We start from the raw sequence: 115,343 nt of genomic DNA on the forward strand, positions 1-115,343 counted from the left end.
TTCAATTAGCGCTCTGTTGTATCGGATTTGATTATGTTCTATCCGGCGGTTTTAGCTCAGCAGCAATCAAATCCAATCCCATCGCTGACCTGTATGGTTGGAAGCTGGCCGGACAGAAAGCGGCGCAGTTAACGCAAGCTACAAAATCAACTGGCATTGCTGTTCATAACTGGACTTTAGGAAGTCGCGCAGCATGGTATGCCAAGCCGACTCCCGTCTATGTATTGGATGAACGACAGGATCAATTTGACCTTTGGTTTGGACAATTGCCTCGTGGGGCAAATATTGTTCTCGTGAATTGGTCAGGCATGCTGTTTGCCCCCCCCATTCGAAAAGAGAATGAGATTAGCGCCAGATCCTTCGGGCGCTGCGAACCACTGGATTCTCTTGAGGTTGTCCGATTTGGTCAAATATTGTCAAAATTTGACTTTAGCCTTTGCAGCAACTGGCAGGACTCTGATTTAGCAAAGTAATTCGGCTAAATTCAAGACCTTGGCGCCCAAGGCATTATCCTTATGCCTATGAATTCTTTACCCCAATCCACCCCCAAAACCCCATCTGAGTGGAAATTACTGCTGAAGCGGGCTTGGCCCACCATCCGCATTTTGCTGTCGATTGCCCTTTTATGGAAAGCGACGAGTGGAATTGATTGGCATACCTTATTAGATTCGCAAATTAAAATGGAGCCGATATGGTTAATTGCAGCTGCACTAGCAATTTCCTGTGCATTCATTTGTGGCGGTTTGCGTTGGGGATTTTTGATGCGTAGTGTTGGTTTTCAAGGAATCCTCAAAAATTATGTCTCCCTCTATTTTGCTGGTGGACTCATTAATCAAGGTTTACCAAGCACACTGGGTGGCGATAGCTATCGTGCTATTACCGCTACCTACCTCACCAATACCGGTAATTTAAGTGGCACTAAAGAGTTAGATGAAGTGTTACACCATTCAGTAGATTTAGAGCATGCCAATCCAAAGTTACGACTAAGTTTTGCTATGGTTTTGGTGGATCGGCTACTCGGCTTAGCAGGCAATAATTTATTAGGTGGTTTAGGACTGATTCTTGGTGGCGCAACCCTAGCAGCCTGGGGCCAGGAGTTAGGGTATGCGGTCATGGGTATTATGATTTTTGCTGGCTTAATGCTTGCTCTTGTTCTAGCATGGGCTCCAACGCGACAATTCTTGGAGCGACTCCTTGAGCGCTTAAGGATGAACAATGCATTACCTGGAATTCGTCTGGCATTCTCTTGGCCGATCAATGTTGCGCAAGCAGTATTTGCGATCGCCATCCATGGCTTTGTTATTTTGGCCTTTGGCTTTTGTCTGAGAGCGTATGGTGCAGAAGCTCCAATCTCTAGCCTCATGATTGGTTTGCCAGCATTAAGTCTTCTATTAATGCTGCCAATTAGTATTTCGGGATGGGGCTTGCGTGAAGCAACCCTCTCCTCTGTCTTGGCCTTATGGGGTGTTAATCCCTCTTTGACGGTATTGGCGTCCATTAGTTATGGCGCAATCACGGTCATCTCGGTACTGCCTGGCGCTTACTTTTTACTGAAACGAAAATAATCTTAAAGAGCAAAAATATGGCTATTAGCGTCAATACCATGCGTACAATTGATCATTGGGTTGGAGTTCCCCTCTGCGCGATTGTCAGCCCTGTGGTGGCATTGATGGATGGCGTCAAGAATCTTTTTAGTCGTGGTCCACAAACACCGAAGCGCCTACTCTTCATTGAACTCTCCGAAATGGGTAGTGCCATCTTGGTAGACCCAGCAATGCGAAATGCACAAGCACGCGGCGCGGAGATTTTCTTTTTAATCTTTAAAAGTAATCGTGCTAGCCTCACGCTGTTAAACACGGTAAAGCCTGAAAATATTTTCACGATCGACTCATCGAGTTTGGGCAGTCTCATCAAAGATACCCTGAAATTTTTGATCGTTGCGCGTGTGCGTCGTATTGACACTGTGATCGATCTTGAACTCTTTTCGCGTTTTACTGCCTTGCTCACTGGCTTATGCGGCGCCCGTCAGCGGGTTGGTTATCACATCTTCCACAGTGAAGGCCTCTGGCGCGGCACTATGCTCACCCGCAAAGTACATTACAACCTGCATATTCATATCACGAAGAATTTTCTCTCACTGATTCATGCGGCGTTTGCTAAAGAGATCGAAGTTCCGTTTAGCAAAATTCATATTCCAGATTCCGAAGTCAAGCTTGAGCAAGCCGTCATTAATCCCGATATGCTCAAAAAAGTACTTTCTCGCATTGAACAAAAAGCATCCGAGGCCGGGATTCCATTTGCATATGGAAAAAATCGCATCATCCTGATTAATCCGAATGCTAGTGATCTCTTGCCGCAACGTCGCTGGGCACAACAACGTTTCTCGGAATTGATTCAAGCAGTTCACCAACACTACCCCGATGATTTAATTTTAATTACCGGATCACCCGCAGAGTTTGTGTATGTAGACAAAGTTCGCTCTGTCGCGAATGTCAAAAACGCACTGAACTTCGCCGGCCAGGTGACGTTTGCTGAATTACCACCCCTTTATACCCTCTCAGATGTGATGGTGACCAATGATTCCGGCCCAGGACACTTCTCTGCAGTAACCCCCCTGCGCACGGTTGTCCTTTTTGGACCAGAAACGCCAGCCTTGTATGGTTCAGTTGGCAACTCGATTGCTATTACCGCCAATCTTGCCTGTTCTCCATGTGTCAGCGCTGCAAACCATCGCAAGACACCATGTCATGACAATGTTTGTATGCAAGCGATCTCAGTCAGCCAAGTCTTGGATAATGTGGTTCACCAACTGCAAGAAGCCGATAAAGCAAAAGGCCGACAACCTGAATGACTAAGCAGGCAATTTTAACGCCGATTTGGTTTGTACCACTTCTGCCAATAGCGCTTGCTGCCACGATTTATTTTGGCGAATTTCAAAGCAGCACTTTTTTATTTATTAATCGCTTTACGCAATCTTTACCAGACACTCTTTGGGCATGTCTAACCTTTTTGGGTAACGGCTGGGGAGCGTTTGCGATTGCTTTTCCGCTACTTTTATTAGCGCCTCGCTTAATAACGGCCGGAATTTTTGGGGGCGCTATCTCTGCGATTGCAAGCACCGTTCTTAAAAATATCTTTGATCTTCCTAGGCCTGCAGGCTTGCTGGAGAGTGGAAGTTTTTATCGCATCGGCGACGTATTGCTTCATAAAGCTTTTCCATCGGGTCATACACTGACTGCATTTGCGATTACAAGTGCCTTGTATTTCGCGTCTAGCCCCACTAAACGTAGACCGTTAATCATTCTTTTTGTAATAGCTTCATTGGTGGGCTTATCGCGCAATGCTGTGGGAGCACATTGGTTTACCGATGTCTTAGCTGGTGCTGGCGTGGGTATTTGGTGCGGCATGATTAGTGCACTTTTTGCCAATAAGCTTCCAGAATCGGCTCTTTTACCCAATAGCCTATGGTCCCGAATCATTGCTCTGGGAGGCATCGCCGCCATCTATGCTCATTTCACCCAAACCATAGATCTAGAGCTCAATTTGCCACTGCAGTATGCATCCATTGCGATTATTGCCATCACATTAGCAGTGTTTGTCAAAACGCAATTTGATCACTCGACTGGCACTTCGTCGTAATTTCACATGTTTAGCTATCGACACGCCTTTCACGCCGGTAGTCATGCTGACATTCTGAAACACCTCACCTTAATTCATCTCGTCGAATACTTACAAGAAAAGCCTGTTGCCCTGACGATGGTCGACACACATGCCGGAGCAGGCATTTATAGCCTGCAGGATGGATTTGCAGCTGTCAGTAAAGAGGCTGAAAACGGCATCTATCGTCTTCTCGAATTCAAAGAGGAAGGGAACGCGATCCCACCAAGCATTCAAAAATATCTTGATTGCATAGGGTCTGAAAATTCCGGAGATCTTGCAACCTACCCTGGCTCTCCCTTTATTTTGGCAAGAATGCTGCGTCCGCAAGATCGCTTGAAGTTATTTGAGCTACACCCTAAAGAGATTGATATTCTGCACCACAACATCGAGCAACTCGATTGCACCAAACAAATTGATGTGTATGCAGCCGATAGCTTTAGCAGACTCAAAGGCCTGCTACCCCCACCAAGTCGACGGGGCCTAGTGCTCATTGACCCCTCCTATGAGGATAAACAAGACTATCGCTACTTAGAAATTACTCTTGAAGAGGCGCTGCAACGCTTTGTTACCGGCTGCTATGCCGTCTGGTACCCAATACTTTCCAGGAGGGAATCTGCTGCTTTACCGGACAGAATGAAAAAGCTCGCCGCGACTCATAAACGCTCTTGGCTTCATGCCGAACTTCGGGTAGAAAACGCTCCGGGCGAACGACGCCTTCAAGCAAGCGGAATGTTTATTATTAATCCACCCTGGACGCTAGAAAAACATCTAGCCGAGGCGCTTCCCATTCTCACTCAAGCCTTGGCTATTAATAGTGGTGCGCAATACCTTCTGAAAAGCATGGAGGCGTAAATGCCTACCAACTCGCTTTTAACGTAAAGCCAGACTGGTTATATTCCAAGCTTGCAGTTGCCCCAACAGGTAATGTCAATTTATTGGGTTGATGGCCAAATGGTAAGTCCGTCAAGATTGGAATAGATTTTGGCAAACGCTCACGGATCGCTGCGATTGCGCTCTCAAGGTTATAGCCTCGATCATTATCATATAAACGATATGCCGAGAAGCCTCCAAACAACACCGCGGCTTGGTTGCTGAGGACACCCGCATCCAATAACTGCATGAGGGTTCTTTCAATGCGATAGGGATGCTCATTGACATCCTCCAAGAACAAAATGCCGCCTTGCGTTTGATTTGCTGATGGCAAATAGGGTGTACCAATCAAGCCAGCCAGAACAGTTAGGTTGCCGCCCCACAGCATGCCACGGATATTCCCCGCATGTGTTTGCCCAAGAAAAGTTTGGCTTGCAGCAATGGTGCAATCGAGATTTCGTTCCTGAATGGCGGTTAAAAAGCGCTTCCACATGAATTCATCTGGAGCTATGGGTTTGCCACCATCATCCAACCTGCCAAAATCATAGTTCAGCATCGGTCCGGATAAGGTCGCCGCACCTGTCTTTGCCAATAGTGCAAGCTCGAAGGTCGTGAAATCACTATGGCCGCAGATTTGCAAGCCACTCTGAATAGCTTTTGCGATGGCTTCCCATCTAATATGCGGTAAAAGACGATGTAAACCATAACCACCGCGCATCGCCATCACTAATTGCTTTGGATTGACTTCAGCTAATTGATTGATTTCTTGTAAACGCTCTACATCCGTTCCAGCAAAGCGCTCTTGTACCCGATGAACGCATTGGTCATTGTGAATCACAATTGCTTGGGTCTTTAGCCAATCGATGCCAGCAAGAGGACTTTTGTTATTTAAGCTCGCACCGGAAGGGGCAATAAGATGAATGGGATTCAACGACGCTCCTTAAAAAAGCTACGCAGCAACTGACCGCACTCTTCGCTCATAACGCCACCTTCAATACGGGTTTGATGATTAATCTGTTTTGAAGAGAATACATCTAAAACACTTCCAGCAGCGCCAGTTTTGGGATCTGGGGCACCAAATACCACTCGATCCACTCTGGCATGCAAAATGGCTCCCGAACACATCACGCAAGGCTCTAGGGTGACATAGAGGGTGCTGCTCGGTAGGCGATAGTTCGCCTCCACTTTAGCCGCCTCTCTTAGAGCCATCATTTCAGCATGAGCACTGGGATCATGATTACCGATGGGTTGATTAAATCCTTTCGCAATCACTACGCCGTCACGCACCAAGACTGCTCCTACGGGGACCTCACCAGCGCCAGCAGCCAACTGAGCTTGCTCAATCGCTTGCTGCATAAATTGACGATCGAGTTCTGCTTGAGTCATTTACTGAGAATGAACATCAGCCCAACAATTTGGCGTTTCATATAAACGAATTGCCGAAAGTTCAAGACGTTCACCGAATGCTTTAGCAAAAACGGGTTGCAAAATCGCGAATGCAGCATTTGCGAGATTTTCTACGGTGGGCACATGCTCTAGGATGACGGTCTTATGGTTTGGCAAACTTGCCAGAAACGCAACCAAGCCCTCATCTTCTTTAGCCACTAAAAACGCATGGTCCCATTGATCCACAACATACTGATTGGTCAGCTTTTTGATGTCGCCAAAATCGAGCACCATGCCGTCATCCGCTTTACCAGGATGATCCGCAACCTCACCGGTTAAAGTGACCTCAATTGCATAACGATGTCCATGGAGATGTTTGCATTGGCCGTCGCGATTTGGAATACGGTGCCCAGAGTCGAACTCGAGGCGGCGAGTAATGGAGATTGCAGGTTATTTGCTGGTCATTTGGCGCTTTAATTATTTACTCTCTATCGAATACCGATCAGTTTATGCGATTGAATGCTTAATCTCCATAACGGGCGTTTTTGGCATAGACTTACGGCTAACTCAGTATTACTTTTAAGATTGGGGCCATCCATTGGCTGCAGGAATCGATTGCGATAGTCCATCTTCTCAAATCGAGACATCAATTGCTCAACTGAATCATGACCTACTTGAGGAATGACGAGTTTCAGCTCATTTGCTTGAAACACGATTAGTTCGGATCCCGCTTTATGGCTGACACAAACCCAATCAACCCCCTTGGGGACTTTGATCGTACCGTTTGTTTCAATGGCCACCTCAAATCCTTTTTGATGGAGTGCATTGATCGGTGGCTCATCCAACTCTGTAATAGCGGCTCACCACCTGTGAAAACAACATAGCGCTGTTGGGGTCCTGCTGAGGTACTTTTTCAAGAGGCCTCGATCGCATCGGCTAAATCCCCTGCAGTCTCAAATTTGCCACCGCCAGCACCGTCACTACCAACAAAATCAGTATCGCAAAATTGGCATACTGCAGTTGCTCGATCTTCCTCGCGACCGCTCCAGAGATTGCAGCCACTAAAACGACAAAATACCGCGGCACGTCCAACATGAGCGCCTTCACCTTGCAAGGTGGGGAAAAGTTCTTTAACGGTATACATAGCAATACACTATTTTAAGCGCATTGCTTGCTTCCAAGAAATTAGCTCCCATTGCCAATAATCCTCCCAGAAGGCATTGGACCAAAAGACTCCAGGGGTGATGTAGCGACCACTCCCCCGCGGATAATCCAACGCCCAACCCCTGGCGAGAACCAAACATCTTCCCATCAAGAATTTAATATTCGAAAGAGATCATTGCTAATGAAATACGGATTTTCGTTATGAAAATGTAAGGTTTGAAATTTTCCAGCCGGAGAGTCAATTTGCTCTCATCCAAGAGCAGTCATACTCAAACCCCAATAATAGCTACCGTCGGGATAGCTTGGTACTTGATATTGGGTTTTATAAAACTGGCTCCATCCTGCTTGAAGCTGCGCCGGCCACAGAGGGATTGCAGGCTGGAATTTTTGGGGAGGACTCCAGTGTGGATCTTGCAGCACAAAACCCCATGGAGATTAGATTTCATCAGGAAGCGGACCTGATTTAACTCCCGATCCAGTAATTCGGATTTCCGCCCCGACTGAAACAACTTTTTCTGTAACCGTATCAATGATTTCTTGATTGAAAACGTTGCGAACTTGGTATACCCACTCTTGACCAACGCGGGGAGCACGAACTGTTGGAGGCGACAGGGGTTGCGAAAGTTTTATTCCCTCCGGAAAGGGTTGAGAGGAAATACATCCCGTCAGTATGACCGACAGGCTAATTGCCAATAACTTACGCAAATAATTTATTTGAATGAACTCAGCTGCCATTGGTAACTGCCTTCGTTAATTACCCCACCTATCTGACATTGTATTTGGTAGGGGCCTGATGTCTCGCGCGCCACCCATCTACCAATTTGCGGCGCGAACCAGATAGTTTCTTTACGAGTGCAGTTGACCTTATTGGCGTCCTCATTCTCATAGTTAATGAATGTTTGGAACTTCAGCGCAATAAATTCACCAGCGAGAACAGTAATCTTTTCCCACCCATTAGCGCTCATATATTCTTGCTAACTCAAGAGGCCACAATGGCAATGGAGAATTAAAACTCAATAATTTTGGCCACTGTGGATCCAAGGTAACAAATCCTCAAGAGGACTGAATCTCACTTGGCAAAGCAATACCATCTTCCGAACGTTCAATCGTAATACTTGAATCCATACTGGCAACGCGCTCGCGAATCACCCCTAATGTTTTCCCGCTGAACACATCTTTCTTAATATAGGTCCACTCTTGGCCAACTTGAGGAGCCCGAGCCTTAGGCAAGGGATTGGGTTGAGCAACTGGAGTACCTTGCTCATACCCAAGGGGACACCACAGGCAACTGGTGCTAGAGCAGCCGATACGATAAAGGTTCGACGCGTTATATTCATATAACCTCCCGAATTAAGCTTTGACTGGATCAATATACCTCAAGCAGATACAACTCTTCATCGGTAAATCCGGCCTGTCTACGAGCAGCCAAATTGAATGGGGCCCGTAACTTTGGAGCTCGATATTGCCTAACGAGTTCACGGTACGCTGTAATTGGCGATAGATGATTTTTTGTGCATAAGAAATTAAACCAATGATTGCCGATCGCAACATGGCCAATCTCATCGCGCAGAATAATCTCTAATATTTCTACAGCGGCAATATCTTTTACTTGCTTAAAACGATCGCGAATTGCTGGAACTGCGTCCAACCCTCTCGCCTCCATTGTTCTGGGCACCAAATCCATTCTGGCAATTACAGAGTCAACCGTTCTCTCTACCATTTCCCATAAACTGTTATGCGCATCAAAATCACCATAAGAAAAACCATGGGATTGAAGATAGCCACTCACAAGACTGAAGTAATATGCCTCTTCTTTGGAAACCTGGAGCCAGTCCTCATAATATTACTCGGGCATATCTGGAAAGCGCCAAATCGCATCTAGAGCAAGGTTGATGGCATTAAATTCGATATGAGCAAGCGAGTGCAGTAACGAAGCTCGTGTCCATCTTTCTTCTTGGAACATCCAGAGGTGGCACCAGTATTGGCTTTTCTGGGCGCCCAGGGAGGCAATGATTTTGAGTAGCTAGAGCCTGAGTACGATTTACGCGAATGCTCCCTTGATGGTATGCGTCAAATAACTCAAAGACTTGGCTGACCTTAGCTGCAGGTTCAGTAAGCGCTAAAATCTCTAAGGCGGCTTCGCGTAGCTCGGTCATTAAAAAAGGTGCGGGGAATTATTCCCACTCAATCGTTGCTGGAGGTTTGCCGCTAATGTCGTAGACAACGCGATTAATGCCACGGACTTCATTGATGATGCGGTTCGATACTTTACCAAGTAACTCATGGGGTAAATGAGCCCAATGTGCAGTCATGAAATCCTGAGTTTGCACTGCTCTAAGTGCAATAACATACTCATAGGTTCTACCATCGCCCATGACGCCAACGGATTTCACTGGCAAGAATACAGCGAATGCCTGACTAGTCAGGTCATACCAAGACTTCTGACTTACCTCATCAATGGTGTTGCGCAACTCTTCAATAAAAATAGCATCGGCTCGATGTAGGAGATTTGCAAATTCAGCTTTCACCTCACCTAAAATGCGCACGCCCAGACCAGGACCTGGGAATGGGTGGCGATACACCATCTCGCGAGGCAAGCCTAATGCGACGCCAAGCTCACGTACCTCATCTTTGAATAATTCACGCAATGGCTCAAGCAACTTGAGATGCATATCTTCAGGCAGGCCACCAACATTATGATGACTCTTGATTGCGCGCGCGCCCTTCTTGCCTTTACCAGCAGACTCAATCACATCTGGATAAATCGTTCCCTGCGCTAACCACTTTGCATTTTTAATCTTGCCAGATTCAGCCTGAAAAATCTCAACAAACTCTTTACCAATAATCTTGCGCTTTGCTTCAGGATCGGCAACGCCAGCCAATTTACTCATGAAGACATCTTTAGCATCGACCCGAATCACCCTGACACCCAGATTACGCGCAAACATTTCCATCACCATATCGCCTTCATTCAAGCGAAGTAAGCCATGGTCAACAAATACACACGTTAACTGATCGCCAATCGCACGATGAATCAGGGCTGCAGCAACGCTAGAGTCCACACCACCGGATAAACCGAAGATGACTTCTTCATTACCAACTTGTTTACGAATATTCTCAACGGCTTCAGCAATGTAGTCGCCCATCACCCAATCCGGCTTGCATTGGCAAATCTCATGAACAAAACGCTCAAGAATTGTGGTGCCTTGAATCGTATGGGTTACTTCCGGATGAAATTGAAAAGCATAAAAACGGCGCTCCTCATCTGCCATACCCGCAATCGGACACGATTCTGTAGAAGCCATTAACTTGAATGAGGGTGGCATGGCCGTTACAGAATCTCCATGGCTCATCCACACTTTCAGAATGCCATGGCCCTCACTGGTCGAGAAGTCCTGAATCCTTTTAAGCAAATTCGTGTGGCCATGAGCACGCACTTCCGAGTAACCAAATTCGCGTGCCTGACCCAAGGATTCCGCTGAAGCAACAGCACCACCCAATTGGGTTGCCATCGTTTGCATACCATAGCAAATGCCCAATACGGGAACACCTAATTCAAATACAATTTGTGGGGCACGTGGACTACCCGCTTCTGTGACAGAACTGGGACCACCAGAGAGAATAATCCCTTTACCGCCTTGCTCTTGAATGAATTGACGGATGAATTCCGGATCACAGTCATAGGGATGTATTTCAGAATACACCCGCGCATCACGAACGCGTCTAGCAATTAATTGGGTTACCTGTGAACCAAAGTCGAGAATCAGTATTTTGTCGTGCACGAAACGGTCAATCTAAATTTCAGTATTTACTTTTGATGTAGCTCTTGTTGAAGTCTCAATCACGGTGATAGTTCGGAGCTTCTTTGGTGATCTTGACATCGTGCACATGTGACTCAAGTACACCTGCCGAAGTAATCTCCACAAAATTGGCCTTCTCATGAAGCTCTGCAATGGTTTTACAACCAAGATAACCCATGGATGAACGAATACCACCAGTCAATTGATGCAAGATGGCCAGCACACTCCCTTTGTAAGGTACCTGTCCTTCAATACCTTCTGGTACCAGTTTCTCAGCATTCGCAACAATGTCGCTCTGAAAATAACGGTCTGCAGATCCATCTGACATGGCGCCCAAGGAGCCCATGCCACGATAACTCTTATACGAACGGCCTTGATACAAGAAGACTTCACCAGGCGCTTCTTCGGTACCTGCAAACATGCCACCCATCATCACGGAACTTGCCCCTGCTGCTAATGCTTTAGCAACGTCGCCCGAATACCGAACGCCACCGTCAGCGATCAATGGAATGCCAGTGCCCTTTAATGCAGTAGCCACATTCACGATGGCAGTAATTTGCGGAACACCTACGCCCACAACAATTCGTGTTGTGCAAATAGAGCCCGGCCCAATGCCTACCTTGACGCCATCAGCGCCATGATCTGTCAATGCCTTCGCAGCATCCGCAGTAGCAATATTGCCTCCGATAACTTGTACTTGAGGGTGGTTTTTCTTTACCCATTTCACACGATCCAGTACGCCCTGGCTATGGCCGTGCGCGGTATCGACCACAATCACATCCACGCCCGCTCTTACTAAAAGTTCAATACGCTCATCATTGTCCGGGCCAACACCAACAGCAGCGCCAACGCGCAACTTGCCCTCGCCATCTCTACAAGCATTAGGGTGTTCAGTGGCCTTCAAAATATCTTTGACTGTAATCAAGCCACGTAATTCAAATTTGTCATTTACTACAAGAACGCGCTCAAGACGATGTTGACTCATCAAGCGCTTCGCCTCATCTAATGAGCACCCTTCTTTCACCGTGACCAAACGCTCACGAGGAATCATCTTTGCTTTGACTGGCGCATCAAGATTTTCTTCAAAACGCAAATCGCGGTTGGTAATAATTCCAACGACTTCTTTATCAACTAAAACCGGAAACCCTGAAAAGCCATGCTCACGAGAAAGCTGAATCACTTGACGCACAGTGACATCAGGGGCAATGGTGATGGGGTCACGCAAAACCCCAGATTCATAACGTTTGACCTTGGCCACTTCACGGGCTTGCTCGGCAGGCTTGAGATTTTTATGAATGATGCCGATACCGCCTTCACTAGCCATAGCAATGGCCAATCGACCTTCGGTGACCGTGTCCATGGCGGCAGATACCAATGGTGTATTGAGTGAAATATCCCGAGTTAATTTACTTGCCAAGCTGGCATCTCGAGGGAGTACCGAAGAATAGGCCGGTACGAGGAGCACATCGTCAAAAGTGAGTGCTTTTTGAATGAGTCGCATGCAAACCCCTAGTCGCAAAAATCGATTATAGCCTCCTAGCCCTCCTTTTGGCTGCGGCGGCCTGGAATTTGGCATCCTGGCTCTGATTAGCCTTTTTGCGACGGACGGCCTTGGGGTCAATCAGCAAAGGGGAATAGAGCTCTAGGCGGTCTCCAGCGTAAATGGGGCTATCCCAGTCCTTGCGCTTCCCAAAAACACCAAAGCATCCCTTACGCGACAGCACTGGATCATCCTTGCTCTTCGCAATCCCAGACTTGAGAAGAGCTAAACCCACCGTTGGAGATTCACCCCGTGTGATGTCGAGCGTGAATGGTGTCAAACTTGGAGTGCCATTCCTAGCATCACAAATCCAAATGTCGATCGCACTACTGGTCATATAACTTTTCTGCGCGTTTCACAAAACAATCCACAAACGTACCTGCAATGTGCCCAAACACTGGACCAATGATCTTATCCAAGATGACGCTCTTGAATTCCCAATGCAATTTAAATTCCACTTTGCAGACATCTTCGCGCAAGGGAATAAAATTCCATTGGCCAGAAAAATGTTTGAAGGGTCCATCCACAAAAACCATATCGATCGTTTCTGGACGATGGTTGATATTACGCGTATGAAAAAATTGATTAATACCCTTAAAGCTAATCTTGATTTTGGCATCCAAAACCGTTTCAGTTTGCTCGAAAATCTCCACACCACCACACCATGGCAAAAACTCTGAATAACGTGCTACATCCGTCACTAAACCGTACATTCGGTCGGCGGATTGACTAATTAATACAGTCTTATAGACGTCTGCCATAATCGATCTTGGAAGCTAAATAAATATGAGTATCGTCGATAACAAAAAAGCCTTCTTTGATTATTTTATCGAGGAGCGCTTTGAGGCGGGATTGGTTCTGGAGGGCTGGGAAGTCAAAGCTATCCGTGCTGGTCGCGTGCACATTAAAGAAGCGTATGTTGTCATACGCAAGGCGGAGCTTTTCCTGATCAGATGCCATATTACCCCCCTACTTTCCGCCTCTACTCACATTGCTCCTGACAGTGTTCGAACCCGCAAACTGCTTCTCAATGCCATTGAGGTTCGCACGCTGATTGGTAAAGTGGAACAAAAAGGCTACACCCTAGTCCCATTGAATCTGCATTTCTCCAAGGGAAATGTGAAATGCGAAATTAGTCTAGCTCGTGGCAAGAAACAGCATGACAAGCGCGCTGCCACCAAAGAGCGTGAATGGGAAGTGCAGAAGGGTCGTATCGCTCGAGGCGACCTGAACGCCTAATCCGCTTCAGTCAGTTTCTTCATAGGCTGTATTGCACCTTTATGGTGCATAACGGCACCAATCTGCTTCAACTCCCAATTTCAGGAGAACAGAAAGGCTTTAGTTTTATCCATATGAAACTGCCTTTTGATGAAATGCTAGACGCCGCAGGCAAAGCGCGTCCCAACTACGAAATTTTTCATACCTGGTTAAAGCAGCAAAGCGATACCCTCATGGGTCTCAAACGGGCTGAAGCAGACCTCATTTTCCGACGAGTGGGCATTACATTCGCGGTCTACGGCGATGATCTTGGCTCAGAGCGAACCATACCGTTTGACCAGGTTCCGCGCATCTTTACTACGAAAGAGTGGGCACAACTCGAAGCAGGATTGCGTCAACGCGTCAAAGCACTCAATCGCTTTATTTATGACGTGTATCACGAAGAAGAAATCATCAAAGCAGGAATTGTTCCGGCCGAGCAAATTTTTAACAATGTGCAATATCACCCAGAGATGCGTAACGTTAATGTGCCTCGAGATATCTACGCACAAATTGCAGGGATTGATACTGTGCGAGCAGGCGAAGGTGAGTTTTATGTCTTAGAGGATAACCTGCGCGTTCCTTCCGGCGTTTCTTACATGGTCGAGGACCGCAAGATGATGATGCGCCTTTTCCAGGACCTCTTTCAAAAATACCGCGTCGCCACCGTAGAGCACTATCCAGATTTACTACTGGAGTGTCTCAAGTCCGTTAAGCCCGACGATGTTAAGAAACCAAATGTCGTGGTTCTCACACCCGGCATGTATAACTCCGCATATTTTGAGCACAGCTACCTTGCTAAGCAAATGGGTGTGGAGTTAGTAGGGGGTAAGGACTTGTTTGTCAAAAATGAGCAAGTCTTTATGCGAACCACTCAGGGCCCAGAACGCGTGGATGTCATCTATCGGCGCGTTGATGATGATTTTTTAGACCCGCTCGCATTTCGCTCAGACTCAACTTTAGGTGTAGCAGGGCTCTTAGCAGCACATCGAGCTGGAAATGTAACTTTGGCTAACGCGATTGGTACCGGCATTGCCGATGACAAATCAATCTATCCCTATGTTCCTGAGATGTTGAGTTTTATCTCGGCGAAAAACCGATCCTTAATAACGTTCCCACCTTCCAATGTCGCAAGCCAGAGGATTTGGCATGCACACTAGCGAATCTTGAAAAACTGGTTGTTAAATTGACGCATGGTGCTGGCGGATACGGCATGCTAGTCGGCCCCACTTCCACCAAAGCTAAAGTTGAAGAATTTAGAGTGCACCTCATTGCCAATCCTGATAAGTACATAGCCCAACCCACTTTAGTGCTATCCACCTGCCCTACCTTTGTGGAGTCGGGGATTGCGCCACGCCATATTGATTTGCGTCCCTTTGTTCTCTCCGGAAAAACCATCAAGATGGTTCCCGGCGGCCTCACACGAGTTGCTCTTAAAGAGGGTTCGCTAGTGGTGAACTCCTCGCAGGGTGGCTGCACAAAAGACACCTGGGTTCTCGAAGCGTAAGAGGAATAAGAAAAATGTTAAGCCGCACTGCCGATTGTCTCTACTGGATGGCTCGCTACACAGAACGCGCAGAAAATACTGCTCGCATGTTAGTGTCAATCACCAAACCTCGCTCTTACCTCAACCCTCTGACGTCTTAGAGCAAAGTTGGAAAAAACTGTTGACCATCTCAAAATTAGAGGGCGCATTCTTAAGCAAATATGATGTGATTAATTGTGAAAATGTGTTGGATTTGATGATTTATGAAACGAGCAATCCGTCCAGCATTGTTTCCTGCCTTTATGCAGCCCGTGAGAATGCCAGAGTGATGCCAGAGTGATTCGTGGAAAGATTACCTCCGAAGTCTGGGAGACTCAAAATACAACTTGGCTGGAATTGCAACGCATTTTGCAGACCCGCCACCAATCAGACCAAAGCTGATTGCTTGAGTGGGTGAAGCGCCGTTGCCATTTATTCCGGGGCGTGATGTACGGAACCATGCTGAAAAATGAATCTTTCTACTTTATTAATGTCGGAACACTACTAGAGCGCGCCGACAACACTGCTCGTATCTTGCAGACCTTATTCCATTGGTTTCCGAAGTTAAAAACCAACAATCCAAGGAAATTGAGCGCTTACTCGGAAAACTCAAGGCGAACTTAGATTACTCAGACATCGATGAAGTCTTTGCGCAGGGTCTGGAGGAATATATTGAAAACTTCCTTGAGCGCATCAACCATATCGCAGATGAAGTCAGTAGCGCCTACCTGATTCCATTGGCAGTAGCATAAAAACCGAAAAGAAGATATGCATTTAAAGATCCGCCATCGCACCGAGTATCGCTACGAAACTCCAGTGCGCTATTCCATTCAAGAATTGCGCTTGACGCCACCCAGTTACAGCAGGGCAAGACATTGAGCGCTGGAAAATTAGCACCCCAATTAAAGCAAGCAATTCGATTGATACTTTTAACAACGTGTGCAGCGTTTTTGTGCAAGAGGCCTCCTACACCTCAATGATGATTGAGGCAGAGGGAGAAGTAATCACGCAGGATGCTTATGAGTACATAGACGATGCTAAAGCGGTATCGCCCTATTTTTTACTTCAGCAAACTCATCTAACAGAACCCTCTGAGGCGATGTTGGAATATTTTGCGGATTCGCTACAAAAAAAGAATTCAATCAATGCCATTTTGAAACTTGCCTCAGCAGTTCAACAATCCATTGAATATGCGCCGGGACAAACAAACTTTGCCACAACTGCTGCTCAGTCATTTGCTATGAAATCGGGTGTTTGCCAAGATCATGCCCACATCATGTTGAGCCTATGTAGAGCCACACAAATACCAGCACGGTATGTCAGCGGATACTTCTTTGCAGAAGAATCCCCCAATCTAGTGAGTCATGCATGGATTGATTTTTGCAGTGATATCGAAAAAGGGGTTTGGGTTAGCGTTGATATTACTCATGCATGTTTAATTGACGCGCGGCACATTCGCCTTGCCATCGGTCGCGACTACTACTCTGCGGCGCCTGTCAAAGGTGTGCGTACTAGCGGTGGCGGCGAAGAATTGACAGCGAATATCTCGATTCAACAGCTTGCCTAGAGCCCTAGGCACCCCCCTCTGGTAGCCCATGGAATATTTCAGGGATAATCTCAGGCAATGATTGCATCAGAAGCATAGAAAGCACTTAAGGATTAGGTTATATGACGTATTGCGTTGGGCTTTGCCTAAAAGATGGTATCGTATTTTTATCGGATACCCGCACGAATGCTGGAGTAGACCAAATTGGTACCTTCAGAAAAATGACCTTATTTCAAAAGGACAAAGATCGTTTTTTTGCTTTAATGAGTGCCGGCAACCTGGCTATTACTCAGTCCGTTAAGGAAATCCTGTTGCAGGGTCAATCCATCAACGGCAAGAATCTGTGGACCGCTAAAAACTCCTATGAAGCCGCCGTTGTTGTTGGTGATGCTATTAAGCAAGTTTACGAACGCGATCATGAGGCTTTAACTAAGGCAGGGCTAGATTTCAATTGCAACATGATTTTGGTGGCCAAGTCAAAGGCGAAAAACCTCGCCTGTTTAATATTTATTCAGCCGGTAACTTTATTGAAGCTACTCCTGAGACGTGTTACTTCCAAATCGGCGAATCCAAATATGGAAAACCGATTCTCGACCGAGTATTAAATTTCTCGACCCCATTAAATTTGGCTACCAAGTGCGTCTTAATCTCCATGGGCTCTACTCTTAAGAGTAATATTTCTGTAGGGGCTCCACTGGATATGGTGATTTATGAAAAGGATGCGTTAAAGGCCTCTAAGCTTGTCACACTACTTGATGAAGAGAACCCCTACTTTGCCATGATTCATCGTCTTTGGGGCGAGAAATTGCGCGAGGCGTTTAACTCTATTGCCGAACCCAGTTGGAGTGGAGCCAATAAGTCTGCTGCCATCTCCATGCCTGCTAAGAAAATGGGTGGCGTTCCCATTAATCGCCCACCTGTCGCAAAGCAAGCAAATCGCCGATGACTAAGGCAAGCAAGCCGGTTAAAAAGATAGCGGCCAAGAAAAAGCCTAGGTTGCTTTCTAGGCTTTTTGTTACAGCTGAACTGCAGGGAATTGATACTGTAAGTTAGGCGTTTAAGTTTTTGCCCAGCATTTCCCAAGTCTCAACCACGCTATCAGGATTGAGGGATATTGAAGTAACGCCCTTCTCTACCAACCAACGCGCGAAGTCTGGATGATCTGAAGGCCCCTGACCGCAAATACCAACGTATTTATTTTGTTTGCGACATGCTTCTATTGAGCGAGCAATCATAAATTCAACTGCTGGATCACGATCATCAAAGTCGATCGCAAGCAACTCCATGCCCAAGTCACGATCTAGGCCCAGCGTGAGCTGTGTCATATCGTTCGAGCCAATCGAGAAGCCATCGAAATACTCTAGGAACTGGTCTGCCAAAATTGCATTTGATGGAATTTCGCACATCATGATGAGGCGCAAGCCATTCACACCGCGCTTGAGACCAAACTTCTCCATCATGGCGATCACGCGCTGAGCCTGAGGAATGGTCCGCACAAAAGGCACCATGATCTCGACATTATCTAAGCCCATGTCTTCGCGAACCCGCTTCATTGCAGAACACTCTAATGCGAAAGCTTCACCAAATTCTTCCGAAATATAGCGCGAAGCACCGCGGAAGCCCAACATTGGATTTTCTTCATCGGGCTCATAGCGTGAACCATCGATCAACTTCTTATATTCATTCGATTTGAAGTCTGATAGACGGACAATGACTGCCTTTGGATAAAAGGCGGCCGCAATAGTAGCAACACCTTCCACCAATTTATCCTCATAAAACTGACGTGGGCTTGCATAACCACGAGCCACACTTTCTACTGCCCGCTTCAAGTCAGGGTCAATGTTTGGATACTCCAGAACTGCGCGTGGATGAACACCAATGTAATTGTTAATGATAAATTCCAAGCGAGCCAATCCAACGCCCGCATTTGGGATTTGGCAAAAATCAAAAGCCAACTGCGGATTACCAATATTCATGGTGATCTTGACTGGAATCTCAGGTAATACACCACGAGACACCTCGGTTACTTCGGTTTCAATCAAGCCGTCGTAGATATGGCCTTCATCACCCTCAGCACACGAGACTGTCACCACCATACCGTCTTGCAACTGTTCTGTAGCATCGCCACAACCCACTACGGCTGGCACACCCAATTCCCGAGCAATAATCGCCGCATGACAGGTACGACCCCCCGGTTAGTCACAATCGCCGAAGCGCGCTTCATAACAGGCTCCCAGTTCGGGTCCGTCATCTCCGCAACCAACACATCCCCAGGCCGAACCCGATCCATCTCGCTCGGATCACGAATGATACGAACTGGACCAGCGCCAATCTTTTGACCAATCGCACGGCCTTTTGCTAGAACCTTTGAGCCACCTTTTAACTTGTAGCGCATCTCCACCTGACCAGCCGCCTGACTCTTTACGGTCTCAGGGCGAGCCTGGAGGATATAAATACGACCATCTTGACCATCTTTACCCCACTCGATGTCCATTGGACGGCCATAGTGTTTTTCAATGATGACCGCATATTTGGCTAACTCAGCTATGTCGGCATCTTTTAATGAGAAACGATTACGTTTCTCAGGAGATACATCCACAGTTTGCACTTTCTCAGCAGATCCTTTGGGTGCAAATTGCATTTGAATTAACTTAGAGCCAAGCGCACGACGAATGATAGCTTTTTTGCCTTGGGCTAAAGTGGTCTTGAATACATAAAACTCATCAGGGTTCACGGCTCCTTGCACTACCGTCTCGCCCAATCCATAGCTCGACGTAATGAAAACCACATCTTCAAATCCAGATTCAGTATCCAGAGTGAACATCACACCAGCAGCGCCCAAATCAGAACGCACCATCCGCTGAATACCAGCAGAAAGTGCTAATTCAGCATGGGCAAAGCCTTTATGAACACGATACGAAATGGCTCGATCGTTATACAAAGAAGCAAATACTTCACGAATTTTCTTTAAAACGTCTTCAATACCTTCAACATTCAGAAAAGTCTCTTGTTGACCAGCAAAAGAGGCGTCTGGGAGATCCTCTGCAGTAGCAGATGAACGTACCGCAAAAGATCCTTTGCCGGAATCGTCCAACGTTGCAAATGCTTTGCGAATCTCTTCCTCAAGTCTCGGTTGAAATGGAGCAGTTTCAATCCAATTGCGAATCTCGGCGCCCGCCTCCGCTAGAGCACGCACATCATCAATATTGAGACCTTCTAAACGTTGTTGAATGCGTTCAGTCAAATTGTTATGCTTTAAGAAATCCCGAAAGGCTAATGCGGTGGTAGCAAAACCTGTTGGCACGCGAACCCCAGTAGAGGCCAACTAGGAAATCATCTCGCCTAAAGATGCATTTTTACCGCCGACAGATTCCACATCTGTCATGCGAAGTTGCTCAAAAGGCAATACATAGGCATTTGCCACACTGCTGCTTTGTTGCTGTTGATTGGGCATAAAATACTCTCTAAAGATAAGGAAACTGGTATTGCGGTCGCCCAAAATGCGACTTCATTTAATATGATCCTATTGTATTGCTGACCCCCTCTTTTAGGCCAAACTGATGTCCACCGAATCCCGCATTGTTTTTATCGTCTCAGACGGTACTGGCATTACCGCTGAGAACTTTAGCCAGTCGATTTTGGCGCAATTTGAGGCCAGTTTTAAGCACATCCGCATTCCCTTTGTGGATAGCTTCGATAAGGCCCATGATGCCGTTAAGAGCATTAATCAAGCGGCAAGCAAGTATGACTACAGCCAATCGTTTTCACTACTCTGGTGAATTTTGAGCTCAATTCGATCGTAGCCAAAGCAAATGGTCTGATCTTGGACATGTTCCAAACGTTCGTCACTCCTCTTGAAGAAGCCTTGGGCATGAAATCAACCCATGCCATGAACCGTCTGCACCACAACGCTGATACCGAAGCCTATAAAAACCGTATCGAAGCGATTAACTACTCCCTCGCCCATGATGATGGGCAGTCGAATCAAAACCTGGCTGAAGCCGATGTCATTTTGGTGGGCATCTCACGTGTCGGCAAAACGCCAACAAGTTTGTACTTGGCCATGGCAATATGGTCTGAAGGCTGCAAACTACCCCCTCATTCCAGAGGATTTTGAACGTGGTCAACTCCCTAAGGACTTAATTCCATTTCGCCAAAAAATCTTTGGCCTCATGATTGATGCGGAGCGTTTATCCGAAATTCGAAATGAACGCTGGCCAGGGAGTAATTACGCCAAACTCGAGAACTGTCGTTATGAAATTAATGAAGCGACGGCGATGATGAAAAAACAGTCGATTCCTTGGGTACTGACGACTAGCAAATCGATTGAAGAAATCGCTACAACAGTTTTACAAGCCATCAAATCCGATAAAACGATCTTAGGCTAGCCACTATTAAATTGGCTGACCCAGGCGCGACGTACGCGCACCGTCTCAAATAGGCAAATGGCTGCTGCAGTAGAGACATTTAAAGACTCTACCCGCGGATCAATTGGTATCGACACCCCTTTGGCCTGCGCCAAAATATCTTCGGATACTCCCTGCCCCTCACTACCCATTACCCAGGCAATTGGATTTTGCAGTTCATCACTTAATGAGTAGAGATCGCATTCTGCATCTGCAGTGGCTGCCAGCATAGGGGCAGTAACAGCACTCAACAGCTGTTGAGTAGACCACCCCTCATAAAGATCTAGGAGACGATGCGCCCCCATGCCCGCGCGCAATACCTTCCCTGACCACAAATGCGCACAACCAGAAAGAGCTAACATTTGAGTAAAACCTGCCGCTGCAGCAGTTCGCAAGATAGAGCCTATGTTTCCAGCGTCTTGAATACGATCCAAGATCAGCAGATCACCATTAAGCGTAGAAATGGATTGTGGCGCAGTAAGACTGGAAGGCGGCAATGTCAGAAGACCCGCAATGTGTGGAGCATTGACCAAGTCACTCAGCAAATCCCATAAAGCAGGATCAAGTTGAAATACCTTGGTATCAGGACAGTACTCAAGATGCTCGTAAGCAACCTGAGAAATTTCGGGATTTCGCAGACCAACCTCTGAAGTAATCAAGGTTTTCAGCGCCGGGTCACCCACCCAGGTTTGAATCAGATGAATTCCCTCTAACAAGGTATGCCCGCCGGCAAGGCGCGCTTTCTGACCTTTTGCGCCAGTAGCTTGCAAGAGTCGAATTTCCTTGATTAAAAGATTCTCTTTTGAGGTAATGAGATCAAAGTTCATAGCTTATTTCGCAGCTGACTCGAGAACCTTGCGCACCGGTGAAAAACTTCTGCGATGTTGATCGTAAGCGCCATATTGCTTTAAGGCTGCCAAGTGTGCTTCAGTAGGATGGCCCATTTGCTGAGCAAAACCGTATTCAGGATGACGCTCATGCAGAATTTGCACGCGTAACCTTAGCCAGAATGGACGCTGCTGAGATAGCTGGCTCCTTTGCATCGCCCTTCACGATAGCTTCGGCGGCAATAGGTAGTTCTGGGCAACGATTGCCATCGATTAATACCTTATCGGGCATTGCACCTAAACGTGTTGATAAATCCTCTACGGCACGACGCATTGCTAACATGGTTGCCTGCAAAATATTGATTGCATCAATCTCCGATGAACTAGCCTCACCAATTCCCCAGGCCTTCGCCTTTTCAATGATCTGCTCATACAAAAATTCGCGCTTGGCAGGCGTTAATTTCTTAGAATCTTTCAGACCCTCAATTGGCTGGTTTGGATCAAGAACTACCGCCCCCGCTACTACAGAACCGACAAGGGACCACGCCCGGCCTCATCCACGCCACAAATCCAAATAATGCTCATAGGCCAGGTTGCGTCTTGCGCTGATTCGCAATCGCTTGCTCCACAGCTTGTGCAACCAATAAGCCTGTGGGACGACGCAAGGTTGCATGCATTTGCGCAAATCGCTCCTGGAGTTTTGCCACCTTTTGCGGATGATTTAACCAATCCTGAAGAGCGGATACAAAATTAGCAGGCGTCGCGTCATCTTGCAACAACTCCGGAACAACAAACTCCCCGCATAAAATATTAGGCAAGCCAACATAGGGTAAGTATCCTTGGCGCTTCATAATTTGCGCCGTTAACCAAGGCACCTTATAGGAGATCACCATGGGTTTTTTCCATAGAGCCGCTTGCAAGGCGGCAGTACCGCTCGCAATTAGTACAACATCTGCGGCTTCAAGCACATCATCGGCCATACCATCAAGCAAATGTATCTGAATGTCTGGATTATTGAGTTTAGCTTTTAGCAATAATTGCTCAAGAGGTGTACGCAATTTAGGTGTAGCTACTGGAATCAAAAAATGGAACTTCTGACCCTTTACTTGATCGACAAGCATTTGCATCGTCTCAAAAAAGACTGGGGCAATCAGTTCAATCTCCGAACCCCTACTCCCAGGCAAGACAGCTATAACAAGGCCATCGAAATGATCGTTAGTAAGTTGTAAGGTCTTGGCGACTCTCTGTCGCGCCTGTTGCGGATTGGGCTCAAGCGGTATCTCGCTGGCGAGCGGATGCCCCACATAAGTAGAAGCTATACCTGCGCGATCATAAATTTCTGTTTCAAATGGAAAGATACAGAGCATCCGATCAACCGCCTGTGCAATTTTTTTGATGCGGCCTGCTCTCCATGCCCAAATCGATGGCGATACTAAATGCAAGGTTGGTATTTTGGCTTTACGTAATTGGAGCTCAGCTCCCAAATTAAAATCCGGCGCATCCACACCCAAAAAAACATCTGGGCGACCCTCACCCAAAAGATTGGCAATCAATTCTTTGCGTAATTTCAGAATAGTGGGAAGCTGCTTGATGGCCTCCACGTAACCACGAACACTTAATGTATCCATCGGCCAGTCGGAGCGCATTCCTTCTGCTTGCATGCGGGGGCCACCAATACCATACACCTCCAACCCAGCCATATCCGGAATTTGATTTAATGCACTTAGGACTGGCGCAGCAAGTAAATCACCTGAAGGTTCGCCAGCTACACAAGCTAACTTTGGCAAAGTATTCCTATCTATTAACGAATGATGCCGCGTGTGGAGGCAGCAATGAAATCGTGAAATTGGGCTAGCTTTTCAGCAGTAGCTTGATCGGCGGCATGAGCAGCAACCATTTTTTGTATTCCAGATTTGGCATCCTCAAAACTCAATCCATCCTTGTAAAGGACCTTATAAGCTTGACGTAATGCAGAAATGGTCTCGCTTGAAAAACCGCGTCGCTTCAAGCCTTCAACATTAATACCATGCGGAGAGACTTTACCGCCTGCGGCAATGACAAAGGGCGGGATATCTTGACCCAAGGCAGATGCTCCGCCTAACAACGCATGCTGACCAATTCGTACGAACTGGTGGACGCCAGACATACCACCCATAATTGCCCAATCCTCTACCTTTACATGTCCTGCAATTTGGGCGTTGCTTGAAAAAATGGTGTGATTGCCAAGTTGGCAATCATGTGCAATATGCACATAGGCCATGATCCAGTTATCGTTGCCGATTCGCGTAATGCCCTCATCTTGAGACGTACCAGTATGAATGGTCGTAAATTCACGAATGGTATTGCGATCACCAATAATGAGCTGAGTTGGTTCACCGCGATATTTCATATCTTGTGGAGGCCCACCTATTGCGGCAAAGTGAGCGAAATTATTATTTGCGCCAATTGTCGTGTAGCCCTCTATCACGGCGTGGGAACCTACTTTGGTGCCTGCGCCAATTTTGACGTTTGGCCCGATGACAGAATACGGACCAACCTCAACGTCACTAGCCAATTCAGCTTTGGGATCAACTACAGCGGATGCATGAATCCGTGTCATTACGCGCCTTTCGTACGAACGGCACAGGTAATGTTTGCCTCAGCGGCAATATCACCGTCAACCGTTGCCCGCACTGCATACTTACAAATACCAGCGCGACCACGCTCCAACTTCGCAGTCATTATTAACTGATCACCAGGCAGAACCAGCTTTTTAAAACGTGCTCCATCGATACCAGCAAAGTAATAAATAGCATTCTCAGCACGCTCCTCGGAGAATGTCAACAATGCAGCAGTTTGAGCCAGCGCTTCAATAATGAGTACGCCTGGCATTACTGGAAACTCTGGAAAATGCCCCTGAAAGAATGGCTCATTCATAGTGACATTCTTTAATGCCGTAATGGTTTCGCGAGGGGTAATTTCAAGCACCCGATCTACCAATAAAAAAGGATAGCGATGCGGCAACAATTTCAAAATCTTGTTGATATCAATCGCAATGGGTATACCCATAAATTACCCACTCAAAATGAATATAAATTGAAAGCTAAAACGGATTTATGACTCTGAATTCTTGCGTTTATCCAATAAACGCAGGCGCTGTCGTATTTTATCTAGACCGCGCAATATAGCGGCATTTTTCTCCCAAGCCGCATGTAGCATTGACGGATAAATACCCGTGAAATGCTGTCCCGGCTCGGTAATGGAGCGACCAATCGAGGTATCACCCGATACGGTTGTCCGATCTGCAATGCTTAAGTGGCCTGCAAAATTAGCGGATCCACCAATAATGCAGTAGTTACCGATTTTGGTACTACCCGATATGCCAGCACAACCAGCAATAACGCAACATTGCCCTATGACGACGTTGTGCGCAATTTGAACCTGATTATCAATTTTTGTCCCGGCGCCAATGATGGTGTCACTCATTGCACCACGATCGATGGTGGTTGAAGCCCCAATCTCAACATCATCGCCAATAATGACATTTCCAGTTTGCGGAATCTTGACCCATTCACCACCCTCTGCTGAAAAGTCGGGCGCAAAACCAAATCCATCTGCCCCTATCACTGCGCCGCTATGAATGATGCAACGAGCACCGATTTTTGATCCTTGGTAAATCGATACGGATGGGTAAATAAGAGCATCGTCAGCAATAGCAGTGTTTCGAGCAATCGTGCTATTACCCAAAATACAAACACGCTCACCCAGCTTTACGCCAGACTCAATATTGATGAAAGGACCGATGTAGCAGGTCGAGGGAATGGTTACAGATTGGTCTATTACAGCGCTTGGATGAACTCCGGGAGCATGCTTTGGCGTATTTTGCTTTGCAAAATGTTGTGCCATTCTCGCAAAAATAGCATACGGATTTTTGGAAACAAAATAGATGCGCTTGGAGTCAATATTAACCTGACATCCTTGCAAGAAATCGTAGTCCGCTTGACTAACGATGAGCGCACCCGCTTTACTCTCTGCAGCCTGCTGACGGTACAAAGGATTAGACAAGAAGGAGATGTGCTCTTTCTGAGCAGTCTCCAAGGGAGCAAGCCCGGTAAATCTTGGGGAGCCCTCCCCCATCAGGCTTGCTTGAAACTGTTCGGCCAGCTCAATGGCGGTAGACATAAAACTTATTTATGACTATTTAAAGTCTTGATGACATCGTCAGTAATGTCAGCCTTAGGGCTTGCAAAAGCTGCTTCTTGGACAATAATGTCGAGTTTTCTTTGCTCGGCGATTTGGCGAAGGACAGCATTCGCTTTTTCAGCAATCTTGGCGCGCTCTTCGAGGGTACGCTGATTCAAATCCTCAGTAAATTCGCGTTGTTTGCGTTGTAATTCACGATCTTGATCAGCCAATTCTCTCTGACGACGTACCCGCTCAACCTCACTCATTACAGCGGAATCACGATCGAGCTTTTCAGCTGCTGTCTGTATTTTTTGAGCGCTATCACGCAATTCCTTCTGGCGCTTTGTAAACTCATTCTGAAGGCGAGTCTGCATCGCCTTTGCCAAGTTGGACTCATTAAATACTTTTTCAGAATTGACTACTGCCACACGAGTACCAGCGTCTTGAGCAAAAGCTTTGGCAGATAAAAAAGCCAAAAAAGCTATAGCCAAGCCAACTTGAATCCATCTCGAAAAATGCAACTTCATAAATTTCCTTAAACTATTAAAACGCAGTACCAACCTGAAACTGCAATCTTTGTACGTTAGCGGTTGGGTATGGCTTGTAAGGTATGCCATAGCTAAATTTTAGCGGACCCAACGGCGATATCCATGATACACCCAAACCATAGGAATAGCTCAATACCAGATTCATGTTTTGACCGAACGCGTTACCACCATCCACAAACGCAAAGGTTCGCAAGGTTTTATCAACGCCCGATCCAGGTACGGGGATGGTGTACTCCACATTCGTTACGATTTTAGATCGTCCGCCTGTTGGCTGGTAATCCCCAATTACCGAGTTATAGTACTGAGGACCCAAGGAACCTGGAGCATATCCACGCACGGAGCCAATGCCACCGACGTAGTAATTCTTGGTAATCGGGAACGAATGGTTTCCATAGGATTGACCATATCCAACCTCACCATTGAAGGACAAAATGTTACCCTTCGAGAATGAGTGATACTTCTGGTACTGACCATACATGCGATAAAAAGTCATATTACCGACAGGTGTACCAGCCTCTGCAGATAACTGCTGCAAAGAACCATCGGAAGGTATCAGAGCGCTATCGCGACCATCTCGAGACCAGCCGACAGTAATCGGCACGTTATAGGTGGTTAATGTCGCTGGATATCCTGGATAAGCCATGCCGTAACTTTGCGCATAATTTAAGTAAGGTACTGGCGTGTTGTATGTTGTCTGAATCTGAAATGTTTCAAGCCCGGTACCGAAGAATACGCGGTCAACTTCTGTGTATGGAACACCAAACTTAATATTAGAACCAACAGATTTAATTTGATAATCTGGGTCGCCAACATAATACAGTGGCTTTGAAGATCGGTAGTACAAATCGGCATAACGACTAATGCCCTCTTCCGTGAAATATGGATCGTAATTTGACAAAGTTAGGTTTTGATTAATCTTGCCTACTGAAAAATTCAAACCAACTGCCGTTCCTGTACCAAAAGCATTTTCTTGATTAATACCTGCAGAGAGAATAAGTTTTTCTGTTGAAGAAAAACCTGCGCCAACGTTAATGGCGCCAGTAGGTTTTTCTGTGACCTTGACATTTACATCTACCTGATCTGATGATCCTGGAACATCGGTGGTGGTTATGTCTGTTTCCGTAAAATACCCTAAACGACCTAACCTCTTTTTTGACAATTCAATTTTGTCGCCATCAAACCATGAGCTTTCAAACTGTCGCATCTCACGACGAATGACCATATCGCGGGTTTTTGCATTTCCTGTAATATCGACCTTGCGCACATAGATGCGACGACCTGGATCGATCACCAATGTTAAATCCACCTCAGCGAGTTCTCGACGAATATCGGGCTGAGGATTGATTGTTGCAAAAGCATAGCCATAATTACCCAGAACTTCTGCAATCGCTTTGGTGCTTTCGGTCAATTTGGCTGATGAGAACGTGTCGCCCGGTTTTAAAACTAAAAGCCGTTTAAATTCCGCTTCCTTGCCCAATAACTCCCCAGCAAAACGAATATCTTTAACAGTGAACTTTTTCCCCTCACGAATGCTAATGGTGAGATAAATTCCTTTTTTATCTGGTGTGATTGAAACTTGAGTGGATTCAATAACAAACTCTAAATAACCGCGATTTAGATAATAGGAACGAATCGTCTCCAAGTCAGCAGTCAGTTTTTGCTTGGAGTAAAGGTTGTCTTTGCTGTACCAAGAGAGCCAGCCGCCAGTCTTCAACTGCATTTCACCCTTGAGGGTCGACTCACTAAAAGCTTCGTTACCAATAAAGTTAATTTCTTGGATTTTCGCAACGAAACCCTCATCGATATTGAAATAAATAGCGACTTGGTTTCTTTCTACGGGAGTAACGGTGGCAACAATTTCGGAGGCAAATAAGCCTTTACCTAAATACTGGCGTTTTAACTCTTGCTCTGCTTTATCGATGAGCGCCTTGTCGTAAAAGCGTGCTTCTGCTACACCAACGGTCCTTAATGACTTACGTACCACTTCAACATCAAACTCCTTCATTCCCGTAAACTCGATACGAGAAATAGTTGGGCGCTCTTTTACGATCACGATCAACACATCACCCTGAGCCTGAATTTGAACGTCTCTGAAAAATCCAGTGCTATACAGCGCCTTGATAGCCTCAGCACCCTTTTCTTCGGTGAATTTATCACCCACCTGAACAGACAAGTAACTAAATACCGTTCCCGGTTCGACGCGCTGTAGACCCTCGACACGAATATCCTTAACAACGAAAGGATCAGCAGCGTAAGCATTCAAAGCAAGGCCGATAGCGATCGTCATCAGCAACTTCGCAATCTTGCGAACATATGAGATAGGGCTCAGAGAGAGAAAATTCAAAGCGATAAATAGCGTTGTAAATCGTTAAACATAGCTAGAAACGAGAGAGCAATCAACAACAGAAAGCCCACTTTTTGGAACTGTTCCTGCGCTGAGGCTGAAATTCGCTTTCCAGCAACTAACTCCCATGCATCATACAGGAGCTGGCCCCCATCCAACATGGGAAAAGGCAGCAAATTGAGCATCCCAATGCTGATACTAATAAGCGCTAAAAATGCCAAAAACGCTTGCCAGCCTACTTGGGCGGACTTGCCTGCCATATCAGCGATACTGAGGGGCCCTCCCAGCTGCCTTAAGGAGGTCTTACCAGTAAACATTCCCAGCATCAAACGAATGGATACCTTCGTAATTAACCACACCCGCCTGGAGGCGAAAACTAAGGCCTCAAGGGGGTCTAACTTTAGCTCCGTCCATCTAGTGGGTGAACTTACCGCGGGAAGCAAGCCTAGCTCGCGCATAGGGTCGCCATTAGACTCAATTTTGGGAAGATCCTGGACGCCAAAAACTTTGATAAATCGCCCACCATTAAGGCTCTCTATTTTGAGTGCAAAACCAAATTCGCCAGTCAAGGCATCCATTAAGTCCCAACGCAATGCATTCCAACTTGGTACCGAGTCAAATGCCCCGGAAATTGGTGCGGCTTCTGGAGAAAGTACTTGCCATCCGACGACCTTGTCTCCTTGAATAACGCCCAACCGGGCTGCTACAGAATGCTCAGGCGGGCTTTGCAAAACTGCTGGAAGTTGCGGGACGCCAGAAATGTAAATAAAAGAAAAGAGGGCAATCGCCAAAATGAAGTTGGCAAATGGTCCCGCAGCAACAATGAACGAACGCTGCCAAAGTGGCTTTTGATCAAATGCTTGAAAATTCTCTACCGCGGATAGTTGTTGTGAGCGATCGCGAGCATCCAGTAGTTTTACATAACCACCCAATGGAATAGCAGCAATCACCCATTCTGTTTTATTTTTGGCATGGTAAGCAAAAAGCGGCTTACCGAAACCGATCGCAAATCGCAGCACCCTGACGCCACACGCCCTCGCTGCAACAAAATGACCGAATTCATGAAAGCTAACCAAAACTCCAAGAGTCAATAAAAAGGCGCTGATGGTAATAAGCACTTGCATGAACTGTAGCGACTGAATCTACTGCTGTATACTGCGGATACAGTTGTGCGCAACTGCTCTAGCTTGCGCATCAATATCCAAAATAGAATCGAGAGAATCTGCACTCTCTACAGGCAACTGATTTAATACTCTCTCTACTACTTGCGGGATATGTAAATACGGTAGGCCTGTTTCTAAAAACGCTGCCACCGCCACCTCATTCGCTGCGTTCAATACTGCCGGGGCTGAGCCCCCTGCCTTTGCTGCAGCAAAGGCTAAACTAAGGCAAGGAAAGCGTGAGAGCTCAGGCTCTGAAAAATTTAAGTTCGCCAACTGCATCAAATTCAATGGCGCCACACCCGAAACAATTCGCTCAGGCCAATCCAATCCATAAGCAATCGGTGTACGCATATCCGGCTGACCCAACTGCGCCAGTACAGAGCCGTCGCAATAACGTACTAGTGAATGCACAACACTTTGCGGGTGAATAATGACTTTAATTTTTTCAAGGGGTAAGCCAAACAACCAATAAGCCTCAATCACTTCAAGACCTTTATTCATCATAGTCGCAGAATCGACGGAAATTTTTCTACCCATCACCCAGTTCGGATGAGCACATGCTTGCTCGGGCGTAATTTCAGCCAATTGATTAAGTGGTGTATTACGAAAGGGGCCGCCCGATGCGGTAAGCCACAATTCTTCAACGCCATCATGTTGCGTTTCTGAACTCGAGGATCCTGTAAAAAATTGATAAGGGAGGCACTGAAAAATAGCATTGTGTTCGCTATCAATAGGCAATAGTGCGCCGCCGCCCACTTTCATGGCCTGCATAAATAAATTGCCTGACATCACTAGCGCCTCTTTGTTTGCTAAGAGGACGCGTTTGCCGGCCTTCGCAGCAGCTAAAGTGGGCATTAGGCCTGCTGCTCCCACAATTGCCGCCATAACGGTATCGCATCCAGAATCCAATACTGCCGTTACCAGGGCTTCAGGACCATACAACACTCGTGTCTTGAGATTTTTATTCTGCAGTACTTTTTCTAAACGGGATGCATCTGTCGCACTAGTAACCACTGCAATTGATGGGGCAAACTCAACACACTGCTCCGCGAGTTTCTCGACCTGCTTGCCAGCGGTTAAGGCAGTTACCTGAAAACGGTCTGGATTCGAGCGAATTACATCCAGTGTATTGGCCCCAATAGAGCCTGTGGAACCCAGAATGGCAACTTTACGAACCATCAAACTAAACCTGCAAGTAACGCTGCAATCGGCATCGTTGGGATTAATGCATCAACGCGATCCAAGACTCCACCATGCCCAGGCAATAAATGGCTACCGTCTTTTACGCCAGCCAAGCGCTTCAATTGCGACTCAAAAAGATCACCAAAAATACTAAAAGCAGTTAATACAGCAACCATCAGAAACATGGGGACCCAACCAAAACGAATAGCCCAGGCTCCAAAGAGAGTCGATTCAAACGGCAAAAAGAAAACACATGCTAATGCATAGACGCAACACAGAACCAGGCCGCCCAGCGCACCCTCTACCGACTTACCAGGGCTAATCTGTGCTGCTAGTTTGCGCTTACCGAAAGCCTTGCCGACAAAATAAGCACCAATATCAGCCACCCACACTAATGCCATTGTTGTTAATAAAAACACCAATCCGAGCTCGCGTAAAAATGCCAAGGCAAACCAAGTGGCTGGCAACAAAATCAAACCAAGCACTACGTAAAACGAACGCAACCTGTCTAACGAAAGATGCATTCCCCTTGCTAGAATAAATGGAGCCACCAAAAACCAAAAGAGAACCGCTAGAAGCAATAAGCCAAATTGCCAACTAACATTTTGGGTTGCTAGCAAAAATACGATGATAGCCAAACAAAAAACTGCATAAAGATACGCTGCACGCCCTGCTTCAGGCGCTAACAAAAGACTCCATTCCCAAGCACCTGCGAGTAAGGCAATTAAGAAAAATCCACCGATATACACCGGCGGCAGAAAAAATAAAATCGGCAAGAGCACTGCCAACAGAACAAGGGCAGTAATCACTCGGGTTTTTAACATGTCGGGGAATTCGAATATTTAGACTGCATCGCTTAATGCCGGCGATGCAAGCTGAGCACTAGTGCGGCCAAAGCGGCGCTCGCGCTGACTAAACCAATCAAACGCTTTATGCAGTTCAGCCTCATCAAAATCAGGCCATAGAACGTCTGTGAAATACAGCTCTGTATAGGCTAACTGCCAAAGCAGAAAGTTACTAATGCGCTGCTCGCCGCCAGTACGGATGAATAGATCAGGCTCCGGTGCGTAGGCCATGGATAGGTGCGGTTGCAAGAGATCCTCGTTCACATCTTCTGGCTTCAAATTGGGGCTGACTGCCAAACAACGCTGCATCGCCTGCAAAATATCCCAGCGACCGCCATAGTTAGCTGCAATCGTAAATGTCAAAGCTTTACATCCGGCCGTCCTCTTTTCAGAAAACTCCACCATCTCCTGAATAGCACCATCAAAACGACTGAGATCGCCAATCAATCGCAAGCAGATATCGTTTTCTGCAAGCCGCGATACTTCACCTTTGAGGGATTTTAGAAAGAGTTTCATTAAAAAGCCCACCTCTTCTGGTGGGCGTCGCCAGTTTTCCGAACTGAATGCAAATACCGTAAGGTACTCAACCCCAATACGACGGCACTCTTGAACAATTTTGCGTACTGCACCCAAACCTTCAGAGTGCCCCACTACGCGAGGCATCATGCGCTTACTTGCCCAACGACCATTGCCATCCACGATGATTGCCACATGGCGAGGGATAGCGGTGACCTCAGGTATAGATTGCGTCGAACTAAGGTGTTGGGTCATGTAATTAATCAAGTGAAAGCGAGCAGACCTTAAACGGTCATGATCTCTTTTTCTTTTTCAGAGATGATTTTGTCAATATCTACAACTACTTTATCCGTCATCTTCTGAATATCATCGGTTGCACGACGCTCTTCGTCTTCAGAAATCTCTTTATCTTTCGTTAAGCGCTTGAGATGTTCGTTCGCATCACGACGCAGATTACGCACTGCGATCTTGGCATCTTCACCTTCACTCTTCACTACCTTTGTCAGCTCGCGACGACGCTCTTCCGTCAAGGCAGGCATCGGCACACGGATCACCGTTCCTTGCGAAGCAGGATTTAAACCTAAGTCGGAGTCACGAATCGCTTTCTCAACCGCTGCAACCATGGTCTTCTCAAAAGGCTGAACATTGATCGTGCGAGCGTCGGCCAGACCCAAGCTAGCTACCTGACTTAATGACGTTGGATTACCGTAATACTCCACCTGAATATGCTCCAAGATGCCTGGGTTAGCGCGCCCAGAACGAATCTTTGCCAAATTGGATTTCAAAGCCTCTAGAGACTTCTCCATTTTTTGCTGAGTGGTTGTTTTAATTTCTGCTGCAAACATCTGGCCTCCTATTAAACGTGCACCAAAGTACCCTCAGACTCACCCTGCACGACACGCATCAGCGCGCCTGGCTTGAGGATTGAAAATACTTTGATGGGTAATTTGCGATCACGGCACAAAGCAAAAGCCGTAGCGTCCATGACTTGTAAGTTCTTAATTAATGCTTCATCAAAGGTGATGGTTTTATAAAGCGTCGCGCTGGGATCTTTTACCGGATCTGCGCTGTAAATGCCGTCCACTTTGGTTGCTTTGAGCATCACCTCTACACCCATTTCAGCGCCGCGCAGAGCGGCTGCGGTATCCGTAGTAAAGAACGGATTACCAGTACCTGCCGCAAAAATGACGACCTTGCCTTCGCTTATGGCACGAATCGCACGAGGACGAATGTAAGGCTCAACTACTTGATCCATACGCAAGGCAGATTGCACACGCGCCTCAACGCCTTTTTGACGTAAAGCATCCTGTAATGCCAATGAGTTCATCATGGTGGCCAACATGCCCATGTAGTCTGCAGTAGCACGATCCATGCCCGCTGCGCCACCTGCAACACCGCGGAAAATATTTCCGCCACCAATCACGATAGCCAGCTCTACGCCGCTATTTACGACTTGTGCAATCTCAGAAACCATGGAGTCAATGGTGACCGGATTAATGCCAAAAGCATCATCCCCCATCAGGGCTTCACCAGATAATTTAAGGAGGACGCGTTTGTAGCCTGGCATATTTTTATTTTCCGTAATTTGCAAAGTATTTTCGTACTTAGCTTATTGATCTTTAAGCACTTTTTAATATCTCCGCCAAATTATAAAGGGCTTGGGAAAGATCAAAGAAAAGGGCACAGAAACTAAGGTTTCTGTGCCCTTTCAGGTGCTATACGCATCTCGGGGACTTGCCCCAAAACGCTAATTAAGCAGTTGCTTTAGAAGCTGCGGCAACCTGCGCTGCCACTTCAGCCGCAAAGTCATCCTGACGCTTCTCGATGCCTTCGCCAACAACAAACATTGTGAATGCTTTCACATTGGTATTGGCAGCCTTAAGCATTTGCTCAACGGTTTGCTTGTCATTCTTGACGAAGGTTTGGTTCAACAAAGACACCTCTTTGAGGTACTTCTGAATAGAACCCTCAACCATCTTCTCGACAATTTCTGGTGGCTTACCAGATTCAGCAGCTTTTTGAACAGCAACACTACGCTCAACAGCAATCTTCTCAGCCGGCACATCCGCAGTAGAAAGCGCAACTGGTTTCATGGCAGCAACGTGCATCGCCACATCTTTAGCAGCAACCTCATCACCATCAAACTCGACTACAACGCCAATACGGGTGCCGTGAAGATAAGAAACTAACTTATTGCTACCAGCAAAACGCTTGAATCGACGCGGCATGATGTTCTCGCCGATCTTACCAATCAATGCGCTACGAACCTCATCCACTGTTTGACCGTTTAAAGGCAGTGCCAGTAAAGCAGCAACATCCGCAGGATTCTTTTCTGCAACCAACTTCACACAGTCATTTGCAAACGCCAAGAAATCATCGTTCTTAGAAACAAAGTCAGTTTCACAGTTCACTTCCAACAAAACACCGTTCGTGCCGTTGATAGAGACGGCAACAATACCCTCAGCGGTAACACGGGAAGCAGCTTTGCCAGCTTTACTTCCCAACTTGACACGCAGAATTTCTTCTGCACGAGCCATGTCACCATCAGCCTCAGTCAGAGCCTTTTTGCACTCCATCATCGGAGCATCTGTTTTGGCGCGTAACTCGCCAACCATTGCAGCGGTAATAGCGGCCATTATTCAGCTTTCCCTTCTTCAACAAACTCGTCTTCGCCTTCTTTAACGGCAGTCAACACTTCTTGAACAGCGTTTGCGCGACCTTCCAAGATTGCATCAGCGATACCACGTGCGTAGAGGGTTACAGCTTTGCTAGAGTCATCGTTACCTGGGATGATGTAGTCCACACCCTCTGGAGAGTGGTTGGTATCCACTACAGCAATCACTGGAATGCCCAGCTTGTTCGCCTCGGTAATAGCAATTTTGTGATAACCAACGTCCACCACGAAAATTGCATCTGGAATGCCATTCAATTCTTTGATACCGCCAAGTGCTTTTTGCAACTTATCGAGTTCGCGATCGTTTGTTAATGCTTCTTTCTTTGAAAGCTTTTCCCAGTCGCCCGCTTCTTTAGCAACTTCCATGTCTTTCAAATGCTTGAGAGAACCTTTAACGGTTTTAAAGTTGGTGAGCGTGCCACCCAACCAACGGCTGTCGATATACGGCATACCAGCACGAGTTGCTTCTTCAGCAATAATCTCGCGAGATTGACGCTTTGTGCCAACAAATAAAATCGTGCCACGATTTGCAGCAACTTGTTTTGCAAATTTCAGGGCGTCCTGAAACATTGGCAATGTTTTTTCCAAGTTGATGATGTGGATCTTATTGCGATGACCGAAAATGAAAGGGGCCATCTTTGGGGACCAGAAACGTGTTTGGTGGCCAAAATGGCAGCCGGCTTCCAGCATTTGACGCATCGTTACTGACATAACTTCTCCTAAGGGTTGGTTCTAAAGTTGAGTCCTAGCTGCGCTAAAAAACGCCACCCTGGAAGACTCAACTCGCGATTTCAGGCCCAAAATAGACCAGAGACCAAATTATAGCTTAAATATCAATGCTCTAGCCAGGGCTGACGTGGTCTAGACGTCACTGCGACAAAGCAATTTCGGGCTTAGAGGCCCAAATTTCGTGAATGTTGCTTAATGTTTAGGCAAATGAACTCTGCCAAATGCATCCAAGCCGTTGATAATCAAGGCATGAATAGCGTATTTACTGCAGAGAAAGATATCCTTGGGATGCGAGACGCTGGCCGCTTGGCAAGCGAAGTTTTGGACCATGTAGCGCCCCATGTCAAAGCCGGCGTCACCACGGGTGAACTGGATCGCATTTGCCATGAATACATGTGCGATATCCAACAAACTATTCCTGCTCCACTTAACTATCAACCCCCGGGTTACCCACCCTTTCCAGCATCCATTTGCACCTCAGTGAATGATGTAATCTGCCACGGCATTCCTGGGGACAAAGTTCTCAAAAACGGTGATGTAGTCAATCTAGACATTACTGTCATTACACAAGATGGTTATTACGGCGATACCAGTCGCACGTTTATGGTTGGTGAAGTCTCCGTAATGGCAAAACGACTTACCCAAATTACATTCGAATGTATGTGGCTGGGGATTGCCCAAGTTAAACCGGGTGCATCCCTAGGTGACATTGGTCACGTGATTCAAACGCATGCTGAAAAAGCTGGTTACTCTGTTGTGCGAGAATACTGCGGTCATGGAATTGGCAAGGTGTTTCATCAAGATCCCCAAATTCTTCATTACGGTCGACCCGGCGCCGGTGAAAAATTAGAAGCAGGCATGACTTTTACGATTGAACCCATGATTAACGCTGGCAAACGCGATATTCGCACCATGCCCGATCAATGGACTGTTAAGACCAAAGACCGCAGCCTCTCTGCGCAATGGGAGCACACTCTATTAGTGACGCAAACGGGTGTTGAGGTATTAACTTGGTCTGAGGGTAGCAATCCACCGCCAGATTGCGTCAAAGGTTTGAACTTCAGACCATCTTCTATTGCCGCCTAATTTCATGGGTCAGTCTTTAGTAGTTAACACGATTACAGATGCGGTTACTCTTCGTGCCGCTCGAGAGAAGGCGTATATCGAGTTTAAAAGTTCGCAAGCTGTTGGAAAACTGACCAAGCAACTTTCCAAGTTAACCGACCATTTGCTGTCGCATCTTTGGCAAGAATGCGGGCTTAATAATGAGGCTACTCTAGTTGCTGTTGGGGGCTATGGCAGAGGCGCGCTCTTTCCCTACTCTGATATTGATATCCTCATCTTGCTTCCAGCCAAGATCAAGACTGCCGAATCACTGTCAAAACGCGTAGAACAATTTGTTGCCCGTTGTTGGGATACGGGCCTGGAAATTGGCTCCTCGGTCAGAACGGTTGCAGAGTGCATCTCTGAATCGGAACAAGACATCACTGTTCGCACATCGCTATTAGAGGCACGCTTACTTTGCGGCCAACAGAAACTGTTTAAAGAGTTTTCCGTTGCATATGAAGCAGCCATGGGTCCTAAGAACTTCTTTCAAGCAAAGTTAGCCGAGCAAATTCAGCGGCATTACAAATACCAAAATACCCCCTACTCTTTAGAGCCTAATTGCAAAGAGAGTCCGGGCGGATTGAGGGATCTGCAAGTAATCTCCTGGGTCAGCAAGGCGGCATTGCTTGGAAATACCTTTAAAGATCTCAATGAAGTAGGTCTTGTCACACAGCGAGAGTTAACTGAGCTCAATCGCAATCAGCGTTTTTTGGAAACGCTTCGAACCAACCTCCATTTGCTCGCGGGAAGACGTCAAGATGTCATCGCATTTGACTTGCAAGCACCTCTTGCACAGTCCATGGGCATCGAGACCGACTCATCCCGCCAAGCAAGCGAAGCCATCATGCGTCGTTATTACTGGGCAGCTAAAGCGGTTACCCAACTCAATGATGTTCTCTTACAAAATATTGAGGCTTTGCTGTTTCCACAGGAATCGAAAACGATTTTGCCCATTCCAGGCGAAGGCAATGCTCATTTTGTTGAGCGTCAGGGCGTACTCGATATTTCTGACCCCCAGCTTTTTCAAAAGCATCCCGAACAAATTTTGAGGACCTTCTTGGTATTTGCCAAAACACCAAGTGTGAAGAGTCTTTCAGCAACGATTTTTAGAGCGCTCTACAACGCTCGTCAAAAGATGGATGCCAAATGGCGCTCCAATCCGATTAATCGGGCTTTATTCATGGAAATTCTCCAGCAACCAGAGGGTGTTAGCCGAGCATTTCAACTCATGAATCGAAGCAGCGTGCTTGGACGTTACCTGCCCGCATTTAGAAAAATTGTGGGCCAAATGCAGCATGACCTGTTCCACGTCTATACGGTTGATCAGCATATCTTGATGGTCTTGCGCAATGTACGTCGCTTTATGACGCTTGAGCATACTCATGAGTTCCCCTACTGCAGCAGTTTGATTGCGCACTTTGAAAAGCCTTGGCTCATTGTGATTGCAGCACTCTTTCATGACATTGCCAAAGGACGTGGTGGAGATCACTCACAACTTGGCAAAGCTGATATGCGTAAGTTTGCCAAGGAACATGGTCTCGATAAGAAAGACACTGAATTATTGGCTTGGCTCGTTGCAGAGCATCTCAATATGAGCCAGGTTGCTCAAAAGCAAGACATCACCGACCCAGATGTCGTGCGTGCCTTTGCCAAGAAGATGGGGGACGAACGTCATTTAACAGCTTTGTACCTGCTAACAGTGGCCGACGTTCGTGGCACCAGCCCTAAAGTGTGGAACGCTTGGAAAGGCAAGTTGTTAGAGGATCTCTATCGCGCAACACTGAGAGTTCTGGGTGGAGCAAAACCCGATGCTTCTTCAGAGTTGGCACAGCTTCAAGAAGAATCGAGAGCAAAACTGCGTCTCTATGGAATCAATGATGAGTCCTATGAAGATCTTTGGAAACAGCTGGATGTTGCGTTCTTTTTGCGACAGGATTCTTCCGATATTGCCTGGCTGACGCGCCATCTCTATAACAAGGTCACCAGTGACCAGCCGATCGTGAGAGCGCGACTTTCGCCGATTGGTGAGGGCTTGCAAGTAGCGGTTTATATTAAAGATCAGGAAGATCCATTCGCCAGAATTTGTGCCTATTTTGAGCGACATGGTTTCTCAATCTGGGATGCACGCATTCATACTACCCGCCATGGCTACGCGTTGGATACCTTCCAAATCTCTGGCAGTAACTTAGTCGATGGAGGTGGCAGGTATCGCGACATCATTCAATTAGTAGAATTTGAACTCACGGCAGCTCTCACGAATGCTGAGCCATTACCGAAACCTAGCATGGGGCGCCTCTCAAGACAGTCGCGGACGTTCCCGATTCAACCGCGTGTTCACATGGTTCCAGACGATCGTGGACGCTATTACACGCTTGCGCTATCAGCGAGCGACCGCACCGGGCTGCTGTGCACCATCTCTCGGGTATTGGCAAAACATCAGGTATCAATCCATAGCGCCAGAATTAACACTCTTGGTGAGCGAGTTGAGGATGTTTTGCTGCTAGACGCTGCCAACTTGGGCAAGAATCCTAAATTACAGATTCAACTAGAGACAGAGTTACTTGAGGCTCTAAGCGCTTAATCAAAAGCGTTATTTCAATAGATCCAGCATTGCTGCTTCATCAATGACTGGGACGCCCAGTTCCTCTGCTTTTGTGAGCTTACTACCAGCATCAGTGCCAGCAACAACATAGTCGGTTTTTTTGGAAACGGATCCAGCCACTTTCGCACCGGCTTTTTCGAGCAGATCCTTTGCTTCATCCCTCGTTAACGTTGGGAATGTTCCGGTTAATACAAATGTCTTGCCAGCGACCGCTGCGCTAATCACTTTCTCCTCTACCGCTAGCTGTATTCCAGATGCGAGAAGTTGTTCAATGACCTCGCGGTTATGAGACTCTTGCATAAAGCTCGTAATGGAATCCGCGACCACCGGCCCAACGTCTTTGACGGTCAGCAAATCTTCCATGCTGTCGTCCATTAAGGCATGCACTGATCGATAATGATTGGCCAAATCTTTTGCAGTGGTCTCGCCAACATGCCGAATACCTAAGGCAAAAATGAAACGTGCTAAGGTCGTATTGCGGGACTGATTAATCGCCTGAATTAAATTGTCAGCAGACCTCTCGCCCATCCGCTCGAGGTTGGCTAAGGCCGTAAACCCCAGGCGATAGAGATCTGCTGGAGTCCTTACCAAGTTTTGGTCTACCAATTGATCAACAATCTTCTCGCCTAGACCCTCAATGTCCATTGCTCGTCGATGTGCGTAATGAATCAACGCTTGCTTACGCTGTGCTCCACAAAATAATCCCCCACTGCACCGCGCCACAGCCTCATCAGCCAAGCGTTCAATATGCGAGTTGCACACTGGGCAATTCATCGGCATGACAAACTCAATGGCATCAGCTGGTCTACGATCTTTGATGACCGATACTACTTCTGGAATCACGTCTCCCGCTCGACGAACTGAAACTGTGTCGCCTATGCGCACGTCCTTGCGCTTTACCTCATCCTTATTGTGCAAAGTGGCGTTTGTTACCGTAACCCCACCGACTTCGACTGGTACCAATCGAGCAACGGGTGTAATGGCTCCAGTGCGACCCACCTGCACATCAATCCCCAATACGGTAGTGAGGGCCTCTTGCGCAGGATATTTATGCGCCAATGCAAAGCGAGGAGCTCTAGATACAAATCCCAGTTTTGCCTGCTCTGCAAATGCGTTGACTTTATACACAACACCATCAATGTCGTATGGCAAGGAATCACGTCTGGCGCCAATTTCGTTATAGAACGCCAGAATGTCTTGAACAGAGTGCAACACTTTACGCTCTGTACAGACCGGTAAGCCAAGTTCTACATATTTATTTAATAACTCTTCATGGGTCTTCGGCAGCCAAGACTGTAGCTCCAACACCCCAAGACCGTATGCAAAAAACGATAAGGGTCGCTTGGCGGTAATTTTGGAATCTAGCTGACGCAAACTTCCTGCTGCTGCATTTCGTGGATTTGCAAACTCTTTCTCGCCTGCTTGGGCCGCCTGTTTGTTCATTCTCTCGAAGTCTTTGAGATACATAAAGACCTCACCACGCACTTCCAACACTTTAGGAATGTGGTTGCCAATCAACTTTAGTGGAATAGCGCGAATCGTTTTAATATTCGCCGTAACATCCTCACCACTCGCACCATCACCACGGGTCGCCGCCCTGACTAACGAACCATTTTCATAACGCAGGGAGATCGCCAAGCCATCGAACTTCAGCTCACCAGCATAGGCCACATGATCAGCATTAAGGCCCTCACGACAACGTCGATCGAATGCGATGAGTTCGGACTCTTCAAACGCGTTGTTAAGCGAAAGCATCGGCACTTCATGCGTAACTGAATCAAACTCTTTTAATGCAACACCTCCGACACGTTGAGAGGGTGACTCAGGGGTTACCCATTCTGGATGTGCAGCTTCAATATCTAACAACTCACGATACAGTCGATCGTATTCAATATCTGGAAGCAATGGGTTATCCAGCACATAATATGCATACTCAAGACGTGCAAGCTCTGCTTGCAAGAATGCATACCGCTCCGCAAGATTTGTCGGATGATTGGACGACAAGATGATGTCCTAGCTAAAGAGTCTGCTAGCGGTACTCGAACCAGCAGGGACGCCAGATCGCTCGAGATTGGCGTAAAGCCCATCTAGGTGTTGGCGAATACTAATCGACCGCACCTTCACTTAGGTTAATGCCATTGTCATCTACCAGACGTCCGTTGGCGGCTTGGGCAATCTCGACACCTTCAGCCAGCATTCTTTCAAAAGCGCGTTCTTCTTGCGCGACCAACGGAACTTCTAGCAACAAGGTAAGTTGAGTCACTGGCTTGCTGGGATCAAGATCAGTGCTGTTAAATATCAAGTTTCCATTGCTATAAAACTCGTATTGCCTACCACTGCGTGCTAATTTAAAGCCACGCTGACGCATGAGCGCATCAAAATTACCCCAAGGGCATGACTCATCAAATAAGACATTGATACTCAGTTGAATATCGCTCTCAGCAGCCATAGCATCGAGTTCTTTAGCGCTCTTAAGCATGGTATTTACGCTTGGCATATCAATTTGGGAGCCTAAGGTATCCGCTAAGGCCTGCGCACGGGATCAGAAATCCGACAACTCAATCACGCCAATAGGGCCCCGACGACTGGCCAACTGAATGGCCAACTGCAAATCTGAATAACGTGAATCTGGGTGTAACTCTTCCCAGTCTTCTGCCACATCAATATTGGCATTTAAACTCTCACAGCTCCAGCGCGCAGCAGATGTAGTCTGTAAATCATTCCAAGTATTGATCTCTTCCAGAATTTCAGCACCACCAATGCTCTCGTCAAAACGCAATGTGATGACGCAATCAATACGAGGGTCAATCGTAAACTTTTCTGGCGCAGTATTCACCGTTAAGGAAGCATCACCGAAACCAGGCTCAGTGCGCCCACTCGTATCGGCATCGGCAAATCCTTGACCAAAACTGGGCTCACGAGCGGAGCGCTCATCCGCAAAAAGTTTTGCTCTTTTGCCTTACGACGAGCGCGCGAATACTTGAAATTGATAAAGGCTACGGATACCAAAATCAGCAGTCCAATGACCGCCAATGCGAATTGCAAATTAGACAAACCCAACATCGTCATGATTTGTTCTACGTACACTTAGGCGGCCTCCACCATTGACACAGCAGATGCAATATCCACTGCCACAATTCTGGAGACGCCCTGCTCTTGCATGGTGACGCCAATCAACTGATGTGCAATTTCCATTGTGATCTTGTTGTGCGAAATAAATAGGAACTGGGTCTTATCTGCCATTTTGGCAACGAGTTGCGCATAGCGCAAGGTATTCGCATCATCCAATGGTGCATCCACCTCGTCCAGCAAGCAGAATGGTGCGGGATTTAATAAGAAGAGTGAGAACACTAGGGCAATCGCGGTCAACGCCTTCTCTCCGCCTGAGAGCAGATAAATGCTGCTATTTTTCTTGCCAGGCGGCTGCGCCATCACTTGGACGCCAGAATCCAAAATTTCTTCTCCGGTCATGACCAGCTCGGCATGTCCACCACCAAACAATTCTGGGAACAGTTTGCCGAAGTGTCCATTAACCTGATCAAAGGTTCCTTGCAATAAGTCGCGGATTTCTGCATCAATCTTCGCAATCGCATCAGTCAAGGTTTGCATAGCTTCATTCAAGTCAGCCGATTGCGCATCCAAGAACTGTTTACGCTCTCGAGAACTTGCCAACTCATCCAAGGCTGCCATATTGACTGGACCCAGAGACTGAATTTCACTATTGAGGCGATTTACCTCGGATTGCAAAGCACCCACTTTTAGATCTGGACTAAAGTTAGCCTCTAAAGCGGTTAAATCGGCTTCAGCATCTGATAGTAGCATTGCAAATTGCTCGTAATTCAGGCGAGCAGCTTGTTCACGTAACCGCAAATCTACTACTTTGTCGCGCATTGGCTGCAAGCTTCGCTCAATCTGCATGCGCGCTTCATCCGCTTCACGCAGTTGATGCAGTAATGCATCTTGTTCTGTGCGGGCATTAGCCAGCGCAGCTTCACGTGCACTACGCGCCAATAACAATCCCTGAAGCTTCTCTTGCGCTTCCTCATCACTCAGCGAGGCCAACTCTTGAGTAGCCTGATCATGCTTATCCTGAATCTCCATGATCTGAGTACGAGCCGTACTTTGATCGCGTTGCAAATCAGCAATACGTTGTTGCAAAGCGCGGGTAGCAAATGCTGCCTCTTGTGCCGCCATCTCAGCAACTCGCAATGCTTCGCGCAAACGATCGCGCTCGAGCGTGCTGGTTTCTAATGTCTGCTGGGCTGCAGTCAGCGCATCCAGAAGACCCTGCTTAGCTTGTTCAGACTGGGCGACGTCGTCCGTAGATTGCTCTTGATTTACCGCTAATTGCTCAATTTGTTGGCGCAACTCACTCAATTCATTCTGAATTTGTGCAGCACGCTGATTGTATTGCTCTTCAGCCTGCGTTAACTGCATTCTTTCGACTTCAAAACCATGCGCTTCTTGAACTGCTTGCTCGGCAGAAATGCGCGCTTGTTCGGCAACCTGATGTGCAGCTTGATAATTGGCGACACACTGATCTAGCTCACCTTGCAACTCGCTTTGCATTAGCTTTTGCGCACGCAATTGCTTCTCTAGACTTTCCATCTCCTGAGCGCGCGCTAACATACCCGCTTGCTCTGAGTCAGCAGCATAAAGCTGCACACCCACACGACTAACTAAATGCCCTTGTTGCGTTACAAAAGCACCGCCTGCAGGTAACTTCTCACGACGGTGCAAGGCATCCTCTAGGCTAGAGGCGATGTATATATTGTCCAACCACTCTTGCAGTACGGATGTGAGTCTTGGAGCGCCAGCACTTTGAACACGACTTAATAGCGGTGTGAAATCCGCAGGAGCTGAAGTATGCGCAGGACTAATTTCCTCTGTCAGCAAAATGGCCAGACGACTTGGAGGCGCATCGTTCGCCAACGCCAGGGTCTCTTGCACACTCTTCGCAGTTACGGCAGCCAAGCGCTCACGCAAAACAGACTCTAACGCAGCCTCCCAACCACTCTCAACTTTGAGCTCCTGCCAAAGGCGTTTACTTTCTTTTAGACCCTTGTTTTCTAGCCATGGTCCAATTTTGCCTTGCGCCTGTACACTCGCTTGTAGAGCAGTTAAGGCAGTCAGCTTCGCTTCGGTTTGTGCCAACTCTTGATTGGCTGTTTGGATTTTTTGTTGGGCAGTGTTACGCGCCTCATCCGCTGCTGGAACACGTTGCTGCGTTTCACTAGCGCGTTGCTTGATTTCTTCAACCTTACGCTGTGCCATGGCTTGACGGTCAATCGCCATTTGCAACGCTTGGGCATCCGGCCTACGCATTCCCTCTAACTCACCGGTTAAGCGTGATTCGCGCCCTTTCAACTCATCTGACTGCGCAGACAAGGCGCGCATACGCTCACCTAAACTCGCCAATCGTTGTTCAATCGCAGCCAAACTATCGCGTGCCGCATTAAGGTCTCGTGAGGCGGATTGATAGCTTTCTTCACGACTAGGCATTTGTTCTTGTAAGCCGGTCAAATTTGCCAACAAGGATTGTTCTTTTGCAGCAGCCTCACTTAACTCATGCTCCGCTGTGCGTTGCGCTTGCGCTGCATCCGTTTCTTGCACTGTCCAACGTTGTAATTGTGCTTGCAAATCTTGTGTTTGTTGCTGCAAACGCTGACGCGCTTCTTGTACGTAATGAATCTGAGATTCAACCTGACTCACATCTGAATTGGTTTGATACAACTCGCCTTGAGCCTCTGAAACTTTGTCTTGCAATGCATATTGTTGAGTACGCATTGTTTCGAGCTCTGCCTCTGCATGGCGCAGCTTTGCTGTCTGCTCTTCAAGGCCTACTTGAGTGTTCCGAATGCCGTTTGCATGGCGCTCTTGCTCTTTGCCGACCTCAGTCTGACGCACAAACCACAACAACTGTTGCTGCGATTTCATTTGCGTAGAGAGTTCAGCGTGACGCTCTGCGACGGTCGCCTGCTTCTCCAAGCGAGTTAGCTGTTGATCTAACTCACGCAAGATATCTTCCACCCGCGTTAAGTTCTCAACCGCATCCTCTAAACGCGCTGCAGTTTCTTTGCGACGCTCCTTGTATTTAGAAACACCTGCAGCTTCTTCTAAGAACACGCGCAATTCTTCGGGTTTTGCTTCTAAGATGCGATTGATGGTTCCTTGACCGATGATGGCGTAACCTCTTGGACCCATACCAGTGCCCAAGAAAATATCTTGAATATCTTTACGGCGCACTACTTGATTGTTGACGTAATAACTAGAGTTACCATCACGCGTCAACACACGTTTAATACCCAATTCTGTAAAGGCGCTCCATTGGCCTTGCGCGCGTCCTTCAGAATTATCAAAAATAAGTTCTACGCTGGCTCGACCCGATGGCTTACGTAATCCAGAACCATTAAAAATCACGTCCTGCATAGACTCGCCACGCAACTCACTGGCGCGTGACTCACCTAAAACCCAACGCACTGCGTCAATAATGTTCGACTTTCCGCACCCGTTGGGACCCACAACACCAATGAGCTGGCCAGGCATTCCAAAATGGGTGGGATCGACGAAAGACTTAAAGCCGGAAAGTTTGACGGATTTCAGTTGCACAGCGTACTTTGCAGGGAAAAGAGGGGTTTAAATTAAAGGGATAAACATTACATCGAAAGTGGGAAGATGATAGCAAGCTTGAGGCTACTTAGACGCTTTTTTGCCCCATCGATATAATGATAAATCTACCTCTTGGGACAAAATCCCTTAACAATCTAATAGTTAACTAAAAAGCATGAGCCAGTCACCACAAAGCATCATTGAACAAGCCTGGGAAAACCGTGCAAACCTCTCACCCAATGCCGTCCCTGGAGACGTCCGAGGTGCTGTCAATTCAGTCTTGGAAGGCCTAAATGACGGGACGATTCGCGTTGCAGAGCGTCGTGACGTCGGTAAGTGGGAAGTAAATCAATGGGTTAAGAAGGCAGTGCTGCTCTCGTTCCGCCTTGAAGACAATATTCCGATGAATGCTGGGGGCTATACCCAGTTCTACGACAAGGTTCCTAGTAAGTTTGAAGGCTATACCGCCGCGGACTTCGCTGCAGGGGGTTTTCGGGTAGTCCCTCCTGCGGTAGCCCGTCGCGGCTCCTTTATCGGTAAAAATGCGGTTTTGATGCCCTCCTACGTCAATATTGGAGCCTACGTCAGCGAAGGCACAATGGTTGATACCTGGGCAACCGTTGGCTCCTGTGCCCAAATCGGCAAAAACGTCCACCTTTCTGGCGGCGTTGGTATTGGCGGTGTTTTGGAGCCTATCCAAGCTGGTCCAGTGATTATTGAAGAAAACTGCTTTATTGGCGCCCGCTCCGAAGTTGTCGAAGGCGTTGTTATTGAAGAGAATGCCGTTTTGTCGATGGGCGTCTATATTGGTCAAAGCACAAAAATTTATGATCGCGAAACGGGTGAGGTTCATTACGGTCGCGTTCCTGCAGGTTCCGTAGTGGTTCCAGGCTCCCTTCTCTCTGCTTGTGGCAAGTACAGTTTGTATGCCGCCATCATCGTGAAAAAAGTAGATGCTCAAACCCGAGCCAAAACTGCGATTAACGAATTACTGCGCGATTAATTCTGTATGAGCGCCACTCTCGAACTCACGGAAACACTGATTGCTTGTCAGTCGGTGACCCCTGCTGACAGTGGCTGCCAAGATTTGATTGCTAAGCGCTTACGAGCAATTGGCTTTCATACTGAAAGTGTTGTGAGCGGCCCCGAGAATTTTCAAGTAACCAATTTGTGGGCCATCAAAAAAGGGAAGGCTGGCGATGAAGGCAAAGTATTAATGTTTGCCGGTCACACCGATGTAGTGTCAACGGGCCCATTAGAAAAGTGGACAAGCAATCCCTTTAAGCCAACCATTCGTGATGGCAAGCTGTATGGACGCGGCGCTGCGGATATGAAAACCTCGCTAGCAGGCTTTGTGGTGGCTACAGAAGAATTCATCACCGCTCATCCTGATCACAATGGATCGATTGCCTTTTTGATTACGAGCGATGAAGAAGGCCCAGCTAACGATGGCACCGTCATCATGTGCGAGCGTTTACAAAAACACCGTCAGCGTTTGGATTACTGTGTGATTGGCGAACCTACGTCCGTTTATCAACTGGGTGACATGATTAAAAATGGGCGACGCGGTTCCTTATCCGGCAGAGTGAAAATCAAAGGAATTCAGGCGCATATTGCGTACCCGCATTTAGGCAAGAATCCAATTCACCTCTCAGCACCGGCAATAACCGCACTAGTAGAAACCGAGTGGGACAATGGAAATGAATACTTCCAACCAACTAGCTTTCAGATTTCCAATGTTCATGCTGGAACAGGCACAAACAATGTGATCCCAGGCGAATTGGTTATCGACTGTAACTTCCGCTTCTCCACTGAAAGCAAGCCGGAGCAATTGCGTGAGCGACTTGAAACCATACTCAAGAACGCTGGCCTCGACTTTGACGTTAAGTGGGTTTTGGGTGGTAGCCCCTTTATTACGGGCGATGGGGCGCTTGCTGGCGCTCTGCGTAAAGCCATTAAAGAAGAAACTCAGGTTGATACTGAACTCTCCACTACAGGCGGCACGAGCGACGGACGCTTTATTGCCAAAATCTGCAAAGAGGTTATGGAATTTGGGCCCTTGAACGCAACTAGTCACAAAATCGATGAGTGCGTCATCGTAGATGATGTTGAGCCACTGAAAAATATCTACCGCAAGACGCTTGAGCAATTAATTGCCTAAGTATCTGCCTGCTCCTCTCTCCCCTCTACTTCTCCATTAATCCACTATTTCCATCATGGACCCTGAGCCTTCACAAGCGATGACCGTCAATCAATGTATTGACCAAATTACGCAGAAATTAGAAGCAGCCAATTTGCATTACGGTCATGGCGCAATTGATGCCAACAGCGAAGCGTTATGGATCGTGAGTAAACAACTTGATCTAAGCCCATCGGAAACGCTCGATCACCTGGATCAGACACTGTCACCCGACAAGCACCAAAAATCGTTTGCTGTTGCAGACCAACGCATTTCAACCAGAAAACCCTTGGCCTATATTTTGGGTGAAGCTTGGCTCATGGGCGTACCGTTCTTTTGCAGCGAGCAAAGTATTGTTCCCCGTTCCTGGATCGCGGAACTCATTGTGGATGGCTCATTAGAGCCTTGGCTACCTGCTGATGGCAATGTATTAGATCTATGCACTGGCAATGGCTCTTTAGCAATCTTGCTTGCCTTGTCTTGTCCAGACATTCATGTCAGTGCGTGCGATATTAGTTTGCCAGCTCTATCTGTTGCGGCGCGTAATGTAGATCGCCACAGCCTAAGCTCGCAAATCGATCTTTTAGAGGGGGATCTTTGGGAAGCCTTGCCTGAGCCTAATGAGGACAATCTCTTTGATCTCATCATCTGCAACCCGCCCTATGTGAACGCAAATTCTATGGGTAAACTGCCCGCCGAATACCTGGCAGAGCCAAGCTTGGCACTTGCTGGCGGAGAGGATGGCATGGATCTGATTCGCAGAATTATTGCGCAAGCCCCGGATTATCTATCCGAACGTGGCGCCCTCTTACTTGAAATTGGTAATGAGTATGAGAACTTCAAAAAAGCGTTTCCGCAAATTCCGGTGATTTGGATGGAAGTGTCGGCCGGCGAAGAGCAAGTTCTTCTGATACAAGCTGAAGATTTGCGGTAACTAATAAATAATCGGTAATTAGCTAAGTTCTGCAGCTACAGCAATTGCCTGATCGATTCGCTCCACTGGAATTACTTTTAAGCCAGCGATCTTGGTCTTTGGCATATTCGCTTTTGGGATGACCGCTACGGTAAAGCCCAATTTAGCCGCTTCTTTAAGTCGCTCTTGACCACGAGGACAAGGCCGAATTTCCCCAGCCAAGCCAACCTCACCAAAAACAATCAACCCTTTTGGGAGGGCACGATTGCGAATCGAGGATTGAATTGCCAATAATACCGCCAGGTCAGCTGCAGGCTCAGAAATTTTGACACCACCAACGGCATTCAAGAATACATCTTGATCAAAGCATGCTACTCCGGCATGGCGATGCAATACCGCCAAAAGCATTGCTAAACGAGCCTGCTCAAGACCTACCGCAAGGCGACGCGGATTTGGCACATGCGCAGTATCCACCAGCGCTTGAATTTCTACCAACAGCGGCCTGCTACCCTCTTGCGTGACCAGCACACAAGCACCTGGCACCATTTGCTCATGCTGCGATAAGAAAATTGCCGAAGGATTGGTGACGCCACGCAATCCTTTTTCAGTCATCGCGAATACGCCAAGCTCATTGACCGCGCCGAAACGATTTTTAATAGAGCGAATCAAGCGAAATGATGAATGTGTATCGCCCTCAAAGTACAACACGGTGTCCACAATATGTTCCAGTACGCGTGGTCCTGCTAAATGCCCATCTTTCGTGACATGACCTACCATCAATACACAGATCCCACTCGCCTTTGCGGCTCTCGTCAGTTGCGCAGCACATTCGCGCACTTGTGCTACTGATCCTGGAGCGGAACTGAGCACCTCAGAATATAAAGTCTGTATCGAATCCACTACCAATACCTGGGGCTTAACCGTATCCATGATGGAGATTAATTTCTCCAACTGAATCTCTGCTAAGACCTCAAGCTGTGGAGCATTTAGCGCAATCCGCTTGGCACGCAACGCAATTTGCGCAGCAGACTCTTCACCGCTGCTGTAAAGCACATTCATGCCGGCAGCACTCATTTCTGCAAGGGCTTGCAATAGTAATGTTGACTTACCGATTCCTGGGTCCCCGCCTAACAACACCACGCCACCAGGAACTAAACCGCCACCCAATACGCGATCAAATTCTTCTACACCTGCACTAAAGCGGGGCAAGTCTTCTGCGGTAATTGCTGAGAGCTTTTGCCTTGATAAGGATTGCGCCAAACCCTGAAAACGCGAATTCGAAGTGGTTTCTGGCAAACCTTCTTCCATGGTGTTCCACGCCTGGCAGGAAGGACATTGTCCCTGCCATTTAGCAGAGGTGCCACCACAGGATTGGCAGATATAAACCGTTTTGACTTTGGCCAAGAGTGACTCAGTATTAAAAATAATGAAATGAATTAATCAAGCTGTGTGCCGGCTTTGTTTTCTTGTGCACGCTTAGGGGCGTCTTTACGGCGCTGTTCTAGATCAGCCGCTCTTGCTGCAGCAGCCTTCTGTTTCTCGTTAAACTCGCGCTGATTATCAGCACGTTCAGCTGCTTTTGCAGGGGAAGCACGTTCAGCAGCGCGTTTTTGATCCTCTTGATCTTTAATGCTTTTGCGCAAATTACGTTGCACCTCATGCAAAGCCCGCTCCTGCTCACTAATTGGATCAACCTCTTTACGGTATTGCGCACGTGCGTTACGCAAGCAGTAATTCACCCAGTAGTTTGCATAACACTCCGATGAGGCTTTGCCCCAGCGGTATTTTACCCAATCGCGTTGCAACTCTAATTCCGCCTCAATCTTATCGAGCCTATCCAGTTCCGCTTCCTCTGCGGGTGTAGCGAGAGCCACCCCACTGAAAGCATTAACCAGCAAAAAGATTCCAATAAAGACCTTGGATCGGAATGAAAGAGGTTTTCTCAAATCTCTACCTTCGCGCCCAACTCAACCAAACGGTTCGCTGGAATCCTAAAGAAGTTCGATTGACGACCTGCATTTTGATACATCCAACAAAACAAACGCTCACGCCAGAGAGCCATTCCTGGAATAGCAGATGGAACAATAGTGTCGCGTGACAAGAAGAATGAAGTATTCATCATATCAAACTTCATATCAAAGTGAGATTCAATCAACTGAATGATAGTTCCCATATCCGGAGTTTCTTTGAAACCATAGATTGCCCGCACAACAAAAATATTGCCGCCCAAATCCTTAAGGGTGATGCGATCTTGATCGTTGACATAAGGCACATCCCAAATGCTGACTTTCAAAAAGAAGACTCTCTCATGCAGGACGTGGTTGTGCTTAAGGTTGTGCAAAAAAGATACTGGTAAATAGTCGACATGGGCTGTTAAAAATATCGCGGTACCCTCAACGCGATGCGGCGGATGTTGGAGTAAGGCGCCAATAAAGCTGCTTAGTTGAATACCTTCATCCATTGCACGTTTTCGCAATATTTGACGCCCCCGATACCAAGTAATGAGGCAGGTAAAGCGCAGCAATCCCAAAGCCAACGGATACCATCTACCATCCTTGATCTTAATAAGGTTAGCTGTCCAAAAGGCAAAATCCACCAAAAAGAAAGATGCAGTAATGGTGGCAACTAGGAAAACATTCATCTTCCACTCTCGAAACATCACCACGGCAAGCAAGATTGTTGTTATCAACATCGTCGATGTAACCGAAATGCCGTATGCAGCAGAGAGGTTAACAGACTCTCGAAACTCAATGAGGGTAACAACCACCACAAAGAGCAAGGCCCAGTTGACAATAGGAATGTAAATTTGCCCTTGTTCAGAATCTGAGGTGTGAAGAATATTCATGCGAGACATGAAGCCCAACAAAATTGCCTGACTGACTAGTGAATATGCACCAGAAATTACTGCCTGAGATGCAATCACTGTCGCCACGGTAGCCAAGCCCACGGTTGGCCACAAAGCCCACTCTGGAACCATCAAGTAAAAAGGATTTTTAATAGCCTCCGGGGTTCGAGAGCAGTAAAGCGCCCTGCCCCAAATAATTGATCAGAAGACTCGGCAAAACAACCAGCAGCCAAGCATAACGAACAGGAGTGCGACCAAAATGGCCCATATCCAAATAGAGCGCTTCAACGCCAGTAACAACAAGTACAACAGCGCCCATTACGATATAGGCAATTGTGAGATGTAGCGCCACAAAGTCGATGGCATATAAAGGATTAACAGCAGCAACAATTTCTGGTGCGTCACCAATATTGGCAATACCGAGAGCCGCCAACGTCACAAACCAAGCTAGCGTGATAGGGCCAAATAATTTACCAACTGCTGCAGTCCCATATTTTTGAATCAAAAACAGAGCTACTAAAATAATTAAAGAAATTGGAATAATGAATTTATGCAAACCCGGGGTTGCAATTTCAATACCCTCAACAGCAGATAAAACTGAGATTGCTGGGGTGATAACGGACTCACCCAAAAGCATGCAAGCACCTAACATGCCCATAATCATGAAAAAGAAATAGCCTTTTGACTTGCTATCAAATGAACGAAGTGCCAACGCCATGAGAGAAAGCACCCCGCCCTCACCTTTATTGTCAGCCCGCATCACAAATAAAACATACTTCACTGTAACTACAAGAATTAGAGCCAAAATCATCATTGAGATCACGCCAAATAATGCTTCTTGCGTGAAAGCAATGCCATGATGCGGGTCGAAACGCTCCTTAAGAGCGTATAAAGGGCTTGTGCCAATATCCCCGAACACCACACCAATCGCGGCGAGCATCATGACTCCAAGGCTCTTTTCTTTTTATGCTCACCGCCAGGTCCGCTGACCTGCACAGGATTCAAAAGGGTTGAACTTGAAAACTCGGGATTACTAATTGACATCTCATTACCTTAAGGTGATGTTGCGTGGCAATATGTTACTCCTTCTGCGCGGCCATTAAATTTGAAATTTCCGGCAAAAAACTGCATTTTTAGGCGTTTTAGAGTGGAAAACCTCGACATTGCAGTGCAAAAAATGGTAAAATTTCACCCTCAGACGCGGGGTGGAGCAGTCTGGCAGCTCGTCGGGCTCATAACCCGAAGGTCGTAGGTTCAAATCCTGCCCCCGCAACCAAATTCACAAAAGGCTTCTTCGTCAATCGACCAAGAAACCTTTTTGTTTTTACTTCACCGTTACACCCTAGGTTCACCAACTAATGAATGGGTGCTGAGTTATTTCTTTTTTAAGCCGCCGAGTAATGCGCCGACCGCTGGTTTTGCTGGAGTAATTCCTGCTTTCTTCACCTCAGGCGTGCTGCTCGCGATTGCTGGATCTGCGTTAACGGATTTAGGCGCACCGCCAGGCTCGTAGGGTTTGTAGAAAAACGGGTCTGTCGGCTGACCTGGGGTCGCTTTGACATCCGGCAATGGCGCGATCTCCAGTTTGCGCTTCATCAACTTTTCAATGTCATCGAGCAATCGTTTTTCACTATCGTCGACCAAGGCAATCGCATCGCCCTTGCTACCCGCACGCCCAGTTCGTCCAATGCGGTGGATAAAGTCTTCGGCATTAAATGGCAACTCGTGATTAATCACGCAGGGCATATCAGGAATATCTAAACCACGCGCGGCAACATCTGTAGCAACCAATGCTTCGATTGCGCCAGACTTAAATGCGTCCAGAGTTAACGTTCTTTCACCCTGACTCTTATCACCATGAATGGCGCCTGCTTTAATGCCATCACGCTCAAGTGCGCGCGCCAATCTTGCACAACCGAGGCGGCTGTTCGTAAAGATGATGCACTGACGGGATAAGCCCTGACGGGTACGATTTTCAAGTACCTTGACGATAGCGCGCTGCTTGTCTTCCAATGCCACTAAATGCACGACCTGTTTAACCGTATCTGCCGCGGCATTTTGACGAGCCACTTCAACCGTTACCGGCGAACGCAAATAACTTTGCGCTAATTTCTTAATCTCTGGCGAGAACGTCGCGGAGAACAACAACGTTTGTCGTTGTGCAGGTATCGAATTAATAATGCGTTGCAAATCTGGCAAGAAGCCCATATCGAGCATGCGGTCCGCTTCATCCAATACTAAAATTTCTACTTGAGATAGGTTGGCAACTTTAGATCCAATGTGATCTAGTAGACGGCCTGGTGTCGCAATCAGAATTTCCACTCCATTACGCAAAACGGTGACCTGCTCTTTCATATCCACGCCACCATACACTACGGCAGAGCGCAGATCGGTATGCTTCGAATAATTGGCAGCGTTCTCAGCAACCTGAACTGCCAACTCACGAGTTGGTGTCAGCACCAATGCCCGAATTGGATGACGTGCGGGCGAAGCGCTATTGCTGGCATGGCGCAAGATTTTTTGAATGATCGGCAATGTAAACGCTGCCGTTTTACCCGTACCAGTTTGGGCGGCACCCATCAAATCACTTCCAGCCAAAACATGGGGAATCGATTTGGCCTGAATCGGAGTAGGAGTGTTGTAACCCTGCTCGGCAACCGCCTTTTGAATCAGCGGATCTAAACCAAAATCGGCAAAGGCAATGGTATCGGTAGGGGTGGTACTAGGGGCGGCATTGCTAGCCCCTGTGGTTGACTGAAATTCAGTAGCAGTATTAGTCAAGGGAACTTACAGAATGGCTGCGATGCCAGCCTTAGCGGTCTCTGCATCCTCAGTCGATTTAACGCCGGAAACGCCGACTGCGCCGATGGTAAACCCATTTACCTCGATATTGACCCCACCCTCTAACATGCCTGAAATATGTGGGGCAGATAAGAAAGAGGTGCGACCATTATTAATAATTTCTTCATACACGCGACTCTCGCGTTTGCCCATCGCAGCAGTACGCGCTTTTTCTTGAGCAATGTAGGCTGATACCGGTGCACAACCATCGCGGCGAGTTAAACCTAATACATGACCTCCGTCATCGCAAACCGCAATGGTCACAGCCCAATTATTCGCGGCCGCATGTTTGTTTGCAGCATCCAAAATCTTTTGAACATCTGCTTGTGTCAAGTAGGGTTTAGTTGCCAACATGTTGAATCCTTTTCAATACTGTGTCTCAAATATGTTTTATGTGCTGGAAGTGCAATCATTGCCAGCTCCTGAATTATAAAGGGTGTGGCTTAGCCCACCACATTAGGCCAACCATACCCCTGTTTCCTCCAAAAACGTCATTTGGGCTTTTCAGCCCCCTTCTGATTACTTCAGAAACTCTTGAGCAGCTACTACCCCACTCGCTTTGGGCTTGTAACCCATAGATCCCAAACTCATCTCAACACCACTCAGGGCAGCCATTAAGCTAAGTTCATTACAGTCACCTAAGTGACCAATTCGGAATGCCTTGCCTTTAATTTTTCCAAGCCCCGTACCTAAGGAAAGATTGAATTTTTCCAAGGCATGTTTTCGTAAGACATCAGCATCCATACCCTCAGGGGTTGCAATACAAGTCAGTACCGGAGGATAGCAATCCTGATCTTGGCACTGAATTTCTAATCCCCACGCATTGACTGCAGCACGGCAAGCTGCGGCTAAACGTTGGTGACGAGCAAAGACCGTATCCAGCCCTTCTGCCAACATCATGTCTATCGCCTCATGCAATCCATACATCAGATTAGTACTTGGTGTTGTCGGCCAGTATCCATTTTTATGGGACTCTAAAATTTCATCCAAAGCCCAATACGATTTTGGAAACGTACTGCGCTTGCTCGCTTCAATCGCTTTTGGAGATAACGCACTAAAGCCAATACCAGGTGGCAGCATTAGGCCTTTTTGTGAGCCAGAGACTGTTACGTCTGCACCCCATTTGTCGTGCTCATAGTCCGCAGAGCCAAGCCCTGAAACGCTATCCACCAATAGCAATGCTGGATGTTTTGCCGCATCAATCGCTTTACGAACGGCTGCGATATTGGAAGTCACACCAGTAGAGGTTTCGCTATGCACGACACACACAGTCTTAATTTCGTGCTGGGCATCGTTACGTAAACGCTCCTCAATAACTGCCGCATCCACACCCCAACGCCAAGAATCTTTTCCAGGCTTGCCAACAACTTCTACATTCAATCCCAGTCGCTGTGCTAATGCTCTCCATAAGTTAGCAAATTGACCGGTCTCATAAAAGAGCACCTTATCCCCAGGATTGAGAATGTTGACTAATGCGCCTTCCCATGAGCCCGTTCCAGATGCCGAATAAATAATCACTGGCTGCTCAGTTTTGAAAATCTTTTTAATGCCTTCTAAAACTTTTAAACCAAACGCGCCAAACTCTGGACCACGGTGATCAATCGTTTGATAACTGATTGCACGCAATACGCGAGGTGGCACCGGACTTGGGGCCAGGGATATGCAAAAAATGACGGCCTGATGCGTGATTATGGAATTTGAGCATAGTTTGTCTCGCTGAATGTAGGTTTTGGTTTTAAGGGATTAATGAAAATGAATGGCTACTGTAAGCCATTTTTTGATAATTTTCCATTTTGCATACAAAATATTCTGAATAGATTAGCAATATATGGCTTATTTATGCTTTATTATCAAGTATTGACTATTTTGTATACAAATTTAGGGATCCAGCATCATGACCAACGAAATACTGAATTCCCAGAATCTTCACGAAGTCACCTTCCAAAAACTGCGCTCCTTGCTCGTAGAGGGCAAGATTTCGCCTGGCAGCAAGCTCAATGAGCGCGAGTTAGCTGAGAGTCTGAATGTGTCTCGCACTCCAATTCGAGAAGCGATTTGTCGCCTGGCGGCAGATGGATTGGTGGAGCTAATTGCGAACCGTGGCGCCATTGCAGTTCAACTTAGCCTTGAAGATGTCATTCATACATTTAATGTCATTGCTGATTTAGAGGGTTTTTCAGGCGAACTCGCCGCCAATAATATTAGCGACGCCACCCTCTGCGAGTTAGAAGCACTTCAATATGAAATGATGGCCTCATATGCACGTCGCGATCTCTCAAGCTATTACAAACTCAACTTACAGATTCATCATCTAATTAATCAAGCAGCCAACAACCCCGTGCTGTCGCAACTTTTTACACAAGTGAACGCCCGAATCGAGGCATTACGCTTTCGCTCCAATCAAGATGGCGTCAAATGGAAAAAGGCAGTAGAAGAGCATCAAGAAATGCTCGATGCACTCAAGGCTCGAGATCCCAAGAGAATGCGTAAGATCATGACCCAGCACGTTCACCATAAGCGTGGTGTGGTGGTACAACTGCTCAAAGCTGAAGCAGCAACAGCGGCATAGGAGACAGTCAAATGAATAAGCCCCTCGACATCCGAGAAGTTTTGGTAGATCAAGCGTTGCTTGCAAAACGTCTAAAGCAAGAGACATCGGGCGAGGTGATGATCGATCGTGCTAGTCGATGTCGTTATGCTACCGATGCCTCCATTTATCAAATCATGCCGGTAGCAGTGTTTGTGCCAAAGACAGCTGACGATATTGCAACTGCTATTCAGATTGCTGCGGAACTTGGTGTACCAGTGCTACCTCGTGGTGGAGGCACTAGTCAATGCGGTCAAACGACAGGTGCAGCATTAGTTATTGATAACAGCAAATACTTTCGAAATATTCTGGATCTCAACATTGACCAAGGCTATGTAGAGGTTGAACCAGGCCTCGTGCTGGACCACCTCAATGGATCCTCAAACACATAGTCTTTGGTATCCCGTAGACGTCTCTACCGCTGCGCAAGCCACCATTGGTGGTATGGCTGGGAATAATTCTTGTGGAAGTCGGTCAATTGCCTACAGAAATATGGTGCACAACGTATTAGGGATTGATGCCTGGTTAGCTGACGGCCAAATTGCCCAGTTTGGCAACTATGCGAATAGTTCGGGCCCCGCCAAGCAATTGGGTGATGTTGTTAAAACTCTAGCCAACACCCTGCAACCCGAAATCGAAGCGCATTTTCCGAAGGTCCTAAGACGGGTAGCAGGTTACAACTTGGATATTTTTCATCCACAAAGTGAACTGCCCTATACCCGAGATGGCAGCGTGAACTTAGCGCACCTTTTAGTCGGTAGCGAAGGCACGCTGGCTTACTTTAAATCCCTCAAGCTTAAGTTAGCCCATTGCCAAAACATAAAGTGCTCGGCATTGTGAATTTCGCCAGCTTTTATAAAGCGATGGATGGCGCCCAACACATTGGGAAGCTCGGACCCATTGCAGTAAAGTTGGTAGATCGCACCATGATTGATCTCGCGCGTAGCAACCCCAGATTTCAAAAGACGATTGAGACGGCGCTAATAGATCCTAGTACCCAAACTCCAGAGGCAATTTTGTTGGTCGAGTTTTCAGGGGAAGATCATGCGCCTCTATTAGAAAAACTCTGCGCACTTCAAGAACTCATGGGCGATCTTGGCTTACCCGGACCTGTTGTTCCTATGCCCGACGTGACTCCTCAAAAGAATTTATGGGAAGTACGCAAAGCCGGATTGAACATCATGATGAGCCTCAAGGGGGATGGTAAACCAGTCAGCTTTATTGAAGATTGCGCCGTGCCACTAGAGAACTTGGCGGAATATACACAAGCACTAACAGATGTTTTTGCTAAATATGGCTCACGCGGTACCTGGTATGCGAATGCCTCTGTGGGCACACTTCATGTGTGGCCCATGTTGGATATGCGTAGAGATGGCGCGCAAAAGATGCGTGCTGTTGCTGAAGAAGCATCAGCGCTAGTGCGCAAATACAAAGGCGCCTACAGTGGCGAACATGGTGATGGCTTATGTCGAGGTGAGTGGATCTCTTGGCAGTTTTGTCCGAAAATCACGCAAGCCATCGCAGAAATTAAACATGCGCTTGATTCCAAGGGACTCTTTAATCCCGGCAAGATCATTGATCCGCCAAAGATGGATGTTGCAAGCAACTTTCGCTTTCCACCTAGCTACAAAGTCATTCCACTACAACCTGCGCTCGATTGGTCTGCTTGGAATGTGCAAAACAATCCTGTTACTGAAGAAACCTCAGCACCAGAAACTGGTGGCGATCCCGCTATGGGTTTAGCCAGAGCAGTTGAGATGTGTAACAACAATGGCCACTGCCGCAAATTTGATGCAGAAGTCATGTGTCCTAGCTATCGGTTACTCGGGATGAAAAACATCTGACTCGCGGCAGGGCAAATGCCTTACGTTTAGCCCTATCCAATCAACTCGATATCCAAGAGGAATCTTCACCTTTGGGTAGCGATGCCATTAAAAAAGTAATGGAGCTCTGCGTCAGTTGTAAGGCTTGTCGCCGCGAATGCCCCACCGGCGTCGATATGGCAAAGATGAAAATTGAGTTCTTATCAGTCTATAAAAAACGGGTTGGACACTCGCTCAGAGATTTAGCAATAGCCTATCTTCCCAAGTATGCAGACACGATCAGTAGGATTCCACTTCTGCCTGCCCCACTCAATCTTCGCAATCACTTCAAACCCATTGCCACGTTACAAGAATGGATCATGGGCATCTCCGCTCAGCGGAGCCTGCCAACCTGGAGAGCCTCTACATTCTGGAATCAATCTGACTCATCACAAGACATCAATTCAGTCCCGAAGCACTGCAAACCCAAAAGGGCGTAGTACTTCTAGCGGATACGTTTAATGCGTAAGCAGCTATTCGCGTCTTAAAAGCTGCTGGATACACTATTCACATCCCTCACAAAAGCCAAAACAACGCAAAAACGAATTCGCAGAGCGAATGTTCAAAAGAGTTTTGCTGCGGTCGAACCTATCTAGCGGCAGGAAAGGTTGATAAAGCCAAAGAAACCTTGGATGAATTGGTTGATCACTTGGTGCCATCTGCCCAACTCAACATCCCTATTCTTGGGCTTGAGCCATTGTGTTTATTCACATTAAAAGATGAAGCGCTGGTAATAGGCTTCGGTGAGCGCGCGATAACAGTTTCTCAACACGCACAACTCCTAGAGGAATTTTTAGTTAAAGAAGTCAAAGCAGGAAAGCTTTCGCTAAACCTCAAATCTGCCAACAAGTCTGTATTATTTCATGGTCACTGCCATCAAAAGCCTTTTGCTGCGGTAACACCCGCAATGGAATTACTCAAACTCATTCCAAACGCCAATCCAACACTCATTGAGTCCTCATGTTGCGGTATGGCGGGTAGTTTTGGCTATGAGCCTGAACATATTGAAGTCTCGAAACAAATGGCAGAGGCAAGTTTATTACCCACGATTCGCAAAGCGTTCGCCTCTTGGGTAGTGGCTGATGGCACAAGTTGTCGCCATCAAATTGCAGATGGTGCGCAAAAGGATGCTGTGCATATCGCCAGAATATTGGCAGCACATTTATCAGAGTAGGCTCAGTGGGTTAGCGTATTACGCCATACACTACCATGAGCAGTGTTCCTGTTAGTAAAGCTGGAACTAATCGCCGCGTCGGTTTAGAAAACATGACGCCAATACTCAATGCGCGAATCAATATTCGGATCCATAAGGGCACTGTTGACATCAGACCTAATGGCATCACAATCAAGCGAATCGTTAATGCGGCTACCATGGCATAGGTAACCGCTGCCAGCCAACGAAAAATTTCGCTATCTTGATTAATGCTCTGCGAGAGCGTCACACCAATCGTCCTACAAAAATAAGTTCCTAAGCAGGCACCAACTAAAGCGACCCACAACCCCCACCCTGAGAGGGCATTTGCCATGTGATCAATTGCACTCATTACCCAATGACCCCTACTTTTTTACGGACGAACTTACGATCAATGAAGTAGGCTAAGGTGCCACCAACTAGACCTGCAGTGAGCAAACTGGTATCACACCCGACAACCGTTATGACAAACGACCCGGCCTTCCGTGAACAGTTAGACACCATTGGGAATTACGCTAACCTGACCAATGTGGAGCGCAATGCGCTCGTAATTAATGGGGCGAGCTTTGTACCGCTGAGCTCAGGCAGTGCATTGCATGGCTTACCAGGCGATTATTTGAGCCCTAGCCGCTTTATTCGCGCACTCTTTCTAACCAAGTCGGTGCCAACCAATAAAACTACTGCCCAACAAACCAATACTGCTTGGCATAGCTTGGGTAGCTTTGATATTCCTCCCGGTGCGATCAGTTTTCCTGCTACTAATGCCTATGGCGGCGGTGCAGGTGGCGTTGAAATCACGGAGTGGACGGTAGTTGCTGACAATAAAAATATGATGTATTACGTCAAGATGTTTGATAACACCAATGTTCAGGCGTTTGATCTCAAGAAAATTGATCCGAATGCAAATGGCGTTCAATTCATTAACTTGGATAGACTTCAGACTTATATCAATTTAAATTAAGGATCGCATCCCATGGGCTCGACTACACCTACCGTTGCTGAATATGTCATCCAGCGTTTAGCAGAATTAGGGATTGATCGAGTCTTTTGTGTTCCTGGTGACTATACGTTTCCGTTTGATGATGCTATTGAAGTGTCCAATAGCGTTCAGTGGGTTGTTTGTGCTAATGAATTAAATGCTGCATATGCTGCTGATGGCTACGCCAGGATTAACGGCGTAGCGATGTTGACAATAACCTATGGCGTAGGGAAGTTGAGTGCAATCAATGGCGTCATGGGTGCTAAAGCGCAGCGACTACCAGTTTTTCACTTAGTGGATGCCCCCAGTACACGAATTCAGAAGCAGGGATTAATTACTCACCATACTTTGGGGATGGCGTTTATAACAACTTTCGCCAACTTTCCGAGGCGGCTTGTTGTGTATCAACGTCGTTGACGCCTGACAATGTAATCGACGAAATGGAGAGAGTTATCCGTGAGGCGCTGCGCTTGAGTGCGCCCGCCTATATTTCTGTTCCTATGGATTTAGAAACAATGCCGTTGGCAATGCAACGATATTCTTGCTTGTATCTTCTCCAGAATGAAATCGATAGAGGCACTCAAAGCAGCAGGATCACCCTGAGCACGAACGATTTGCGCAAGCGGTCGACCTTTTACAGGGTTGCCGATGATAGGCATATGTGACGAATTACGGTTTGACTTCAGTGTTGTATGATTTTTTGAATAAATCCAATATTCCGTTCGCAACCACCCCAATGGATAAGGGCGTCATCAGCGAGGCGCATCCAAACTATTTGGGTATTTATAACGGCATAAACTCAAGCCCAGCGAATCTTAAGGAGCAGATTGAAGGCGCTGTATGGAGTTGAAAACGTTCTGAGTGAAATTGGCCCGTCGTATGATGATTTGGCGAAATGGAATTATGCACAAGTACCTACTGCTATGGGGCGCAACACCTGGTTCACTGCTCGCGTCAGTACTGTTGGGAATTGGATGCAACCATCGAAAAGGCGAATGCATTTGATGGTGCTTCGTATATTGAGGTCATGATTCCAACCTCGGAAAGCCAACCGTTACCAATCGCCATTCAGAATCAAATCTACAAGAGTAATATTCCTAATTAATTGCGGGTTTATCAAAACAAAAGGTGAGGATTCACCAAAAGAGAAAGCGTTTCAATGAAGATATTTCCAAAATGGGTTGGCCTAAGCGTAGCACTTGCATCTTTGCAAGTCATGGCAGCAAATTCCAGCGTCTATTTCAATGGCGATATTTTGACAATGGAGGGCAGTAGCCCAAAATATGTCGAAGCTGTTGTTGTGAAAGATGGAAAGATCGCATTTACGGGTAATTTGCAGGATGCGATGGGGCAGGCCGGTACAAATCGCACACTCCAAGATCTCAAAGGGAAGACCTTATTGCCTGGGTTTATTGATACTTGGGGCCATTTTACATTAATTGCGCAAAATACCTTGGGAGTCAATCTGGCGTACTTCTCTAATAAGCCGCCTCAAACCACTTAAGAACTTTTTAGTCGTTAAAAAACGAAGCAAGGCCATTTAATGGTTGGATTATTGGCACAATGCCGATGCTTTTCTGAAAGACGGCCCTTTAACGATTGCGCAACTTGATCAAGCCTTTCCGAATGAACCGGTTTTTGTAAACAATATTTCAACATTGACCGGCATCGTCAATACGGCTGGCTTGCGTAAATTAGGAATTACAAAAGCGACTAAAGCAGTGCAGGGAGCCATCCCAGTAGATCCAAAAACCGGCAAGCTTACTGGCGAATTGATTGGTATGCTAAATGTCAATGCGACAGCAAAAGTATTCGGTAAATACTCGCCCGCTCTAACGCTCGAGACCTTTCGCAAGGCTGAAGAAATCTACACATCGTGTGGTTTTACAACTGCGCAAAGTTATGAGACTACAGTAGAAGATATTTGCAATATGCGCCAAGCAGTAGAGCGCAGCATGGTCAATATTGATTTAATTGCTTTGCCAACATATCAAGTGGTTGACCAGTTGCTCGATACAAATCCAAATTACCCCTTTGGAATTTATACCAATGGTGATGGCGGTTTTAAGGTGGCAGGTATTCTGGTGTCAACAGACGGCGCGCCACAATTGCGCTTAGCTGTTTTCAGTAAGCCTTACATTGATACCGCTGGATTTCCGAAAGATTGGCGGGGGATTGCTTTTATCTCACAAGACATGGTCAATCACTATGCAAAACTGGCTTACCAGAAAAACATTCAATATTTTGGATGCTCCAATGGCGATGCTGGCATCGATATGACCTTATCCGCCCTCTCAAAAGCGCGGCAGGAGACCGGCATTACCGAAAATCGTCGATCGATCATCGCTCACTCCTTTTTTGTTCGAGATGATCAGCTGGATCAATAAAAGCTAACAAAGTCATCGCCCAATTCATGATGAACCATATCTGGATGTATGGTGATGTCTACCGTAAGGTTCTGGGTGATGAGCGAGCAAGCAATATCAATCCGTTGAAATGGGCGCAATCAAAAGATGTCGAGTTTGGAATTCACAATGACACTCTATCAATCTGGCCCAAGCGCCTTATTCACGATGTGGACATCTGTTAATCGTAAGACCTATGGAGGCGATACTTTAGGACCGGATCAACGAGTAGATGCTTACACAGCATTGCAAGGCTTTACAACGAAGGCGGCCTACGAATATAAAGAGGAAGATAAGAAGGGAAGTATTACAACTGGAAAATTAGCGGATTTTGTCGTGCTCGATCGCAACCCCTTGAAAGTCAATCCAATGGAGATTAAGGACATTCAGGTGCAAGAAACGATTAAGAATGGCAAGTCTCTCCACTCTCGTCCCTAATGAAAGATTCTTTAAAACCTGGTTTGAAGTATGAGCACCGTTATACGGTGCCGTTTACTAAGACTGTTCCTGGGTTGTATCCAGAGGCTCCCGAGTTTTTAGTCATGCCCGAAGTGTTTGCTACGGGTTTTATGGTGGGCTTTTTAGAATGGGCTTGCATCAAAGCCATTAATCCACATTTGGATTGGCCGGTCGAGCAAAAGGTGGGCGCCTATATTGATGTGAGTCATGAGGCGGCTACACCACCAGGTCTAACGGTCACAGCTCAGGTCTAGCTGATTGCTATCGAGGTAAAAAACTGATTTTTAGGTACAAGCCCACGATGGAGTGGATGTGATCTCTCGAGGCCGTCATGAGCGCTACATCATTAATAAGAAAAAGTTTGATGAGCGTCTGAGCCAAAAGCGCCACAAATCTGTATAAGCGTTATCGGCAGGTATGCTCTCTATGGGTTGCAGTGAGCGGTCGGCAAAGCGGAGTACTTTCATGCCCTCCATGTCCTCAAACCCACACTTACTACATCCCCATATTTTGGCAATCTCTTGATCGGTAGATAAGCCACAGGCATGCATGGTAGACCCCGTTTAATGTCCTTGATCCAAAACCCCGGGCTGCCGCATTGTGGGCATAAGGATTTTATTTTCTGAATGGGGTCACTCGTCGCCTTACGAATGTTTTCCATTCTGGTTGGGTTAGCAAAGGCACGCAAATCATTTTCCACATAGATCACGCCATTTGAAGAGAGTTGTTTTGCCCATTCAAACGCCTTGCGAAGCATTGCTTGATTACAAATTCCCTTGATTGATTTAGGGTGATATTCATCTGTTGGTTTCATAACCAAATAGTGTGTTGGAAAGAGGGTGGATGCGGCAAACCAGACTAAATCTTCCAAGTGGCTGATGGAAGCGTCATCGTTTTGGGCTGGGGCCCAGAGAAGCCGGTAATTTCGAGGCCCTGCTGTTCATCTATCAGAATGACTAGCTCATTGTTCCACGCTGTCATTCCAGAGTAAGGGTCACTTACAAAAGCACCTTCATTGGCTATTCCTAAGTCCAGGTTTAGCAACTCCATCCCCAGTTTGGCCTTTTTGCGTGCAGCATCTAGTTGTGAGCCATACCTTGCAACGTCGTTGGTAAAGGTGCCCAAAAGATCTGTATCGTAACCATCTGTATGGACGACATGGCACTGTAGTTCTTCTGTAAACAATGGTCCAATGGTTGCTTCTTTTCCGTGCTTGGTCAGAAGACTCGCCGAACGATTTGCAAACGTATTCATCACAAAATCATGGTTTAAAGATCGTTATAAGAATTGCTTTGCCAAGATAGTGTACAGCGGAATGCCTAGAATGATGTTGAATGGAAAGGTAATCCCGAGTGACATGCCAATATACAGCGCAGGATTGACTTCTGGTAAAGCGTGACGCAAGACAGCGGGTACCGCAATATAGGATGCGCTCGCCGCAAGAACCATCAATAGAATGGTGTTACCAAGGGGTAGATTAATGACACTGCATAGAAGTAGTGCGAGTAAGGCGTGCGACAGGGGCGCCGTAATTGCGTAAAGCAATGTGACTGGCGGTTTGCCTTTGAGACCTTTTAGATTCCTGGCTGCCATGAGACCCATATCAAGTAAGAAGAAGGCTAACATTCCTTTAAATAAATCGATCGAGAATGGCGCCATGAGTTTTTGACCGGCATCTCCGCTGACTAGTGCTACCACCATCGATCCCAGAAGAAGTAGTTGGGCGCCGTCCGTAAAGGACTCATGCAATATGGTTGAGATGCTGGTAGCTTCGTGCTGGGTATGCGTTTTTTTGGATTGGTAGGCTCGTGCTTTATTTGCCAAAACGATAGCCAAGATAATAGCGGGCGATTCCATTAACGCCATGGCTGCAGCCATATGTCCGCCGTAGTGAATATCAAATTGATCTAAGTATTGTGTGGCGGTAATAAAAGTAACTGCGCTGACTGAACCATAAGTCGCGGCGATGGCAGCGGCATCAAATGCATTTAACTTTCTTCTGAGGAGAAGGTAGCCAATCCAAGGAATGATGACTGCTAAAAAGATAGCCAGCCCCAAGGAGAATCCGATTTCACTTGTAAAGCCGGATTTGTGTAATGCAAATCCACCCTTGAGTCCAATGGCCATTAATAAGTAAAGTGATAAAAAGCGAGAAATCTGAGGCGGAATTTCCAGATTAGATTTAACGCTGCCAGCGAATACTCCGAAGACAAAAAAGAGGATGGCGGGATCTAAAAAATTTGTCATGATGCTGCTTTAGATTTATTACTTGATTCCTGCTTGATGATTGCTTGCACTAAGGGGTGCTCAATTTTCTTTTCTGAGCGGATAGCGTAGAAGTATTCGTAAATATCTTCACAACCTCCAAGCAGTTCAATTCCATAGGTTTCTTTGAGATCTTTCTCAATCAATTTTCCCGCTGGAAAGGCACCCAGGCCGCTTGCAGCAAAGGTTTTGAGAAGGGCGCTATCCCCAAATTCTCCAACGATGTTTGGTGTAATGCCATGTTTGCTAAACCACTGATCAATTAAGAGGCGAACCGTGGAGTGGGATGTGGGTAGCAAAATCGGTAACTCTTCCAAACACTCTGGAAGAGGCTTTTTCGCCTCTTGCAAAAAGGGCTTTGGGCAAAACCATGCCATAGACGATCGGGTTAACTCCTCACTGTAGACGTTGAGATTTTTATTATTTGGCGCTGGTCTGTCTGCCAGCACAACGTCTAAATGATGTAGCGCTAAACCAGCGAGTAGGTCCTCAAATTCTCCTTCGTGAACAACCAACTGAACATCCTGATGTTTGAGAACGGGGTCTAGAGGTTGTTTGGTAATGAGCTTTGGGAGGCCATTTGAAACGCCAACCGTGATTTTGGTCCGCGGGGATTTGGCAGCATCTCGAACGGCCTCAGGAAGTTTCTCGCCAATCGAAAACACTTGATCAGCAATTTCCCGTGCCGCGTAGCCAGACCCCGTCAGCGCAATACCTCGACCAGCGGGTTTGAATAGCATGTAGCCGAGTGATTTCTCGAGTTCATGGACTTGGGCGCTAATGGTTTGAATGGCCATATCGAGGCGTTCAGCCGCCTTGGACATATTGCCCTCTTTTGCCACCACCCAAAAATAATACAGATGCCGATAGTTATAGGAGTTCGTCATAGTCAGTTTTTTTCGAAATTATTGTCAATATATATCTGCTTTTTCTTAATTTCAAACGCCCGCACATTAACCCCATCGGAAACCCTGGCATTTAGGTGCCATACAACATGTAAAAGGTTGATCAATTGGAACTTTTTAGCCCTGAATTCTTTTTGGCACTACTGGCAATCATTATGATTGATTTGGTTTTGGCTGGAGATAACGCCATCGTGATTGCGATGGCAGCCCGAAATTTACCTTCTCATTTGCAGAAAAAAGCAATTGTCTGGGGAGCGGTAGGCGCTATCGCAGTACGTAGCGCAATGACTTTAGCAGTGGTGTACTTACCCAAGATCCCGGGCTTGAATTCTCAAGCTGGTTGAGCGTTATCCATCGATCACCTATTTAGGTGCTGGTGTATTGGCTTGGACGGCAGCAGAGATGATGACTTCAGAGCCCATGGTGCAAGAGTGGCAAGTATTCAACAATCCCGTATTTGAATACGCATCCCAGGCCCTAGTCATTATTGGTGTTCTTAGTGGTGGATTTGTAAGAAGTAGGTTGGCTCTTGAAGAGAAGATTGCGCCAGCTGTAAGCGCTGCCTGAACAGCAGTCACCTAACTTAGGAGGTAATGTAATGAATAAAGTTCTGATTCCTGTAGATGGTTCAAGCAATGCCTTGCTAGCTCTGAAACATGCAGTCAATGTTTATGGCAAGGACGCTCATACCGAAATTCATATTTGCAATGTGCAGCCAAAGCTGTACTTCCATATCGGAAAATATTTCAGCAAGAAAGATATTTATGAATGGCAAGCAGAGCGCGCAAAATGTGCTGCCCAGTCTGCTGTAGAGTTTTTAGAAAGGGCTGGTGTAAATTTCTCATTTACTTACGTTAGCGGCGATAAGGGAGAGGCCCTGCGAGACGAAGCAGAGCGACTCGGATGCGGTCGGATTGTGATTGGATTCGCAAAGAAAAATACTCTTAGCAGATTGTTTGAGAACTCCACCACAGCCAAGTTGTTGGAAATCAGCAATATCCCAGTAGAGGTGGTAACTGGTAAATCCATTCCAACTTTAGAGCGTTGGGGTACTCCAGCCCTGGGTGCTGGCGCTGCTACAGCACTGGTAGCTGCCGTCATTGATTAACCCACCGTCACTTTTTTGCGGTACTTCCCTTGGCCCTCCTCGCGAGGGCATTTTTTATCAATAATTCAGAAAAAAACAGAAATATAGTCAATTAAATTCTGCTTTATTAAGAATATGTAGATTTCTATATTGAATCTGTAGTGTTTTCATAAGGAGATATAAATGTGGATGTGATCTTGGATTCAAAAGAGTTGCCTGAGCCTGAGTTAAAAGCGTTTACTGAGAATCGAGTGAAATGCTCTCCAAAGCGTTTATTTTGGCTTGTGCGAAAAATTAAGATTCAATATGCAGCAGTGCCCCATTCAAAAACCCAGTGCAATCAAAGCTGCTCGATTGAATTGCAGGCCTTTGATCATCAGCTGATTGAAGTCTCAGCATGACGGCGCGGGATAAGCGTACCGCTTTAGAGATGTGTTTAAAGAAAGTCTATAAACATGTTCAGAAGATCTTTCATAAGGCCCAAAAGTATGGACGATTATCAAAGCATGTTTACGTTTAAATTAAAGTACATTTAAGTATGATTTAATAGAAAAATAAACGGGGAGTAGCCCGCCTAGCAATAGGTCTCATATATCGACATTCCGACTGAAAAGTCCGGTATATGGGCAATAATTAGGGGCAAGACCATTTACTTTAAGCAAATGGCCAAAAAATATTTTTCCTCCCTTGTTTATCGCGCATGTTTTGGTGCTTTGCTGCCCTAGATTGGGGAGCAATAGTAAGGCGTTGCGTAAATGCTGAGGATAATTTGTACATGCGGCACCGAAGTGCATTCCACGGGACATTTTCCGTTTGGTTTTTGCTAGCCTTTATTGGTAGTTTTGGCCCATCCATGGCCCATGGCCAGGCCGCTTCACAAGATAAAAAATCGTATTCAATTAACGACCTCATTCAGGTTGCTCTAGAATCCAGCCCTCAAGTATTGGCGGCTCGAGACCAAGCAAAAGCTATCAGAGGTCAACTATCTACTGCTCGAGCAATACCCAATCCAGGTTTGAAGTGGCTATTGGACAGCAGCGTTCAGTAACTGGACCATTGACGGTTGGAAATGTCTCATCTTGGTCTGTTACTCAACCTTTAGATATGCCATATACCAACCCGAGAGTGATTGCAGGAGGCACCATGCCTTCTAGCGCAATCTCGCTAGGGTCGATGTATGGCCGATTAGCTGATGACATTGGACGATTGTACGAGTATGAAACGCTTTTTGCTCAAACCGCACAACCAAGTGCCCACGTAATATGCTCTGCCACCAATGAATCTGCGCTCGGCAAACTCTCCTGCAACGCTTTGCGCATGAGCTCTTTGTCTTGATCTGGAACTTTAGTACTGGCCAACGCATTTCCCATGGCAACTGCAAGATTACGACGCCAACGGTGATAACCAATTCGACGAATCGCACTGCCCTCATGACGCTGTTCAAACTCCGCTTCAGTCCATGACCATAAATGCAACAGGCTCGCTTGACCGAGACCGTGACGTTGCGCAAAATCCGGCAAATCGGTTCGCTTGGCAAATTTATTCCATGGACAAATGAGCTGACAGTCATCGCATCCATAAATACGATTACCCATGGCCGCTCGAAACTCTGTCGGAATAATGTCAGGATTTTCAATTGTTAGATAGGAGATGCAGCGCCGCGCATCCAATTGGTATGGGGCTGTAATGGCTTTGGTTGGACACACATCAATGCAGGATTGACAGGTACCGCAATGCTCTTCCTGTGGTGCATCGATGGGTAGCGGGATGTCTACCAAAATCTCGCCCAAGAAAAATGTTGAACCTGATTCTCGATTGATTAATAAGGTGTGCCTACCTCGCCAACCCAATCCTGCCTTTCGCGCGAGTTCAACTTCCATTAATGGGGCAGAGTCTGTAAATACACGATAACCAAAAGGTCCGATTTTTTTCTCAATCTCGGTAGCAAACGCTTGCATGCGCTGACGAAGCACTTTGTGATAATCGCGCCCTCGCGCATACAGTGATATCACCGCTTGCTCAGGCTCCTCAAGGCGCTGCCATTCGGAATCAAAGTTAGCATCTGGCGGCAAGTAATTCATCATGACGGATATAACGCGTCCTGATCCAGGAACAAGTAATTGCGGGTTAGACCGCAAATCTGCATGACGCTGCATGTATTCCATATGTCCATGTCGCCCCTCGGATAACCATGCCTGCAATCGCTCGCTCGCCTGACCAAGCTGCGTATCAGCAATCCGTAGACCGTCAAATCCAAATTCCCTAGCTTTTTCAGAGAGCCAAGCGCGTAGCTGGGCCTCATTAACAGTGGTGGAATGGTTTGATAAAGGCACATGAATAGAGAATGTAGCGCAATAATTGAATAAACTAGAAGAATGTCCAATACACTAGCTATTTTTGAGCAACATTGTAGGCAAGAGGCAGATACCGCCAAACTTGCCAAACAACTTGCCGGCAGGATTTCTGGATTTTTAGAGCGTCACCCTCAGGGGCACCTTAATATCTCGCTCATTGGTAATTTGGGGGCAGGTAAAACTACATTTGCCCGCTATTTGATTCAGGCCATGGGGCATGAGGGGAAAGTCAAAAGTCCAACGTACACCCTGTGCGAACCCTACTCTATTCAAATGCGATCGAGCTCGGTCACAGCTCACCATTTTGATCTTTACCGAATGCGAGACCCGCTCGAATGGCAGGAGGCCGGTTTTGCAGAATATTTTGATGTGCCTGGCTTTTGTTTAATTGAATGGCCAGAAAAAGCGGAGGGCACTCTTCCGTCTTTTGATCTTCAAATTGAGTTGCTTGCTGGTGCCAATGAAAATGAACGCACGATCACGATCACCGGATTACTCCGTGATGGGGTAACCGTTTTAAAGAGTCTGAACCAATAAATGATCAGCAACAATAAGACCAATCTTGCGAGAAGACGCAATCTTAAGACCTCTGCCAAGCTGATTAGTTTTGCCCTACTACTGACTGAGGTAGAGATTGCTTGGGGCGCCAAAATTTTAGGCGTACGTGTCTGGCCATCCGAGGATTACACCCGCATCACTCTGGAATCCGATACGCCACTTCCGATCAGTCAACAGATATTGACTAACCCAGATCGCTTAGTGGTGGACGTACAATGCTTGGAACAAAATTCCACCCTCAAAGATTTGGTAGCCAAAGTAAAACCGAACGATCCCTACATCTCTCAAGTGCGCGTGGGTCAATTTCAACCCGGGGTAGTCCGTTTGGTCTTTGACTTAAAAGAACCAATCAAGCCACAACTTTTTACACTCGATCCCGCTGGCGAATACAACTACCGCATGGTGTTCGATTTATATCCAACCACACCGCCTGACCCCTTAATGGAATTAGTCAAGAGTAGCGCTCGCAAAGAAGCGGCTTTAGCAAAGCCAAATGAAGAGGTGGATTTAATTGCTCAATTTGCTACTAAAAAAGATATTCCTAAGCCACCGGTGGCTCAAGCCATTCCGGAAACAAAAGAAGTTCCGGCACCAGCAAAATACAAGCGCCTGATTACGATTGCAATCGATCCTGGTCATGGCGGTGAGGACCCTGGCGCCATAGGCTCACTGGGATCACGTGAGAAGCACGTTGTCCTCTCGATTGCCAAAAGACTGAAAGATAAGATTGAGAACGAGGCTTATATGCGCCCGTTTTTAACCAGAGACGGCGATTATTTTGTGCCACTGCATGTTCGGGTACAAAAAGCGCGGCGCGTAGAATCGGATTTGTTTGTCTCCATCCATGCAGATGCATTTATTCAGCCGCATGCGAAAGGTGCCTCAGTTTTTGCTCTATCGCAAATGGGCGCTAGTAGCTCGATGGCGCGGTGGATGGCCAATAAGGAAAATGCATCGGATTTAATTGGCGGCATCAACATCAAGAACCAAGATCGACAAGTCGCTAACCTATTGCTGGATATGTCTACTACCGCCCAGATTAAAAATTCGCTAGTGGCTGGTAATTCAGTCCTCAAGCAAATCGGAGGATTTGCGCCCTTACATAAAGGGAAGGTTGAGCAGGCAAGTTTTGCTGTTTTAAAGGCCCCCGATATTCCATCCATCCTTGTGGAGACAGCTTTTATTAGCAACCCCCAAGAAGAGGCTAAACTGAATGATGATGGCTACCAAGACCGAATCGCCGATGCTATTTTGAAGGGGATTAAGGATTATTTTTCCAAAAATCCGCCCGTGGCCCGCAGAATGAATTCATAAACAAGTCGCAACTACAAGGACTTATGGGCAGCCCCCATAGACTGAGAGATTGCCCACCAAGTTCTTGCTATAATCTATGGCTTAACTGGGTCGGTAGCTCAGTCGGTAGAGCAGCGGACTTTTAATCCGTTGGTCGCGAGTTCGAATCTCGCCCGACCCACCAGTTATACAAAAGCCACCCTTAAGGTGGCTTTTTCTTTTTCAATGAGGTACTTGAAAAGTATCGAGTAAACCATTTTTTCTTTAGCCAAGCTTCAATCAAGTCAGCTATCAGAATATTATTTCGGTCCATCATCATCAGCATATGGGAATTACCTTTAATTCCAACGTCGGGCAAATTAATCACATCCACACTATCACCAGCCTCAATATATTTTTGATTCAAGTCAAGTTGGGTTTTGCGAATATTAGGCCAACGAGAATCTTGATCTATGTAGTCACCATATATTGTCAATATAGGTGTATTTTTTAGAGCAGCAGCCTTAGCTGGATCACCAAAACCAGCAGGTTCAACCAAAATTAGCGCCTTTACCTTATCCGGTCTAGCTTGCGCAACCTTCTGTCCAAATTGACCAGTCTGACTATGCACCAAAACCACACAAGGGCAAACTCGATCAACGAGCTCAGTACAGTATATGCAGCAATCGTTGCAGCGTCTGTAGTAGTCCATCGAGGCACAACCTGCTTCATAAAGTTCTGGTAACCTTCCGCAGGAAACAAGCTTCCAGGAAATTGGGTGCGCTTAGAGGCATCATTACTCCAATTGCCGGCCCCCATGCGAAATCGGCCCCAAGGATTCTCAACTGTTAAAAATTGTGGCTCAGACGGCCAAATATCAGGGGAAGCTCAGCCTAAGCGTCCACGCTCAACCGCATCAGATACATAAGTTTTCCACCCTTTACGAATGAAGTAGTTCTGCCAACCCTCTCTACCATCAGGCGTGGTTTCATAAGTAACGCCAGTCAAGCCACCAGCATGCCAAAGCATAATAGGCAATTTTCCCTTAACGTCCCTCGGAATAAAGTACTGCACATACATTTGCTCAACTAAATAATTACCATTGGGATCAATTTTTGCAGGGGCACTTCCAGGACTAAAAACAACTTCTTTAATCGGGCGACCTGAGATCTCCACTAAGCAACCTCCAACATGAAAGGATCCCATATCCACCACATTGAGTGGCGGCAACTTAGATTGCGCGATTAGCAGCTTGGTCGGCCAGCTGGCTAGCACTTTTGCTTTTAAGCATGCCAACTGGGATTGTGTTAATTCTGTTGAAGTAATCTTGGCTAATACATCACCCTGCTTCACGACCTGACCGCCCTTAAAATCCCAAATAGGAATACTTATCTGCAATCCATACAAACGATCGGTAAAGTTCGGGTCATTGTATTGAGAAACTTTAAAAGCCAATTTCGGTAAACGAGAATTTTTCTCAAAACTTAATTTTGACTCACTCGCCTCAACATCAGCTTTTGCTTTTTGCAATTCAGGGCTTTGTGCTTGTAATTCACCCAATAAGATATTTAATAGTGGTAAGTTTTCAACTTTAGGTTGCTCATGCACAACGCTAAAATTATCTGGCAGTGCATGTCCAACCACCTGACGCAATCCGTTGCGAGCCTGCTCTACTCTCAGCTTTCCAGATTCCGAGGCAATTTGAGCATTCAGAAATTCGGTTTGAGCACGAATCAGTTCAAACCGCGCAGTCTCACCAACGTCATAACGTAATTGCATACGATCCCGAATCTGTTTTGTAAGGTTAAGATCCTCATCGGCAGCTTTAGACTCAGCTTCGCATCGCATGAGCTCATAAAACGCTGCTGCACTTTAGAAATAACCTCGATTTCAAAAGCAATGCGAGTTGTTTCTGCCGAACGGTAATTGGCCTCGGCAGCGTTTACTCGTGGGAAACGGGTATATATTAACCCGCTGTTCTTCTTGCTCACATTTACCGAAGTGAAGCCTTGGATCAATCGTATTGCGATTTTTATGGGATGCATCTTTGGCCCGATCTTCTTTGTGATTGATCGTGAGGTAATGACCAATTCACCTTTGAGATATTCAATAACAATGCTTTTACCGTTTGCATCATGCAATGTCATCCGCACTGGTGCGGATTGATTACGGAATGCTGGAATAATGGAGCGATTCACCATAATCTTCGGAAAAGCCGCCTTCACTTCATCAACAGTAGAAAAATTAGTGAGAGCATAAGTCAACATTTGCACTGAGGCGATGCTCTTGGCAGAGTCACCTGGGGGCACCGCTTGATATACAGCAGTATTTTGGGCATTTAACAATCCCCCAACCAAGCCTTTCTCATTCATACCATCAACCAACACTGGCAAACCAAGGCCATTCATGCCTGCCGTTGCGTATTTGGTAGTCTAATTAAGACCGGTTCCAAGCTTGCTGTCTACACCCACACCAAACATCGCAGTATTTTTTGGAATTACTGTAACTTGGGATTTCAGAGGCAAGCCGAACTCCATAGTACGGCCATATACGTATCCACCATCATTTCCTTTAATCAAAAAAAACTGGTACAGGCATTACCAGCCATTGGAATAAACGCGATCGATGTTGCTAACGATGTAGCGATGATTTTCTTAAGCATACTTATTTCCTTTTAAATACAGTTTGAGTAATAGCGGCTTCTTTAGTTCAAATCTTAAGGCCGGATCGATAAATAATTTGCAAGCAACGGCACAACAAAGTTAATAAGGCATTCCAAAAGAATGCCTTATTAAAATTTATCTGCTTCGATTTCATTTGCATTACGTTTATCTCTAAATCGAGCAGATTGTTACAACTTATGTATTCGTTATTTAAGTACAACCAGAGTAACTGTCGCGCGAGCGCCCCAGCCTGATGGACCACCCAGTGTATTGCTGACGTAGTAAATCGGGCCCGCACCAAATGAAATCGGCACGCCATCAAACACCATTAACTTCGATACACCCGCATAAAGAGCTATGGGAATCACTGCACTGATTCTTTTTCTATTATTTGGAATTACGGCAGTTTTGCAAACTGTGTTTCCGGAGTACTCAAACTTCTAACAAATCCGAGATAAGACGCCAAGCCTGGGTCTTATCCGCGCGATTAATGTTTATCACTCAATCCAAGTGGTAAATTCCTCCGCCCAAACACGTGGAGTGCGGAAGGTATTCACGATATCGCTTTGATCAGCATGTCCGAGCGCCATACCGCATACCAGCATCTCATTCTCTTGAGCGCCAATAAACGGCAAGATGATTTTTGAGTAATTATTCTAGGCGGCTTGCGGACAAGTATCAAGACCCTCACCCCTCGCGGCAATCATGAAGTTTTGCAGAAACATACCGTAATCGAGCAGCGAACCTCTGCCAAGCTCTTTATCAATAGTAAAAAAGATTCCTACAGGGGCGCCAAAGAATTCAAAGTTCTTGCGGTGTTGGGCATGCATCTTATCTTTATCGCTCTTAGTGATACCAAGCAGTCCATAGAGGCCCCAACCGTTTTCACGACGGCGATCAATATAGGGGCTAAACCATTTGCTAGGATAGTAGTCATAGCCCGCCGGAAACTCTTTTTCTAACTCTGGATTCTTTGCGATGGCATCGTAAGCATCACAGACTTGACTGCACAAATCGCGCAACCTTTCCCCCTCGAGTACATATGCTTTCCATGGTTGCGTATTGGTACCTGACGGCGCTCTAGCAGAGAGATTGAGTAATTTCAAAACCGTCTCTCGGGAAACGGGTTCTTTGGTAAATGCTCGCACGGACATTCTGGATTCAATGGCTTTGGCAACAGAATTCATTTCTTCCCCAATTCATCTTCATTTTGCTTCGATCGTAGTGCTATTCAGATGTGATATTTTGACTCAACCCAATTGCATAACTTTTTATCGTCATCATGATCAATATTAGTAGACCCCGCCGCTCTGTTCTTTATATTCCTGGCGCCAATACACGCGCCTTGGAGAAAGCCAAGACATTGGCAGCAGATTCGCTGAATCTGGATCTTGAGGATCCAGTTTCTCCAGATACTAAAGTTGCGGCCAGACAAAATATCCTGGCAGCACTAGAGGGCGGCTTTGGTCACCGTGAAGCAGTGGTTCGGATTAACAGCCTCAATACCCCATAAGGCATCGACGACCCCAAAACATTTCCAACAGCAAAGCGGATGCCATCGTTCTACCTAAAGTGGAGTCTGCGGGACAGATTCAGAAAGTTGCGCAGACACTTCAAGATCTTAATGCTCGACCTGACTTGACGATTTGGGCGATGATCGAAACACCTAAAGCGATATTCAAGCTTCCCGAGATTGCCAATGGACATCCATTGCTTGAAGCGCTAGTTTTAGGAACGTCCGATCTTGTCAAAAACCTTCATGCAAGACACACGCCTAACCGAGTTGAAACACAAACCGCTTTGTCACTTTCCATACTAGCAGCCCGTGCGTTTGGACTTTGTGTTTTAGATGGCGTTCGCTTGTCCTTAAATGATGAAGTGGGATTACGCCAGTCCTCCATTCAGGGGCGGGATATGGGCTTTGATGGCAGAACACTCATCCACCCCAATCAGATTGCTATCGCCAATGAAACCTTTGGACCATCTCCCGCAGAAATAACTGAGGCTCAAGCACGCATCACAGCCTATGAGGAGGCAATTAAGTCGGGAGCAGGAATTGCAGTACTCGATGGCAAACTGATCGAAGAACTGCATATTCAAGATGCCAAACGTATTCTTGCTTTAGCGACGACTATTGCATCTTTTAGCAATGGTCCAGAATATTTCCTGACTAACGCACTAGTTAGGTGCGTTTTCAAGAACCATTAAGCCGACATCCTGCGGAGTTATGGGTGCCCTCACATCCAAGTCATTTTTTAACACTCAATTGGTGCATTCCATATTCTTGTTTGTGATATGCATATCGAGATGCTCGTCACCAATTCTATGGTGGGGCATGCATATAAAAATTACTAAAAGTTTGGTTCTAAGCGGCCAACTTCACAGTCTGGAGACTATTCCGGAAACCCTGTTTCCGGAGGGGGAGTACTTGGCCAACCTGACGCCTGACGGCAAGATTGAAGTAATTAATACCAAGCCCATTAAAGCGCTATTTTCATTTTCCCAATTTCGGGAAAAGATTTCACAAGGCGACTTTATCGTCGTTGAGGCCTAATAATGAAGCAGGCTTAGTGATCTAAGTGAGCCCATTTACTCTGTTGCAAGCGATATTTACAGTCCTGCGCATGATTTTCAAGTAGGCCAAAAATCACCGTGGTTGGAATTTTGCAATGCTTACAACGATAAGCATGTTGCTGCTCTTCTATTTTTTCTTGCGGGTAATCAACATAGAACGCCTTCACGATTCGCTCCTGTTCGTTGGACTTCTTGAAAGCATACAAAATATCTTACACCTCTGCCTACCGAATTCTCGTGATCCCTCTAAGTAAAAGTGCGGATAGGTTTTATTCGAAATCGAATTAGCCTGGTCAGGCTATTTAGGGTGTATGCCCCACATTATTCGTACAAGGCTAAAATTATGATCTGGTTCGGTTTGGCAGTTGCTATCTTTTGCATAGCACTTTATTACAGCCCTCCTCAGATTTTTACCCAACATCCCCTGTCGATTTTTGCTCCTGCAGTCATTCTATTTTTGGCTATAGCTTGGAATATTTCACCAACATGACCTGGGCAAGCATCTGGAAAATTTTATGGCTTAATCTTCCATTTTTATGGCACATCCTTATTAACTGCAATGTTTTGTCCAGCAATTGCGTTAACGATATTATTTCCAGTGGCATTTCTTGGTATCTATGTCATACAGGGGGGATATATAGATGCCCCATCAACATTATTTAATGGTGTGCGTTTTACCAACCGTATTTGCCTATCTCACCATTAAGCTCATCCAAAAATATGTTCCCAAACATCTTCTTGTACTAATCTTGGGCAATGGTTACGTTGCCGCCTTTCTGAGCGTGATCCTGTCTGGCACGCTACTGTTGATTCTAAAAACGGTCTTTGGCGATGACGCAAATCATATCGATATCGAAGGCTGGACCTTAGGACTCATCATCATTGCGTTCATGGAAGGGTCACTATCTGGAATGCTACTGGCAATCTTCCTAATTTATAGACCAAACTGGGTCTCAACCTATAACGAAGAAGCCTATATGAGTCGATAATAGGGTATTACTAACGCTGGAGTCACCAAGCCCATGTTGCCCTGTATCGAACTCGAAACTCAACCAAACCCAAGCGCCGCGATCATTTGGCTCCATGGTCTTGGAGCCGATGGCAATGATTTTGTTCCGATTGTTCCTGAACTCGATTTGACCAGATGCCCTGGTATTCGGTTTGTGTTTCCAAGCGCCCCGAGTATGCCGGTGATCGTTAATGGTGGCTACGTTATGCCCGCTTGGTACGACATCATCGGCCGAAATCTGATGGATCAAGAGGATGCTACGGGCATTCATCGTTCGGCGCATGCTATTACCAAAATTATCGAGCGTGAAGCAAGTCGAGGCATAGCTTATGACAATATTGTTTTAGCTGGCTTCTCACAAGGGTGTGCCATGGCATTGCAAATTGGCTTGCGTTTCCCGCACAAGCTAGCTGGCATCATCGCCCTTTCTGGGTACTTACCATTGGCAATGTCGCTCAATACCGAAAAACATTCTGCCAACCAAACGACTCCCATCTTTATGGCTCACGGAATGTATGATGCTGTCGTTATTCCAGAGCGAGCTGAAGCTTCATATGCGTTGCTTGAAAAAATGGGTTACGCAGTGAGTTGGAATGAATATCCCATGGAGCACTCTGTCAATCGCGAAGAACTGATGGATATCTCACGCTTTATAAAAGCCGTGTTAATTCGCCCTTGAGCAACTAAACGCCAATCATTCATGAACATTAAGGACCCGAAAGGGTCCTTAATGGATAAATTGAAATGAATTAGAGTTTCTTATTAAAACTGTATTGCGCAAACGCCTGTTCTGCCACCCCAAACCACTGCGCCTCCATATTTCTGAAGACACGGTAATCATCAAAAATTTTCTTGAACTGAGGATTTTTGGCGGACTCTTCTGCATAAGTTTCTTGGCTAACCTTAAAGCACGCATCCATGATGGAAGAGTTGAACTTACGAAGCACTGCGCCGTTTTGCAATAAGCGCTGCAATGCTGGTGGATTTAGCGCATCATATTTTGCACACATATCAGTGTGTGCCTCAAAACAAGCAGACTCCCATCCCGCCCGATAAGAAGGAGGCAATGCATCCCATTGTTTTTTATTAACTAAAAAGGATAGGCCAGCAGCGCCTTCCCAAAATGCTGGGTAGTAGTAATTTTTCGCCACCTTTGCCAAACCCAATTTCTCATCATCATAGGGACCAACAAACTCAGCTGCATCAATTGCTCCCTTTTCTAATGCTGAATATATTTCCCCAGCAGGTAGTTGCTGAGGTACTACACCCAGCTTTGCTAAAACCTGACCAGCAAAGCCAGCAATCCGGAACTTTAGCCCCTTCAAATCTTCTGGTGATTTAATTTCTTTACGAAACCAACCACCCATTTGAGTACCAGTTTGACCGCCCAAAAAATTCACGATGTTATAGCTAGCATAAAGTTCTCGCATTAGTTTCATACCATTGCCATGAAGCATCCAAGCAGACTGCTGGCGTGCGGTCATACCAAAGGGTGCGGCAGTATCAAAAATGAAGGCGCTATTCTTTCCTAAATAGTAATAACTGGCGGTATGGCCGCATTCAACCGTACCAGTTTGAACTGCATCGAGCACTTGCAGGGCCGGAACCACTTCCCCCGCTGCAAACACTTTCACGTTAAATTTCCCATCGGTTGCCTTCCGAAGAGCATTAGCAAAAACTTCGGGTGTTCCGTAAAGGGTATCTAGCGATTTAGGAAAACTCGAAACTAAACGCCAATTTAATGTCGGTAAATTTTGCGCAATGGCGGGCGCTCCAATGCTAGCAACCCCGGTAGCAACGCCAACACCTGCGGTTGCCTTCTTGAGGAAAGAACGTCTTTGCATTTCCATCTCCTTTTTAATTGATGAATAGATTCTATAGGGCAACTTATTTTTCGCCAACAGTCATCGAACAAATCAAAATTGAACCCGTTTCTTTGGTTCCACGAATTAATGTATCGCTACTAATTAGCTCGATATCAAGAAGCATATCGCGCAAGTTGCCTGCAATAGTCACCTCCTCAACAGGATATTGAATTTCACCATTCTCAACCCAGTAGCCAAATGCACCCCGCGAGTAATCACTAGTCACATAATTTACGCCCTGACACATCGACGCGAGAACCAATAATCCAGTGCCCATTTGTTTTGGTAGCGCAGGCAATCCACCCTTTGGTGTTTTTTTGCTCTGCAGTGTTAAATGATGGGAGCCACCCGCGTTGCCAGTAGTCTTCATCCCCAATTTGCGAGCAGAATACGTCGATAAAAAGTAGCCCTGCAATATTCCCTTATCCACTACAGTACGGGCCTGTGTTTTGACACCCTCCTCATCGAATGGCGCGTTACCCGTCATACCCACCTAACAAGCCGGCCGCCGGAGGCGCCTCAAATATAACAGGGCAACGTCGCGTAGAAAGAGATCTTGCTTTTAAGCGCGATAGGGCACGCTGGGCTGCATATATTCCGATGGCCGCTGGGTCAGCCAATTCGGCTGGCATGCGCGAACTGGAATACCAATCATCACGTTGCATGTGCAATTTTTTTCCACCTTCACTGGCAATAGGCGCACAAGAAATGTAGTGACGCGAAAATGGATACCCGCCAATAAAGCCGTGCGAGGTGCCCATCATGAAATGGGCATGGTGAGCAGATACGGAAGCGCCATCGCTATTTTGAATTTGCTTGCTGACTGCAAAGGCAGCGGCGTCTACTGTCGCCTTAAGGGATGCTTTAGAAAAATCTCTTGTGCTGGCATTGCCACGTCGATGCCCTAAAAATACAGTCACCCCCACTTGCTTATCCAGACTTTGCTCAATCGTCTCGACCTCGCCCTTGCGAACCGTGACGGAGAGGCCCTGCCCCTCTGAGACTTCCGCAACCGCATCTGTGGCACCCCGTCTTTTGGCCTCTTTGAGCATGAAATCGATGATTTCTTGAAACTGACTACATGAATATGTAAACATGACCTAATAATAGCTAGAATAGAAACATGAAGCATACTGAAGCCCTAAAACGCACCTCCCCAAATGAGATCAAAATTGGTTTAATCTCGATTTCCGATCGGGCCAGTAAAAGCGTTTATCAAGATGAGGGGATCCCAGCGCTCCAAACCTGGCTTATGAAAGCCATCAAAAATCCCTGCGCCTTTCATGAGCGCTTAATTGCCGATGAGCTTGAAACGATTACTGAATCCATAGTTGAGCTGGTAGATGACATGGGCTGTGATCTCGTCCTCACCACCGGGGGCACGGGGCCTTCAAGACGCGATGTGACGCCCGAAACAACCCTAGAGGCTGGCACTCGTGAAATGCCTGGTTTTGGCGAACAAATGCGCCAAATCAGCCCGCATTTTGTTCCGATCGCAATATTGTCTAGGCAAATAGCTTGTGCTCCGAGAAATCGAAGATCACGCAGCGCTAGTAATCAATTTACCCGGCCAACCTAAGGCGATTGCAGAGACGCCGGAAGGCCTAAAAGATGAAAATGGTAAATCGATTGTGCCGGGTATTTTTGCCGCAGTACCCTATTGCATCGATTTAATTGGCGGATCCTATATCGAAACCAACGAGGAAGTAATTAAAGTGTTTCGACCGAAAAGTGCTATTAAGAAATAAGCTATTGCAGTGCCAATCTAGCATCTAGTATTACGGTAGCGGAACAATAAATGTATCGCGGTAGTACTTCAACTCTTCAATCGATTCCTCGATATCTGCCGGAGCAGTGTGCGCCTGCTTTTTGATAAAGCCTTTGACCAACTCTGGATGCCAACGTTTACATAACTCTTTTAATGTAGAAACATCTACGTTTCGATAATGAAAGTAAGCCTCTAATTTTGGCATGTACTTAGCCATAAAGCGCCGATCCTGTCCGATCGTATTCCCACACATAGGTGCAATGCCTGCCTTAATGTATTTCTTCAGGAAAGCAATACATTCCGCCTCGACATCAGCCTCGGTCATGGTGGAGGCTTTCACCTTATCGATCAACCCAGATCGTCCATGAGTCCCCTTATTCCAAGCGTCCATCGCATCCAAAATGGCATCGTCCTGATGCACCACCCAAACCGGAGCAATTGCAATCGTATTGAGATGAGCGTCCGTCACAATCATAGCTATCTCGAGGATGCGTTCGGTTTCTGGATTTAGTCCAGACATCTCCATATCGACCCAGATTAAATGCTCGCTGGGTGATGCCGTTTTAGAGGGTGTTGTATTACTTTGTACAGTACTCGTTTGTTCGCTCATAACTACAATGATCTCATGACATTCACAATTATTTTCCTAATTGCCTTTATTAGCAGTTTTGGCCTGCGCCACTGGCTATCCCTGCGCCAAATTCGGCATGTTGCCCAGCATCGAGATACGGTTCCAGCAGAATTTGCTAACAAAGTAACCTTAACCGAACACCAAAAGGCTGCCGACTATACGATTGCTAAATTGCGTTTAGGTATCCCCGAAAATGGGGTCAGCGCCATCATTTTAATTGCCTTCACTTTGCTTGGCGGTTTACAGATTCTGAATCTATTTCTTCTGCAATTATTCGGTGAGGGTGTTGCCCAACAAATAGCGCTATTAGTATCCGCCGTACTCATCTCCGGCGCCATTGATCTACCATTCTCTTGGTACAAGCAATTCCACCTTGAGGAACGCTTTGGCTTTAATCGTATGAGTAAAAAGCTATTTTTCAGTGACATGATGAAAGGGATTGCCGTTGGTGGAGCAATTGGTATCCCCCTTCTCTGGGTGATCCTGGCCTTGATGCTCAAAGCAGGTGACCTTTGGTGGATCTGGGCTTGGGCGGTGCTATCTTCTTTCAGCTTGTTGATGCAGTGGATTTTCCCAACATTCATTGCCTCTTTGTTTAATAAGTTCGAAGCCTTAGAAGAGGGACCACTCAAAACGCAGATTGAAGCACTACTTGCACGCTGTGATTTTGCCAGCCAAGGGTTATTCGTCATGGATGGCAGTAAACGTAGTGCTCACGGCAATGCATTTTTTGCCGGCATGGGCAAAGCCAAGCGCATTGTATTTTTTGACACATTAATTGAAAAGCTCAATCCCGGTGAAGTTGAGGCTGTCCTTGCGCACGAACTTGGACACTTCAAGTGCAACCATATTCGCAAGCGCCTGCTGGTGTCATTCGCGTTGAGTTTTGGCATGTTTGCCCTACTCGGATGGGTTAGCACCCAATTTTGGTTCTATACCGATCTAGGTGTGATGCCGAATTTGGACGGGTATAACGGTGGACTAGCATTGGCACTATTTATGTTGGTATCGCCTGTATTTAGCTTTTTCTTTACCCCCTTAAGTAGTCTTGCTTCTCGCAAGCATGAATATGAGGCAGATGGCTTTGCTGCACAAAAATCATCGGCACAAGATCTTATCTCTGCTCTAGTGAAGCTTTATCAAGATAACGCTTCAACACTCACCCCGGATCCGATCTACACCGCTTTTTATAGTTCGCATCCTCCCGCGCCACTGCGAATTGCCAACTTGCAACGCCAAAGCTAGTCATCCCTCAATGGAAACGTTTCGCGTGCTACTGACCCGCCTCCTATGGAAGGCATTATCTAGCGCAACGTTTGGCATCAAACCATTGGGAAAATGAATCTCCGTGCCGGCCCATTGATTCAAGTAAGCACCCCTGCTAAGCAACACATTGGTGCCGTGGGTGACCGCCTCCTCTTGGAAATGACCTCAGCAGATCAAGCCCGCATTATCGAGATTGAACCCCGCGAAAATATTTTGTATCGTTCCGATGCGTTTAAAAGCAATATTATTGAATCGAATGTAGATCAAACTTGGCGAAACCTCGCTCACTGCGTAACCCATGCGAGCATAGGGTTCGATCATTTTACAAGCATGCTCTAAGTTGTCTTTGAGGGCACACTTATTGAGCAGAATGTGAAGGTCGATTTGGTTGACTTCCGCTGCAACCACTGCCCTACCTAATAAGTCTGGTGAAAATGCTGGCTGCGTTGCTAGTACTACCAAAATTTGATCATGCCTCGATAGATGCTTTGCGCCCTATTTTGGCTGGAAAGGTATCTGTCTTTGTTGGTCAATCTGGCATGGGAAAATCTAGCCTGCTAAATGCTTGGGTGCCAAATGCCGCTGCACTGACCCAAGAATATTCAGTGCGTCTGGATACGGGAAAACATACAACAACTGCGTGCCGCTATTTTGAATTACCAGAATCATGGGGACGTGGTGAAACAGGTAAATTGGGTGCCCTCATTGACTCCCCGGATTCCAAGAATTTGGTTTGGCGCGTATGTCGGTCAGCGAGTTGCAGCATGCATTCCGAGAATTTAAGGATTTGCTCGGTAAATGTCGCTTTCATAATTGCGCGCATTTATCTGAACCCGATTGCGCAGTCCGCGATGCGGGCGAGCGAAATGAAATAGCGCCAGAAAGACTGGCGCTATTTAGACAACTGCGTTCTGATTCGAAAACAGCGGATATTCAAATACAGGGAATTAGCCAAGCCAAAGAGCGATGGTCAGCATTAGCAACAAAGCCATCCAAGCGATAACTAGGCGCCACACCAACCCTACTGCAGAACGCATCGTACGCTCAGTAGGCTCAAGACCCACCTCATACACCAAAGGTTCACCAGCCTCTGCCATATGTAAGGCCTCATCGCTATCAGGCTCGCTCAACGGCTCACCTAAACGTACACCTAGCGCACCACTGCCGGCAGCCAAAATGACCGCAGACAATGAGTCGGCCCATTTTTGCGTGAGATAACGCCATGCATATACAGCTCCCTCAAAATTACCCACAATGGCAAAGCCCATGGCGGTAATGCGTGATGGAATCCAATCCAGTACGTAGAAGAAATGACGAGCCGCTTCACTCAAGTTGTAGTCACCGCGCTCAGACCAACGCTGAGCTGCAATATCCGCCAAACGATAGAGCGCGACACCAGCAGGACCCATAGGCATCATGAACCAGAACAGGACACCAAATACATGGCGGTGCGAACCAATAATCGCACGCTCAAGCGCTAATGAAATCACTTCAGTCTCCGACAGATTGGTGGTATCCAACTCTGGGCCATACCATTCACCAAGTGCGGCACGGGCCGCAGACAGAACATGCGCTTCAATCGCTTCATGAACCAAGGTAAACGAGTGACTAAATTGGCGAAAGCCAAAAAACAAATACGCAATCACTATGTTCCACAAGAACCCTAGAATGGGGTAAGTCACCATACAAGTGACATACACGATGAATACCAAAAGGGTTGGTAATATAAATGCCACCAAGCAAGCCATTCGCGCACCGACTGGACTTGCACCCTCTTTAGTCTTGCCACCAAATTCCGCGGCGACCCAATCCAACCAGCGGGCACTTAAACGTGCGATCAAATGGTTTGAGGTTACTGGGCGATATTGCTCAGCAATGAGGGCGAAGAGAATAGAGAAGAAAGTCATACTTTTAATAAATGATAAAGGTTACGCAACATACCCGCTGTAGCACCCCAAATAAAGCGGTTTTCATAAGGCATGGAATAAAAACGGCAACCACCTTGTTCGCTTTGCCACAGTCTAACCTGATGGTTAGCGGGATCCAACAAAAAATGGAGTGGCACTTCAAATACATCCGCCACCTCAAAGGCATCCAAGGCATATTCTGCCTGAGGCTGCACCAATCCGACAACTGGCGTAACGCTATAACCGGAAACGGTGAGGTATTCAGGGAGATTGCCAATAATCTCAACCAGCTTAGGGTCCAAACCAACTTCCTCCCAACTTTCCCGCAATGCAGTATCTTCTGGAGACAAATCTTCTGGATCCATTCGGCCACCCGGAAAACTAATCTGCCCAGCATGGTCCCGCAAATGGTTGGTTCGCTGCGTCAGCAATACTGAAAGCCCAGCCTGTTTTAATAACAACGGTATCAGCACTGCTGCACGCGTCACCTTTCCGGCGGCCTGACGCTTGGCAATAATATCCGTCGCAATCACGTGACGATTCTCATCCGTAATCTCGGGCTCCCACGGAGGTGGGTTTTGTAAGCGTTCTTTTAATGCCTGTGGATCTAAAAACTTTGGGGATACCTTTTGATCATGAGTGCAAACCTGATGCACTGGAATCGCTTGTGCATCAAACCCAGGAGGCGCAGCAACATCGAGCGCGTCTTCTCCTGGCTTCGGGGTCTTATGCATAGTCATATTCTAAGGCAGCAAAAAAGGCGACCGAGGCCGCCTTTGATGTGAGCAGCAAATAATTACTCTGCAGCTGTAGTAGCCACTTTGTTACGTGCTTGCAACTTTTCTTTAATACGTGCTGACTTACCAGAACGATCGCGCAAGTAGTACAACTTAGCACGACGCACATCACCGCGACGCTTCACTCCAACGCTAGCAATCAATGGTGAGTGGGTCTGAAAAGTACGCTCAACGCCTTCGCCAGAAGAAATCTTACGCACGATAAAGCTGGAATTGAGTCCGCGATTACGCTTAGCAATCACAACGCCTTCAAAGGCTTGGGTACGCTTACGGGTACCTTCAACAACGTTTACGCTAACAATTACTGTGTCACCAGGCGCAAAGCTTGGCAATGTTTTGTTAGCACTTAAGCGAGCAATTTCTTCTTGCTCAATTTTTGCAATTAAATTCATTTTTAAATCCTTAAACATCGTATTAGCGTTTTATCCCGTGGCATCAATCCACGGACCTAACAGAGGATGCAGTTAAAACTCTTTCACTAAACCAAAAACAAAACGACTTATTCACAAAGAGCGAAGAAATTGTTCATCTTCTCGGGTTAGCAACCCATTGGCCCTGGCCGATTCAATTAAATCTGGCCGTAACCTTAGCGTCAGCTCTAAAGACTTCTGCCGACGCCAATCTGCCATTTTAGCGTGATGTCCACCCAAAAGCACGTCCGGCACCGATAAATTTTCGTAAACCTCAGGCCTGGTGTAGTGCGGATAGTCCAAAAGACCGTTCATAAAGCTATCCTGGGCGGCCGACTCCCCATCCCCCAAAGCCCCCGGAATTAGCCTAATAACGGCATCCATGATGGCCATAGCAGGGATTTCACCCCCTGAAAGCACGAAATCCCCAATCGATATCTGCATATCGACGTTTCGTTCGACAAAGCGTTGGTCTATTGCCTCATATCGACCACAAACAAAGGTTAAATTTCCCAATTTCAGGATATCCGAAGCTATTTTTTGGGAAAAACGCTCACCTTGGGGGGATAACAAACAAACGGGGCCAGACTCAATTCCAGCATCCCGATGGGCGGCCTTAATGCCTGCAACAGTATCGTCAAGGGGCTTTGCCATCATCACCATGCCAGGACCGCCGCCATAAGCACGATCATCCACCGTCTTGCGCGAATCCCGACAAAAATCTCGCGGATTCCACAATTGAACACTGGCCAAAGATTGCTCGCAAGCGCGACCCGTCACACCCCATTGGGTGAGTGCAGAGAACATCTCTGGAAAAAGGGTGACGACGTCAAAGCGCATATTGATACTCAGTCATGAATGGTGGTTTATTGCCAATCCAATTGCCAATCAAGCGTAATCGTTTTATTAGGTAAGTCAACGCCCTGCACAACCTCTTTTACTAAGGGCACTAAATACTGAATATTTTTTATAGTGGCGTTACCGATCGCAATCACACCATGCGCGCCATTTTCAGTCACGTCCAACACTTCACCGAGAGTTTCGCCTTGCAGATTGACTGCTTGACAGCCTATAAGATCGACCCAGTAATAGGCATCTTTTTCTACGCTCGGAAAAACGTCTCGCGCCATCAAAATACGTGCGCCTTTTAATGCTAACGCTTGATCTCGATCGGTCACACCTTCAAGTGCAACCACTACATTACCGCTGTGCATCTTAGCGCTCATCACTTGGTATTGCCTTAGCGATGCCTGCTCAACAGGCACAGATACACCAGCCTCCCGACGAGGGATAGGCGATAGCCAAACGGTTTTAGAAGAAAGAAGTGCTACAGGGTCTGTTGAGTGAGGCCTTACCTTCACTTGCCCTCGCAAACCTTGCGCCTCAGAGATGGCGCCAAGTTCAATTAAATCATTTAGAGACGGTGTGCTCATTTATAAGACACCATGATTCCCCAATCGAACTGCAAATTCATTTTGAAACTTGAAGTATCAACATACCGGCGATACTTCAAGCAACAGAATATTAAGCAGCTGGATTGTTCTTAATTAAACAAACAACAGTCGGAGATACTTGCGCACCAACACCAGTCCAGTAAGTCAAACGATCTTGAGCAATACGCATAGCTTGCTCTTTTTCTGCTGCTTGTGGATTGAAGTAACCAATCCGCTCGATAAAGTTCGAGTCGCGACGGTTGCGCTTATCAGCAGCAACGATGCTGTAAAAAGGGCGCTTCTTGGAGCCACCACGTGCTAGTCGAATGACGACCATACTTATTCCTTAAATCTAAAAATGAAAACCGGTTAATTACAACCCAATGAAATTTCGATAAAAATCTTGGGCTTCAGCTCACCAACAAAATGTACGGTAAAGCAGAAAACCTCATATTCTAGACGAAAACCCCTACTTCTTCCACCTATTTAGCCGTCGAAGCCAGTAGAATGAATGTGCTTCTATTTAAAATAATTTATATAAATCAACAACTTAAGATAATATGGTCGGCCAAATACCGAGTTTCCGGGCGCCTAGAGGCTCTCAAAATCGCCTTTTCAGAACATTGACCTGCCTTGGGCTGGGCCTTTTGACTGCCTGCGCCAATGTCACCCCCCCTTGCAGCGCCAAAATTAGTCCTCCAAGCGCAGAGCTGCGCAATACCAAATGGGAACTAACCCGCTGGAATCTGCCCCCACACTCCATAGGTGAAGTGCGAACCCGTCAAATCCCTCAGGGAGAAGCAAGCAATCCGATTTACATCAGCTTTGATGCCAACGGACAACGGGTCAGTGGCTCTACTGGGTGCAATCGCTTTACTGCTGAGCTGGACGAGGACTCTCGTGGATTTAGTCTGAGCAAAATTGCCAGCACCAAACTGGCGTGCTCCCCGCAGCGCATGGAACTCGAAAATGATTTTTTGTATGAACTCAATGACTATCGCAGCATTGTTCGCAATGGCGATCAACTACTAATGATCGGCACCGATCGCGAAGTGCTTAGCTTTAGTCAACGCCCAATTGGTAATAAATAATTTTTATGAAACATTTTGTTAAAAAATCCAAACTATTGTTTTGTGCCTTAGGTTTATTTTTTCCCGGTACCGGTCTGAATTGTTTTTATTTGCAAGGCATCAAATCATTTTGGGGCTGGGCACAATTTTTCGCGTTATTCGGTGGCTTTGTAGGTTGGGGTCTACTCAAAGACGCGCATTTTCAATCCGGACCTGGCTGGGTGTTAATGACCTTTGGCTTTATTGCACTTGAGGCCAGTTGGCTTACTACGATTGCTTTTGGCTTGCGTCCCGATGACAGGTGGGATGCGCAATTTAATCCTGGTATTGCAGATGCGGAACGCAGTCAATCTGGCTGGCTCGTCGTGCTGACAGTGATCTTTGCATTGGTTTTGGGTGCTGGAGTCATGATGACCTTTCTGGCCGTTGCGTTTGAGCAATTTTTTATTTCGCAACTCAAAGAAGCGAGAAAGCTATCCCAATAATGCGGATAGCCTTCAGCAGATTGCTGCAAATAGCGTCTTAGAAGTGTTCTACCTCTAACGCATTCGTAGAGTGACCGCCCTCAACTATGGATGTTGCCAATGTTTGTGCTTGTGGCAATAAGTTTTCAGCATAGAAATGTGCTGTTGCAATCTTGGTATTGTAGAAAGTTGGATCGCTATCACGCAAGCGCTCAGCCGCCAAAAGACCACGCGCCATTTGCAGCCACCCAAGACTAAACCCGATAAACGTAGGTATGCAAAGCTACCAGCATAGACCGCCTTCGCATCTGACTTTGCGTTAGCAAGGACGTAGGCAACCGCCTCATCAAATGCTGCACGCCCTGCAATCAACTGCTTCAGAACGGCTTTGGCAACGGCGCTACCACTTGCCGAAAGCGCTTTTTCAGTATCCGCAATTTGTTGTGACAATACTTTTGCAGTCGCACCACCATCGCGCACTGTTTTTCTTCCAACCAAATCGTTTGCCTGAATCGCTGTAGTGCCTTCATAGATCGTCAAAATTCGCGCATCATGGTAGTGCTGGGCTGCACCAGTTTCTTCGATAAAGCTCATACCACCATGAACTTGCACCCCGAGACTGGCCACCTCAATCGACATCTCGGTCGAAAAGCCTTTTACGATCGGCACTAAGAATTCGTAAACTGCTTGATTCGCTTTACGCACAGACTCGTCAGAAGCGGCATGCTGCGCATCATAAGCAGCGGCAGCGTAATACGCCAAAACACGAGAAGCTTCAACATAAGCACACATGGTCATCAACATGCGCTTCACATCAGGCTGATGAATAATTGCCACAGGACCAGGATATCCCGCTAAATCACGACTTTGTACGCGATCTTTAGCGTATTGCACTGCCTTTTGATAGGCGCGCTCTACAACCGCAATACCTTGCATGCCCACTGCAAAACGTGCGGCATTCATCATGACAAACATGTATTCCAGGCCACGGTTCTCTTCACCAACTAAATAGCCGATTGCGCCACCATGATCGCCAAATTGGAGAACCGCCGTTGGGCTTGCCTTGATGCCCAGCTTATGTTCAATCGATACGCAATGCACATCATTGCGCTCACCTAATGAGCCGTCTGCATTCACTAAAAACTTTGGCACCACAAATAAGGAAATCCCTTTTACGCCCTCAGGAACGTCTGGTGTTCTAGCTAAGACCAAATGAATAATATTCTTGGCCATATTGTGCTCACCATAGGTGATAAAGATCTTGGTGCCAAAATTTTGTACGTACCGTCACCTTCTGGTACCGCACGCGATCTAACCATGGATAAATCTGAGCCGACTTGGGGCTCAGTCAAATTCATAGTGCCCGTCCATTCACCCGAAATCATCTTCGGTATATATTGCTCCTAGAGTTCTGGGCTTGCTGCAGTCAATAGAGCCTCAATGGCCCCATCAGTCAACAAAGGACATAAAGCAAACGACAAATTGGCAGAGTTCACCATTTCTAGACAAGCGGTCGAAATCAACTTTGGTAAACCTTGGCCACCGAACTCTGCTGGATGAATAACGCCTTGCCAACCCGCTTGAGCATATTGCTCAAATGCATCTTTAAAACCTGGCGTGGTAGTGACAACACCATCTTTTAGAGAGCTTGGGTGTTGGTCGCCAGTCCAATTAAGGGGCGCGATGACATCTTGATTAAATTTCGCCGACTCTTCCAAGATGGCTGGAGCCAAATCAACATCAGCACCTGCTTCTGCATACGCTGGATAGGCCACGACATCAGCTAGCCCCGCCAGTTCATTCATCACAAACAACATGTCTTTAACGGGGGCTACATATGGCATACAACTCCTGAAAATTTAAATCAAAGGAAGAATGAAATTACGATAATGCTTTAGTTAACTCCGGGACTGCCGTAAACAAGTCGGCTACTAAACCATAATCCGCTACACCAAAGATCGGTGATTCAGGATCTTTATTAATCGCAACGATTACTTTAGAGTCCTTCATGCCGGCTAAATGCTGAATCGCACCCGAGATACCAACCGCTACATACAGTTGTGGCGCCACAATCTTGCCGGTTTGACCCACTTGATAATCATTTGGTACATAACCAGCGTCCACTGCAGCACGAGATGCGCCCAAGGCAGCACCCAACTTATCAGCCAATGGAACAACAAGCTCTTGATACTTCTCACCGGATCCTAAGCCACGACCGCCTGAGACAATAATCTTGGCGCTAGTTAACTCTGGGCGATCCGATTTCGTAAGCTCGCGCCCAACAAAGGAGGATTGCGCTTGACTATCAGCAGCAGTACCTTTCTCAACTGAGGCAGAGCCACCCGTACTAGCGACCGGATCAAATCCTGTCATACGCACGGTAATGACTTTGATGGGATCGCTGGACTGCACTGTCGCAATGGCATTGCCAGCATAGATGGGACGCTCAAAAGTATCGCTTGATACCACTTTTGTAATATCAGATAACTGGGCAACATCCAACTTGGCAGCAACGCGAGGTAAGACGTTTTTACCGCTCGCAGTTGCAGGAGCAAGGATGTGGCTATAGCCATTGGCAATGGATAAAATCTGCGCTGCCAGAGGCTCTGCTAGTTGATCTGCTAATGCAGGAGCATCAATCTGGATAACTTTACGTACGCCAGCAATTTGAGCGGCGGCCGCTGCAGCAGCATCTGCGCCACCACCTGAGACTAATACATCCACTTCAGTAGCACATTGCAAAGCGGCAGCAACCGCATTTAAGGTGGCCGCTTTTAAGGATTGGTTATCGTGTTCAGCAATTACTAGAGCAGCCATTTAAATCACCTTCGCTTCATTTTTGAGTTTTTCAACAAGAGCAGCTACATCAGCAACCATGACTCCGGCACAGCGCTTCGGCGGCTCTTCTACTTTGATGGTTTTTAAGCGTGGGGTGATATCAATGCCTAAGCTATCTGGGGTAACTGTGTCGATTGTCTTCTTCTTCGCCTTCATAATATTGGGCAAGGTGACATAGCGTGGCTCATTCAAGCGTAAGTCCGTAGTAATGACTGCAGGCAATGAAAGCGCAATGGTTTCTAAACCACCATCAACCTCACGAGTCACGATCGCGTTACCGTCAGCAACCACTACTTTTGAAGCAAATGTTGCTTGCGGAATATCCATCAAACTCGCGAGCATTTGACCCGTTTGATTGCTGTCGTCATCAATCGCTTGTTTACCCAAAATAACCATTTGCGCCTGCTCTTCTTCCGAGAGCGCTTTCAGAATCTTTGCCACTGCCAAAGGTTGCAACTCAGCGTCTGTCTCAACCAAAATTGCACGATCAGCACCAATTGCTAAAGCGGTACGAAGGGTTTCTTGACACTGGGTTACGCCAACAGAAACAGCAACCACTTCTGTTGCAACTCCGGCCTCTTTCAGGCGTACCGCCTCTTCAACGGCGATCTCATCAAACGGGTTCATGCTCATTTTGACGTTGGCTATGTCCACGCCAGAGTTGTCTGATTTCACTCGAACTTTAACGTTGTAATCAACAACGCGTTTTACAGCTACTAAGATTTTCATGCGCAATTCTCAATAATGATTAAAACGTTACAAAAGGTGAACTTGCCACCATTAAACAGTGATCCGCCTACTTTATCTGCCCCATCCATTGACTTCTAGACGTCTATCGCAGAGGCAGATCCAGCTTGCTTGCGAAGCTCAAACTTCTGAATTTTTCCCGTCGAAGTCTTCGGCAGTTCACAACATACAATCGCCTTAGGCACCTTAAATCCTGCCAAGTGTTGCTTGCAATGGGCAATGATGCGCTGGCGTCACTTCCATACCAGGCTTAATTTCCAGGAAGGCGCAAGGGGTTTCTCCCCACTTTAGATCGGGTTTAGCCACGACCGCAGCCGCAATCACTGCTGGGTGGCGATAGAGAACATCCTCCACCTCAACCGACGAAATGTTTTCACCACCAGAAATAATGATGTCCTTACTGCGATCCTTCATCTTCACATAGCCATCAGGGTTCATCACCGCCAGGTCGCCCGAATGGAACCAGCCACCCTCAAAGGCTTCTTTGGTTGCTTTCTCATTTTTGAGATAGCCCTTCATCGCAATATTGCCCTTGAGCATAATCTCGCGCATGGTTTCTTCATCGGCGGGAACGGGTTTCATAGTTTCAGGATCCAATACCGCGATCGCTTGTTGCATGTGATAACGAACACCTTGACGCGCATTTAAACGTGCTCGCTCGCTAATATCCACATCATTCCACTCATCTTGCTTCACGCATACCGCGGCAGGTCCATACACTTCAGTCAAGCCATATACGTGTGTGAGATCAAAGCCTAGCTTCTCCATACTTTCAATAATTGAGGCAGGAGGCGCAGCCCCAGCAATTAAGCCCTTCACGCCAGCAGGCACACCCACCTTAAGCTCATCTGGGGCATTGACAAGAAGGTTGTGCACAATCGGGGCCGCACAATAGTCTGTAACGCCATGCTCTTTAATGGCCGCAAAGATATGCTGCGCATCCACACGTCGTAGGCACACATTGATACCAGCGCGAGCTGCAATCGTCCAAGGGAAACACCGGCCATTGCAATGGAACACGGGGAGTATCCATAGATACACGGGGTGCTTATTGATATCCCAGTCAAGGACATTTGAGACAGCATTAATGGCCGCGCCCCGATGGTGGTACACCACCCCCTTTGGATTGCCTGTGGTGCCCGAGATGTAGTTCAAGCAAATTGCTTGCCACTCATCAGCCGGAACCTGCCACGCAAACTGCGAGTCTCCTTCTGCGAGGAATTGCTCATACGTTACCTTGCCCAGCCTTTCACCAGGAACGTCATACTCTTTTTCTTCGACATCGATGACGAGAAACTCCCTGCCACTCTCTTTTTTCGCAAGCTCGAGAGCTTTTTTCATGACTGCTGAAAACTCAGGATCGACGATCACGACTTTTGCTTCACCATGATTGAGCATGAATGCAATGGACTCTGCATCCAAGCGAGTATTCAAGGCATTTAGGACTGCCCCGGCCATCGGAATACCAAAATGCGCCTCTACCATCGGCGGCGTATTTGGCAACATCACCGCAACGGTATCCCCCAAGCCAACGCCATGCTTTTGCAACGCACTTGCCAACTGACGACAACGATCATAGGTTTGTGACCAAGTTTGACGTAACTTGCCATGAATGACCGCAACTTTATTTGGATAGATTTGCGCAGAGCGCTCCAAAAATAATAAGGGGGTTATTGGAGTGAAGTTCGCTGGATTGCGATCTAAACCTTGTTCATAAATATTTGTCATCGTTTACTTTCTCTATCAGTCTAACTTTTACTCTGTGATTTAAATATCGGCCAGCGCTTTCACGTGAGCGACAACGCTACGACCCAATGCCGATAAGTTGTGACCACCTTCCAAACAGCTCACGATTCGATCATTTGCGTATTCATGCGCGATCTCTTTTAACCGCTTTGTCATCCATACATAATCATCTTCGACAAGACCCATTTGACCCAAATCATCTTCACGATGTGCACCATAGCCAGCCGAAATTATGATGAGCTGTGGCTCAAAGTTGCGAAGTGCTGGTAACCACTTCTCTTCCACTACTGATCGGACGACATCGCCTCGAGTGGCAGCAGGCAGTGGAACATTGACCATATTATTGGCGGGATCAAGGCCGCTATAGGGATAAAACGGATGCTGAAAAATGCTGCACACCAAGACACTAGGGTCATTAAAAAATGCTGCTTCAGTACCATTGCCATGGTGCACGTCAAAATCAATAATCGCTACGCGCTCAATTCCATAGGTTTCCATGGCATAACGTGCTGCGATAGCCACATTGTCAAACAGACAAAATCCCATTGAGCGAGTTGGCTCTGCATGATGGCCTGGCGGCCTTACAGCACAAAATACGTTCTCCACTCCACCATTCATCACTGCATCTACCCCTGCGATCGTTGCACCAGCCGCTCTCAATGCTGCTTGCCAGATATGCGGGTTCATAATAGTGTCCCCATCTAACAGTAACCACTTTGGGGTGCCTGCTCCTTAACGAAAGCAATATGATCAGGGCTATGAACCAGCTCCAACTGGTCTTCACTCGCTAAAGGGGCATCGAGATGATGGAGGAAGCGATCAATTCCACTTCGAATCATTTGATCATTGATCGCCTGAATACGCTCGGGGCACTCAGGATGATGACTACCCATCTCATGCTTCAGAAAGTCTGCATGCGTTATGTATCCTGTTGTCATTAGTTGCTATCCTTAATAGCAAATCGATCTTTTTTATAATCCAATGAATTGTGTTTAATACTGATCCATTTCGACCCTTGCGCATGAACATTCGCGTCTCCTACTTATTTCTGCTGATCGCTTTGTGCGCATGTACTACCGCTCCTATTCAACAAAATACCACTCAACAATCCATCGTAAACCAAGCCGATGATGCGGTTACAGAAGCACGTTATAGCCAAATCTTGAGCGCGTTACTGAACCAAGTTTCCCAATCCCAAGAAATCCCTCTCCAAAGCCTTGAAAATGGCTTTTCTGATGCTAAAACGATTCCCTCTATACGCAAATTGGTATTACCCCCATCGGGTACATTCAAGAAAAACTGGCTGGCCTACCGTAAGCGCTTCATTGAGCCAGTGCGCCTGAAAGCAGGCAGGGCGTTTTGGGATGAAAACCAGGCCTTTTTAGCCAAAGTCGAGCAAGACTCAGGGGTGCCCGCAGAGATCATTGTGGCCATTATTGGCATTGAGACGATTTACGGTCGTCAAACAGGCTCATTTCGGGTAAAGGATGTTTTATCCACCCTTGCCTTTAGCTATCCTGACACCCCAAACAAGACTGCTAGAGAGCAGCTTTTTAAAGACCAACTTCAAGAACTCATTCTGATGTGCTGGACCGAGGCTGGAGGAAAATTACCTGGGCAAAATAGCGGCCAAGGAGTCAATGCCACCCGCTTCAATAGTTGCCTCAACCAAAACAGCTCTTATGCAGGCGCAATCGGGTTGCCCCAGTTTATGCCCAGCAGCATTCGTAGTTTTGCAGTCGATGGCGACGGGGATGGGCGCATTGATTTAAAACAAAGTCCAAAAGATGCTATTACCAGTGTTGCCAACTTTATGAAAAAGCATGGCTGGCAAGCTGGGATGCCGATTTCGTTTCCTGTGCAAGAAAGTGCTATCGCTGCCGCTAAGCAATTAGCGGATGGTGAGCCTCAACTCAAATATACCGTTATCGAACTCATTGAAAAAGGAATTTTGCTGCCACAACAAGGGGATTTACAACGGGGTGGCGTAGAACATCAAAGCAAAGCCCTGATTGTGGATCTCCCCTATCCAGATAAAGATGGAAACGATCAAGCGCAGTACTTTGTGGGCTTGAATAACTTTCTAACTATTGTGCAATACAACCGGAGCTACTTCTATGCTCAGAGTGTTGCGGAATTTGCTGAAGCGCTTGGATATAAAAATCAAAGCATAGTTCCAACCACTTCATCGATAAAAGCGGCAGATCAAAAAATGGTGCCGATAAATCCAACACAAAGTCTACCAAGAAAGCTGGGTCTAAGAAAAAACCCAAGACCACTTAAGCCAGCTTAGGCTGGAAAAACCCCAGTAGAAAGATAGCGATCACCACGATCACAAACAATAAAAACGATCGTAGCATTTTCAACTTGACGGGCAATACGCAGAGCGACAACCAGCGCCCCACCTGCAGAAATGCCACAAAAGACGCCTTCTTCTACAGCCAAACGTCTAGCCATATCTTCGGCATCTGCTTGTGTGACATATTCAATGCGATCAACACGATCACCCTGATAAATCTTAGGCAAATACTCCGGCGCCCACTTACGAATACCCGGAATTTGAGAGCCCTCTTCAGGTTGAGCCCCAATAATCTGAATCGCAGGATTCATGGATTTGAGATAGGTTGATACACCAGTAATCGTTCCTGTAGTCCCCATCGCCGAAACAAAATGAGTAACTTGTCCATTTGTATCACGCCAAATCTCAGGGCCCGTTGTTTCAATATGCGCCCTGGGATTATCGGGATTGGCAAATTGATCTAGCAAGCGGGCACGGCCTTCACGCTGAAGTTGCAAGGCATAATCTCTTGCAAACTCCATCCCCCCAGAGGCAGCCGTCAGAATGAGTTCTGCACCATAAGCCGCCATACTTTGGCGCCGCTCAATACTTTGATTTTCTGGCATTACTAAGACCATCTTGTACCCCAACATTGCAGCCGTCATTGCTAATGCAATGCCAGTATTACCACTTGTTGCCTCGATGAGGGTATCGCCAGGTTTAATTTCTCCGCGCTCTTGTGCGCGCAGAATCATCGACAGCGCAGGTCGGTCTTTAACCGACCCGGCTGGATTATTACCTTCTAACTTACCTAGAATTACGTTGTTACGCTTCTCGTTTTCTAAACCAGGAATACGTTGCAATCGCACCAACGGTGTGTTGCCAACAGTCTGCGAGATTGTTAGGTAAGAGGGTTTGCTCATAGCCCCATTTTAGCCACAAGCGGACCTAAACTCTGAAGGGCTTAATTTCGGCGATGTGGCGTTGAACGCTCTATTTGATGGCGATTACCAGTCTGATGACGCGAATTGCTTCTACCAGAAGCCCCGCCGTCCTTTTTGGTCCGACCGTTGGGCTCCCGAAATGAACTTAGTGCCTCAATGGTTAATCCGTTGTCTACCATTTTTTCTACGGACCGCATACCAATGCCGCGGACCCGCTTCTGTAAATCATTAGCATCTTGAAAGTGTCCTCCATCCGCACGCTCAGCAATAATTGTTCTCGTTTTTGATGGGCCAATACCCTTAATGCTCTCTAACTCTGATTGCGTTGCTGTATTGACATTTACTGGTGATGCACTTGCTATGCCTAAAGATGAAATTGCCAATATAGCCGAGACCAATGCTGATTTTATAAAACCCAAGTCTTTGAAATGAAAACGATTCGTCATATATTCTCCGAAGTAAATAAAAAATCCAGGACCAAAGATGGACGTGGATCGATTACAACGAGATATAAGCGAAATGGTTGACTAAATTTTTTGCACTACAACTAAAGTAGTATTGACTGACGCTTCAGTTACTCAGAATAAATTCCGCAGCCCGTTTGATCAGCTCAGGCTCTGTTTGATTGAAGCCATGATAGGCAAAGGAGTCGCAAACATTTCCCTCGCTAGCGCCTCCTTCGATGATTTCCAACTTAGAAACGAACTCTTTTGGTCTTCCTTCAAGAATTCGTCGAGTTGCCGATAATGACGTTCCAGCACAAGCATCTTCCAAATGATGAATACCAGGAACTGGTAAGTTAACTCTCTCATCCAAAGACGCAGGCTGAATGGTTCCAGCGATAATAATTCCCGAAAGTAGCTTGGATGAGATATTTAGCTGACTAGCAAAATACGTAGCAGTGGAGGTACCCATGCTGTGCCCAAAAATCCAAACAGGTAAATTAGTTTTGTTTTTGTAGTATTGAACTACTTCACCAACGCGGCTCAAATGATCTTTTCGCTCCCTTAGGTTGCCTCTTCGCAAATCTCCCAAATCGTATGGAGTATCCACCAACACTGCATCAATTTGGTATTGCGCCCAGAGGTTCATTGAGCGCACGAAAGTATGGCGATTTTTGGTACCTCCATCCTCTTGAAGGCGGAGAAGTCCACCACCACCGGGAAATAACAGAACTAATGCCTTAAGATTTTGCGCAGAAATCAATAGAGTCCGAGTAGGCGGGTCTTGGTGATGTGCAATATCAAAGACTTGACCATGAGCATTGAAACTAATCTGACAAAGAAAAACTATCAGATAAATCTTCAAAAGATTAACTGCCAATGATTCCCTTTAATCCAGTATAGATTGATACAGCTGTAGTGCCTAGCGCTACTACTGTGCCGCCATATTCTTGAAGTGTTTTCATCAAGCCATGAACATTTTTAATGGATGCCCCACCGTCTTTCAGATTCAGCGAAGCCAGTGTTAAGACTGAATTTACTAGACCTTCTCGTCTAATCCTCTTCTTGCTAGCATATGCAACGCCTCCAAGAAACATGCCCGTCAAAAAACTAAAAGCAATACTTGCCGAATATTCCAATACCTCTTTCCATTCGAATAAGTTTTGTGGCCATACGGGCGAACGATCAACCATGCTTGTAATCCAGCTCATACCAATGACAGATGCAATCGCCAAAAAAGCAACGCCGATAAACCATGGCAGAAGCTTGTGCGAGTGGCTTTTAAACAAGTAATAGGCAAAAGGCAATGGCACAACCATCGAAACTAGCCTCAGATAAATCATTTTCGTGTCATATACAACCGTGATTAGCCAGTGCGCTAACAACAACAAACATAAAGGTACGAGGATATAGAGAGCAATATCACGAGCCCAACTTAGCATTGATCGCTTAGCTAATTTCGAATTTTGCTCTTCGAGGATATGCTCGAGTTCAGCTATACGAAATTCATAAGCCTCAGTACTTGGAATCGCAGCAAGCTTAGCTTCTAGCTCGGCCACTTTCATCATCATGGGTTTAAAAAGGTATAGATCGCGACTGCACGTTTTACAGACGTGAGCCTCTTCAGAAACCTCAGAGAGACAGTAAGGACAATTCATTACTTATTCACTACCAAATTCAATACTAAATTTGTCTCGCGACCCTCAGAGTCTTTCACAGTCACGCGTATCGTATGAGTTCCTGGAGGTACATCTGCTTTAGCGAAATCAATGCCATTTGCAGAAATTGCGTTTTTCAATCTCGGCGTTAGATCCACAAAAGGGGATTTCATATAAACCACCTTCACTGAATTCGGATCAATTTTGGCATCCCCACGTGGCTCGAAATTAATCTTGAAATCAAATGGGGCGGTTACAGGGGTATCTGCCTCAGGGGATGCGAGTTTAATTGCTGGTCCACGTGAAATACCGCGCGTAGCCAAAGTGCCAGCAGCTGGCGGAAGTGCCGCCTCTTTAGCGCTAATCAACGGCGCAGAAATAGCCAATTGAGAGGCCGTCAGCACTAGTGAAGCAAGAATTACTTTCGTAAATTTCATAAAAACTTTTAAATAATTAAATGACTCAACGGATAGATCTTAAATCAATCGCCAACCACTACGAACGGAGTCCAAAACAAAGGGTGGGCATAGGCATATTTCATGTTACCGCCCTCTTTCATGCCGCCTTGATCAATTTGATTCAGCATAGCCTGACGTAATAGCTCGGCCTTACTAGCGCCCTGTGCCTTTTGTTGATTTTTAAATAAATCTGTCATTAGGGTTTGGGATGCCACAGAATCAACAGGCCAATTTGATACCAACAAAGCCTTAGCGCCGGCGAAGAAGAAGGCTCTGCCCAATCACAATACCGCCTACGATCCCGAGCCTTCACCGGCAGCTGAGCTGTATTGCATGCGGATAAAACTACCCAATCTGCATCAAGCTTTAAGGTAATGACTTTATCAGAAGGTATTTGAGCAACAACAATATCTCTGGTTAACCAAGGCACAGTTTTGTATCCACTAAATGGTGTTGCTCCACCTTTTACAGGTTGCGCAGTTGGCTTTGTTACCAATAAAGAAAGAGGCAATTGACCAAGCTCGGCATGCGGCACTGTGAGCATCACCTTTTACCAACGAAGGCACTTTGAACGGGAGCCAGTATTTGTTGATATAACTGGTTTGCCAAGGCGACATCAAATGGCGGAATCTCATCAATCGTTGCAACTCCAGGATCTAATGATTTACGTAGCTGGGTAACCTCTTTTGATACTTGGTTACGCCCTATCGATAATTGCGCAAATTGAACTGGCTTATCCTTTGCGATTGCCCACACATACCAGACGCTATCAGCAAAGTACCAAGACACCAAAACTTCATCAGGCTTGAGGGCTTTTTGAGTACGCTCAACAGAAGCTGGTTTTGGCTCGACTAACTCCGCATAATCAGGAAATTTCCGTTCAATTTCTTTCTTAAGATCCTCACGCTGTGATTTGAACCCCGCAATATCCGTGCGAATCTTCGCCTGCAGAGCCGGCAACTGTTGATCGGGGGGCGCAGATAACAAGCCAGTCAAAAGCTCAGAAAGTGTATTAATACGCTGCTGAAGATCTTGCTCACGACGGGCAAGATTTGCTAATTAAGGATCTGTAATATTTGCTCGCGCTGCACTGGCCGTTAGAGCGCGTTGCACACCACTACCACGAGCTAAATCTGCCATCTGAAATGCCTCAGCCGCTGCAGAACCTCCAGGATCAGATTTAGCTTGCTGCGCTAATGAAGCCAAATACTCCTCCAAAACAAATGTCATTCGCTGGGTTTGGCGTATTGTTGTTGTTGCATTCTCAGAATCATTTCGAGTCTGATCTACAAGATCAGGGACTGCCTGCTTGAATTCAACCAATGCTTGGGATCCCTGCCCAGAGGCTTGCAAGGCAGATGCATTGAATGCTCGTATGGTTGCGAGGCTGGTCGAATTCTTTTCCATTCGTGCACCGCCTTCGTGAGCATTTCAGAAGTCATCGAGACTGCTTGAGGCGCTTTTCCGGTCTTGATTAATGCAATAGCCCAATCTAAATCACCTGTTTGATAGCGAGAGGCGATCTCCGGATCAGCTTTAAGGTCTTCAATCATTTCACTGAAAACCTTATCAGCTTGGGCATATTTTCTATCTGCCGTTAAGGCAGTGCCCAAAGACTTTCTTGCTGCGGCAATTAAATGTGGGGCGGAGTAATTGGTTGATTGTTGTGCAACCTTGAGAGTTGCCTGGGCCAATAATACGGCCTCTGCCTGCCTCCCTTGTTCACTAATAATTTTAGATAAGGCTAATAATCCAAAACATGTTGCTGCTGAATTCACCCCTTCTCGATTAATAGCCAATACAATTGATTCTCTTGCCCAATATTCAGCATCTATTAAACGACGCTGCCCAAGGTATGCATTTGCTAACTCATTATATAAAGCAGCTCTTTGACTAAAAGCGTACCTTGGAGTGCTTGCAATATCCTAACTTCATTATCTAGCGCATCTTTACCACTATCTTTAACGTTATCGAGAATGATTTGATTTAAACCGAGTGCAGTCCGAAAACTTCTCTCCGCCTCAATAAATTTACCCTCTGACATAAAAATTTTGCCACGGGCACGTTCATAGCCTAATTGCCAGTTAGTGCAGTAGATGTAGTTTGGATTTTTCGCAACACTCAGCAGGTTCGAGTAATCAGATTCAAGTGTATTTAAAGCTTTATTTGCACAATCGAAATCCCCCATACGAAGACATATATTCACGATGGTTTGTCCGCTGCTAATTCTCCACCCAGCAAGTTGATTGGGAACCATCGCCTTTGTATCTTCCGCGATTTTTTTTGCAAGAACTAAATTGCCCCTCAATGCTTCGTGTTGAACATAATGCATTCTCTCGTCAATTTGCATAGCAATATCACTGCTTGGGTAATCTAATGCCGTTTTTTTATAGTTCTCTAAAGCTTCTTTACTATTTTCTAGAGCATTTTCAGCAACAGCTCTTTGGTAGTAATAGTGATTAAGAATATTAGTATCGTTTGTTGAAGGTTTTGACTTGGCTAGAACTTTTTTTGCTTTCTCAATAAGCGCCTGGTCTTGTCGAGTTTGGTTCAAAATTTGAAGAATATCTTTTACATCACGCGGAGGTGCTTTTATATTCTCGACATCTATCACGTCCTTCGTCGGCGCGGCGATTGAAAGATGGCAAACAAAAATTACGCTGAAGCACATCAAGAAAGCACGAATCAGGGGAAGCTTGCGCATAGGAAACTCCTAGTTATAAGCAACATGGTAGTTCATAACAGCAAGTAGCGACATCTAGGCAGAAGTACCTAGACTTTAGGGGTGCTTAAAAAGCGGTTTTAAGGCTAGGTTGCAAAGGGTTTGCTAAAAAACCAGAATTTGCCTCAAGCCACTCGATGTAACGACCCACGCCTTGCTCCACATTCAGGAAGGGTTCTGTATACCCTGCGGCGCGGAGCTTAGTCAGGTCTGCTTGAGTGAAGCATTGATACTTGCCTTTGAGAGCATCCGGAAATGGAATGTACTCAATGGCCTTTTCTTTGACTAACTCTTGTAGTGTTGCTGGTTGTGCTTTATCTAGTTTACGCATAGCGTTTGCCACCGCATACGCTACATCATTAAAGGGCTGTGCACGACCAGTACCTAAATTAAAGATGCCGCTGATTTCAGGATGATCCAAAAAGAATAGATTAACCTTTACGACATCCTCTACAGATACAAAATCACGACTCTGCTCGCCAGGAGCATAACCACTGTACTCACCAAATAATTTGACGTGACCATTAGCTTTGTATTGATGGTATTGGTGAAACGCTACCGACGCCATGCGACCTTTATGTGACTCGCGCGGACCGTAAACATTGAAGTAACGGAAACCAACGACTTGTGCAGAATTTGCATTCTCAGCAAAACGCTTACGCATTACTTGATCAAATAAAAACTTTGAATAGCCATAGATATTTAGTGGCTTCTCGTGTTCACGATTCTCAACAAATACATCAGAGCCGCCATAGGTGGCAGCAGATGATGCATATAGGAGCTGTACTTTTTGCGCGGTACAGATATCGAGCAAATCCATGGTATAGCGATAGTTGTTCGCCATCATGAAAATGCCGTCTGATTCCATGGTGTCAGAACACGCACCCTCGTGAAACACCGCTTTTACCTTACCGAATCGGCCACTTCTAAACGCTTCTAGAAATTCGTCTTTATCAAGGTAATCAATGATGTCAAGATCAGCTAAATTGCGATACTTATCTGCTGGTCGTAAGTCGTCTACAGCGATTACGTTTTTCTCACCGCGAGCATTTAGCGCTTGAACAATATTGGCGCCAATAAAACCGGCAGCCCCGGTTACGATAATAGTCACTGTAGTTCCTCAGAAGTAACGGTAGCAGTACCCAATTTACCAACCACAATACCACCAGCACGATTGGCCAATGCCATCGCCTTTTCTAAAGGCCATCCCGATGCTAGCGCAACTGCCAAAGTGGCAATCACAGTATCACCAGCACCTGATACATCAAAGACCTCTCTAGCTTGCGCTTTCACATGGCTTACACCTGCATCGGTATATAAACTCATACCCTCTTCAGAGCGAGTTAATAACAATGCTTGTAGATTTAGGGACTTTCTCAGGGCTTGGGCTCTACTAGTGAGATCATTTTCACTTGTCCATTGCCCAATAACCTGGCGAAGCTCGCTACGATTTGGAGTGAGGACCGTTGCCCCACGATACTTCTCATAATCTTCGCCTTTAGGATCAACCAAAATCATCTTGTTTTGCGCCTTGGCCTGCTCAATCATATGGGCGACCTGACCCAATGCACCTTTACCGTAGTCCGACAGAATCACGACATCGGCAGAGCCTACTAATTTTTCAAAACGCTCTAACTTATGGGCTAGCGCTTTTTCACTAGGGGTCTCTTCAAAATCCAAGCGAATGAGTTGCTGCTGACGCGCAATCACACGCAATTTCACAATCGTAGGTACGTCTGCATCAATCTCTAATTGGCTATCAACGCCACCGGATTTGAGCAGATCAATCACTCGTTGGCCCGGCTCATCTTTACCCACAATAGCCAAAATAGTGGTTTGGGCTCCTAGGGCAGCTACGTTACGGGCAACGTTTGCAGCCGCTCCCAATCGCTCATTAATCTTGCCCACTTGCACCACAGGAACAGGCGCTTCTGGAGAGATGCGATGTGTATCGCCAAACCAATAACGATCGAGCATCACATCACCCACTACCAGTAAGCGGGCTTTAGAGAACTGTTCGCGATTGGCTTTTTCCATGTGGATACTTTACGATATTCGTTGGAGTTTACGGAATTATTTAATTATGTCTGCCAATACCGTGATATTCAATACCCAACTCTTCCATAGCTTGTGGCTCATAAAGATTACGGCCATCAAAGATAATCGGGCGAGTGAGTTTTTGTAATACAGCATCAAAATCTGGACTACGGAAAGCCTTCCATTCAGTCACAATCACCAAAGCATCACAACCGTTCAAAGCATCCATAGGATTATCGACCATGGATACATTTTTTAGGCCCGCAGGATTGCCCTTGGAATCGATATCCAAGCAGTGCTTCGCTTCTAGCATCGCTACTGGATCATGGGCAACGACTTGAGCGCCCCGTTTTACAAGTTCTTGAATGATGACGCGACTCGGCGCTTCACGCATATCATCGGTATTCGGCTTAAATGCTAGGCCCCAAAGAGCAAACTTCATGTTTGAGAGATCTTTGCCGAAGCGTTTTTCAATCTTTTCAACCAATACATATTTTTGTATTTCGTTAACCGCCTCTACTGCATCCAAAATTTTGAGATCACGGCCATGCTCTTTAGCCGTTTTCGATAAAGCGGAAACATCTTTTGGAAAACATGATCCGCCATATCCTGTACCCGGGTATAAAAAACCAAATCCAATGCGCGAATCTGAGCCAATGCCTTGACGAACTGCCTCAATATCTGCGCCAACTAGATCTGCTAGATTAGCTAATTCATTCATAAATGAAATACGGGTTGCCAACATCGCATTAGCGGCATATTTCGTAAGTTCTGCACTTTTTACATCCATGTAATAAGTGCGCTCATGATGGCGATTAAATGGCGCGTAGAGTTTACGCATCTGCTCCTTAGCACGTAGGCCAGCAGGATTATTTTCTGTGCCAATCACAATGCGATCTGGACGCATAAAGTCCTCTACAGCAGCGCCCTCTTTAAGAAACTCTGGGTTTGAAACTACAGAACAAAGCTCAGATGAAAGACCACGCTTTTCCAATTCTTCCGCGATCGCTGCTGAAACTTTGTCTGCCGTGCCAACTGGCACTGTCGATTTATCCACAATGACCTTAGCTGTTGTCATATGGCGTCCAATATTACGAGCTGCGGCAACAACATACTGTAAGTCCGCAGAACCATCCTCGTCAGGAGGAGTGCCTACCGCGATAAATTGAATATCGCCATGCGCGACAGAAGCAGCAATATCAGTAGAGAACTGTAAACGTCCAGCTGCGCGATTACGCTCAATCATTTCTTTGAGGCCTGGCTCATAAATTGGCACGCCACCTGAATTAAGAATCTCAATCTTCTTTGGATCCAAATCCAAACAAAAAACATTGTTACCCTGCTCAGCCAGGCAGGCGCCTGTCACCAATCCAACATAACCACTTCCGATAATCGTAACTTTCAATGGATTTCCTAAATAATCAAATTTCTAAAATTACATTGAGGGGCCGCCTGGGGCCAGACCCTCTGATCGTCTTGGGGAGTATGCCTCCCAATTATTACAACCTGGACACTGCCAATAGAATCGGCGGGCGCGGAAACCGCAGTTGCCACAGGTATAGCGAGCCAAACTAGTTGTTCGCTGACGCAAAAGGTGCAGAATAGATTGCAGCTCGGCCAATCTCTCAGGGTTGGCGGTACCCTCTTCAAGAGCCAAACGCGTCTCCGCTAATTTTGAAAGGGCGCTTAGACTTGGAGAGTATTGCATTACCTCCGACAGCATCACATTAGCAGCTTGAGGGCCACAAATTTTCATCACTTGCTTGTGTACGATATCTAATAATTCGCCAGAAGCTTGGGTCTTTAATAAATCACAGAGTCGATCAAGACCTTCGCTCTCTTTACCCAATTCTGAGTGAGCCAACATCCATCGATCCGCGAGTAAATGCATATAGGCGGGATGTGATGTCGCCACCAAGTTCCAGGCTTCAATAGCCTGCGCTGGACGCTCAACCGCTACCAAATAATCACCCCGCAAGATTAAGGCTCGCACATGATTAGGAACCGCTTGTAATGCACGAGCAATGGATTGCTCTGCACTTCCCAGTTCTTTGCGACGCAATGCATCCTGACCCAATTCACAATAAAACTGAGCGATTTCCGTCTGATGTGACTTCCCCTGCAGACCTTCAAGCTCTGTTGCAGCAATGATGGCCTTTTGCCAGTCACGTTCCACCTGATACATTTCCAGCAAACTCTCTTTTGCTGGAATGGCATATTTGCCATCACCAACCCGATTTAAGGAAGCTTCCGCACGATCCAATAAACCTGCGCGCAAGAAGTCACGGCCTAATTCATATGCGGCATGATCGCGATCACGCGGTTTTAAATCATCACGATTCGCTAAATGCTGATGCACTCTGATTGCACGCTCCGTTTCGCCGCGTCGACGAAATAAATTTCCTAGAGAAAAATGAAGCTCAACCGTTTCTGGATCAAGTTGAGCAATCCTGACAAGCGTTTCAATCGCTTGATCGGGTTGCTCATTTAACAACAGACTTAAACCTTTGAAAGTAGAGCGTTGCTGACGCATACGCTCGCGCTCATCCATACGATTTTCAAGACGTAAATCCCAGCGCGCAGCCAACCAACCAATCCCAAACATAACTGGGAGAAGGAGCAACCATGAGGTAGCTATCTGAATCATTGCGCCCAGACTCTAAATAAAAAAATGGTCCGTATGGACCGCTGAGGATTAGCCAGAGTACTAGGCACCAGAACCCTCTTTGGGGCCCGCCTGTTTTAATGGCTTGTAATCAACACGCTCACGCAACTCTTTGCCAGGCTTAAAGTGTGGGACGCGCTTTTCTGGAATCAACACTTTCTCACCTGACATTGGATTGCGGCCCGTGCGTGCAGGACGATGATGAAGTACAAAACTTCCCACGCCACGCAACTCGATACGCTTTCCCTCAGCCAATGCTTGGGTCATTGCGTCCAGCAATGTTTTTACTGCCAACTCCACATCCCTAGGTAAAAGCTGCGGAAACTGTTCCGCTAAGCTCTCCACTAGTTCGGAGCGAGTAATTGCTTGTTGCTCTTGATCTGTCATGATCTATCAATAAAAAATCGCCGCCCCCTCAACGAGAAAGCGGCGATATTGATTTAGCCTTGATTATCCAATTTTGCTTTTAGCAAAGCACCGAGGTTGGTAGTGCCAGACTGTGCATCACCTTGGAGCTTGTTCATTGCATCTTGTTGATCAGAGCTGTCTTTTGCCTTGATAGAAAGATTGATAGCACGTGACTTACGATCAATATTGGTGATCATTGCAGTAACGCTATCGCCTTCTTTCAATACATTGCGAGCATCTTCAACGCGATCGGTTGAAATCTCAGAAGCGCGCAAGTAGGCCTCAACTTCATCAGCCAAGTAAATGGTTGCACCCTTAGCATCAACTGCCTTCACGGTACCAGTTACCAAAGCGCCTTTGTCATTCACAGAGGTGTAGTTATTGAATGGGTCACCAGATAATTGCTTGATACCAAGAGAGATGCGCTCTTTCTCAACATCAATCGCCAATACGGTGACTTCAACTTCATCACCTTTTTTGTATTTCTTAACAGCTTCTTCGCCTGGCTCATTCCACGAAAGGTCAGAGAGGTGAACTAAGCCATCGATACCGCCAGGCAAGCCAATGAATACACCAAAGTCGGTAATCGACTTGATTGTGCCAGAAAGCTTGTCGCCTTTTTGTTGTGAACGTGCAAACTTTTCCCAAGGATTTGCTTTGCACTGCTTGATGCCCAAACTAATACGACGCTTGTCTTCATCGATATCGAGAACCATGACTTCAACTTCAGTACCCAATGCAGTAGCCTTACTTGGCGCAACGTTCTTATTCGTCCAATCCATTTCAGAAACGTGAACCAAGCCTTCGATACCGCTCTCGATTTCAACGAATGCGCCGTAATCAGTTAGGTTAGTTACTTTGCCGAATAAACGGGTGTTAGGTGGGTAACGACGGGCGATACCAACCCATGGATCATCACCAAGCTGTTTCACGCCGAGTGAAACGCGATTCTTCTCTTGATCAATCTTCAAGATCTTCGCAGTTACTTCTTGACCAACAGTCAACATCTCGCTTGGGTGACGCACGCGACGCCATGCCAAATCGGTAATGTGCAAGAGGCCATCGATGCTGCCGAGGTCAACGAATGCGCCGTAATCCGTAATGTTCTTAACGAGGCCAGTAACCACTGCGCCTTCTTTCAAGTTCGACATCAACTTCGCACGCTCTTCACCTTGGCTAGCTTCAACAACCGCACGACGTGACAACACAACGTTGTTACGCTTACGATCAAGCTTGATCACTTTAAACTCCATCGTCTTACCTTCGTAAGGACTGGTGTCTTTAATAGGGCGTGTATCTACGAGTGATCCAGGCAAGAATGCGCGGATACCATTCACCATCACTGTCAAGCCGCCCTTAACCTTACCAGTAACAGTACCGGTAACGATTTCAGCTTGCTCGAGAGCTTTTTCTAAGTTCAACCAAGAAGCCAAACGCTTCGCTTTATCGCGAGAGAGGATGGTGTCGCCATAGCCGTTCTCTAGAGCGTCAATAGCAACAGAAACGAAATCGCCAGGAGCTACTTCAATCTCGCCAGCGTCGTTATGGAATTCTTCAACAGGAATAAACGCTTCAGACTTTAAGCCAGCGTTAACAACGACGAAGTTATAGTCGATGCGAAGAACTTCAGCCGAAATAACTTGGCCGGTCTTCATATTCGATCGGGTTAATGATTCTTCAAATAGTTCTGCAAATGATTCAGACATGTATATTCACTTTGTGCCGCCAGAAGGTCTGACGGGTTAGGTTAAAAAAGCCTTAAAGAAACACGCTAATGAAATGATCGCGTTGTGGAGTTTCTCAAGACACCAAATTACTGCGTACAACTTACTTCTTACTGCTTACAAAACTGAGTTAAGCAATCCAGATTGATACCAATCTAAAACTGTCTTAACTGCTTGATCTATCGATAAATCTGATGTTTCGAGCACTTTTGCACCTTCTGCAACTAGCAAGGGGGCGGCACCTCGACTACTATCTCTAGCATCACGCTCCTGCAAATCTTGCAGCAAATCCTCGACTTTAGCAGAAATTCCCTTATCTATCAATTGCTTATAGCGTCTCTCAGCCCTCGCGACGGCAATTGCAGTCAGAAAAACCTTCAAAATCGCATCTGGAAATATCACACTGGCCATATCTCGACCATCGGCCACCAAGCCTGGAGATTGGCGAAAACTGCGTTGTAGACCCACTAAAGCAGACCTAACCTCAGGATGAACGGCCAAAGTTGATGCTCTTAAGCCAATATTTTCAGTCCGGATGGCGTCAGTAACATCTTCGCCATTCAAAAGAACTTGATTATTTTTGCATGAAATCAACAACCTAGGAACTAAATGGCCTAACTCTGGGCCATTTTTAACATCGATTCCCTCTTTTTCACTTGCTAGAGCTACCAACCGATATAAGGCACCGCTGTCCAAATAATGAAAGCCCAACTTTTGAGCCACCAAAGAAGCAACCGTTCCCTTGCCGGAGGCGGTGGGTCCATCGATTGCAATAACTGGAAATTGGCTCATCGCTTTACGCAACGACTGTCGCGAATTCCGAAAAATACGTCGGGAAAGTTTTTGCCACGCAGTTCGGATCATTAATTTTGAGAGTATTAGGCCCAAAAGCGGCTAATGAAAAACACATCGCCATACGATGGTCATCGTATGTATCAATACCTTCACTTGGGGATTTCCAATCACTAAGTGATACTGGCGCTTGAACCACAACATAGTCAGCACCCTCCTCAACGATTGCACCAACTTTTTTCAACTCTTTCGCCATCGCCGCAATGCGATCGGTTTCCTTCACGCGCCAGCTTGCAATATTATTTAAGCGAGTTGGGCCATCAGCGAATAATGCAGCAACTGCTAATGTCATTGCTGCATCTGGAATTTCTGTGCAGTCCAGAGTAATACCATTGAGTTTGCCGTTGGTATTTTTTACACCAGAAACCTCAATCCAATCCTCACCAGCGGAGATCTTGGCACCCATCTGCGCAAGCGCATCAGCAAATGCCACATCTCCCTGAATACTCTCTTTACCAACACCTAAGACCTTGACTGGGCCACTACCAATGGCGCCCAGCGCTAAGAAATACGAAGCAGAAGAGGCATCGCCTTCAACAGATAACTGACCAGGACTCTTATAAACCGCATCCGATGTCTTTGCTGGAATGACAAATGATTGCTTATCAGGGCAAGCAACTATGACACCAAATCTGGCCATTAATTTCAGGGTGATATCAATGTATGGACGTGAAATTAATTCCCCTACCACCTCAATCCGTACTGGTTCAGTTGCTACCAAAGGTAAAGCCATCAACAATGCAGTCAAGAATTGACTCGACACGTCGCCGCGCACTTTCACGACATCTTTGATTTGAATCTCTGCCGCTGAAATTTTGATTGGAGGGTAGCCCTCCTGTAATTCATAGTCGACCTTTGCGCCTACCTGACGCAAACCATCAACCAAATCCCGAATCGGCCGCTCGTGCATACGTGCGACACCTGATAGACGATAGTTGCCACCCTGCATTGCTAGAGCAGCAGTTAATGGTCGAATAGCAGTTCCTGCATTCCCCATAAAAAGATCTGCATCCCGTACTGGGAACTTCCCGCCACAGCCCTCAACCACGCAAACATGATCACCCCTGTCGGTAACCGTCAGACCCAACTGGCGTAGAGCGTTACGCATGACCTGCGTGTCCTCGGCATCGAGCAGATTCTTGAGTGTCGTCGTTCCTGAGGAGAGTGCCGCTAGCAGAAACGCGCGATTGGAGATACTTTTTGAGCCTGGTAAGACGATCGAGCCTTGCGCTCGCTTGAATGGGCCAATACGAATATCAGGTAACCCGCTCATTCACCAACATCCAACTCTTGACGCGCTTTACTTGCCTTATTGAATAACTTTTCTAAGCCGGCACCATCATTTTCCGAAATCAATTTACGCATATAATTGACGACCAGTAAATATTGATCAAGCTCTTTCAGAATAGCAGCGCGATTACCAAGACAAATATCACGCCACATCTCTGGACTAGAAGCGGCGATTCTGGTGAAATCTTTAAACCCAGCGCCAACATGACCAAGTTTTTGTTCGGCGTCTTCAGAGTTCACGACGCTAGCCATTAAGGCGTAAGACAGAATATAGGGTAAGTGTGAGACCGCTGCGTAAATAGCGTCATGCTGCACAACACCGATTTTCTTCACCACTGAGCCAACTGACTCCCAAAATCCAGTGATCAGCGCAGTATCCTCCGGTGAATTTTCTTGTAATGGGCAAATGATAGTTTGCTTGCCTTGAAATAAATCCGCCTTAGCAGCGCTGGCACCATGTTGCGCACCACCGGCAATTGGATGCGCTGGCACAAATTGGCAAGCTTTTTTACCCAAAACTTCTTTGGCAGCCAAAATGACATCACCCTTGATGCTGCCAGCATCCGTGATCATGGTGCGCGACTCAAGGCATGGCTCCATCACTGCGAAGGATGCGCGCATCTGGGCAACAGGCACACAAAGCACAATGACATCAGACTGCTTTGTGGCTTCCACTAAATCGACCACACTATCAATTGCACCTATCTTTAGGGCTTGATCTAAATTTTCTTTACTACGACCAACACCAAGCACCTTGGTGATAACCCCTGCTTTTTTGAGAGCCAAACCCAAAGAGGCGCCAATCAAACCAACGCCCACTATGGTGACAGTTCCATAATTACTAGAAGGATTAATGATGGTCATTGAGATAGGATTTCTTTTAAAGCCGTAATGAATGCCGCATTTTCTTCTGGCAATCCAATAGAGATGCGCAGCCATTGTGGCAAACCATAGCTACCAACCGGGCGAACAATAATGCCTCGCTTCAATAGTGCTAAGTTAATGCGCCCGCCCGCTTGATCATCGTCGCCTACTTTAACTAAAACAAAGTTTCCTGCCGATGGTAAATAACGCAAACCAAATTGGTCAAATGCTTTCGTTAATTGCTCGTAACCCGCGCGATTCAACTCAAACCCTTGCTGCAAAAATTCCTTATCTTGAAATGCGGCAATTGCAGCTGCCTGGGCCAAACTATTGACGTTAAATGGCTGACGGATTCTATTGAGTAAATCCGTTAAGTGCGGTTGCGCAACCCCATAACCAATACGTAGGCCAGCTAAACCATAAGCCTTAGAAAAACTGCGCGACAAAATCATATTGGGAAAACGCTTTACCCATGCAATGGCGTCATAGCGCTGCTCTGATGCGAGGTATTCGTTGTAGGCCTCATCCAATACCACTACTATATGCGATGGCAGCGCCACTAAAAAGTCTTCAATCTCTTTTGCAGTCAGGTAACTACCCGTTGGATTATTGGGATTGGCCACAAAAACTAATTTTGCTTTGTCA

At 46.5% G+C, this 115,343-nt stretch carries 114 protein-coding genes, 2 tRNA genes and 19 pseudogenes (2 of these 135 only partly in view); 47 read left to right on the top strand and 88 right to left on the bottom strand.

Annotation, left to right across the window (positions count from 1 at the left end; all coding sequences use genetic code 11):
- The 5 genes in view from BQ1619_RS05450 to BQ1619_RS05470 are tightly spaced (at most 48 nt apart) and all read left to right on the top strand, a layout consistent with a single transcriptional unit that may run on beyond the window.
- A protein-coding gene (locus BQ1619_RS05450; protein ID WP_114662683.1) for a glycosyltransferase family 39 protein crosses the window boundary here: on the top strand, positions 1-473 show its 3' end. The gene continues 1,039 nt to the left of window position 1, outside the view; 473 of the gene's 1,512 nt are visible here — the last part of the coding sequence; the start codon falls outside the window, past its left edge; its stop codon occupies positions 471-473.
- A 48-nt stretch (positions 474-521) separates the two neighbouring features.
- On the top strand, positions 522-1,565 hold the full coding sequence (locus BQ1619_RS05455) for a lysylphosphatidylglycerol synthase transmembrane domain-containing protein (RefSeq protein WP_114662684.1): 1,044 nt from the start codon (positions 522-524) through the stop codon (positions 1,563-1,565).
- Positions 1,566-1,603: 38 nt separating this feature from the next.
- Complete coding sequence (locus tag BQ1619_RS05460) at positions 1,604-2,851, top strand: glycosyltransferase family 9 protein (RefSeq protein WP_231968542.1); 1,248 nt, start codon at positions 1,604-1,606, stop codon at positions 2,849-2,851.
- Entirely contained in the window at positions 2,848-3,639 is a 792-nt protein-coding gene (locus tag BQ1619_RS05465) for a phosphatase PAP2 family protein (RefSeq protein ID WP_114662686.1), read from the top strand. The genes BQ1619_RS05460 and BQ1619_RS05465 overlap by 4 nt, the downstream gene beginning before the upstream one ends.
- A 6-nt stretch (positions 3,640-3,645) precedes the next feature.
- Positions 3,646-4,512, top strand: coding sequence for a 23S rRNA (adenine(2030)-N(6))-methyltransferase RlmJ (locus tag BQ1619_RS05470; RefSeq protein WP_114662687.1), 867 nt, complete (start codon positions 3,646-3,648; stop codon positions 4,510-4,512).
- A 4-nt stretch (positions 4,513-4,516) separates the two neighbouring features.
- Here the strand turns inward: BQ1619_RS05470 and BQ1619_RS05475 are convergent, their stop codons facing one another.
- From BQ1619_RS05475 to BQ1619_RS05525, 11 genes and pseudogenes are all read right to left on the bottom strand, one after another.
- Positions 4,517-5,461: an LD-carboxypeptidase gene (locus BQ1619_RS05475; protein WP_114662688.1), complete on the bottom strand. Its 945-nt coding sequence runs from the start codon at positions 5,459-5,461 to the stop codon at positions 4,517-4,519.
- Positions 5,458-5,916: a tRNA adenosine(34) deaminase TadA gene (tadA, locus tag BQ1619_RS05480; protein WP_114662689.1), complete on the bottom strand. Its 459-nt coding sequence runs from the start codon at positions 5,914-5,916 to the stop codon at positions 5,458-5,460. Before tadA ends, BQ1619_RS05475 begins: the two co-directional genes overlap by 4 nt.
- Positions 5,917-6,360, bottom strand: a complete 444-nt coding sequence (gene queD / locus BQ1619_RS05485; RefSeq protein ID WP_114662690.1) for a 6-carboxytetrahydropterin synthase QueD — start codon at positions 6,358-6,360, stop codon at positions 5,917-5,919. It abuts the gene before it with no gap.
- A 44-nt stretch (positions 6,361-6,404) separates the two neighbouring features.
- Positions 6,405-7,060, bottom strand: a pseudogene (gene queE / locus BQ1619_RS05490) (7-carboxy-7-deazaguanine synthase).
- A gap of 455 nt (positions 7,061-7,515) precedes the next feature.
- A complete protein-coding gene (locus BQ1619_RS09265) occupies positions 7,516-7,815 on the bottom strand; it encodes a hypothetical protein (RefSeq protein WP_197711893.1) in 300 nt (99 codons plus the stop codon).
- A gap of 318 nt (positions 7,816-8,133) precedes the next feature.
- The gene (locus BQ1619_RS08690) at positions 8,134-8,310 is read right to left on the bottom strand and encodes a hypothetical protein (protein WP_162784607.1); all 177 of its coding nucleotides are present in this window, start codon (positions 8,308-8,310) and stop codon (positions 8,134-8,136) included.
- A 136-nt stretch (positions 8,311-8,446) separates the two neighbouring features.
- Positions 8,447-9,236: pseudogene (locus tag BQ1619_RS05505) on the bottom strand (ferritin-like domain-containing protein).
- A gap of 18 nt (positions 9,237-9,254) precedes the next feature.
- Complete coding sequence (gene guaA / locus BQ1619_RS05510; RefSeq protein ID WP_114662694.1) at positions 9,255-10,862, bottom strand: glutamine-hydrolyzing GMP synthase; 1,608 nt, start codon at positions 10,860-10,862, stop codon at positions 9,255-9,257.
- 55 nt (positions 10,863-10,917) lie between these two features.
- Complete coding sequence (guaB, locus tag BQ1619_RS05515; protein ID WP_114662696.1) at positions 10,918-12,381, bottom strand: IMP dehydrogenase; 1,464 nt, start codon at positions 12,379-12,381, stop codon at positions 10,918-10,920.
- Positions 12,382-12,406: 25 nt separating this feature from the next.
- A complete protein-coding gene (locus BQ1619_RS05520; RefSeq protein ID WP_114662698.1) occupies positions 12,407-12,757 on the bottom strand; it encodes an RnfH family protein in 351 nt (116 codons plus the stop codon).
- The gene (locus tag BQ1619_RS05525; protein ID WP_114662700.1) at positions 12,747-13,181 is read right to left on the bottom strand and encodes a type II toxin-antitoxin system RatA family toxin; all 435 of its coding nucleotides are present in this window, start codon (positions 13,179-13,181) and stop codon (positions 12,747-12,749) included. The genes BQ1619_RS05520 and BQ1619_RS05525 overlap by 11 nt, the downstream gene beginning before the upstream one ends.
- A 25-nt stretch (positions 13,182-13,206) precedes the next feature.
- Between BQ1619_RS05525 and smpB the strand changes: the two genes are divergently transcribed.
- The 7 genes and pseudogenes from smpB (at position 13,207) to BQ1619_RS10670 (ending at position 17,694) form a co-directional block, all read left to right on the top strand.
- On the top strand, positions 13,207-13,659 hold the full coding sequence (gene smpB, locus BQ1619_RS05530) for an SsrA-binding protein SmpB (RefSeq protein ID WP_114662702.1): 453 nt from the start codon (positions 13,207-13,209) through the stop codon (positions 13,657-13,659).
- A gap of 134 nt (positions 13,660-13,793) precedes the next feature.
- Positions 13,794-15,184: pseudogene (locus BQ1619_RS05535) on the top strand (circularly permuted type 2 ATP-grasp protein).
- Between the two features lie 14 nt (positions 15,185-15,198).
- Positions 15,199-15,954: pseudogene (locus tag BQ1619_RS05540) on the top strand (alpha-E domain-containing protein).
- Between the two features lie 16 nt (positions 15,955-15,970).
- A complete protein-coding gene (locus BQ1619_RS10660; RefSeq protein WP_197711894.1) occupies positions 15,971-16,081 on the top strand; it encodes a transglutaminase N-terminal domain-containing protein in 111 nt (36 codons plus the stop codon).
- A gap of 58 nt (positions 16,082-16,139) precedes the next feature.
- Positions 16,140-16,769: a transglutaminase-like domain-containing protein gene (locus BQ1619_RS05545; protein ID WP_197711895.1), complete on the top strand. Its 630-nt coding sequence runs from the start codon at positions 16,140-16,142 to the stop codon at positions 16,767-16,769.
- A gap of 101 nt (positions 16,770-16,870) precedes the next feature.
- Positions 16,871-17,353: a hypothetical protein gene (locus BQ1619_RS10665; protein WP_415066057.1), complete on the top strand. Its 483-nt coding sequence runs from the start codon at positions 16,871-16,873 to the stop codon at positions 17,351-17,353.
- Between the two features lie 20 nt (positions 17,354-17,373).
- Positions 17,374-17,694: an Ntn hydrolase family protein gene (locus BQ1619_RS10670; RefSeq protein ID WP_415066059.1), complete on the top strand. Its 321-nt coding sequence runs from the start codon at positions 17,374-17,376 to the stop codon at positions 17,692-17,694.
- A gap of 103 nt (positions 17,695-17,797) precedes the next feature.
- Here the strand turns inward: BQ1619_RS10670 and ppsA are convergent.
- Positions 17,798-20,202 (bottom strand): annotated as a pseudogene (ppsA, locus tag BQ1619_RS05555) (phosphoenolpyruvate synthase).
- A gap of 106 nt (positions 20,203-20,308) precedes the next feature.
- Between ppsA and ppsR the strand changes: the two are divergent.
- Positions 20,309-21,136 (top strand): annotated as a pseudogene (gene ppsR / locus BQ1619_RS05560) (posphoenolpyruvate synthetase regulatory kinase/phosphorylase PpsR).
- On the opposite strand, the gene BQ1619_RS05565 reads toward ppsR, so the two are convergent.
- The 16 genes and pseudogenes from BQ1619_RS05565 to rpsB all read right to left on the bottom strand — a co-directional run bounded on the left by BQ1619_RS05565 (position 21,133) and on the right by rpsB (position 36,128).
- Positions 21,133-21,981, bottom strand: a complete 849-nt coding sequence (locus tag BQ1619_RS05565; RefSeq protein WP_114662704.1) for a TrmH family RNA methyltransferase — start codon at positions 21,979-21,981, stop codon at positions 21,133-21,135. The pseudogene ppsR and the gene BQ1619_RS05565 overlap by 4 nt on opposite strands.
- Before the next feature lie 3 nt (positions 21,982-21,984).
- Positions 21,985-22,566 (bottom strand): annotated as a pseudogene (rnhB, locus tag BQ1619_RS05570) (ribonuclease HII).
- Entirely contained in the window at positions 22,563-23,768 is a 1,206-nt protein-coding gene (lpxB, locus tag BQ1619_RS05575) for a lipid-A-disaccharide synthase (RefSeq protein WP_114662707.1), read from the bottom strand. The pseudogene rnhB and the gene lpxB overlap by 4 nt, the downstream one beginning before the upstream one ends.
- 14 nt (positions 23,769-23,782) lie before the next feature.
- On the bottom strand, positions 23,783-24,580 hold the full coding sequence (gene lpxA, locus BQ1619_RS05580) for an acyl-ACP--UDP-N-acetylglucosamine O-acyltransferase (protein WP_114662709.1): 798 nt from the start codon (positions 24,578-24,580) through the stop codon (positions 23,783-23,785).
- Positions 24,580-25,029, bottom strand: a complete 450-nt coding sequence (gene fabZ, locus BQ1619_RS05585) for a 3-hydroxyacyl-ACP dehydratase FabZ (protein WP_114662711.1) — start codon at positions 25,027-25,029, stop codon at positions 24,580-24,582. Before fabZ ends, lpxA begins: the two co-directional genes overlap by 1 nt.
- A gap of 45 nt (positions 25,030-25,074) precedes the next feature.
- Positions 25,075-26,142 (bottom strand): UDP-3-O-(3-hydroxymyristoyl)glucosamine N-acyltransferase, encoded by a 1,068-nt coding sequence (lpxD, locus tag BQ1619_RS05590; RefSeq protein WP_114662713.1) that lies wholly within the window; start codon positions 26,140-26,142, stop codon positions 25,075-25,077.
- A gap of 5 nt (positions 26,143-26,147) precedes the next feature.
- Positions 26,148-26,672 carry an OmpH/Skp family outer membrane protein gene (locus BQ1619_RS05595; RefSeq protein WP_114662715.1) on the bottom strand — a complete coding sequence of 175 codons (525 nt, stop codon included), beginning with the start codon at positions 26,670-26,672 and terminating at the stop codon, positions 26,148-26,150.
- Positions 26,673-26,688: 16 nt separating this feature from the next.
- A complete protein-coding gene (gene bamA, locus BQ1619_RS05600; protein WP_162784639.1) occupies positions 26,689-28,980 on the bottom strand; it encodes an outer membrane protein assembly factor BamA in 2,292 nt (763 codons plus the stop codon).
- Between the two features lie 53 nt (positions 28,981-29,033).
- Positions 29,034-30,161: a M50 family metallopeptidase gene (locus BQ1619_RS05605; protein ID WP_114662719.1), complete on the bottom strand. Its 1,128-nt coding sequence runs from the start codon at positions 30,159-30,161 to the stop codon at positions 29,034-29,036.
- Positions 30,162-30,179: 18 nt separating this feature from the next.
- A complete protein-coding gene (gene ispC / locus BQ1619_RS05610) occupies positions 30,180-31,379 on the bottom strand; it encodes a 1-deoxy-D-xylulose-5-phosphate reductoisomerase (RefSeq protein WP_114662721.1) in 1,200 nt (399 codons plus the stop codon).
- Positions 31,379-32,206: a phosphatidate cytidylyltransferase gene (locus BQ1619_RS05615; RefSeq protein ID WP_114662723.1), complete on the bottom strand. Its 828-nt coding sequence runs from the start codon at positions 32,204-32,206 to the stop codon at positions 31,379-31,381. The genes ispC and BQ1619_RS05615 overlap by 1 nt, the downstream gene beginning before the upstream one ends.
- 18 nt (positions 32,207-32,224) lie before the next feature.
- Entirely contained in the window at positions 32,225-32,998 is a 774-nt protein-coding gene (uppS, locus tag BQ1619_RS05620) for a polyprenyl diphosphate synthase (RefSeq protein ID WP_114662725.1), read from the bottom strand.
- 29 nt (positions 32,999-33,027) lie between these two features.
- Positions 33,028-33,588 (bottom strand): ribosome recycling factor, encoded by a 561-nt coding sequence (gene frr / locus BQ1619_RS05625; RefSeq protein WP_114662727.1) that lies wholly within the window; start codon positions 33,586-33,588, stop codon positions 33,028-33,030.
- A gap of 11 nt (positions 33,589-33,599) precedes the next feature.
- Positions 33,600-34,310 (bottom strand): UMP kinase, encoded by a 711-nt coding sequence (pyrH, locus tag BQ1619_RS05630; RefSeq protein WP_114662729.1) that lies wholly within the window; start codon positions 34,308-34,310, stop codon positions 33,600-33,602.
- A 184-nt stretch (positions 34,311-34,494) separates the two neighbouring features.
- Positions 34,495-35,379: a translation elongation factor Ts gene (gene tsf / locus BQ1619_RS05635; RefSeq protein ID WP_114662731.1), complete on the bottom strand. Its 885-nt coding sequence runs from the start codon at positions 35,377-35,379 to the stop codon at positions 34,495-34,497.
- Positions 35,379-36,128, bottom strand: coding sequence for a 30S ribosomal protein S2 (gene rpsB, locus BQ1619_RS05640; RefSeq protein WP_114662733.1), 750 nt, complete (start codon positions 36,126-36,128; stop codon positions 35,379-35,381). Before rpsB ends, tsf begins: the two co-directional genes overlap by 1 nt.
- A gap of 204 nt (positions 36,129-36,332) precedes the next feature.
- Here rpsB and map point away from each other — a divergent pair.
- Both map and BQ1619_RS05650 read left to right on the top strand, forming a co-directional pair.
- Positions 36,333-37,232, top strand: a pseudogene (map, locus tag BQ1619_RS05645) (type I methionyl aminopeptidase); the annotation flags it as partial.
- Positions 37,233-37,236: 4 nt separating this feature from the next.
- Entirely contained in the window at positions 37,237-39,834 is a 2,598-nt protein-coding gene (locus BQ1619_RS05650; protein ID WP_114662737.1) for a [protein-PII] uridylyltransferase, read from the top strand.
- A 9-nt stretch (positions 39,835-39,843) separates the two neighbouring features.
- On the opposite strand, the gene ligA is transcribed toward BQ1619_RS05650, so the two are convergent.
- The 5 genes from ligA to smc all read right to left on the bottom strand — a co-directional run bounded on the left by ligA (position 39,844) and on the right by smc (position 46,464).
- Positions 39,844-41,859 carry an NAD-dependent DNA ligase LigA gene (gene ligA / locus BQ1619_RS05655; RefSeq protein WP_114662739.1) on the bottom strand — a complete coding sequence of 672 codons (2,016 nt, stop codon included), beginning with the start codon at positions 41,857-41,859 and terminating at the stop codon, positions 39,844-39,846.
- Positions 41,860-41,959: 100 nt separating this feature from the next.
- A complete protein-coding gene (locus BQ1619_RS09910) occupies positions 41,960-42,352 on the bottom strand; it encodes a cell division protein ZipA C-terminal FtsZ-binding domain-containing protein (RefSeq protein ID WP_231968544.1) in 393 nt (130 codons plus the stop codon).
- A gap of 45 nt (positions 42,353-42,397) precedes the next feature.
- The gene (locus BQ1619_RS09915) at positions 42,398-42,691 is read right to left on the bottom strand and encodes a hypothetical protein (protein ID WP_231968545.1); all 294 of its coding nucleotides are present in this window, start codon (positions 42,689-42,691) and stop codon (positions 42,398-42,400) included.
- Positions 42,692-42,693: 2 nt separating this feature from the next.
- Complete coding sequence (locus BQ1619_RS09920) at positions 42,694-42,942, bottom strand: hypothetical protein (RefSeq protein WP_231968546.1); 249 nt, start codon at positions 42,940-42,942, stop codon at positions 42,694-42,696.
- Complete coding sequence (smc, locus tag BQ1619_RS05665; protein WP_114662741.1) at positions 42,943-46,464, bottom strand: chromosome segregation protein SMC; 3,522 nt, start codon at positions 46,462-46,464, stop codon at positions 42,943-42,945.
- Positions 46,465-46,639: 175 nt separating this feature from the next.
- On the opposite strand from smc, the gene dapD reads away from it, so the two are divergent.
- The 3 genes from dapD to prmB are packed head-to-tail and all read left to right on the top strand — an operon-like array spanning position 46,640 to position 49,577.
- Complete coding sequence (dapD, locus tag BQ1619_RS05670) at positions 46,640-47,467, top strand: 2,3,4,5-tetrahydropyridine-2,6-dicarboxylate N-succinyltransferase (protein ID WP_114662743.1); 828 nt, start codon at positions 46,640-46,642, stop codon at positions 47,465-47,467.
- A gap of 6 nt (positions 47,468-47,473) precedes the next feature.
- Positions 47,474-48,625, top strand: coding sequence for a succinyl-diaminopimelate desuccinylase (gene dapE, locus BQ1619_RS05675; RefSeq protein WP_114662745.1), 1,152 nt, complete (start codon positions 47,474-47,476; stop codon positions 48,623-48,625).
- Positions 48,626-48,680: 55 nt separating this feature from the next.
- Entirely contained in the window at positions 48,681-49,577 is an 897-nt protein-coding gene (gene prmB, locus BQ1619_RS05680) for a 50S ribosomal protein L3 N(5)-glutamine methyltransferase (RefSeq protein WP_114662747.1), read from the top strand.
- Positions 49,578-49,595: 18 nt separating this feature from the next.
- Here prmB and radA read toward each other — a convergent pair whose 3' ends face one another.
- From radA to BQ1619_RS05695, 3 genes and pseudogenes are all read right to left on the bottom strand, one after another.
- Positions 49,596-50,960 (bottom strand): DNA repair protein RadA, encoded by a 1,365-nt coding sequence (radA, locus tag BQ1619_RS05685; protein ID WP_114662749.1) that lies wholly within the window; start codon positions 50,958-50,960, stop codon positions 49,596-49,598.
- A 32-nt stretch (positions 50,961-50,992) separates the two neighbouring features.
- Entirely contained in the window at positions 50,993-51,454 is a 462-nt protein-coding gene (locus BQ1619_RS05690; RefSeq protein ID WP_231968547.1) for a hypothetical protein, read from the bottom strand.
- A gap of 44 nt (positions 51,455-51,498) precedes the next feature.
- Positions 51,499-53,344, bottom strand: a pseudogene (locus tag BQ1619_RS05695) (potassium transporter Kup).
- Positions 53,345-53,600: 256 nt separating this feature from the next.
- Between BQ1619_RS05695 and BQ1619_RS05700 the strand changes: the two are divergent.
- Positions 53,601-53,677, top strand: a tRNA-Met gene (locus BQ1619_RS05700).
- A gap of 98 nt (positions 53,678-53,775) precedes the next feature.
- On the opposite strand, the gene BQ1619_RS05705 is transcribed toward BQ1619_RS05700, so the two are convergent.
- The 3 genes and pseudogenes from BQ1619_RS05705 to BQ1619_RS05715 form a co-directional block, all read right to left on the bottom strand.
- Positions 53,776-55,182: a DEAD/DEAH box helicase gene (locus BQ1619_RS05705; protein ID WP_114662753.1), complete on the bottom strand. Its 1,407-nt coding sequence runs from the start codon at positions 55,180-55,182 to the stop codon at positions 53,776-53,778.
- Positions 55,183-55,188: 6 nt separating this feature from the next.
- Entirely contained in the window at positions 55,189-55,593 is a 405-nt protein-coding gene (locus BQ1619_RS05710; RefSeq protein WP_174222117.1) for a GlcG/HbpS family heme-binding protein, read from the bottom strand.
- Between the two features lie 168 nt (positions 55,594-55,761).
- Positions 55,762-56,947 (bottom strand): annotated as a pseudogene (locus BQ1619_RS05715) (pyridoxal-phosphate-dependent aminotransferase family protein).
- Positions 56,948-57,136: 189 nt separating this feature from the next.
- Between BQ1619_RS05715 and BQ1619_RS05720 the strand changes: the two are divergent.
- Positions 57,137-57,811, top strand: a complete 675-nt coding sequence (locus BQ1619_RS05720) for a GntR family transcriptional regulator (RefSeq protein ID WP_114662757.1) — start codon at positions 57,137-57,139, stop codon at positions 57,809-57,811.
- 11 nt (positions 57,812-57,822) lie between these two features.
- Positions 57,823-60,865 (top strand): annotated as a pseudogene (locus BQ1619_RS05725) (FAD-binding and (Fe-S)-binding domain-containing protein).
- A gap of 10 nt (positions 60,866-60,875) precedes the next feature.
- Here the strand turns inward: BQ1619_RS05725 and BQ1619_RS05730 are convergent.
- Complete coding sequence (locus tag BQ1619_RS05730) at positions 60,876-61,235, bottom strand: AzlD domain-containing protein (protein ID WP_114662759.1); 360 nt, start codon at positions 61,233-61,235, stop codon at positions 60,876-60,878.
- A 111-nt stretch (positions 61,236-61,346) separates the two neighbouring features.
- Here BQ1619_RS05730 and BQ1619_RS05740 point away from each other — a divergent pair, with 111 nt between their 5' ends.
- A complete protein-coding gene (locus BQ1619_RS05740) occupies positions 61,347-61,844 on the top strand; it encodes a linear amide C-N hydrolase (RefSeq protein WP_114662761.1) in 498 nt (165 codons plus the stop codon).
- 12 nt (positions 61,845-61,856) lie between these two features.
- The gene (locus BQ1619_RS09275; protein WP_197711896.1) at positions 61,857-62,279 is read left to right on the top strand and encodes a thiamine pyrophosphate-binding protein; all 423 of its coding nucleotides are present in this window, start codon (positions 61,857-61,859) and stop codon (positions 62,277-62,279) included.
- A gap of 89 nt (positions 62,280-62,368) precedes the next feature.
- On the opposite strand, the gene BQ1619_RS09280 is transcribed toward BQ1619_RS09275, so the two are convergent.
- Entirely contained in the window at positions 62,369-62,521 is a 153-nt protein-coding gene (locus BQ1619_RS09280; RefSeq protein WP_197711897.1) for a hypothetical protein, read from the bottom strand.
- A 2-nt stretch (positions 62,522-62,523) separates the two neighbouring features.
- Between BQ1619_RS09280 and BQ1619_RS05750 the strand changes: the two genes are divergently transcribed.
- The 6 genes from BQ1619_RS05750 (at position 62,524) to BQ1619_RS05775 (ending at position 64,980) form a co-directional block, all read left to right on the top strand.
- Positions 62,524-62,712 carry a hypothetical protein gene (locus BQ1619_RS05750; protein ID WP_114662763.1) on the top strand — a complete coding sequence of 63 codons (189 nt, stop codon included), beginning with the start codon at positions 62,524-62,526 and terminating at the stop codon, positions 62,710-62,712.
- A 45-nt stretch (positions 62,713-62,757) separates the two neighbouring features.
- Entirely contained in the window at positions 62,758-62,967 is a 210-nt protein-coding gene (locus tag BQ1619_RS05755; protein WP_114662765.1) for a hypothetical protein, read from the top strand.
- Positions 62,968-63,021: 54 nt separating this feature from the next.
- The gene (locus BQ1619_RS05760) at positions 63,022-63,366 is read left to right on the top strand and encodes a hypothetical protein (protein WP_114662767.1); all 345 of its coding nucleotides are present in this window, start codon (positions 63,022-63,024) and stop codon (positions 63,364-63,366) included.
- A gap of 43 nt (positions 63,367-63,409) precedes the next feature.
- Complete coding sequence (locus BQ1619_RS05765; protein WP_114662769.1) at positions 63,410-64,249, top strand: amidohydrolase family protein; 840 nt, start codon at positions 63,410-63,412, stop codon at positions 64,247-64,249.
- A gap of 147 nt (positions 64,250-64,396) precedes the next feature.
- The gene (locus BQ1619_RS05770) at positions 64,397-64,705 is read left to right on the top strand and encodes an amidohydrolase family protein (protein WP_231968548.1); all 309 of its coding nucleotides are present in this window, start codon (positions 64,397-64,399) and stop codon (positions 64,703-64,705) included.
- The gene (locus tag BQ1619_RS05775; RefSeq protein ID WP_197711898.1) at positions 64,705-64,980 is read left to right on the top strand and encodes a thioesterase family protein; all 276 of its coding nucleotides are present in this window, start codon (positions 64,705-64,707) and stop codon (positions 64,978-64,980) included. The genes BQ1619_RS05770 and BQ1619_RS05775 overlap by 1 nt, the downstream gene beginning before the upstream one ends.
- Before the next feature lie 209 nt (positions 64,981-65,189).
- Here BQ1619_RS05775 and BQ1619_RS05780 read toward each other — a convergent pair whose 3' ends face one another.
- From BQ1619_RS05780 to BQ1619_RS05795, 4 genes are read right to left on the bottom strand one after another with little or no spacing between them, the layout of a single operon-like run.
- Positions 65,190-65,597: a DUF6671 family protein gene (locus BQ1619_RS05780; protein WP_231968549.1), complete on the bottom strand. Its 408-nt coding sequence runs from the start codon at positions 65,595-65,597 to the stop codon at positions 65,190-65,192.
- The gene (locus tag BQ1619_RS05785; protein WP_114662775.1) at positions 65,585-65,980 is read right to left on the bottom strand and encodes a DUF6671 family protein; all 396 of its coding nucleotides are present in this window, start codon (positions 65,978-65,980) and stop codon (positions 65,585-65,587) included. Before BQ1619_RS05785 ends, BQ1619_RS05780 begins: the two co-directional genes overlap by 13 nt.
- A gap of 24 nt (positions 65,981-66,004) precedes the next feature.
- Positions 66,005-66,973 (bottom strand): sodium-dependent bicarbonate transport family permease, encoded by a 969-nt coding sequence (locus BQ1619_RS05790; RefSeq protein WP_114662777.1) that lies wholly within the window; start codon positions 66,971-66,973, stop codon positions 66,005-66,007.
- Positions 66,970-67,878, bottom strand: coding sequence for a LysR family transcriptional regulator (locus tag BQ1619_RS05795; protein ID WP_114662779.1), 909 nt, complete (start codon positions 67,876-67,878; stop codon positions 66,970-66,972). The genes BQ1619_RS05790 and BQ1619_RS05795 overlap by 4 nt, the downstream gene beginning before the upstream one ends.
- Positions 67,879-68,051: 173 nt before the next feature.
- Between BQ1619_RS05795 and BQ1619_RS05800 the strand changes: the two are divergent.
- The 4 genes and pseudogenes from BQ1619_RS05800 to BQ1619_RS05815 all read left to right on the top strand — a co-directional run bounded on the left by BQ1619_RS05800 (position 68,052) and on the right by BQ1619_RS05815 (position 70,031).
- Positions 68,052-68,463: pseudogene (locus tag BQ1619_RS05800) on the top strand (TerC family protein).
- A 31-nt stretch (positions 68,464-68,494) separates the two neighbouring features.
- Complete coding sequence (locus tag BQ1619_RS05805; RefSeq protein ID WP_114662781.1) at positions 68,495-69,004, top strand: universal stress protein; 510 nt, start codon at positions 68,495-68,497, stop codon at positions 69,002-69,004.
- A 164-nt stretch (positions 69,005-69,168) separates the two neighbouring features.
- Positions 69,169-69,384, top strand: coding sequence for a hypothetical protein (locus BQ1619_RS05810; protein ID WP_114662783.1), 216 nt, complete (start codon positions 69,169-69,171; stop codon positions 69,382-69,384).
- Between the two features lie 374 nt (positions 69,385-69,758).
- Positions 69,759-70,031, top strand: coding sequence for a hypothetical protein (locus tag BQ1619_RS05815; protein WP_162784610.1), 273 nt, complete (start codon positions 69,759-69,761; stop codon positions 70,029-70,031).
- 184 nt (positions 70,032-70,215) lie between these two features.
- Here the strand turns inward: BQ1619_RS05815 and queG are convergent, their stop codons facing one another.
- The gene (gene queG, locus BQ1619_RS05820) at positions 70,216-71,316 is read right to left on the bottom strand and encodes a tRNA epoxyqueuosine(34) reductase QueG (RefSeq protein WP_114662787.1); all 1,101 of its coding nucleotides are present in this window, start codon (positions 71,314-71,316) and stop codon (positions 70,216-70,218) included.
- Positions 71,317-71,358: 42 nt separating this feature from the next.
- Here queG and tsaE point away from each other — a divergent pair, with 42 nt between their 5' ends.
- The 3 genes from tsaE to BQ1619_RS05835 all read left to right on the top strand — a co-directional run bounded on the left by tsaE (position 71,359) and on the right by BQ1619_RS05835 (position 73,372).
- Entirely contained in the window at positions 71,359-71,874 is a 516-nt protein-coding gene (tsaE, locus tag BQ1619_RS05825) for a tRNA (adenosine(37)-N6)-threonylcarbamoyltransferase complex ATPase subunit type 1 TsaE (protein ID WP_114662789.1), read from the top strand.
- Complete coding sequence (locus BQ1619_RS05830; RefSeq protein WP_114662791.1) at positions 71,875-73,209, top strand: N-acetylmuramoyl-L-alanine amidase; 1,335 nt, start codon at positions 71,875-71,877, stop codon at positions 73,207-73,209.
- Positions 73,210-73,296: 87 nt separating this feature from the next.
- Positions 73,297-73,372, top strand: a tRNA-Lys gene (locus BQ1619_RS05835).
- Positions 73,373-73,390: 18 nt separating this feature from the next.
- On the opposite strand, the gene BQ1619_RS09285 is transcribed toward BQ1619_RS05835, so the two are convergent.
- From BQ1619_RS09285 to BQ1619_RS05855, 5 genes and pseudogenes are all read right to left on the bottom strand, one after another.
- Positions 73,391-73,726 (bottom strand): alpha/beta hydrolase family protein, encoded by a 336-nt coding sequence (locus BQ1619_RS09285; protein ID WP_197711899.1) that lies wholly within the window; start codon positions 73,724-73,726, stop codon positions 73,391-73,393.
- Between the two features lie 329 nt (positions 73,727-74,055).
- The gene (locus tag BQ1619_RS09290) at positions 74,056-75,015 is read right to left on the bottom strand and encodes a TolC family protein (protein WP_197711900.1); all 960 of its coding nucleotides are present in this window, start codon (positions 75,013-75,015) and stop codon (positions 74,056-74,058) included.
- Positions 74,901-75,575, bottom strand: coding sequence for a linear amide C-N hydrolase (locus tag BQ1619_RS05850; RefSeq protein ID WP_114662793.1), 675 nt, complete (start codon positions 75,573-75,575; stop codon positions 74,901-74,903). The genes BQ1619_RS09290 and BQ1619_RS05850 overlap by 115 nt, the downstream gene beginning before the upstream one ends.
- Positions 75,576-76,036: 461 nt before the next feature.
- The gene (locus BQ1619_RS08705; protein WP_162784611.1) at positions 76,037-76,198 is read right to left on the bottom strand and encodes a hypothetical protein; all 162 of its coding nucleotides are present in this window, start codon (positions 76,196-76,198) and stop codon (positions 76,037-76,039) included.
- A gap of 129 nt (positions 76,199-76,327) precedes the next feature.
- Positions 76,328-77,017: pseudogene (locus BQ1619_RS05855) on the bottom strand (nitroreductase).
- A 95-nt stretch (positions 77,018-77,112) separates the two neighbouring features.
- Between BQ1619_RS05855 and BQ1619_RS10675 the strand changes: the two are divergent.
- From BQ1619_RS10675 to BQ1619_RS05865, 3 genes are all read left to right on the top strand, one after another.
- A complete protein-coding gene (locus BQ1619_RS10675) occupies positions 77,113-77,343 on the top strand; it encodes an aldolase/citrate lyase family protein (RefSeq protein WP_415066078.1) in 231 nt (76 codons plus the stop codon).
- Positions 77,344-77,402: 59 nt separating this feature from the next.
- Positions 77,403-78,038 carry an HpcH/HpaI aldolase/citrate lyase family protein gene (locus BQ1619_RS05860; protein ID WP_415066080.1) on the top strand — a complete coding sequence of 212 codons (636 nt, stop codon included), beginning with the start codon at positions 77,403-77,405 and terminating at the stop codon, positions 78,036-78,038.
- A gap of 127 nt (positions 78,039-78,165) precedes the next feature.
- On the top strand, positions 78,166-78,384 hold the full coding sequence (locus tag BQ1619_RS05865; protein ID WP_114662795.1) for a hypothetical protein: 219 nt from the start codon (positions 78,166-78,168) through the stop codon (positions 78,382-78,384).
- A gap of 13 nt (positions 78,385-78,397) precedes the next feature.
- Here the strand turns inward: BQ1619_RS05865 and BQ1619_RS05870 are convergent, their stop codons facing one another.
- Positions 78,398-78,571, bottom strand: coding sequence for a hypothetical protein (locus BQ1619_RS05870; protein ID WP_162784612.1), 174 nt, complete (start codon positions 78,569-78,571; stop codon positions 78,398-78,400).
- A gap of 495 nt (positions 78,572-79,066) precedes the next feature.
- Here BQ1619_RS05870 and BQ1619_RS05875 point away from each other — a divergent pair, with 495 nt between their 5' ends.
- Both BQ1619_RS05875 and BQ1619_RS05880 read left to right on the top strand, forming a co-directional pair.
- The gene (locus BQ1619_RS05875) at positions 79,067-79,393 is read left to right on the top strand and encodes a hypothetical protein (RefSeq protein ID WP_231968550.1); all 327 of its coding nucleotides are present in this window, start codon (positions 79,067-79,069) and stop codon (positions 79,391-79,393) included.
- Between the two features lie 33 nt (positions 79,394-79,426).
- Positions 79,427-80,092, top strand: coding sequence for an alpha/beta hydrolase (locus BQ1619_RS05880; protein WP_114662802.1), 666 nt, complete (start codon positions 79,427-79,429; stop codon positions 80,090-80,092).
- Positions 80,093-80,162: 70 nt separating this feature from the next.
- Here BQ1619_RS05880 and BQ1619_RS05885 read toward each other — a convergent pair whose 3' ends face one another.
- Complete coding sequence (locus BQ1619_RS05885; RefSeq protein WP_114663540.1) at positions 80,163-81,257, bottom strand: TRAP transporter substrate-binding protein; 1,095 nt, start codon at positions 81,255-81,257, stop codon at positions 80,163-80,165.
- A 43-nt stretch (positions 81,258-81,300) separates the two neighbouring features.
- Positions 81,301-82,375: pseudogene (locus tag BQ1619_RS05890) on the bottom strand (TldD/PmbA family protein).
- Positions 82,376-82,401: 26 nt separating this feature from the next.
- Between BQ1619_RS05890 and mog the strand changes: the two are divergent.
- Positions 82,402-83,026: pseudogene (gene mog / locus BQ1619_RS05895) on the top strand (molybdopterin adenylyltransferase).
- Between the two features lie 30 nt (positions 83,027-83,056).
- On the opposite strand, the gene orn reads toward mog, so the two are convergent.
- On the bottom strand, positions 83,057-83,572 hold the full coding sequence (gene orn, locus BQ1619_RS05900; protein ID WP_231968640.1) for an oligoribonuclease: 516 nt from the start codon (positions 83,570-83,572) through the stop codon (positions 83,057-83,059).
- A gap of 99 nt (positions 83,573-83,671) precedes the next feature.
- On the opposite strand from orn, the gene BQ1619_RS05905 reads away from it, so the two are divergent.
- The gene (locus BQ1619_RS05905; protein WP_114662806.1) at positions 83,672-84,922 is read left to right on the top strand and encodes a M48 family metallopeptidase; all 1,251 of its coding nucleotides are present in this window, start codon (positions 83,672-83,674) and stop codon (positions 84,920-84,922) included.
- Positions 84,923-85,108: 186 nt separating this feature from the next.
- Here the strand turns inward: BQ1619_RS05905 and rsgA (BQ1619_RS10680) are convergent, their stop codons facing one another.
- The gene (rsgA, locus tag BQ1619_RS10680) at positions 85,109-85,405 is read right to left on the bottom strand and encodes a GTPase RsgA (RefSeq protein ID WP_231968551.1); all 297 of its coding nucleotides are present in this window, start codon (positions 85,403-85,405) and stop codon (positions 85,109-85,111) included.
- Here rsgA (BQ1619_RS10680) and rsgA (BQ1619_RS05920) point away from each other — a divergent pair.
- Positions 85,378-85,818, top strand: coding sequence for a GTPase RsgA (gene rsgA / locus BQ1619_RS05920; protein WP_231968552.1), 441 nt, complete (start codon positions 85,378-85,380; stop codon positions 85,816-85,818). The genes rsgA (BQ1619_RS10680) and rsgA (BQ1619_RS05920) overlap by 28 nt on opposite strands.
- 72 nt (positions 85,819-85,890) lie before the next feature.
- Here rsgA (BQ1619_RS05920) and BQ1619_RS05925 read toward each other — a convergent pair whose 3' ends face one another.
- The 6 genes from BQ1619_RS05925 to rpsP all read right to left on the bottom strand — a co-directional run bounded on the left by BQ1619_RS05925 (position 85,891) and on the right by rpsP (position 89,827).
- Positions 85,891-86,850, bottom strand: a complete 960-nt coding sequence (locus BQ1619_RS05925) for a CobD/CbiB family protein (protein ID WP_114662808.1) — start codon at positions 86,848-86,850, stop codon at positions 85,891-85,893.
- On the bottom strand, positions 86,847-87,584 hold the full coding sequence (locus BQ1619_RS05930; RefSeq protein WP_114663542.1) for a CoA pyrophosphatase: 738 nt from the start codon (positions 87,582-87,584) through the stop codon (positions 86,847-86,849). Before BQ1619_RS05930 ends, BQ1619_RS05925 begins: the two co-directional genes overlap by 4 nt.
- Before the next feature lie 62 nt (positions 87,585-87,646).
- Positions 87,647-88,039, bottom strand: coding sequence for a 50S ribosomal protein L19 (rplS, locus tag BQ1619_RS05935; protein WP_114663544.1), 393 nt, complete (start codon positions 88,037-88,039; stop codon positions 87,647-87,649).
- A 111-nt stretch (positions 88,040-88,150) separates the two neighbouring features.
- On the bottom strand, positions 88,151-88,897 hold the full coding sequence (trmD, locus tag BQ1619_RS05940) for a tRNA (guanosine(37)-N1)-methyltransferase TrmD (protein WP_114662810.1): 747 nt from the start codon (positions 88,895-88,897) through the stop codon (positions 88,151-88,153).
- A 26-nt stretch (positions 88,898-88,923) separates the two neighbouring features.
- Positions 88,924-89,490 carry a ribosome maturation factor RimM gene (gene rimM, locus BQ1619_RS05945; RefSeq protein ID WP_114662812.1) on the bottom strand — a complete coding sequence of 189 codons (567 nt, stop codon included), beginning with the start codon at positions 89,488-89,490 and terminating at the stop codon, positions 88,924-88,926.
- A 91-nt stretch (positions 89,491-89,581) separates the two neighbouring features.
- A complete protein-coding gene (gene rpsP / locus BQ1619_RS05950) occupies positions 89,582-89,827 on the bottom strand; it encodes a 30S ribosomal protein S16 (protein WP_114662814.1) in 246 nt (81 codons plus the stop codon).
- Positions 89,828-90,137: 310 nt separating this feature from the next.
- On the opposite strand from rpsP, the gene BQ1619_RS05955 reads away from it, so the two are divergent.
- A complete protein-coding gene (locus BQ1619_RS05955) occupies positions 90,138-90,581 on the top strand; it encodes an META domain-containing protein (protein ID WP_231968553.1) in 444 nt (147 codons plus the stop codon).
- A 5-nt stretch (positions 90,582-90,586) separates the two neighbouring features.
- Positions 90,587-91,045 carry a hypothetical protein gene (locus tag BQ1619_RS05960; protein WP_114662818.1) on the top strand — a complete coding sequence of 153 codons (459 nt, stop codon included), beginning with the start codon at positions 90,587-90,589 and terminating at the stop codon, positions 91,043-91,045.
- A gap of 37 nt (positions 91,046-91,082) precedes the next feature.
- Here the strand turns inward: BQ1619_RS05960 and BQ1619_RS05965 are convergent.
- From BQ1619_RS05965 to BQ1619_RS05985, 5 genes and pseudogenes are all read right to left on the bottom strand, one after another.
- A pseudogene (locus BQ1619_RS05965) lies at positions 91,083-92,868 on the bottom strand (acyl-CoA dehydrogenase).
- A 37-nt stretch (positions 92,869-92,905) separates the two neighbouring features.
- The gene (locus tag BQ1619_RS05970) at positions 92,906-93,841 is read right to left on the bottom strand and encodes an electron transfer flavoprotein subunit alpha/FixB family protein (protein WP_114662820.1); all 936 of its coding nucleotides are present in this window, start codon (positions 93,839-93,841) and stop codon (positions 92,906-92,908) included.
- A complete protein-coding gene (locus tag BQ1619_RS05975) occupies positions 93,842-94,591 on the bottom strand; it encodes an electron transfer flavoprotein subunit beta/FixA family protein (protein WP_114662822.1) in 750 nt (249 codons plus the stop codon).
- Between the two features lie 95 nt (positions 94,592-94,686).
- Positions 94,687-96,337, bottom strand: a pseudogene (locus BQ1619_RS05980) (acyl-CoA synthetase).
- 39 nt (positions 96,338-96,376) lie between these two features.
- Positions 96,377-97,293: pseudogene (locus BQ1619_RS05985) on the bottom strand (histone deacetylase family protein).
- A gap of 50 nt (positions 97,294-97,343) precedes the next feature.
- On the opposite strand from BQ1619_RS05985, the gene BQ1619_RS05990 reads away from it, so the two are divergent.
- Positions 97,344-98,648: a lytic murein transglycosylase gene (locus tag BQ1619_RS05990; RefSeq protein WP_231968554.1), complete on the top strand. Its 1,305-nt coding sequence runs from the start codon at positions 97,344-97,346 to the stop codon at positions 98,646-98,648.
- Here BQ1619_RS05990 and cysM read toward each other — a convergent pair.
- The 21 genes and pseudogenes from cysM to hisC all read right to left on the bottom strand — a co-directional run.
- Positions 98,645-99,556 (bottom strand): cysteine synthase CysM, encoded by a 912-nt coding sequence (gene cysM / locus BQ1619_RS05995; RefSeq protein WP_114662824.1) that lies wholly within the window; start codon positions 99,554-99,556, stop codon positions 98,645-98,647. The genes BQ1619_RS05990 and cysM overlap by 4 nt on opposite strands.
- 41 nt (positions 99,557-99,597) lie before the next feature.
- On the bottom strand, positions 99,598-100,023 hold the full coding sequence (locus BQ1619_RS06000; RefSeq protein ID WP_114662826.1) for a ComEA family DNA-binding protein: 426 nt from the start codon (positions 100,021-100,023) through the stop codon (positions 99,598-99,600).
- A gap of 124 nt (positions 100,024-100,147) precedes the next feature.
- On the bottom strand, positions 100,148-100,900 hold the full coding sequence (locus BQ1619_RS06005; RefSeq protein ID WP_114662828.1) for a lipase/acyltransferase domain-containing protein: 753 nt from the start codon (positions 100,898-100,900) through the stop codon (positions 100,148-100,150).
- A complete protein-coding gene (locus tag BQ1619_RS06010; RefSeq protein WP_114662830.1) occupies positions 100,890-101,678 on the bottom strand; it encodes a hypothetical protein in 789 nt (262 codons plus the stop codon). The genes BQ1619_RS06005 and BQ1619_RS06010 overlap by 11 nt, the downstream gene beginning before the upstream one ends.
- Positions 101,678-102,115, bottom strand: a complete 438-nt coding sequence (locus tag BQ1619_RS06015) for an alginate lyase family protein (protein WP_114662832.1) — start codon at positions 102,113-102,115, stop codon at positions 101,678-101,680. The genes BQ1619_RS06010 and BQ1619_RS06015 overlap by 1 nt, the downstream gene beginning before the upstream one ends.
- Before the next feature lie 44 nt (positions 102,116-102,159).
- Positions 102,160-102,417: a CHAT domain-containing protein gene (locus BQ1619_RS06020; protein ID WP_114662834.1), complete on the bottom strand. Its 258-nt coding sequence runs from the start codon at positions 102,415-102,417 to the stop codon at positions 102,160-102,162.
- Complete coding sequence (locus BQ1619_RS08710) at positions 102,333-102,647, bottom strand: hypothetical protein (RefSeq protein WP_231968660.1); 315 nt, start codon at positions 102,645-102,647, stop codon at positions 102,333-102,335. Before BQ1619_RS08710 ends, BQ1619_RS06020 begins: the two co-directional genes overlap by 85 nt.
- A 32-nt stretch (positions 102,648-102,679) precedes the next feature.
- Positions 102,680-103,132 (bottom strand): hypothetical protein, encoded by a 453-nt coding sequence (locus BQ1619_RS06025; RefSeq protein ID WP_114662836.1) that lies wholly within the window; start codon positions 103,130-103,132, stop codon positions 102,680-102,682.
- A 63-nt stretch (positions 103,133-103,195) separates the two neighbouring features.
- Positions 103,196-103,366 carry a hypothetical protein gene (locus BQ1619_RS08715; RefSeq protein ID WP_162784613.1) on the bottom strand — a complete coding sequence of 57 codons (171 nt, stop codon included), beginning with the start codon at positions 103,364-103,366 and terminating at the stop codon, positions 103,196-103,198.
- Between the two features lie 56 nt (positions 103,367-103,422).
- A complete protein-coding gene (locus BQ1619_RS06030) occupies positions 103,423-103,914 on the bottom strand; it encodes a hypothetical protein (RefSeq protein ID WP_231968555.1) in 492 nt (163 codons plus the stop codon).
- 86 nt (positions 103,915-104,000) lie between these two features.
- Complete coding sequence (locus tag BQ1619_RS06035; RefSeq protein WP_114662840.1) at positions 104,001-104,840, bottom strand: hypothetical protein; 840 nt, start codon at positions 104,838-104,840, stop codon at positions 104,001-104,003.
- An 85-nt stretch (positions 104,841-104,925) separates the two neighbouring features.
- Positions 104,926-105,969, bottom strand: a complete 1,044-nt coding sequence (gene rfaD, locus BQ1619_RS06040) for an ADP-glyceromanno-heptose 6-epimerase (RefSeq protein ID WP_114662842.1) — start codon at positions 105,967-105,969, stop codon at positions 104,926-104,928.
- Positions 105,966-106,895 carry a D-glycero-beta-D-manno-heptose-7-phosphate kinase gene (gene rfaE1, locus BQ1619_RS06045; protein WP_114662844.1) on the bottom strand — a complete coding sequence of 310 codons (930 nt, stop codon included), beginning with the start codon at positions 106,893-106,895 and terminating at the stop codon, positions 105,966-105,968. Before rfaE1 ends, rfaD begins: the two co-directional genes overlap by 4 nt.
- 40 nt (positions 106,896-106,935) lie before the next feature.
- Positions 106,936-108,300 (bottom strand): UDP-glucose dehydrogenase family protein, encoded by a 1,365-nt coding sequence (locus BQ1619_RS06050; protein ID WP_114662846.1) that lies wholly within the window; start codon positions 108,298-108,300, stop codon positions 106,936-106,938.
- A 30-nt stretch (positions 108,301-108,330) separates the two neighbouring features.
- Entirely contained in the window at positions 108,331-109,542 is a 1,212-nt protein-coding gene (gene lapB / locus BQ1619_RS06055; RefSeq protein ID WP_114662848.1) for a lipopolysaccharide assembly protein LapB, read from the bottom strand.
- Between the two features lie 66 nt (positions 109,543-109,608).
- Positions 109,609-109,947 (bottom strand): annotated as a pseudogene (locus tag BQ1619_RS06060) (integration host factor subunit beta); the annotation flags it as partial.
- Positions 109,948-110,000: 53 nt separating this feature from the next.
- Positions 110,001-111,674 carry a 30S ribosomal protein S1 gene (gene rpsA / locus BQ1619_RS06065; protein ID WP_114662852.1) on the bottom strand — a complete coding sequence of 558 codons (1,674 nt, stop codon included), beginning with the start codon at positions 111,672-111,674 and terminating at the stop codon, positions 110,001-110,003.
- 135 nt (positions 111,675-111,809) lie between these two features.
- Positions 111,810-112,484 carry a (d)CMP kinase gene (gene cmk / locus BQ1619_RS06070; RefSeq protein WP_114663547.1) on the bottom strand — a complete coding sequence of 225 codons (675 nt, stop codon included), beginning with the start codon at positions 112,482-112,484 and terminating at the stop codon, positions 111,810-111,812.
- Positions 112,485-112,488: 4 nt separating this feature from the next.
- A complete protein-coding gene (aroA, locus tag BQ1619_RS06075) occupies positions 112,489-113,817 on the bottom strand; it encodes a 3-phosphoshikimate 1-carboxyvinyltransferase (RefSeq protein WP_114662854.1) in 1,329 nt (442 codons plus the stop codon).
- Complete coding sequence (locus BQ1619_RS06080) at positions 113,814-114,698, bottom strand: prephenate dehydrogenase (protein WP_114662857.1); 885 nt, start codon at positions 114,696-114,698, stop codon at positions 113,814-113,816. The genes aroA and BQ1619_RS06080 overlap by 4 nt, the downstream gene beginning before the upstream one ends.
- Positions 114,695-115,343, bottom strand: the 3' portion of a protein-coding gene (hisC, locus tag BQ1619_RS06085; protein ID WP_114662859.1) for a histidinol-phosphate transaminase. The gene runs 473 nt beyond the window's last position; 649 of the gene's 1,122 nt are visible here — the last part of the coding sequence; its start codon lies beyond the right edge, outside the window; the stop codon is at positions 114,695-114,697. The genes BQ1619_RS06080 and hisC overlap by 4 nt, the downstream gene beginning before the upstream one ends.

It is taken from the genome of Polynucleobacter necessarius (assembly GCF_900095195.1).
Lineage (GTDB): Bacteria > Pseudomonadota > Gammaproteobacteria > Burkholderiales > Burkholderiaceae > Polynucleobacter > Polynucleobacter necessarius_G.

Coding starts and splice junctions, on each gene's coding strand:
- BQ1619_RS05785 (WP_114662775.1), bottom strand. CDS start 65,980: ATGAATACGTTTGCAAATCGTTCGGCGAGTCTTCTGACCAAGCACGGA.
- BQ1619_RS05565 (WP_114662704.1), bottom strand. CDS start 21,981: ATGAACTTTGATCTCATTACCTCAAAAGAGAATCTTTTAATCAAGGAA.
- BQ1619_RS05465 (WP_114662686.1), top strand. CDS start 2,848: ATGACTAAGCAGGCAATTTTAACGCCGATTTGGTTTGTACCACTTCTG.
- BQ1619_RS09265 (WP_197711893.1), bottom strand. CDS start 7,815: ATGGCAGCTGAGTTCATTCAAATAAATTATTTGCGTAAGTTATTGGCA.
- BQ1619_RS05755 (WP_114662765.1), top strand. CDS start 62,758: ATGGAATTATGCACAAGTACCTACTGCTATGGGGCGCAACACCTGGTT.
- BQ1619_RS05875 (WP_231968550.1), top strand. CDS start 79,067: ATGGTGTGCGTTTTACCAACCGTATTTGCCTATCTCACCATTAAGCTC.
- uppS (WP_114662725.1), bottom strand. CDS start 32,998: ATGACCCAACACCTTAGTTCGACGCAATCTATACCTGAGGTCACCGCT.
- rpsP (WP_114662814.1), bottom strand. CDS start 89,827: ATGGTCGTCATTCGACTAGCACGTGGTGGCTCCAAGAAGCGCCCTTTT.
- ispC (WP_114662721.1), bottom strand. CDS start 31,379: ATGGTTCGTAAAGTTGCCATTCTGGGTTCCACAGGCTCTATTGGGGCC.
- BQ1619_RS05960 (WP_114662818.1), top strand. CDS start 90,587: ATGAAACATTTTGTTAAAAAATCCAAACTATTGTTTTGTGCCTTAGGT.
- prmB (WP_114662747.1), top strand. CDS start 48,681: ATGGACCCTGAGCCTTCACAAGCGATGACCGTCAATCAATGTATTGAC.
- rimM (WP_114662812.1), bottom strand. CDS start 89,490: ATGAGCACACCGTCTCTAAATGATTTAATTGAACTTGGCGCCATCTCT.
- BQ1619_RS08715 (WP_162784613.1), bottom strand. CDS start 103,366: ATGACATTTGTTTTGGAGGAGTATTTGGCTTCATTAGCGCAGCAAGCT.
- tsaE (WP_114662789.1), top strand. CDS start 71,359: ATGTCCAATACACTAGCTATTTTTGAGCAACATTGTAGGCAAGAGGCA.
- BQ1619_RS05880 (WP_114662802.1), top strand. CDS start 79,427: ATGTTGCCCTGTATCGAACTCGAAACTCAACCAAACCCAAGCGCCGCG.
- dapE (WP_114662745.1), top strand. CDS start 47,474: ATGAGCGCCACTCTCGAACTCACGGAAACACTGATTGCTTGTCAGTCG.
- BQ1619_RS05865 (WP_114662795.1), top strand. CDS start 78,166: ATGCATATAAAAATTACTAAAAGTTTGGTTCTAAGCGGCCAACTTCAC.
- BQ1619_RS05470 (WP_114662687.1), top strand. CDS start 3,646: ATGTTTAGCTATCGACACGCCTTTCACGCCGGTAGTCATGCTGACATT.
- BQ1619_RS05740 (WP_114662761.1), top strand. CDS start 61,347: ATGACAAACGACCCGGCCTTCCGTGAACAGTTAGACACCATTGGGAAT.
- BQ1619_RS05525 (WP_114662700.1), bottom strand. CDS start 13,181: ATGGCAGACGTCTATAAGACTGTATTAATTAGTCAATCCGCCGACCGA.
- cysM (WP_114662824.1), bottom strand. CDS start 99,556: ATGAGCAAACCCTCTTACCTAACAATCTCGCAGACTGTTGGCAACACA.
- dapD (WP_114662743.1), top strand. CDS start 46,640: ATGAGCCAGTCACCACAAAGCATCATTGAACAAGCCTGGGAAAACCGT.
- BQ1619_RS05805 (WP_114662781.1), top strand. CDS start 68,495: ATGAATAAAGTTCTGATTCCTGTAGATGGTTCAAGCAATGCCTTGCTA.
- fabZ (WP_114662711.1), bottom strand. CDS start 25,029: ATGGGTATACCCATTGCGATTGATATCAACAAGATTTTGAAATTGTTG.
- BQ1619_RS05975 (WP_114662822.1), bottom strand. CDS start 94,591: ATGAAAATCTTAGTAGCTGTAAAACGCGTTGTTGATTACAACGTTAAA.
- tsf (WP_114662731.1), bottom strand. CDS start 35,379: ATGGCCGCTATTACCGCTGCAATGGTTGGCGAGTTACGCGCCAAAACA.
- BQ1619_RS05730 (WP_114662759.1), bottom strand. CDS start 61,235: ATGAGTGCAATTGATCACATGGCAAATGCCCTCTCAGGGTGGGGGTTG.
- BQ1619_RS05595 (WP_114662715.1), bottom strand. CDS start 26,672: ATGAAGTTGCATTTTTCGAGATGGATTCAAGTTGGCTTGGCTATAGCT.
- bamA (WP_162784639.1), bottom strand. CDS start 28,980: ATGACGATCGCTATCGGCCTTGCTTTGAATGCTTACGCTGCTGATCCT.
- BQ1619_RS05650 (WP_114662737.1), top strand. CDS start 37,237: ATGGGTCAGTCTTTAGTAGTTAACACGATTACAGATGCGGTTACTCTT.
- BQ1619_RS05760 (WP_114662767.1), top strand. CDS start 63,022: ATGAAGATATTTCCAAAATGGGTTGGCCTAAGCGTAGCACTTGCATCT.
- BQ1619_RS05795 (WP_114662779.1), bottom strand. CDS start 67,878: ATGACGAACTCCTATAACTATCGGCATCTGTATTATTTTTGGGTGGTG.
- BQ1619_RS05520 (WP_114662698.1), bottom strand. CDS start 12,757: ATGACCAGTAGTGCGATCGACATTTGGATTTGTGATGCTAGGAATGGC.
- BQ1619_RS05885 (WP_114663540.1), bottom strand. CDS start 81,257: ATGCAAAGACGTTCTTTCCTCAAGAAGGCAACCGCAGGTGTTGGCGTT.
- BQ1619_RS05850 (WP_114662793.1), bottom strand. CDS start 75,575: ATGAATGGCCTTGGTTTGCCAGTGTTGGTTGATGGTATGAATGAGAAA.
- BQ1619_RS06015 (WP_114662832.1), bottom strand. CDS start 102,115: ATGAAATTTACGAAAGTAATTCTTGCTTCACTAGTGCTGACGGCCTCT.
- lapB (WP_114662848.1), bottom strand. CDS start 109,542: ATGATTCAGATAGCTACCTCATGGTTGCTCCTTCTCCCAGTTATGTTT.
- tadA (WP_114662689.1), bottom strand. CDS start 5,916: ATGACTCAAGCAGAACTCGATCGTCAATTTATGCAGCAAGCGATTGAG.
- BQ1619_RS09275 (WP_197711896.1), top strand. CDS start 61,857: ATGGGCTCGACTACACCTACCGTTGCTGAATATGTCATCCAGCGTTTA.
- smpB (WP_114662702.1), top strand. CDS start 13,207: ATGAGTATCGTCGATAACAAAAAAGCCTTCTTTGATTATTTTATCGAG.
- BQ1619_RS10660 (WP_197711894.1), top strand. CDS start 15,971: ATGCATTTAAAGATCCGCCATCGCACCGAGTATCGCTACGAAACTCCA.
- BQ1619_RS05605 (WP_114662719.1), bottom strand. CDS start 30,161: ATGCAAGTGCTTATTACCATCAGCGCCTTTTTATTGACTCTTGGAGTT.
- rpsB (WP_114662733.1), bottom strand. CDS start 36,128: ATGTCAGTAACGATGCGTCAAATGCTGGAAGCCGGCTGCCATTTTGGC.
- BQ1619_RS10665 (WP_415066057.1), top strand. CDS start 16,871: ATGACGTATTGCGTTGGGCTTTGCCTAAAAGATGGTATCGTATTTTTA.
- rpsA (WP_114662852.1), bottom strand. CDS start 111,674: ATGTCTGAATCATTTGCAGAACTATTTGAAGAATCATTAACCCGATCG.
- guaB (WP_114662696.1), bottom strand. CDS start 12,381: ATGCGACTCATTCAAAAAGCACTCACTTTTGACGATGTGCTCCTCGTA.
- BQ1619_RS05455 (WP_114662684.1), top strand. CDS start 522: ATGAATTCTTTACCCCAATCCACCCCCAAAACCCCATCTGAGTGGAAA.
- BQ1619_RS05815 (WP_162784610.1), top strand. CDS start 69,759: ATGCGGCACCGAAGTGCATTCCACGGGACATTTTCCGTTTGGTTTTTG.
- BQ1619_RS05720 (WP_114662757.1), top strand. CDS start 57,137: ATGACCAACGAAATACTGAATTCCCAGAATCTTCACGAAGTCACCTTC.
- BQ1619_RS09280 (WP_197711897.1), bottom strand. CDS start 62,521: ATGCCTATCATCGGCAACCCTGTAAAAGGTCGACCGCTTGCGCAAATC.
- BQ1619_RS09910 (WP_231968544.1), bottom strand. CDS start 42,352: ATGCCAAGCGTAAATACCATGCTTAAGAGCGCTAAAGAACTCGATGCT.
- aroA (WP_114662854.1), bottom strand. CDS start 113,817: ATGAGCGGGTTACCTGATATTCGTATTGGCCCATTCAAGCGAGCGCAA.
- BQ1619_RS06035 (WP_114662840.1), bottom strand. CDS start 104,840: ATGCGCAAGCTTCCCCTGATTCGTGCTTTCTTGATGTGCTTCAGCGTA.
- pyrH (WP_114662729.1), bottom strand. CDS start 34,310: ATGCCAGGCTACAAACGCGTCCTCCTTAAATTATCTGGTGAAGCCCTG.
- cmk (WP_114663547.1), bottom strand. CDS start 112,484: ATGAGCCAATTTCCAGTTATTGCAATCGATGGACCCACCGCCTCCGGC.
- BQ1619_RS06080 (WP_114662857.1), bottom strand. CDS start 114,698: ATGACCATCATTAATCCTTCTAGTAATTATGGAACTGTCACCATAGTG.
- BQ1619_RS06010 (WP_114662830.1), bottom strand. CDS start 101,678: ATGAATTGTCCTTACTGTCTCTCTGAGGTTTCTGAAGAGGCTCACGTC.
- rplS (WP_114663544.1), bottom strand. CDS start 88,039: ATGAATTTAATTGCAAAAATTGAGCAAGAAGAAATTGCTCGCTTAAGT.
- BQ1619_RS05970 (WP_114662820.1), bottom strand. CDS start 93,841: ATGGCTGCTCTAGTAATTGCTGAACACGATAACCAATCCTTAAAAGCG.
- rfaE1 (WP_114662844.1), bottom strand. CDS start 106,895: ATGGAAAAAGCCAATCGCGAACAGTTCTCTAAAGCCCGCTTACTGGTA.
- BQ1619_RS05615 (WP_114662723.1), bottom strand. CDS start 32,206: ATGTTAAAAACCCGAGTGATTACTGCCCTTGTTCTGTTGGCAGTGCTC.
- orn (WP_231968640.1), bottom strand. CDS start 83,572: ATGGAGATGTCTGGACTAAATCCAGAAACCGAACGCATCCTCGAGATA.
- BQ1619_RS05770 (WP_231968548.1), top strand. CDS start 64,397: ATGACACTCTATCAATCTGGCCCAAGCGCCTTATTCACGATGTGGACA.
- BQ1619_RS05925 (WP_114662808.1), bottom strand. CDS start 86,850: ATGACTTTCTTCTCTATTCTCTTCGCCCTCATTGCTGAGCAATATCGC.
- BQ1619_RS06000 (WP_114662826.1), bottom strand. CDS start 100,023: ATGACGAATCGTTTTCATTTCAAAGACTTGGGTTTTATAAAATCAGCA.
- BQ1619_RS05905 (WP_114662806.1), top strand. CDS start 83,672: ATGACATTCACAATTATTTTCCTAATTGCCTTTATTAGCAGTTTTGGC.
- BQ1619_RS09290 (WP_197711900.1), bottom strand. CDS start 75,015: ATGCGATGCGAAGCTGAGTCTAAAGCTGCCGATGAGGATCTTAACCTT.
- lpxD (WP_114662713.1), bottom strand. CDS start 26,142: ATGTCTACCGCCATTGAGCTGGCCGAACAGTTTCAAGCAAGCCTGATG.
- BQ1619_RS05830 (WP_114662791.1), top strand. CDS start 71,875: ATGATCAGCAACAATAAGACCAATCTTGCGAGAAGACGCAATCTTAAG.
- frr (WP_114662727.1), bottom strand. CDS start 33,588: ATGTTTGCAGCAGAAATTAAAACAACCACTCAGCAAAAAATGGAGAAG.
- BQ1619_RS10675 (WP_415066078.1), top strand. CDS start 77,113: ATGATCAATATTAGTAGACCCCGCCGCTCTGTTCTTTATATTCCTGGC.
- BQ1619_RS05775 (WP_197711898.1), top strand. CDS start 64,705: ATGAAAGATTCTTTAAAACCTGGTTTGAAGTATGAGCACCGTTATACG.
- lpxA (WP_114662709.1), bottom strand. CDS start 24,580: ATGACACGGATTCATGCATCCGCTGTAGTTGATCCCAAAGCTGAATTG.
- rsgA (WP_231968552.1), top strand. CDS start 85,378: ATGCTGGCTGCGTTGCTAGTACTACCAAAATTTGATCATGCCTCGATA.
- BQ1619_RS05790 (WP_114662777.1), bottom strand. CDS start 66,973: ATGACAAATTTTTTAGATCCCGCCATCCTCTTTTTTGTCTTCGGAGTA.
- BQ1619_RS05930 (WP_114663542.1), bottom strand. CDS start 87,584: ATGCATAAGACCCCGAAGCCAGGAGAAGACGCGCTCGATGTTGCTGCG.
- BQ1619_RS05460 (WP_231968542.1), top strand. CDS start 1,604: ATGCGTACAATTGATCATTGGGTTGGAGTTCCCCTCTGCGCGATTGTC.
- trmD (WP_114662810.1), bottom strand. CDS start 88,897: ATGCGCTTTGACGTCGTCACCCTTTTTCCAGAGATGTTCTCTGCACTC.